This window comes from Vibrio sp. 1S139 (genome assembly GCF_041439475.1).
GTDB classification, from domain to species: domain Bacteria; phylum Pseudomonadota; class Gammaproteobacteria; order Enterobacterales; family Vibrionaceae; genus Vibrio; species Vibrio crassostreae_C.
In genome coordinates, this window is sequence record NZ_JBGOOD010000009.1 from 1 (window position 1) to 98,281 (window position 98,281).

Consider the following 98,281-nt stretch of genomic DNA (forward strand, 5'->3'; position numbering starts at 1 on the left):
ACGATTAGTCAAATATGGCGTCGTTGAACCTCAAGCTGATTTGATCAACAACGCCACTATTCTCTGTGATGACTATTGTGCAGACTTTTGTGCCGTCATTTTGCGCAGCTCTTTGACTTCTGGATCTTCGTTGGTTGCGCCTTTGAATAAACGCTCATAATTATTCCAGATAATTCGAATCATCATCAGTGAAAACGCGATAGGTAAAATCATGTAGAAGTACTTCATCGGGATACCTGTAGTCTGAGACTTCCAAAACAGATTCATTTTGTTGAACACGAAGTCGTAGCTGAGGTAAACGAAGTAGCCGTTGAAACAGAGCCATAAGAAGTCAGCGATGGTTTCACTCACGGTCTGCACGATTGGCGGAAAGAATTTAAAGTGAAAGCTCACTCGGTTGTGCGCCGACATCTTGGCCGCCACAACAGCCCCTAGATAGGCAAACCAAACGAACATGTAAGTAGCGACCTCATCCCCCCAAGGGATAGAGTAATCAAAGAACTGGCGAGTAAGAATTTGTGTGAACAGCAATAGGACAAAGCTTGCGAGCAGCAGACAACACGTATATTCCTCAATGTTGTTTAAGTGCTTTTTTATTGTTTTAGCGACTGACATATAACCTCCAATGTTGATTTCCACATGACAACCAGTCGCTCACGGTCCTAAAAAGATCAGGTACAGAACAGATCAACGAGTAAAGCCATGTAAATGCCCTATCTCACTGTTCTATTGCTAGGTGATTAAGTAGCAGAGAGCAGCTGATAGGGCGAATCTAATCGTTACTTTCTACCTAGTAACTCTAGAACGTCGTCTAGCTTGTCTTTGCCCCCAATGCTTGAGTAGAACTTAGGCCAAACTGACTTAGTCACCTTGTTGATCCACTCTTGCTCGTTGTCTGCTGGGTCTGTGAATACCATACCTTTCGCTTGTAGCTCTTCGCGGATCTTGTTTTCCGTATTTTCTAGATAAGCAAAGCTGTGCTCTGTCGCTTCCTGACCTGCTTCAAGAATGATTTTTTGCATTTCAGGTGTCTGTTGTTGGAAAACCGTTTCACTCACAATCAGAGGTTCTAGAGAGAAAATGTAGCGAATGTTGGTCACGTACTTTTGTACTTCGTTGAACTTCATCGCGTGGACTGTGATGTAAGGGTTATCTTGACCATCTACCACGCCTTGTTGCAGGCCAGTGAAAGTCTCAGACCACGCCATTGGCGTTGGGTTAACGCCCCATGCTTGATAAGACGCAATCATGATTTCGTTACGAGGAACACGAATCACTAGCCCTTTGAGATCTTCTGGTGAAGCAACGGGCTTTTTCGAGTTAGTCAAAACCCTAAAGCCAGAATACGCCCAACCGACAATACGAACACCAGCATCACGAATCGTGTTATCGACTAAGTCTTGGCCTACTTGACCTTGAGTCAGTAGCACTGCTTCTTCTGCGCTTTGAATCACGTAAGGCATGGTCAATAGACCAACGGTTGGAGAGAAAGGCGTCACGTTGTTGATCGCCAGTACAGAGAAGTCGAGAAGACCGATTGCCGCATCGTTTACGGTGTCTTGCTCATTGCCTAATTGGCCATTCGGGAACAGATCGATTTTCACTTTACCGTCTGTTTTTTGTTCCATCAGCTCAGAGAATGAGGTCGCTAATTCCCATTGCGTACCACCAGCAGCATCGCCGATAGCCATTTTAAAATTCGCTGCTGCCGCGGTATGAGATAGCACCGCTGTTGCTACAATAGTGACACCAGCAATAATTTTATTTTTAATCAATTTCATAGTCTTAACCTTTCCTATCATACAGACTTCCTGCCTGTACTTTGCTCACAAGGTGACCTGGTACAACTTTCCTGGTCGTAGTTCTATTTCCCTATTTTGGAAACAATGTTCGGGTAGTTACAGCCTTTCATCCTTTAACGAATACCACTGATAAAGGAACCGCTGCCCCATTCTTCGAAACGGTGCAAACATCTCTGATTCCACCACTTCCCTCACGTTGGGGAACGGAAGTTTTGATTCAAATATTGGTAGGTCGAGCTTGTGACCTTCACCTGCTATCCATTGAGCAAGGCGTTTACCTGCTTGAGCGGAATACATCACGCCATTGCCGCCATAACCCAGTGCGTAGAAAATCGATTGCTTTGGATTCGGCTGATAGATTCTCGGCATCATGTCGTGGCTAACATCCACCCAACCCCACCATGAATAATCGATTTTTATCTGATCGAGAGACGGGAATTTTCGAGTAAGATCCGCTCTCAGCATGTCTTCATATTTCTTTTCAGGCGCGTTCTTGCCACTGATGGCACTACGTGTACCAATCTGTACTCGGTTATCCGGTAACAAACGGTAGTAGTGGCGCAGAATTCGAGTATCAGTAATCACTTGATTGGTTTTGAAGTTACACGCGGCGATTTCGTCTTGAGTCAAGGGACGTGTCACCATCGAGTTAGAAAGCACTGGCAACAGGCGATTCTTAAGCTCGGAATGCAGACCTTGACTGGTATACCCACCCGTACAAACACCGACAGAGCGCGCCTTCACAACACCACCAGGCGTTTTCAGGTAATGCACACCGCCACGAGTTTCCCAACCCATAACTGGGCTCGAAGGGTGAACTTTCACGCCGAGAGCTCGCGCCTTTCTTAGGTAACCAAACGCCAGTTTCCCTGCATGAATACCAATCCCTTCGGGTTCATGCATCGCGCCAGCCGCTTCTTGGTCGCCAACGTAATCACGCTTTACGGTTTCCGCATCTAAGATCTGCGCATCGTAATCGAACGTGTCACGCAGCAACTTGGCTTCTTTCTCGAGTGTTGACATCACTTTTGGACGATGAGCCACATATAAGTGGCCGCCCGGTTGTGGGTCACAATCGATGTCTTTGATCAGTGACTTGAACGTTTCCATGCCATCCACACACTCGCGGTGCATTTTTAGCGCGGTTTCTAGGCCCCAGCGTTCAATCCACTGAGAACGCTTCAAACGCCCAGAAGCACACTGTGCTTGGCCACCATTTCGGGTACTGCAGCCCCAACTCATACGGTTAGCTTCAATCACAGTCGCTTTAATGCCGTACATTTCAGCAAGGTGTATCGCGGTACTCAGGCCTGTGTAGCCTGAACCGATAATCGCCACATCGATATCCATGTCTGACGTGATGGGCCATCATCTTCAGGTGGTGCGCCTGCGGTATCTACCCAATAAGTCGGGGCGTATTCCTTACCGTGACCTGGGCTCTTGTCTTTAAGTGGATCGTATTTTGGATCGTATTTGTCTTTTGCTTGGGTGCTTTTCACCTTTGGCGGCACATCGGCTGCCGGTTGTTCCATTACTAAACTCATAATTCGACTCTCCTAGTCATAACACGTGAACGGGTTGCGATTTCGTGTCTAGCTCTTGGGAGTATTGCTGGGAGTCAAATGAGGTCGTGTTTTACGGAAGGCATTTTTTACGCTGATTTTTCCATCTTTCAGGGTAAACACATCAACCATACGAGCTTCGATGACGCTGCCATCCGGGTTCGTAGCAGAAAACGTTGATTCACTCACAGCGCGATCACCGCACACAAAGTGGACAGGGTCGCTCCAAGCCGCATCTGGAAAGTTCTGCCAAACCAATTCAAAGCTATTTCGAACCGCTTCGTACCCTTCGATAGTGTTTCCAAGCAAGCCTTCTCCTGCCACCGTGTGGAATACACAATCTTCTGTCATGAAAGACATGAGTGCTTCAATATCATGGTTATTCCACGCATCACTGAAAGACTGTAAAAAAGCGGTATCGACTTGGTTTTCCAGCACGAATGTCGCTGCATTGGTTTGCATATTCATATTCCAGAATCCTTTATGTTTTCGTTATTGGTTTAAATTTCAGTAGCTTTGCGCCACTTTTTTATTAGAGTGTTTAAACTAGATCTGTGAAAATTTAACAACTTGATAACAAGGTTCATCACTCTAACTTCGAGTTACTTTATAAACAATCTTTAAGCTCACAGATTTCATCTTTTTATAAATTAATTAGTGTTCTAATTTTATTTACACAGTCACTCACTAGATTTATACGAGGTCTAAATAAAATAATTAGAAATATTAGACTTTAGTCGAAGTCAAAATCTTGATGGTACTTTCGGCCATACTGCTCAAGTTTACGGTTATGGGTATTCACTTGTAATTCAATATTCCCCTCACCTTTATTAATAACTTGATTGTTATCTATATGGGCTTCATTTTTTATATCGGTTAGCTTCTCTTCGATATAATCAGTCGGTTCATTTAAAACATTCATGGATATTAACTCCTTTATCAGGTTTACTTTCACTGATGGAAGAATATGAACGGACACTAGACCGTTTGAATACTCTTTCTCATCATACAAAGGCTGAATGGCATCATTGCCACCTTCCTTAAATGGGTGAATGGAATACCACTTCTCCTTGCGTGGCTCTTGCTGATCGCAGTCCGCCACATTAAATATCTGAGTTTTGTTGAGATCACACGGCGAGCTAAAAACACTAACATTTTGATAATCAATAGCTTTTATAATATTGATACAGTCTTTACTTTGGCTATGACACACAGACCACAACGCATTGACCAGGTTATCTGTCCACTCAAGTAAACGGGTAGGAAACCCCTGTTTCTTGGCTAAACACATCAATAACCAATCGTTTATCTCGTGTGCACTCAACGAATGCCCGCCATAAACTCTCACGGTCGAGAGAATCTCTTGTTCGACACGGCGAATATTCTTTCGATTTGAGCGACCTAAGCTTGGCATCAGATTACTGTTTTCATAATCACACACGTTATAAATTAAACCACGATACCCACTACATTCAGCAATTAGCGAATCGATTATTTCATACAGTTCTTCTATTGAACTTATATAACGTTTATTTTTCACAACATGCATGTAATAGGTCACTTAATTTAAATTCGGTACAATCCAAGCATCAACATTTACGATTATAAAATTAACATCGTCAGCTATAACTTCCCAAAATAATAATAGGTATACATCTTCGTCAAAGAACTATTTTTGGATCCATTAGTTAAGGATCGATTAATAATAACGAGTGACAAAGTGTATATATCTAAAACCACTTATATACTTATGAGCCATTTAATTAGTGTTCTAATGTTTAACTAGAGATTATTGAACTAAGCGTTTATGTTCTTCACCTAAGCACTTGCCAATACCCGTTAATATTACCCGACCATGCGCTCGATAACCTTCTCGATGATGCGCTGGCCGGGCAAACTTCCTATGACTTATACGTAATCTTTGTATTTATCTAGGAAACGAACCGGTGTTGATAGTGCATCTCGGCGGAACGGGTCGCCCAACTCCTGAGTACACATGATTTCAATGATGGTTGTTTTGCCTTCGTTCATCTGCATGTCGATGGCTTTTTGCAAGGTTGGACCTACATCTTCAAGCTTATCAACCGTGATACCTTCAGCACCCATTGCTCGTGCAATCTCTGCAAAGCTTTGGTTATCCAGTTCACCAGCAACAAAGCGTCGGTTGTAGAAGTCGACTTGGTTCTTCTTCTCTGCACCCCATTGACGGTTGTGGAATACCACGGCTGTCACTGGAATGTTATGACGAACACATGTCATGGTCTCCATCAAGCTCATACCCCACGCACCGTCACCTGCATAAGAGATAGCAGGACGATGAGGTGCTGCCGCTTTCGCACCAATAATGGTCGGGAACGCGTAGCCACAGTTACCGAAACTCATTGCTGCAAAGAAGCTGCGTGGTTTTTCAAAGCGTAAGTAACTGTTTGCCACTGAGTTGATGTTACCGATATCCGTCGAGACCATTACGTCTTCTGGCATCGCTTTTTCTAGTTCACGCAATACTTGGCGTGGGTGTAGATATTCACCACCAGAGAACGGAGTCTCGTGTGAGTTTTCCTCAATCATATCTAAGCTGAACGAGTCACGTTCGTGTGTCCACTCATCAAGCTCTTTTTCCCAAAGTGCTTTCTCTGTTGCGACTGTGTCTTGGCGAGCGCCTTTGTTGTCATCACATAAGAGTGCACGACCTTCCAATCTCTCGGTTAGTGCCACAGCTGCCGCTTTCGCATCACCACAAATACCCACAGAGATCTTCTTAACCAAGCCAAGCATCTTGTTGTCTGCATCAATCTGAATGATTTTCGCGTTCTTCGGCCAGTAATCCATACCGTGTTGAGGCAATGTGCCAAATGGACCAAGACGTGTTCCGAGAGCAATAACCACATCCGCTTGAGCCATCAACTTCATTGCTGCTTTCGAACCTTGATAGCCTAGAGGACCACACCATAATGGGTGGCTAGCAGGGAACGAGTCATTGTGTAGGTAACTGTTTACTACGGGTGCTCCTAGTCGTTCTGCCAGTGCCGCACACTCTTGAACGGCATCTGCCATTACCACGCCACCACCAGAGATGATGACTGGGAATTTCGCTTCAGCAATCAGGTCTGCCGCTTCATTCAGAGATTTTTCACCACCTGGACCACGATCTAAACGCGCTGGTTTAGGGATCTCGGTTTGAGTTTCACCATAGAAGTAGTCACGAGGAATATTCAGTTGAGTTGGCCCCATTTCGCTCATTGCGCGGTCGAAGCATCGGCCTGTGTATTCCGCCATACGATCTGGGTGCGTTACGTGTCCTTGATACTTAGTAAACTCTTGGAACATTGGAAGCTGGTTACATTCTTGGAAACCACCTAAGCCCATTGTTTTAGTGCCTGTCTCTGGCGTCACAATTACGACCGGGCTATGTGCCCAGAACGCAGCTGCAATTGCTGTTACACAGTTACTGATACCTGGGCCATTTTGCCCGATGACTATACCGTGGCGACCAGATACACGAGAGTAACCATCTGCCATGTGGGCAGCGCCTTGCTCGTGCACTACTGGGACCAATCGAATGCCAGCAGGAGCAAAGATATCCATTGCGTCCATAAATGCTGACCCCATGATGCCGAACATGTCGGTAACATCATTAGCAACCATAGTTTCAACGAACGCTTCTGATGGTGTCATTGTTACTGTGCCGGAAACAACCGTACGTTTTTCTTGCTCGCTCATTCTTCCATTCTCCTTGAGTTAACCAAAATTTCATTTTTCGGAATGAATCGTCTCTTTTTCGAATTCATTTTCACCTTAGTAGTAGAATTTTTACGCGTCAACTTTTTATATTAAATTGGAACAATTCATTCTAATTAATAAAACTGGATCACATTATTGGTAGTTTTTCGTACAAAAGGTGCCGTTAACTTAGGTTGAGCTGTTAATAATCGACGACATAGCGCAATAGCTGCGACAAGTAATGGGTTATATAGAGGGAAGAATGATGAAAGAGTCGGAATTGATACCAACGCGACAAGTAAGTGTAAGAGAGTGCTTTGGCATCGACAGCAACCTAACGGTGATGGCGTTTGAACATGCGGGAGAGTATGTGCCAAAAATCGATCCTAACTACTGTTTTGATCCTGAAGTGACGCTGGCCATATTGGCGGGGTTCACTTCCAATCGCCGCACGCTAATACAAGGTACGCACGGGACGGGCAAGTCTTCTCACATTGAACAAATTGCCGCGAGATTGAATTGGCCGTGTTTGAGGATCAACCTAGACGGACACCTGAGTCGATTGGATTTCATAGGTAAAGACAGCATCGTCATTAAAGACGGAATGCAGGTGACTGAGTTTAAAGAAGGCATTCTTCCTCAGAGCATTCAACAACCCATCGCACTGGTATTGGATGAGTACGACGCTGGTCGCCCTGACGTGATGTTTGTGATTCAGCAATTATTAGAGCAAGACGGCAAATACACCTCCTTAGAACAAAACCGAGTGATCACACCTCACCCTTCTTTCCGCCTGTTTGCTACCTGCAACACGCTTGGCTTGGGTAACTTTTCAGGTTTGTATTCGGGTACTCAAGTGCTTAACCACAGTCAGTTAGATAGATGGAACATCATCGCTACGCTCAACTATTTAGACCCACTACATGAAACCAAAATCGTGTTATCTAAGCTTCCGCAACTGAATAATGAAAGTGGCCGACAACAGGCCGAGAAAATGATCGCAACCGCAAGATTAACGCGTAACGGGTTTCGGGCTGGCGACCTTTCGACTGTGATGTCTCCGCGAACAGTGCTCACTTGGGCTGAAAACATCCAAATATTCGACGATGTAGCGACGGCATTTAGGCTTTCATTCTTAAATCGCTGTGAAGACGAAGAGAAAGAGCTGGTTAGCGAATACTATTTCCGTTGCTTTGGTGAAGCCTTGGAAGTGCATACTCAAAACTATTCGCACTCGGAGTCGTAAACCATGGCCAATGTTTCTTCTCAGCAGAAAAAGATCCTCGATATTGGTGTGTCTGTCGCCAGAGCAATCAGTGGCGAACTCAATCTGAACTATCGGGGAGAACGTCTCTATAAAGGCAATAGCCCCTGTTATTACCAGTCTGCACACACCAACGATCTCACCTTTGTTTCTCGCCATGAGCTTAGAAACAGCAAGCTTTCGATGCAAGGCAAGATCGATTCATCGGCATTACGACTCTTGCTTTCAGATGCTGATCTTCATTACTCATTGCGACCGAAAAACGAAGTCGAACGTCTGCTTTACGACTTCTGCGAACAGGTTCGAGTTGAATCTCAAGTCCCACCTTATCTAAAAGGCGTGACCACTAGCATCCAATTCAACTTTGCGTATTGGAGCGGCCAATATCATCAGAATGGCTTCACCGAATCACGAATCGGCATGTTGCTGTTTACTCTGATGCAAGTCATCCACACCCGTTTAACTGGTGTTCCCGTTTCTGAACCTATCGCTGAAACCATTGAATCGACTCGCGCCGGCATCGTGCCTACTTTTGGGCATAGCCTGAAGCACTTAAAGCAACATAGAACCGACCAAGAGTCATTTGTACACAGCGCCAACGAGTTGGCAGCCCTTGCACAAGAGCTCATCAACCAAGAGCAAGAGAGCGATAACTCGCCCACGCCAACCGTTGAAGAAGACATCAAGATCCTTGCGCAACTTGCGCTTATCGTTGATGGCGACATTCAAGATCAAGACGTCGATACTGACATCACAGGCAGTAGTAAGGTGTTCGAGCTTTCGGGCGCGAATTATCAGGTCTTTAATTCAGAATTTGATCAAGTCATCGCCGCAGACAAACTCGTCAGGCGCGCCCTATTACTCGAACTGAGACAGAAACTCACCGATGACATCATGGTGAGACAAGTAAACACTCGCCGTTTGGCCGCTATGCTCACTAGTTTTGTTGCCACGCCACAGAGGAACCGACGTCAGGACCATTTAGAAGAAGGCATTGTTAACGCCACTACCATCACCAAGCTCATCACTTCGCCATTAGATCGCACTGTCTTTTATCAACCTGACATCGGTACATCTCATCAATGTGCCATCACATTTTTGATGGACTGCTCTGGCTCAATGCAAAAGCACAGTCACAAGCTAAGCCTACTGATTGATACAATTCTCAAATCCGTTGGACTGGCCAACATCCCTTTCGAGATTATTGGCTTTACGACCAATAACTGGAACGGTGGCAAGGTCTATCGGCAGTGGCTTAAACAAGGCCAACCAAAGCACCCGGGCCGCTTAAACGAAGTTCGGCACATCGTATTTAAGGATTTTGATACCCATTGGAGACGTTCTCGACTTGGCATTGCGAGTCTTCGTAAAGCCGACATCTTTAAAGAAGGGATTGATGGCGAAGCGGTTCAGTTCGCGAGTCATCGATTGCAGCAGCACACCGCCCAGCGAAAGGTTTTGATTGTGTTCTCAGACGGCTGCCCGATGGATACCGCTACCAGTACCGCCAACGATCAGTTCTATTTAGATAACCATCTCAAACAGGTGATTGAACGTGAGTCGACCAAAAACGGTATTGAGATTCATGGTGTGGGAATGGGAGTGGATTTGAGCCCGTACTATCGCAGCAACATCACGTTAGATGTACAAGAGAGCTGCTTGTTTGGGCTATCTAGGAGCATATTTGAGATGCTAAAGCGTGTTTAAACAGGGAAGCTTAGGCTAGCGAATCACTAGCCTCCTTTGTCGAGAATGGTTTTACGAGGAGCCAAACAACGACCATGCAGAGACAGCCATCAAATATCCGCCTATCAGCATTAACACCGTAAACACCAGCTTTCTGAGTTGATCATTAGACAACGGCGGTGGGAAACGCCGAGCAAACATTGTGACAAGCGCCACCAGAGGAACAGCAATAGCGGATAACCACAATATGCTCTGTTCCATGTCGCCCGCCGCATAGACATTGACCGTACGGGACATCGACGTACAAGCGAAAACCATCAGCAGTGTGCTTCGCACCAGATCGAGCGAAAAAGGTTGCCGATAGAGATGATAAACAATCGGTGGACCTGCCATCCCAAATAATCCCCCCGCTAACCCAGAGCTAAATCCTGAGACAAGGAAAGATACGGTTGTCGAACGGACCGTTCTAGTTTTAGGTTTAAACATAAAGCTCAAACCAGCGAACAACACCATGGCACCCAATAGCCCTCGTAGGATTTGGGTTGCCGACTCGCTCAACGCGTCCAGCAAGTACACGCCCATCGATACGCCGGGAATAATACCGATGACTAACACCACCAGAATCTTGAGTTCCCCAAGCAGTGGCTTACCCATCAACGCCACCAAGCAATTGAACAAGGTCACAATACTCACCACCGCGGCAATAACATTTAAGGAAACAAGATTAAGGCTGACCGTTAGCCCAATCACAATGATACCGAGACCAAATCCAGTGACAGTTTGGAAATAAGTACCTACCGCAATGATGGCAAGAATGGCGAGTAAAACAGGTAACTCCATTAGCTATCCTAATTAGGTTATTTGGGGGTAAATATGAGTGCAAGATTCCGCATTAGTTTAAGCAACGAGTGTTAATACCGGAATTCAAACTCCGACTCTTCTCTTTCTTCAACATCAGCTTCAGAGTCAGCCTTAGAGTCAGATACTTTCCCTTGCTGCGCTTGTACCGCGGTAACGGCAATGACATTAAAGATATCTTCGGCACTACAGCCTCTGGACAAGTCATTCGCTGGTTGATTCAGCCCTTGCAGCAACGGGCCAATCGCAACAGCCCCACCTAGCCTTTCCGCAAGCTTATAACCGATATTACCGGCTTCTAAGTTAGGAAATATCAACACGTTAGATTGACCTTTGACCTCTGAATCAGGCAACTTTTTCGCCGCTATTTCAGTGACAATCGCCGCATCGAGTTGAACGTCCTGATCGACGGCGATTCCGGGACAACGTTGTTTCACGAGTTGAGCAGCATTACGAACCTTATCGACCGATTCGTGTTTGGCACTCCCGTTGGTCGAAAACGACAGCATCGCGACTTTAGGCTCTTCCATCAGTAGCGTTTGAGCACTGTTTGATGCGGCCACGGCAATCGATGCCAGCTCGGTTTCAGTGGGGTTAATCACCAAACCACAATCGCTGAAAATCATACCGCCTTTAAGATTATGGAAAGGCTCACACAGCATCATCAAGAAGAAACTTGACACCAATTCGCTGTCCGGTGCAGGGCCGATAATCTGCAGCGCAGCTCGCACCACATCAGACGTGGTATAAACCGCGCCATTAACTGTGCCGTCTACCAGTCCTTCCCTTACCATCAAATTGGCAAAAACAAGTGGATCTTGAACCAGCTCTAGGGCGTCATCATAAGTCATGCCTTTAGCTTTTCTTAATGTATACAGCCGCTCAGCGAGCACTTCTTTGAGTGACGACGCCTGTGGAGAAACAATATGAATGCCAGCGAGGTTAATGTGGTGAAGTTCTGCAGCAGCGATGATCGCCGATTCATCGCCCACAAGTGTGATGTGAGCGAGCTGTTTGTCGATTGCTATTCTTGCAGCAGCTAGCACTCGCGGGTCCTCCGCTTCACTCAAAACAACGCGCTTACGATCTAAATGAGCTTTATCAATAATCCGTTCAATCGCCTTCATCTTTAAGTTCCATTTATTGAGATTAATTGTTCCATAATTTATATTTATATTATTGGAATAACAAAAAAGGTCAAATTTTATTCAGATAATTGAAGAATAATGATTTAGTATGTACACTCTTAGGCATAGACATATCGCAAGGATGAATCACTGTATGCAAACAGAAACACCGCAAGTTCAAGGGGATACACCGACCCTCCGACTTTTTGCACTATTAGAGGTGATAGCGCAAAAAGACGAGTTTATTTCTCTGCAAGGTTTAGTCGAAGAGACCGGATTGCCAAAACCCACGCTGCACCGAATGCTTCAACAGTTAGAAGCGGCGGGCATCATTCAAAGAGATGGCGACGAAAAGCACTACAGCTCAGGTATTCGACTCAGAAAACTTGCCGAAAACCTACTTTTGAATAGCACCATGCACAGCGCGCGACGCACTATCCTTGAGAACCTGAGAGCAGAAGTCGGTGAGAGTTGTAACCTGACCGCTCTTTCAAGTGGCGAAATCATCTATCTCGATCGTGCCGAAACTGAAGCCCCCCTTCGCTTTCACCTGCACCCCGGCTCTCGCGTTCCCGTGCACTGCTCGGCTACCGGCAAACTGTTTTTAGCACACATGTCTAAGTCGCAGCGCAGACGATTAATTGAAAACGTGCCGCTGACTCAATACACCGTGAACACGATTACCGACTATTCGACTCTAGAGAAAGACATTGAAGAAGCGAAAATCCAAGGTTTTGCTATTGATGATGAAGAGTTTTTACCAGGCTTAGTCTGTATCGCTGTGCTGATACCCTCACCAACTGGTCAATCAAACCTAGGCCTAGCGATCCAAGCACCTGTGATTCGAGTGAAACCGGATGAAGCAATAAAATTCTTGCCCGCACTTCAAAAAGCAGCAAAAGCGCTGGCGAAAATCGAAGCTGATAATTGGAGTCAGCAGTAAGCACTTTCTTAAAGAATTTCGAAGTCCATGACTTAACTGATCATGGATTTCGAAAGCCCTACTTTGGTAAACAATGCTTGCGCAAACAAGGGCTTCAAAACTATCGAATTAACGACCACAATCTGCGACTAATCAACATTTGGTCGAAGTGATCTGAACACTCGCCAACCCGCACATCAGCAACACGTCTAAAGTAATCACGACAAAGGAATCACGATGCTAAACATTGATAACCAGCACTTACTCTCTTTTATGGTGACAGAAGCGAACAACGCAGTTGCAGTCACAAACCCAGCAACGGGTGAACTCATCGGGCACGCACCGATATCATCAGAAACAGAGTTATCGAGCGCGATTGAACGAGCTCATGTAGCGCAAAAAGAGTGGGCAAAAATCCCTGCTAAATCTCGTGCTGCACTACTTCATCGCTGGCACCAGTTGATCCTCGAAAACAAGAATGACCTTGCTCGAATCATGACGATTGAACAAGGTAAACCGTTAGCCGAAGCGGCAGGCGAAGTGGTGTATGGCGCGAGCTTCATTGAGTGGTTTGCAGAAGAAGCAAAGCGCACTTATGGTGATTCCATTCCTAGCACAGTCGCAGGCAAACGTTTGGTGACCATCAAGCAGCCTATTGGTGTCGCATGTGCGATTACGCCATGGAACTTCCCGATTGCAATGATCACTCGTAAAGCGGCTCCTGCCTTAGCTGCGGGTTGTAGCTTTGTCGTGAAACCTTCGGATGAGACACCGCTTTCTGCGTTTGCTGTGGTTGAACTGGCTTATCAAGCGGGTATCCCTAAGGATCTACTTCAAGTCGTTCTTGGTGAAAGCCCTGAACAAGTGGGCAACCTATTCACTTCGCATCCGTTGATCAAAAAAATCTCTTTCACTGGGTCGACCCGTGTGGGCAGCATTTTGATGGCTCAAGCTGCAAAAGGCATCAAACGCACCTCTATGGAGCTTGGTGGCAATGCACCTTTTATTGTGTTTGACGATGCTGACATCGACGCGGCCGTTCAAGGCGCAATGGCGTCGAAGTTCCGTAATGCAGGTCAAACATGTGTCTGTGCGAACCGATTCTACGTTCACAGTAAAGTGTACGATGAGTTTGTGGCTAAATTCGATCAAGCGGTTCAGCAGCTTAAGATTGGTAACGGTTTAGATGAGGGTGTCACGATTGGACCTGTTGTCAGCCTGAATGCGAAGAACAACATCCAAGCTTTGATAAACCGAGCGATTGAACAAGGTGCTGCGCCTGTCACGCCAACTCAGGAGCTTAATGGGCTTTTCATTCAGCCTGTTGTTCTTAAAGATGTAAAACACAGCATGGACATCGTTCAACAAGAGATATTTGGCCCAGTCGCGCCTGTGATGAAATTCGACACGGACGAAGAGCTTATCGAGATGGCCAACGATACGATTTATGGTTTGGCGTCTTACTTCTACAGTCAGAACATCCACCGAGTGTGGAACATTGCAGAAGCGCTTGAGTACGGTATGGTCGGCATTAATGATGGTCTAATCTCAACCGAAGTCGCGCCTTTCGGTGGTGTGAAACAATCAGGTATTGGCCGTGAAGGTGCGAAAGAAGGCATCGATGAGTACATGGACATTAAGTATCTTTGCTTTGGCGGAAAATAAGGTTGGTAGTAACTAAGTTCTGGCAGTGATTAGGGCTCGGAAATAATTAAGTCTTAGTGATCACTAACCTGACCCACTTTCCACCTTTCCCTTCACAAAAATGAATCAAAAAAAAGCCGCGCTATAAAAGCGCGGCACCTTGGGCTCGGTTAAAGGGGGGTTTCTTTTTTTAGTATTTTACATTCTCTATTTTTGTTATTCGGTTGCTTCGCTATTCCTGTGCTTTCAGTTTTAGACGCATCGCGTGCAGTACTGGCTCGGTGTAACCGCTCGGCTGAGCACAGCCTTCGAATACCAACTGACACGCCGCTGAAAATGCAATGCTGTTTTCAAAGTCAGGCGCCATGTTACGGTAGCTCTGGTCGCCAGCGTTTTGCTCATCCACCACTGCGGCCATGCGCTTCATGGTTTTCATTACCTGAGCTTCCTCGCAAATGCCGTGGCGTAACCAGTTCGCAATATGTTGGCTTGAAATACGCAGCGTCGCTCGGTCTTCCATCAAGCCGACATCGTTAATATCAGGTACCTTCGAACAACCAACGCCTTGATCAATCCAACGAACCACGTACCCCAGAATACCTTGTGTGTTGTTATCCAGCTCACTTTGAATATCTTGCGCAGTCAGCTTTTGGTTGCCCAGTAGCGGGATAGTAAGAATATCATCAACATTGGCTCTCACTCGCTCACGAAGCTCTTTCTGACGGCTTGGTACACTCACCTTGTGATAGTGCAGCGCGTGCAAAGTCGCGGCGGTTGGAGAAGGAACCCAAGCAGTATTAGCACCCGCTTGTGGATGTCCGATTTTCGCATCCATCATCTTCGCCATGTTGTCTGGCTCTGGCCACATACCTTTACCAATCTGGGCTTTACCTTGCAGGCCACAAGCTAAGCCAAGATCAACGTTTTGATCTTCGTATGCGCCAATCCAAGTCATGGTTTTCAGCTGTGTTTTAGGAGCGAATGGTCCCGCTTCCATACTGGTGTGAATCTCATCACCCGTTCGGTCTAAGAAACCTGTGTTGATGAACACAACACGATCTTTAGCCGCTCGAATACATTCTTTAAGGTTAACCGAAGTACGACGCTCTTCGTCCATGATGCCAACTTTGATCGTGAATCGATCTAGCCCTAATGCATCTTCAATGCGACCAAACAGCTCATTGGTGAACGCGACTTCTTCAGGACCATGCATCTTAGGTTTTACAATATTGATGCTGTTCGCGGTCGAGTTTTGGTAAGCACTGTTGCCTTTTAAATCATGCATCGCGATTAGCGAAGTGATCATGCCATCCATAATGCCTTCAGGCACTTCATTGCCTTGAGCATCAATAATGGCAGGGTTGGTCATCAGGTGGCCGACATTACGGATGAACAACATGCTGCGGCCTTTTAGTGAAATCTCACCACCCGTCACGCTGGTGTATTGGCGATCTGGGTTAAGGTTACGAACAATGGTTTTGCCGTTTTTCTCTAGTGATTCTTGTAGATCACCTTTCATCAAACCTAACCAGTTACGGTAAGCCAATGCTTTGTCTTCACCATCAACTGCAGCAACCGAGTCTTCGCAATCCATAATGGTTGTTAGAGCGGCTTCGACTAATACATCTTTAATTCCCGCCACATCGACGCTACCAATCGGTGCGCTCGGGTCAATTTGAATTTCGATGTGCAGATTATTGTGTTTAAGAAGAATGCACGAAGGGGAACTTGCGTCACCTTGATAGCCAATGAACTGGTCGCTATCAATGAGAGTGACTTCTTCGCCGTTATCGAGTGTCGCTATTAATTTATTGCCGATGCTAGCGTTACTGATGCTGTATTTGGTGACGTCTTTATGGGAGACGCCGTTTAATGGCGCTGCGTCATCAAGGAACTCGCGAGCATAAGTCACTACTTTAGCGCCACGGGCTGGGTTAAAGCTTCCGCCCTTTTCCGCGCCATCACTTTTACTGATCACGTCCGTTCCGTAGAGCGCATCATATAGGCTGCCCCAACGCGCATTGGCTGCGTTAAGTGCAAAACGTGCGTTCATGATTGGCACCACAAGCTGCGGCCCTGCTTGTGTTGCGATCTCAGGCTCTACGCTCGCTGTCGTCACTTGAAAGTCATCGCCTTCAGGAACCAAATAACCGATCTGCTGTAAGAACTGTTTGTACTCCACAGGATCGAGCGTTTGCCCAGCACGCTCTTGGTGCCAAACGTCAATTTGATGTTGAAGATCTTCACGCTTGATAAGCAATGCGCGATTTTTTGGAGCCAAATCTTCAAGGATGGTTGCAAATGATTGCCAAAAGTCTTCAGCGACAATGCCTGTTCCAGGAATCACCTGCTCATTAATTAATTGGTAGAGGGTGCTATCAATGTTCAAGCTTCCCTGTTGAATACGACTGCTCATAAAATCTCTCTCAAACTAATTTATGGCTACTCAATAAATTTTCGTGACTAGCTCAAATTTACTTTACTGACTTAAACTTACTTAACGGACATGAATTTAGCTAATTTATGCCGGTTATATTGGATATTCATATAAAAAATACCCTAAAAACTGTGTTATTCCGTTACTCCACTCTCGATTTCGTTAGCGACACTTTTAATCAAACGACGCATCCACTGGTGGTCTGGATTGGTTTGTAACAATGGACTCCACGCCATCTTCACCTCAAAGGGTTCAATCGCAAATGGCGCAGGCTTGATCAACAATCTAGGGTTATTGCGCTGCAGTTGAGCGGCTTTGGTAGGAATAGTCAGGATCAGGTTCTTCTGTTGTGCGAAGAGAATCGCCGACAAGTAGTGTCGCGTAAACACCGTGATGTTACGGGTTTTACCAATGCGCATTAGTGCTTCATCTATCCAACCAAGCTTTTGTGCTTCGCTTGGGTTTATCCCGACTCCCGTTCCCATACCAGTCTTACTTACCCAAATATGTTGCGCCTTTAAATAAGACAAAATATCGAAATTGTCGGCTATCGGGTTGTCACAACTAAAGAGGCAAGAAAACCCGTCGTGCCAAAGGCTCATCTGGTGAAACGACTGAGGAATATCGTCAAATCGGTTGATAATTATATCAACGGTACCTTGCTCTACATCCTGATAGCTCACATCACTTGGCGTCATTATATCCAGTCGTATTTTCGGTGCTATCTCGCTCAGTTTTTTCAATAGCGGCTGAATAATGGTCGACTCTGCATAGTCACTCGCCATGATACGAAACACGCGTTCACTGTCTTCTGCATTAAATTCCGTCGTCGGCTGCAAGGTCTTTTCTACATTCGCCAAGATGTTTCGAATCAGTGGCTGCAACTTGTGCGCGCGTTCGGTCGGTATCATCCCTTCACTTGTTCTCACTAATAGCGGGTCTTCAAACAGATCACGCAATCGGCGAAGGCCATTACTCATGGCTGGTTGAGTAATACCCAATTGATTTGCTGCTCGTGTAACGTTTCTTTCACGTAGCAACATGTCTAAATACACAAGCAAATTAAGGTCTATACGAGCAATATTCATAAGAAAAATACCGAATATAATAACTATAAATTAACAAAATTATCACATGAGTGGTTATTCTTTGTCCATAGCAAAGTTTTAATCCAAGCCAATTTGGCAACCATACCCCACGTGAAACTAAGGAATAGTTATGTCGCAAATTACACAAGATATCGAAATGATTGAAGTTGCAAAAAGCGCTGCTGGTGCTCCATGGGATGCAATTAACCCTGAATCTGCTGCTCGTATGCGAGCTCAAAACAAATTCAAAACAGGTCTGGATATTGCACAATACACGGCAGATATCATGCGTGCAGACATGGCGGCTTACGACGAAGACAGCTCTCAATACACTCAGTCTCTGGGTTGTTGGCATGGTTTCATCGGCCAACAAAAACTGATTTCTATTAAGAAGCACTTTGATGGCAAGACTGACCGTCGTTACCTATACCTTTCTGGTTGGATGGTTGCTGCACTTCGCTCTGATTTTGGTCCACTTCCAGACCAATCTATGCATGAGAAAACATCCGTTGCAGGCTTAGTTGAAGAGCTATACACCTTCCTACGCCAAGCCGATGCTCGTGAGCTGGGTGGTTTATTCCGTGAACTAGATGCAGCTCGTGAAGCCGGCGACGTTAACCAACAAGACCTTATCCAAGACAAAATCGACAATCACGTAACACACGTGGTGCCAATCATCGCCGATATCGATGCAGGTTTTGGTAACGCAGAAGCGACCTACCTAATGGCTAAGCAAATGATTGAAGCAGGCGCATGTTGTCTACAAATCGAAAACCAAGTTGCCGATGAGAAGCAATGTGGTCACCAAGACGGCAAAGTAACGGTTCCACACGCTGACTTCCACGCAAAACTTCGCGCACTTCGTTACGCTTTCCTTGAACTAGGCATCGACAACGGCGTTATTGTTGCTCGTACCGATTCTCAAGGTGCTGGCCTAACAAAAGAAATCGCAGTAGTGAAAGAGCCGGGCGACCAAGGTGATATCTACAACTCATACCTAGATGTTGAAGAGATCGATGTTGCAGATATGGCAGAAGGCGACGTTTGCTTTAACCGTGACGGCAAGCTAGTTCGACCTAAGCGTCTACCTTCAGGCTTATACCAATTCCGCCAAGGTACTGGTGAAGACCGTTGTGTATTCGACTGTATTGAAGCAATCAACGCGGGTGCTGACCTACTATGGATTGAGACTGAGAAGCCACACATCGGTCAAATCAAAGAGATGATGGACGGCGTACGTGAAGTTCACCCTAATGCGAAGCTGGTTTACAACAACTCTCCATCATTCAACTGGACGCTAAACTTCCGCCAACAAGCATACGATGCGATGGTAGCAGAAGGTAAAGATGTTTCAGCTTACGACCGTGCTAGCCTAATGAGTGCTGAATATGACGAAACTGAATTGTCTAAACGAGCTGATGACAAGATTCGCACATTCCAAGCGGATGCATCTCGTGAAGCGGGTATCTTCCATCACTTGATTACTCTACCGACTTACCACACTGCAGCGCTGTCAACCGACAACCTTGCAAAAGAATACTTCGGTGACCAAGGCATGCTGGGCTATGTTGCAAATGTTCAGCGCAAAGAGATACGCCAAGGCATCGCTTGTGTTAAACACCAAAACATGTCTGGTTCAGACATCGGTGATGATCACAAAGAATACTTCGCGGGTGAGAATGCACTAAAAGCCGCGGGTGAAGCGAATACGTCTAATCAATTTGATTAACCGCTAACGCTAAAGCCTCCCCCGTCCTTCTCTCTTACTTAGGTAAGATCCGGGGGAAGGCTTTGAGATAAAGCTTGTACTGCCAGCTTTATCTCAAAGCCTCAGATTTGTGTTCCACACCACGGTTAACCGAACAACTTCTGTTTAAGCTAACTGTATACGTATTTGTTCAGATTCCTATTTGTTAAGATTCTTATTTTTTGAGAGTGCCTATGACTTCAATACCTACACACCTACAAGATGCAAAAACACTGTTATCAGAGAATGGTTTCGCGACGGGTGATACTTGGTATCACGGCACATCTTCCGCTTTATTGGCTTCTATTCAAGGCCAAGGTTTAAAACGTTCTGGAGACAAAGCGCTCAACGAAGCAGCTTCAAAAACTATGGCGACCATCGGCAACAACTACACCGAATCGGTTGAGCCAGTGTTTCTCACCCAGAGCAAAGAACTGGCATATTACTGGGCTCAACAAACCGTTCGTGAGCGAGGCGTTCGCTTCGAAGGTGAAGAACAGCCTATCGTATTAGCGGTAAACTTATCTGAAAAGCAACGTGCCAAAGTAAGACCGGACGTAGGAGCAATGAGTCTATTGATGATGAGTGTGGGCGAGCAATTCATGTCTCACCTCACTGAAATTTATCAAGCCAACAACATTGCAGGCCCCGACATCGAGCTTCGCACTGCCGATCGCATGGACTACCTCAATAAACTTGGTATGGCCTACATTGATGAAGATATCAGCCGTGCTTGTGTTCAGGAGTTAGCTGAGCCCGAGTTGGCCGACTGAAAACGTTCAACAAATCAGTCTTCTTAAAAACAAAAATGGCTCCCAATACGGAGCCATTTTTATTTGCTATAAGCCTATCTCACAAGATACAGACGCATCTAGATTATGAGCACAGAAGACCTTTCTGTGCAGGTTGCGTCATTTCGATGTCACCTTGTAGAGAACGGTAAACGATGGTGTTCCACACTTCACCATTATCCATTTCAAACTCAATAGCGTAATTCAAACCCGCGACAACCTGAGTTCGAACACTCAAGATCTGCTTGAGCTCAGCTGAAGTGTTCATTTGGCTAAGAACTGCGTTTAAAGCTTGCTTGGCTTCTGGTGTTATCTCACTTTTCGACCAACCACCCGTCAGGTTTTTAGTGCTGCAGATGGGGTTCGCATTCTCTTGCGGTTGAGTTGGTACCTCTGATTTCTGACTACACCCAGCTAACGCCACGACACTAAACAAGGTTGCTGTTCCAAGTAATGATGTTAATCGTACGTTCTTCATAAATTCTCTCTACCTCAATCATTTACGAGGGATTACTCGCAATAATGTTTCATATGCAGGCAAGCTTAAACCTCGAATGTCATCAATTCATCAGAGATTATGGTGTAACTACTCTATAAACACAGAAGATGGTCAGGAAAACAAAGTCGAGCACTGGAGCACTACTTTTATCCACCTGATATTTAAATCAATAGAATGGGTAGCGAAGGAATAAGCGAGTATAAGACAGATATAATGCATCAGTTAATTACATATCTCACACCAAATACATTCACGCTGTAATTAATAAGATGAGCTCATGTTGATTTGGATTATGATATTGGTTCAAAAAATAGATATTTGAGATTATTTTATAAATTCAAAAGTTTATGCTCGGCTTAATCATGTCTGATTTTAAAACTGTGATCCAGCCCTACAAGTTGTTGATAATAATGTACTTTGTTCATCTGTGAATTCATTCAAATATGGAAAATCTTTATTGTTAAGGGTGGGTGCAAGTAGTAAAATCTCACCCGATTATGCAACTTACTTCTCACAACATGGACACAAGTAAAGTTACGATTAGCTCTCTCAAAGTAACGTAACTTCAAACACATACCTAAAATCAGTGTCCTATAGATAGTGCAGATCAAATAAAAATAATTATATAAACCTAGGCTAGGTTAAACATGAAATTAACGTCGTCTTTAGGCTCACTGTTGGCTAGCAGTCTGTCTATCGAAATAAAACAGCGAGCGCTGATAGAGCTCGTCATCAGCACTTATCAGCCACATGAGCGCACTGCTCTTTTCCAAAGCGTGACTGAATATCGTAGAAGCCAATTAGAATTGCTTTTCCCTGAGCATCAAAACAAAAGCTATTCGGTATTGTTTGAGGTGATGGACTACCGCGATCTGATTCTGCGCTATCCAAACACACTATCTGCAGAGGTTGATCTTCTAGAGCAGGCCGTAGGCCAGTGCTACATGCATTGGTTAGATTTTTGGTGTGAATGTGAAATTGCCGCAATCAAAGCAAAATCACCATTGAACACCAAGTCCCCTTCTTCTGTTGATCTGCCCATTAAAGATAGTGCCTACTACGGTGCAATCGTTGAACACATCGAAGATGCTCAACTTGTAGTGCAAACGCCCTGTCACCCACAAGGAATGTCAATCAGCGATGCCATTGCTTTAAGCAATCTTGAGGTGTTCATCAAGGGTGAAAAATGGTTTGAGATGCTGCCTTTATTACACCTTTCTCAGGCAGGTAAGCATTTTATTCTGCTCAAACACCCAGTCGATGAAGCCTTTCCAACACTGGTTTCCTCTGCGCTGATTCAAGACTGGTCTAAGAATGACACTTGGCTAAGTTACGCACCGCCATTTAGCAATGAGCAATGGCAATACTGTTTGCCCAATTACGGCTACGATGAACTCGCAGGGTTACAACTTTTCACACCGCCTACACTGTCAAAATGTTACTCTCTCCCAGAATTTGACCAACAATTCCAGTTACAATTGTCCGACAAAGATGCCCTGTGTGAGGTGTTGCGTCTGACAGTCAGTGGCAATACCCAACAAAAGCTCTATTTCCTCTACCTTGCTCAAAAAGAGTTGATGAGTGTCTTACACCAAATAGGCTATAAGATTGGCTTCACTATTATCGAGCAACCTTTCATGCTTCAGTTTTATCAAACCATTGATTCCAATGCATACTTCCATTCTGGGTATTGCGAATTAAATGATGATGGCACAACCATTTATCGTGGGTTCTGGAATTTCGAGATAATGGTAAAAGCGTTCAATAATGTCGATTTCCGCGGCTACAAACGCGCAGTGCGAGAGAGTAGAAAGTCATTAGAAAAGTTGCGCTCGGCAAAAAAGGATGAACATGTTTGATTTCGGCCTTGAGGCGATCATCTATGCAAAAGCAATCACCCTGCTTGCAACCGTGGCAGTGGTTGTCATGTGGTTGTTCTATTACTGCTACCGCCTGAAACAAAAGAACGAAGTGATCGCGGGGACACACCACGCTCCTTACATCGCGTATTCGATCTGTATTGTTGCATGGATCAGCAGTAACGCTTATTTCCATACCGACTTATTACCGGAACTTGGGACCTCGGCCGCTGTGTTCGCCGCAAAGTTTGCCAACCTCGCCTCGTTCTTTGCGTTTGCCTTTGCCTATTACTTCTCGTGTAAGCTCGCCGCCGAACAACGCAGTGGTAAGGTTCATGTGTGGCAACAAGCCATTTTCGTCACCCTAACCGTCTACTCCTTCTTTATCAATTTAAGTCCAGGGTTAACCGTTGAACACGTCACCATTGCTGGCCCAAGCCAGTTCGTGATTGAGTTTGGACCGCATACGCCGTACTTCTTCATTGGGATGATTAGCTTTGTAGTGCTAACACTACTCAACCTGGTGGCCATGCGCGCCAACAGCAGCAAGCTAACCTTAGCCAAAACCAACTACATGATCGCAGGCATTTTAGTCTTCATGCTGTCTACTGCTACGATCCACCTAGGCATGACCTACTTCTTGCGTGATTTCTCGCTCACTTGGCTGCCACCAGCTTTGTCGATAAGTGAAATGTTGTTCGTTGGCTATGCCCTGCTGACCTCTCGCTTCTACAGCGTGAAATACCTTGCGTACATGAGCCTAAATACGTTGTTGGTCTGTGCAATTTTGGTGATACCTTTTGGCGCGATATTTATCCCACTGACAGACGATAACCAATGGCTCATTGCTATCCCTATCTGCGCGGTTATCGGCATCACTTGGCATTTACTCTACAAACGTGTGAGCGACTACGCCTCCTTCTTTATCTACGGAAACAAGAAAACGCCAGTACAACAGATCCTCGCGCTAGAAGAGGATTTCAAGCTTTCAATTGATGACGCAATGCGTCGTTTGGGTAGCCTACTGCAAATTCCAGAAGATAAGCTACGTCTAGTTAACAGCAACTACAACGAAACCTTCTACGAAGATTATCTGTCTACTAACAAGTCCGTTTTAGTGTTCGATGAGTTGTCTCAGGAGCTTGATTACACCGCACCAGTCAAGCGCTCAATCAAAGCCCTGTATGACAAAATGAGCTCCAACGATACCGCTTTGGTGATGCCTCTATTCGGCCAGGGGAAATCGGTCACGCACTTGTTAGTATCGTCACACAAGAGCAACGATCAGATGTTCTCTAACGAAGAGATCTCTGCCCTGCAAACCTTGTTAACTCGAGTACAAAGCACTATCGAAGCCGATAGACGCATCCGCCAAAGTCGTGCCCTTGCTAACTCAATCGCTCATGAAATGCGTAATCCACTGGCTCAAGTGCAATTACAATTTGAACTACTAAAACAGCACATTGATAATCAAGCACCAGCGAAACAGATCTTACTTGATATTGAGAACGGCCAAGCTGCGATTCAACGTGGTCGACAGCTGATTGATATCATCTTGCGAGAAGTCAGTGACAGCTCACCCGAGCATGGACCAATCACCATGACCTCTATCCACAAGGCCGTGGATCAAGCCGTCAGCCATTATGGCTTTGAGAACGAGAAGATCATTGAGCGAATTCGTTTACCACAACATGCTGATTTTGTGGCAAAGCTCAATGAAACCTTATTCAATTTCGTTATTTTCAACCTGATACGTAATGCAATCTATTACTTTGATTCTTATCCAGAAAGCCAAATTGAGATCAGCACCAACACAGGGCCTTACGAGAACGTTCTGATATTCCGAGATACCGGCCCTGGCATTGACGAAGCCATTGCACATAAGATCTTTGATGACTTCTTCTCTTACCAAAAAAGCGGTGGTAGCGGCCTAGGGCTTGGCTATTGCCAACGTGTGATGCGTTCATTTGGCGGCCGAGTTGAGTGCCACTCTAAACTTGGGGAGTTTACTGAGTTCCACCTGTACTTCCCGGTAGTACCCAATGCACCCAAAGCAGACGCACTTCGTACGCCTTACTTCAATGATTGGAAAAGTAATCAAACCACAACTGAAAACAAAACCAACGCTGAAGCTAAGCCAGACAACCAAGCGGCAACGCAAAATTCAGAACCAACAAGCACGCTAACCCCAGGGAATCATTTGGCTCCAACCGTACTGATCGTCGATGATAAAGAAGTACAACGCACGCTTGTTCAAATGTACTTGAGTCGACTTGGCGTCAATAGCTTACAAGCCAAAAACGGTGAGAATGCCGTCGAACTGTTCAAAACACACAAGGTCGATTTGATCTTAATGGACGTACAAATGCCGATAATGAATGGTTTTGACGCAAGCCAAATTATCAAGGCACGCTCTCCTCAAACGCCAATCATTGCTTTGTCTGGCGAATCAGGACAACACGAGTTAGATATGATCAGCAAACTGATGGATGGTCGCCTAGAGAAGCCAACCTCTTTGAAGGCACTGCAACACGTACTGGACAACTGGCTAGAGAAAGGCTGTGCCTCGAATGCTTCCAAAGAAACCGAAGATGAAGAGTAGATGCAGGAAAACACGAATCGCAATTTAGCCAGTTGATTACTGTTTGTCTCATTACATTGCTTTAATTATTCATCAAAAAGCCAGCCGAACAAGGTTGGCTCTATCAGAACTAAACGCTCTAATTAATCTAAAAGTGAACGAACATAATCAGCGATTTCTTGGTTTTGGCAATGCTCAAAGAAGCATTGTTGGAAACGCTCGCTGCCAACCGCTGTTTTCACTAGATCTTGGTCGATAGCTCTCAGAGAATCAATAAAGTTATCTTTTACCACCGCCGCTTTCACTTCATTCAAAATTGCTGCATTACGTTGCTGTGGTTCTGCACGTTCTAGTGGATACCCATTACCACGCTCGCCTGTGAACGCTTTTTCAAAGATATAACGAATGTTGAGTTCACCTGCCCAGCCAAAGCCTTTAGCAAAAGCGAGAGCGAGAGCATTGCCGTTGTTGATTTGGTTAAACAAGAAAGCATCTGATGGCTCTAGGCAGTAACCACAAACCACACCCGGGTGCAGGTTCAGTGACATCAAAGCACCTTGCCCTGTTCCACATCCCGTCACAACAAAGTCCACAGCCTTTGAGTTGATCAGAATACTGGCCATGATACCTAAGTGGATATACGTTAAGTGGTGATCATTCTCGTCGGTCATACCTAAGTTGAAAACATCGTGACCAATGCCACCCGCCACTGACTCTAGCTCAGCTGCAACCATGGCATTTTTACCTGCCTGACTGTTTTCCATCATTAAAGCGATTTTCATTTATCTTCTCCTGCAAGATTGCTGCAAACTCAAAATTTAGAATAAAAAACCAACTAGCGTGCTAACCAACCACCGTCAACAGCAATGGTATAGCCATTAATGTAATCCGATGCTGATGATGCTAAGAACACACAAGGACCTGCGATATCTTGCGGTTTACCCCAACGCTCAGCCGGAATACGCTCAAGAATCGCTTGATTGCGCTCAGCATCTTCACGCAGAGCTTGAGTATTGTTCGTTTCCATATAACCGGGTGCTATCGCATTCACATTGATATTGTCGCGCGCCCATTCGTTCGCCATAGCACGTGTCACGCCCATCACAGCGCTTTTTGAAGCCGTATAGGAAGGAACTCGAATGCCACCTTGGAATGAGAGCATCGATGCAATGTTAATGATCTTTCCGCCAGTACCTTGAGCCTTAAACTGCTTTGCAACAGCCTGAGACATAAAGAACACTGTCTTGGTGTTCACGTTCATTACGTCATCCCAATCTTGCTCTGAGAACTCAATAGCATCTTGGCGGCGAATAATTCCTGCATTGTTCACGAGAATGTCGACTTGGCCAAACTCAGCCAAAGTGCGCTCTATAACCCCTGGAATGCACGCTTGATCGAGAAGATCAGCACTCACGTTTAAGAACGAATGGCCTGCTGCACTCATTTTTTCAATAGTCTCTTCAGGTTCTGTTCGGTTAACACCGACAACCATACAACCAGCTTCCGCTAGGCCTAATGCTATGCCTTGCCCAAGACCCGTATTGCAGCCAGTCACTATCGCTACTTTACCTTCCAGACTGAATGACTCTAAGATCATGCTCGCTTCCTCAATTACATTGGATTCATTGCGTATCATTACTACCAACAATTAAATCATACAATAAGATGTAAATGCGAGAGCGACGTTGTAGAGTTTCGATCTTGCACCAAAATCAGTCGAACAAGTGAAACGAGCACCACAAACTAAATGAATGGGGGGAAGTGATTTGGAGAACAGAAGCCTATAACCCACCATGAACCATGCTCTCGAAGATCACCCAAACCAGATATTGTAGGGATTTGACAACAATTCATGATTTAAAAGAGTAAAAGGGTTATACATAATAATGTGTTATCTAAATTACTGAAATTATCATGACGCTCAAAGAGATCCTTAAAATTCCCAATGTCCGCTACTTCTTAATGTTTAGAAGCAGCTACTTTGCGCGTTTTTACTACCCTATATTCACCCTACTTTATTTAGATTACGGGTTAACCCTGTCTCAATTCGCGATGCTCAATGTAGTTTGGGCGGTCACCATTGTACTTGCTGAAGTACCGTCGGGTGCATTCGCCGATACCTTAGGCCGCAAGAAACTGGTGGTGCTGTCTTCGATTGTGATGTTTGTTGAGATCGCAATGATCGCCTTAGTGCCAACCGGAAACCCCGACTTGGTGTTCATAGTCTTTCTGATTAACCGGATTCTCAGTGGCTTAGCGATGGCACTGGCCAGCGGCGCCGACGAGGCATTGGCTTACGACACCTTAAAAGAACAAGGTAATGAAGAGTTGTGGCCGCGAGTGCTGCAAATCCAGCTTCGTGTCGCCTCAACGGTCGGTATCTTTGTCACGCTGATTGGTGCGGCGATGTACGACGTGAACTTTATGACGAACATCTTTCATTTCCTTGGACTAGCCGAACCAGAAAGCACTAAAGACCTGATGCGTATTCCTGTGTTCGCCACCCTATTTGTAGCGATGATCGCCATCTATGCCGCGATTAATATGCGCGAAGAGAAAAAGCTGATGCCAAGCGACCAAACCAAATTGGCAACCACCATCTCAAGTCTTAAATTGACGATCGATGCGGGTAAATGGGTATTCGCTACACCTTACGTGCTGTTCATCTTGCTCTACTACAGCCTATTCGAACACACCTCACGCATGTTCCTGACCATGAACAGCCAATACTATCTGGCGATTGATATTCCAATTATCTACTTTGGTTTTATTGGTGCGGGTATAAGTTTGCTTAAGATTATATTGGCAGGACAAAGCCGAAGATTAGCAGAGAGTATTGAGCCTAAAACCTTCATTGTGGTCATGGGTTTAGCAAGCATGGCGACTTATTACTGGATCAGTTTAGGTTGGTCGATTTACGGGGTCATTCCGGCGTTGGTGTTAATCTTTATCATCATGACGATGAACATTTTCATCAGCTACCACCTGAATAAAAAGACCGAATCGCACAACCGAGCCACCGTTCTTAGTTTCAAAGGTTTAATGTTTAACCTCGGATACGGGCTGATCGGGATCTTGTACGCTTACTACTATAAGTTGGTGTCTCAGGGCTTCACCGAACAAGAAATAGAACAGAACCTTGCCTTCTTGGCCTCACTGTCTTCGTTTTTCTATTACTTCACCTTACTGTTCATTTCGATCAGCGCGCTGTTCTATTTCAAAAACAAGAAACAGCCGATCTTCTGAAGAAAGCATCGAACTGTTGAAGATATCTCTACTGCCGAATAGAGAATAAAGGTGAGCCTGTGGCTATAAACAGATAATGACACTTCTTATCAAGTGATTTTTTGTTAGTATCACCACCAAATTACATAACACATGGACGCGTCATGTCTTTTAGTTGGATAGCCTTTACTCTCCTTGCCGCCTTTAGCCAATCTTGGCGCAATGCCTTTCAAAGTAAATTAAGTGGCACCATGAGCGTGGCTGGCGTAACGTTAGCGCGATTTATTTGGGCTAGCCCTATCGCCCTTATTTACCTCTGCGCCCTCTATCAATGGCAGCCCGTATCCGCACCGGATTTTTCGGGTGAGTTTGTTTTCTATATTGTTGCTGCCGCCATCATGCAGATCCTCGCGACCGGCTTAATGGTGATGCTGTTCAAGCTCGAAAACTATGCGATAGGCGCAGGCTTAGCCAAGTGTGAAGCCCCCGTATCTGCTGTGCTATCCGTATTGTTTTTTGGTACTGCTTTGACACTAACAGGTTGGGTCGGCGTACTTATTGGTACTTTAGGCGTGCTAATCATGAGTAGCGCTTCTGGCTGGCGAAGCTTGTCCCCGAAAGTGTTCTTATTAGGTATGACGTGTAGCACCGCCTTTGCTTTAACGTCTCTTTGGGTACGGGAAGCAAGTTTGAGCATAGGGTTGCCCTTCCCTCATAGCGCTGCTTGGGTGCTGTTCCTCGTCATTTCCCTTCAGACAGTGATTATCTGTACGTATCTCTTTTTCAGAGAACGCGACACGCTGCGCCTGATATTCAAGAAGTCGAAACTAGTCATCATGACAAGCTTAGCGAGTGTTATCGGTTCTCTGGGTTGGTTTAGCGCGATGTCGCTTCAAGCCGTGCCGTACGTAAAGACACTCGGGCAAGTCGAAGTGATCTTCATGGTGTTGATATCCTATTTCTGGTTAGGGCAAAGCATCGCGCGCAAAGACATTCTTGCGCTCATCTTGCTTTCTATCGCAGCAGTATTGGTTATGTGGCAGTGACGAGCTCGTTAATATGACTAGGACAAATTGAAGTCATATTGCGACCGTTTGTTTTCGCTTGATATAACGCTTTGTCGGCTCGGCTAATAAACCCATTCCAACTCTCATGCGGGTGAAGCTGAGCAACACCAAAACTCGATGTCAGAAACATCTCATGTTCTAGTACTGCTGATACCTCTGAAATAGACAATCGTAACTTGCAGGCAATAACCTGAGCTTGTTGGAAATCGACATTAGGCAATAAAATCATTATCTCGTCTCCGCCAAAACGAAACGCACTGGCTTTAGGCGATGTTTTTATCGCACTTTGAACCATTTCAGCAAAAGACTTGATCACGAGGTCACCTACAATGTGTCCGTGTTGGTCATTGATCGACTTAAAATTATCAATATCCATCATAATGGCACTAACAGGTGCAGTTTCCGCCTGCTTCATGATAACTGGAACCATCTCATCTAATGCTCTGCGGTTTCCCAGTACCGTTAGAGGGTCGCTGTAGGACAGCTCGTGAATAGAACTAAGCAACCTTGCGTTAATCAGCCAAAGCATTGTAAAGCTCATCGACACAATAAGAACGATGCTCACTAAAAAGGCAAGTTGATGAATGAGAGTGGCCGCCATGAAATCCTGGAGCTCAGTTGAAAATAGCGTCACCACAACTCGAAAAACCATAAACCCGCCATATATCGTAAATGACAAGGCCATCATCCGAATACCTAGAGTCAAGTCATCACGCCGGCCCTTTAATACCGCAAAGGCAGTGCAAAGAGTCACAAAAGCCAGATATAAACTAATGAGGATAATTCGAGCCTTTATGGAAGGCTCATAGAACGTGAAGTAAATAAAACATGGCAAAAGAGCCAACATCATTAGACTACTGAGGTAGGTGCATTTGAGAGAGTATTCTCGAAACAGACATAAGCTATACAAGGCGAGATGAAAACCAAGCGCAATGACCATATTGGCACCAATAACGGTGACCCAATCAGGGAACTCCCCTCTTAGGCTCAACATCAACGGCCCAGTTCCGATAACAAATATTGAAATGGAAAAGATTGAAAGCCCTTTAATGGACTGTTGAGTGAATTGAAATAACAACAAGCCAATACAGTAAATGAAAGAGAACAAAATAATAATAAAATTAAGTGTTCTCATATCCAGCGAAAAACCATCCATGATTTTCTATCTTCCATACGCAACCAAATTTCAACATGGTCAATAATCATGCAAACCACAAAAACATTCACCATGTGAATCTTTTTATTTTATAAAAAAAGGGGGTAGATCACATATGCGGAGATTTTTATCGCATGAGTCCATGATATGGATAGGCATGTAACACTCGCCCCCATAGAGTTTTATCGCATCACTGAATCTACAGGCTTCTGCACTCGTTACTTGGTTGAATGACGACTGTCTGGCATTATGCGCCCAAGAAATCTCTAGGGCTGTTGACCTTAGTTATTATACAGCAAAGAATGAACGAAGGTAGTCAGTGGTAGAAAACAGCCAACAATTAAGTGACCGTTACGACGAACATGGTTACTTTGTTATCAGAAATTATTTCAATGAAGCTCAAATTGCATCGCTTAGAAAAGTCGTGCTGAAATTTCATGAATCATGGAAAGCAGACAACGAAGAATTCTATAAAGAAGAAGCATTTAACTCGTCTTTAATTACGGGAAGCGAGTATTTGCTCGCCGACGATAGAAGCGTGCTTTTCGACTTCATCAGCTCGAAACAAGTGATGAACGTGGTTGATGCGGTGATTCCGAACAAACCAGCATTCATGAATACACAGCTGTTCTTCAACCCAGTAAATCCGCAACAAAAAGACTTCTGGCATCGTGACTGTCAATACGATTACGACGTTGATGACCAAATGAAAGTCATCATGGAAACCCAGGTATTGCATCTGCGAGTGCCCATTTTTGATGAGCCAGGTATGGAACTTATCCCTGGCACACACAAGCGTTGGGACAACGAAGAAGAGTACAATGTTCGCCAAGAAGAAAACGGCAAAGTGAGCAGCGATGACATCTCTGGTGGTAAGCAGATACCATTAGCCGCCGGTGACTTATTGGTGTTTTCAGCGGACATGATCCACCGAGGCCGATATGGCTTGGATCGTTTGGCTTTGGATATTTTGATCTTTGATTCGGCGGCAGACTATGTCGACTACGTTGATGACGATTGTCTGCCAACACCAGCCATGTTGAGCAACATTTCCGACCCAAGATTATTTATGAACACGCTACACTTAAAATCGATGCAGTACTCATAATCCATAAAGGTGCCCAAACTATGACTGACACTAAGCAAAATACCCGAATTAGCCAGTTCCGTTTCGGTCAGCCAAAAGAATCTCTCAAGTTAGAACATGTCGCTTTAGGGGTACTAGACAAAGATAAAGTTCGCGTACAAATTGAAGCGACTAACATCAACCCTAGTGATCTGTTGTCGATTTATGGTGTGGGCCAATACAAACATAGCCATCAGCCGCCGAGAGTACCGGGATTTGAAGCGGTAGGAAGGATTGTAGAATCCAGCAGTGCTGAGTTTATAGTGAATCAACGAGTGCTTGTGGCAACCAGTGGAACATGGCAGAACTATGTCGATGTATCACCAGATGATCTGTTCCAAATTCCTCAACATTTAGACAATGGCTACGCCTGTCAGTTGTACATTAATGCGCTAACCGCATGGGTGCTAACGACAGAAATAGCCAAGCTGACCCAAGAGGATGTGTTGATCATCAACGCGGGCAGTTCAGCCATCGGTAAGATCTTCTCCCAGTTATCAGCATCACTCGGCTTCAACATCATTGTCGTTACATCACAGCAGACACAATACCCTGCCACTTCCTGTTGGGTGATAGATGCGAACGCTGATCTAGTTTCTCAAATTAAGGCATTAGGCTTGCCTATGCCAACCGTTGCCTTTGATGCGATTGGCGGCTCACCCGGAACCGATCTTGTTCACACCCTTGGCAACAACGGGCGCTTTATCAACTATGGGACGCTGTCGTTGGATTTTTACGAGCCACGCTTCTTTGAGTACGCGAAAAACCAACACATCGATTTCAGCACCTTCTTCTTGCGTTATTGGGAGGAAGCAGAAGGTAAAGATGTTCGCCGTGATAAGTTCACGACCATGCTAGATCACTTCATCACAAACGACATTCAGCTCGACGTTGACCGCTATCTACCATTCGATGAAGTGCAAACCGCGATTGATCTCATTGAATCGAAAACCACACGCCTAGAGGGCAAGATCATCTTACTGCCACAGTAAGTGAGAGTTGGACGATATATACCTTGTTTATTTCAACAGGCAAGACGTTCAACAGCTTACAAGCGTGCTTGTTAATACACCATCGCTTAGGAAGTTTGATTAAAGAAATCGAAGATTGAAAAGATAGCGAAGAGTTGTGGTGCATTTCTCCATAACTTAAGTGGTTACGAGATGGTCATGAATCACATTTATTTGAAACATCAATTAGTTATATCATTAGAAATATGATACTGATCACCCATAAGATAACCTCGATTCTATATGGTAGCGTCATACTTAAAACCACGATGTGAACATACTTATGAAAAGACACATACTATCAAGCGCCATCCTACTCTCTCTAGCCTTTCCCACCTTTGCAGCTGATGGCGATATACACGATGTCACGATACTGGGTACTTCAGATATCCACGGTCATTTTATGGCGTGGGATTACGCGGCAGATAAACTCACCACTCGTGGTAGCTTGAGCCAAATCGCGACCAAAGTTGGTGAGATCCGCAAAGAGCAATCTAACATTATCCTTGTCGACGCTGGCGATACCATCCAAGGCAACTTCGTAGAAACCTTCAAAGACGAGCCCGTTGATCCAATGATGCTTGGCTTTAATCACATGAAATACGATGTGTGGGTTTTAGGTAACCACGAATTCGACTTTGGCCTCAAAACCCTCAACAGGGCCGTTACCCAATTTAAAGGGCAGTCTCTCGGTGGCAACATCAAGAACAAAAACGGAAACCCATTCCTGCCTGGTTACACCATCCTAGAACGCGGTAGCATTAAGATCGGCGTGATCGGAATGGATACCCCAATGACGGAGGTCTTTGCGCAAGGTACCAACCGTTTAGAAGGCGTCACTTTCACTAATCCAACCTTGGAAGTGAAGAAAATCGTCAAAGAGATTGATGATAAAGTGGATGCCATCATATTGGTTGCCCATATGGGAATTGAGAACGAGAATGACATTGCCGACACCGGTGTCACCGACATTGCCAATGCAAACCCAGAGCTTGATGCCATCGTCGCTGGCCACATGCACACTCGCATCGAGAAAGCCGTTGTAAATGGCGTTATTATTACTGAACCCGACAGATATGGCCGCGCCCTATCTCGTATCGATCTTCAATTTGAAGAGCGCGATGGCACATTCACTCTCGTCAACAAAGACAGCTTCACCTATAAAATTAAAGGTATCGACTCTGATGAGAATATGGACGAGTTATACCAGCCTTACCACAAACAACTCCGAGAAATGGCGAACAGACCTGTCGCTCAACTTACCGGCGTTGATTTAGTCCCAGAAAACGAAATCCGCGGTATCCCTCAAGTCCATGTTCAAGACACAGGCATCAGTGCGCTATTCCAAGAAGCGAGCTTCTTCTATGCACCCAAAGCCAATGTCATTGCACTTCAAATAGACAACGACAATGCAGAGCTTGATGTTGGCCCAATCAAAGCCAAAGACATCGCGTACAACTACCAATACGCAGGTGGCGAAATCACTGTCTACCAGATGACAGGCAAAGAGTTAAGAACCTACATGGAATGGTCTGCGGGCTACTTCAACTCAGTACAACCTGGCGATGTAACCTACAGCTTTAACCCTGAACGCAGAGCATCAAAATACTCGACCAATGACTTCTTCGCGGGCGTGGCTTATACCATCGACCTTACTCAGCCTGCAGGTACACGCATTACCAACCTCGCGTTTGCAGATGGCACTCCGGTTACAGATCAAACAGAAATCCGTATTGGTATGAATAGCTATCGAATGGGTCATCTAACCAAGAAAGGCGGCGTGCTAGAAGGCGAATCGTTCCCTGTACTTTTTGATACGGAAGCAGAGTATGGAGAAGAAGCAGGCACAATCCGTAATATGACCATCAAATATCTTAAAGAAGAAAGGAACGGTCAGTATGAAGGTAAACCTCAACAACGATGGGCACTTTCTGGTTTAGAAAGCCATTATAATGAACAACGAGAGATAGTGAAGTCATTGATTAATGATGAAACCATATCAATCCCGACCAGTGACGATGGCCGCTACACAAACATCGCTTCTATCAACGTAAAAGAACTGATGTTCAAATCTGACGAAGCGAAACAAGCTGCCATAACCACACGCGAAAAGAAACTGGCGCAAGCAACTGAGCAAGAGAGTAAGCAGATCAAACGCGAAATCGCTCTGATCAAAGCGCTCAATTAATCCCTGACCTCAAACCAATAACGACTTAACGACGCTTAGAGCGTGGTTAGGTCGTTGATTACGGAAAGTTGAGTACGATCCATATTAAGTGACGTTGAAAAATAGAAGTAAAAGCAGACTCTTTGACACACTCATAACTATTGTAAGCAAGTACTTTGCAACTTGAAGGCTACACCGCCTCCCCCCCTTTTAGTAAAACCTAATAAATCAGATAGTTATCCACAGGTAGCCCCATTTCTTTATCTTGCCTTCCATCACATGCATGTTGATAATACGAAGAATCTCTCACATAAGGCGAGAGCTTCTTTATAGGTAATAATATGAATAACCCTGAATTGGTTTTCGCTATCGCTGCTTTGTTAGGTGCCTTAGCAAAATTAATCCTCGCAATAAAGTCCAAGTAACTAGATTTTCTTGGGCCTTACTAACCCTGATTGGCTTCAACCAATCGGGGGCGTTTTCTTTTAAAACGAATTGGAATTGGGACAATTTTTAACATAGATATTTATTATCTATAAACAGCCCCAAAAGCCTCCTAGGTGACTCTAAGCTCCCACTTACACCTGTATTCCATCTCACACTGATCTATTCCCCTCTTTTTGCAGTACAAGTTATTAATAATTCGATATAAATCGCTCTATTGTTTGAAATTGTTGTCTACAGTTTTATAGAGCTTGTCGCTTCAGTAATTGCCACAAGTAACGACACCTTTTGATGGTAGGTTTTGGTTATAAGGAAAGGAAATGGAAAGCCCAATTGTCACACTCACACATGCCAGCAAAAGCTTTGTTGATGGTAAAGACACTCATAGCGTGTTGGAAAATGTCGACTTCGCTTTGGCAACAGGGGCAAGCGTGGCTTTGACAGGGGCGAGTGGCAGTGGAAAGAGTACTCTGCTTAACATCATTGCGGGGTTTGAACCTCTATCCGGTGGAGAATTGTGGCTTGATGGCGAGAACACATCAAATTGGAAAGATCCACAATGGAGCCGATTTCGTCATCAAAAATTGGGCGTTATCTTTCAACAGTTCAACTTATTGACCCCACTCAACGTAAAACAAAACATCGCCTTCCCGCTCCATTTGAATCAACAAAAATGGAGCGACTGGTGCGATTATTTAGTTGATGCATTGGGTATCAACGAGTTACTCGAAAGACATGTATCCGCACTCTCTGGCGGTCAGCAACAACGAGTCGCAATAGCGCGCGCGCTAGCCCATAAACCCAAACTATTGCTTGCCGACGAACCCACAGGCAACCTCGACCACAAAGCAGGGTTAGAGGTTATGAAGCTGCTGAGTGAAATCACCACTCAAGGCAACACTGCGGTGCTTTTGGTTACGCACAGCCCAGAATGCGCCAGCTTTATGCAGACAAAATTGGTGTTAGATGATGGTTGTTTAAGGAACGCCGATCTAACCCCAAGAGTAGCAGCGTTGTGAGTAATCCAATGAAGCAAACTGGCTTCGCTCAGAACCAGCTCACCCATACCAAACTGACTCTGAATCTATTCGCGGCGCACTATCGTCAATCACCATTGCAAGCCGCAGCGATTCTGATCGGCATTGTGTTAGCGGTCACCTTGTTTGTCGCAGTGCAAGCCATCAACCTCAATGCCAAGCGCAGTTATGCAGAATCGACCGAGCAACTTAGCGCTCAAGCGCAGAACCTTATCATTCCACCAGCAGGGCAAAACTATTTGCCGGAATCGCTCTACTTCAGCTTAAGACAAAGTGGATTAAGCGCAGCGCTACCTGTTATAGAAGGGCGAGTAAGAGACGAGCAAGGTCGACGTTGGTCAGTTCAAGGCAGTGAGTTGATCGCCGCCCTCACTTCAAGATCTCGTCACGCTCGCGTCGACGAACAAAGCAACACTCAAACCAAAGAACCAAACATTTCCCTGTTCGACAATGCCTTACCTTTGCCGCAACTCTTAGCGGGTGAACCCATTGTGATGATGAGCCAGTCGCAACACCAGAACTTGGGAGGAGTAGACACACTCACTTTGGATGAAGTGCTCACTCAAGTGGTAGTGCTACCAGATGAATGGCAGCTAGGTAGCCGAATGTTGATGGATATTGGGTTCGCTCAGCAACTGCTTAACAAGCAAGGGCAACTGAGCTACATCGCTATTTTTGACACTAAGAGCGACACTAACAGCAATCCTCAGGATAAATGGCAAAGCCTTATTGGCGAGCAAGGACGATGGATTTCCAACAACCAAAGTACGGATCTGGGTTCAATTACCGATAGCTTTCACCTCAATCTCACCGCCATGAGTCTGTTGGCGTTTTTGGTTGGCCTATTCATCGCTTACAATGGTGTGAAGTACAGTTTACTGAAGCGTAATCGGCTATTGGTGCAAATTAAACAAGCCGGCATTACGCCAAGCATCGTGTTTTCAGCTCTGTTAGTCGAGCTGACTCTTTTAGTCACACTAGGCGCGTCGCTTGGTTTCATTCTCGGCATCCAACTCAGCCATTGGCTGCATCCAACCGTCGCGATAACACTTGAGCAACTTTATGGTGCAACACTGCTTCCCGGTACATGGCAGTGGCAATGGTTAGTGCAGGCACTGCTACTCACGCTGGCCGCAACGCTTGTCGCTTGTTGGCAACACTTTAAACAGCGGGTGCGACAACCCCTCTCTTCCCATGGCGGTTTCTATCAAGCGCCGGAAACGTCTAACGAAAATCAGCTGTTTGTTATCGGGTCAGTATTAACTATTCTCGCGTTAGCAGGTTTATGGATGAGCGAACATCATCGCTTCACCATGGCATGGCTCGGTGTGTTAGTGGTATCGATTCCTTTGTACCTGCCCAAAACGCTAAGCGTGCTAGCGAACTGGAGCGAAAAACGCACCCAATCGGGGTTAATACAATATCTGTTTGCTGAGCTACGTGAACTTATTTCCCCTCTCTCCCTTGCCATGATGGCGTTGCTTCTCGCTGTCACCGCCAATATCGGAATGAATACCTTAGTCGGCAGCTTTGAATCCACGTTAAAGCAATGGCTTGAACAGCGCTTACATGCCGATATTTACGTTAGCCCTGCCCAAGGTGAAATCGCGAATGTGGAACGTGCGTTAGAGCAGTTTGAAAATGTTGAAACCGTTTATAAGCAATATTATGTCGATGATAACTTGCAGGGCTTACCTACTTTGCTCGGCACCAAAGACAAAGACACACTTGAGCAAACCATGGTATTTCAATCCCACCTTGATGATTTCTGGACGCGCTTTTACCAAGGTGAATTCGTGGCGATCAGCGAACCTACGGCAGTGAAGCTCGGCTTGCCGCTTGGAAGCCGACTCAAGCTCGACGCGATCCAAGACAAAGCGCTCATCGTCGGGGCGATTTTCCACGATTACGGCTCACCGAATGGCGAAGTGTTACTTGCACCTAATTTGTGGATCGAAAGCGGATTTACTGACTTACCCACCAGCTTGGGAATCAAAGTCTCTGGCGACCCACAAGTGGTGTACGAACAGTTACGCCAACAACTCAATCTGCACCCAGGTCAGCTTTACAATCAAGCACAGATCAAATCGATCGCGTTGGATATATTCTCACAAACTTTTGCCATCACGCGGGCGCTTAATGGCGTCACATTAATGGTGGCGGTGATTGGGTTGTTCTGCGCCTGTTTCATGTTGCTCGATGCACGTAAAGCCGCCATTGCAAGGCTGTATGCACTCGGTGTTAGTCAGAAAAAATTGATGGCAATGGTGGTCGGGCAAATCGTTGTTCTGGTCGCCTTCACTCTGGTTATCGCTTTACCACTCGGCGCTATGGTCGGTTATGTGTTGACGGACATCGTTACCCTACGCGCCTTTGGTTGGAGCTTAAATTACGTATGGAATTGGAGTGATGCACTCAGCATCGCAACCATCACCATTTTAGTGGCAGTGATTGCGACCTTGATTCCACTGTGGCGTTTGGTCAGCAAACCCGTGGTATCCAGTTTACAGAGTGAGGTGTTGTGATGAATCGAACAATGAGAGTTTTCGTTCTCACACTTGGCATCTTGCTCCTTTTAGGGTGCGATGAATCCACTCAACCATCAGCTCAAAATATGGGCTCAATACTTGGCACTGGAAAACAAACCGACGATGAAACACAAAAAGAGACTGATCAATTCACACCGGTAGTTAAAGGTATCGACATCGCCTTCCCTGCCGACCATCAAGCACATCCAGATTTTCGTCATGAATGGTGGTATTTAACCGCAAACTTAATTGATGAAGAAGACAATGTGTTAGGTGTGCAATGGACACAGTTCCGCTTTGCGGCTGCACCACATGAAAGTGGCAATAGCACCAAGGAAACTACGTGGCAAAGTCAGCAGATTTACATGGCGCACAGCGCTGTCACCACTAAAAATAAACACTATGCCGATGAAAAATGGTCACGTGACCAAGCTGAACTGGCGGGTGTAAGCGATTCGCCGTTTCGTGTTTACCTCGATGATTGGCAATGGACGTCGACGACCGATGACCTGTTCCCAGCTACATTGGTCGCTAACTCGGGTCAATTTGGATATTCGCTTAAGTTAACCAACAACGCGCCATATCAAAAGCAAGGCGAACAAGGCTACAGCACTAAAAGTAGCGATGGCAAAGTGGCTTCCTATTACTACAGCCAACCATTCATCAATGTATCGGGCGAGGTAACTATTGATGGCGTCACCCATCAAGTTTCCGGCAAAGGTTGGATAGACAGAGAGTGGAGCTCGCAGTTTTTACTCGACTCGCAACAAGGTTGGGATTGGTTTGCGCTAAGGCTGAGTGATGAAACCAGCTTGGTGGTATTTCAACTTCGAAACTCAACTACAGGCAAAGCCAGCTATTCTCATGCGAGGTTGATGAATCAAGATGGCTCCGGCATCGCGATTAAGCAGCAAGACATCAGCTTAACCGCCATCAAGCAAACTAAAATCGACGGGCGTGACTACCCAACAGAGTGGCAAGTTTCGATTCCAAGCCAGCAAATAGAACTGACCGTCTCGGCACTCAATCCAAATGCCAAAATGCCGCTGTCGGTTCCTTATTGGGAAGGGCCAATTGAAATCAAAGGTTCTCATTCTGGGTCTGGCTATATGGAGTTGACTGGGTATTAGATTGTGTATTAATACAGGTGGAATCTAACAACAAATACATCGCGATAACCATCAACTAAAACACTTTCAACCAAAACCTCCACCACGGAGGTTTTTTGTTATTCCATATGTTCTATTTACCTTAACGCCTGTTGAAAAATATCTAATTTAACCAAACACTGGGCTCCCCTAAAATACCAATCAAATGGTTAGAGGAGATAGAACATGCTTAGCTCAGTGCACAATGACGAACTTAACAGATACATCGAGAAACTAGACTTAAACCTTACCAAGGATCAGGTTCGTGAACTTGGTTGGCAGCAAAGTAATGAAGAGGTAGGAAAAGAAAAAACAGTATTAGGCTCGTGGTTTTTCTTTTCTTTCTTTGGCTTATGTACGTCTGCATGTCTTGCGCTGCTAATGTATATCTCATGAAGATAAACAAAACAATGACCACGTATAACCAGCATGGAACCTTCAATTGGTTCGAGGTCGACGGAGAAACGTACATACTGTTCAAAGTGAGCAGCAACAGTGCTCTATTGAACCAACACTATGAGGATGTCACCGAACAACAGAGCGAAATATATGGGCTGTTAGGGGCGATTCCATAAGCTCATACTGCACGTATTCACTTATGGTCTATCTATTCACTTGTGGTCTATCTACGCACTAACTAGCGCAAACATCCGTTCTTTTGGCAACAAGACCGAGCTACAACAAACGGTTCTTATACTGCTCTGGCGTTTGGTTCGCGTAACGTTTGAACATGGTGATAAATGGGCTTGCTTGGTTATAACCCAATGTAAGAGCGACCTCTTTAACCGATTGGCCGTTTCTCAACAAGTCCATTGAGTATAGGTAGCGCACTCGCAGTCGCCACTCGGTAAAGCTCATTCCAAGCTCGGTCTGGCAGTGGCGAGAAAGGGTTCTTTCCGTGGTGTGGACACGTTCAGCCCAATCTTTCAGCGTCACTTCATCGGTTGGGTTCTCTTCAACAGAAGCCAATATAGGCGCTAGATACTTATTATCGGTTGAAGGCAAGAAGTGGTGTTCAACCTCACGCTGCGCAAGTTGGTCAAGCAGTACCTGAACGAGCCTTTGGTCTTGCTCGGTTTCCGCAACATTGATCACACGATCGCGAAAATCATCGATAATAGAAGACACAATCGGCGTGATCTTTATAAGGCTGGTTTTATCTGGCAGGTGTTGCGTGAGTTCTGGGGCGATATTTAGTGAACAGTAGTCCAAAGGCTTACGGTTATAACTGCAATGCATCACCCCGGCCGGTACCCAAATCGCTAGATGTGGTGGCGCTAGAAATCGAGTGCTTTCCGCTTCCATCTCTAATATACCACCACTGATCAATTGAACCTGTCCCCATGAGTGGCTATGAACTCGGGTTTCAGTGTTCGAAAGAAACGCTTCAAAATTCATAAATACGTTGGATGGTGCCTTATCAATTAATAAGGATGGATGAAGGTTTCTGGAGTGTTTTTTCAAACTTGTCTTCCTATCGCGCTTAATGTCTTTCTAAAGATACTTGTAAGTATAACGACCTGTCAAACTAGCCGCACCAACTCATTCGCCACGGAATTCACATGCATTACCTATTACCATTTTTTACAGTCTGTATCTGGGCCGCCAATGCAATCGTCAACAAGCTTGCTGCAAGCACCATAGAACCTAGCGCAATGAGTTTTTACCGCTGGTTTTTTGCGATGTTAATTCTCACGCCTTTCTGTATTCGCCCAGTGATGAAACAGTGGGCTGTCATTAAGCCAAACTTATCGAAATTAGCGTTCCTCGGCTTTTTAGGCATGGTGTTGAATCAATCTCTAGGTTACTACGCCGGCTTAACCACAACCGCTTCCAACATGGCATTGATCACGTCTTTAGTCCCGTTGATCAGTGTATTTTTAAGCGTCCCTTTGCTGCACAAGTCGATTTCTAGTTTGAGTATTGTGGGTGGTGTATTGTCGCTGTCAGGCTTAGCCCTGATGTTAGGTAAAGGCGATCCGTTATTCTTCATGCATCAAGAATTGACTCAAGGCGATGGCTATATGCTAATTGCAGCCTTTGTTTATGCTTCGTACTGTGTACTACTGAAACGCTGGAAAATGCCAATCAGTAGCTGGGTGGTGATTTACATTCAGGGTCTGTTTGCTGTCGCGATGCTTACGCCACTTTGGCTTACCAGCGAACAGCTTTTACCACCGCAACAAGCGATCCCATTGATAGCTTACGCCGCGGTTGCCGCTTCGATTTTAGCGCCTTGGATGTGGGTGAAAGCAATTGACACCATTGGTGCTGACTCAAGTGCGATGTTCATGAATTTGCTTCCGGTTGTTGCGATCGTATTAGCCGCGACATGGCTTGGTGAAGAGATTAACCAGTTCCACATCATTGGTGGTGTGATGGTGATTTCAGGTGTCATCCTTGCTCAAATCAGAAGAAAACCAAGGCTTGAGGCTCCTCTCCCTCAACAAAGCTAAACGCATTACCCAACGCTCACATTAGGGTAAAAATTCAAACTCACGTTTCACACAGCAAATGAGAGTGGCTACTGTAATCCATACTATGATGAGCCCTTACAGCAAGCGAGTAAAACGGAAGATTAGTCTAAACGCTTTACTTTATATCAGCACGATGAGTCGTTACTCAACTATTCTTCAGCAGTTATACCTTTATATCATTACAATCACACTCGATTAGTGCGAAATACACTCAAAGGCTTCCCTAACAACAATCCGAAAGGAAATATCTACGCGAAGGATCTATACTTCATGAAAGAGTAAAAGTGAGCTGAAGAATAAATAGTTTTAACTACCACTTTAGTGGTAATTGCGATAAAGTCACTTTAACTAAACCAAACAAGCAACGGTTAGTTGGCAAACAATAAAAGGTACCGACATGAGTACCTAAAGGCTTAGAAACACCTAGCATTACGCTAGGTGTTTTTTTTGCAATCTACCCTTTCTTTTAGCTTACTCTCGATTGTCTTTCCGTGTTTATCTCTCACCTTGAAACTCAATAACCATCAATATTCATCGGTTCGTCATCCGTTTGAAAAAAATAGTCTTAACCGTGAGATTATCCGCTTTAATTTCTATCATCTTATGTATATTGTTATTAGCAAGTAACAAGCATGTTATGCAGCATAATAATGAAGGAAGATAGATGAGCAGTAACAATAGCCGACAAGATGGTAAACGAGACGTTACTCTGCGTTTTTTAGCTGAACCCGGGGATGTGAACTTTGGTGGTAAAGTTCATGGTGGCGCAGCAATGAAATGGATCGATTTAGCAGCCTACGCTTGTTCCGCAGGTTGGAGCGGTAAATACTGTATAACAGCCTATGCAGGCGGAATTCGATTCGTTGCCCCAATTCATGTAGGCAACCTTGTGGAAGTAAGTGCAAAGGTCATTTACACAGGTTCATCTTCAATGCATATCGCTATCGACGTGCAAGCAAGCGACCCTAAAGAGCTCAATAACCGCCTAACAACTCACTGTATCGTTATTATGGTCGCTGTCGATGAGAATGGTAATCCGACTAAAGTGCCAGAGTGGATACCAGAGACGCCAGAAGACATCGAATTACGAGATTCGGCTATTCGCCTAATGAACATGCGAAAACAGATTGGTGAAGAGATGGAAGCTCACGTGAAGTACCTGAAATAAGGTCCACCAGCAGCCCTCCCCCTATAAAACTTTATTACAATGCCAAGCGCCTGCTTGGCATTGATCTATTTGATACCTTCGTGCTCTACACCGCCAAATCCGCTGCACACCCAATACAGACGATAAGAGCGTGATACCCAGCCAAAGGTTGAAATGAATCGGCACTTGTTCACTGATTTATTTTGACTGTAATAAAGTCGTCATTTTGCTCTGATTAAATACCGCCAATCATAATAGATGCATTTGAATTTCTTGGAGCCACTCTTGAGCGTCATACGCCCCACTCTTAGCGAGTCTACACTGAACAATTTAAAGGCTGTTGAGTACCAATGGGTTAGAACTTTGTACGTCGAAGGCTACGACAGCAATGAAATCAACCACTATATCCAAACGTGTTTCGGTGGAGATCCGACATTTGCCGATCTATTTCGTCGCGTGGCACTCGATCAAGAAAGTATCTATGTGTTGTTGCAACACTTAGGTTGTGCTCCTTCTAGTAAAGAGTTCTAACTTCTAAGTCCAACCAAAAACCAGAAGTATAAATAAACCTACCTCCATAACCCTCATGAATGTCACTTGAATATTTTGTAACTACCTCTCGCTTACCCATACATTTTCAGTGCAATTTCAGGTTTTGTTGCATACAAATCATTGAAGTATCACGCATTGGAATATTCACAACATATCAATAGTACAACAGCCACTTATACTGAGTGTCTGATTTGTGAGACTAGTTCATTTCTACAAGTAACCAAAATGAAGTGGTCGGTATTTAGGAGAGAAGTAACTCGAAACTTTGGGTTTTAAAGTAGATATGAGCGCGATAGTTAACGAGTAACGCTGACACAAAAAACAAAAAGTAGCAGGCATAAAAAAACCCAAGTAAATACCTGGGTTAGAGTTACAAAAACCACTAATCATTAATAGCGTAAGGAACCTGATTAGTAGCCAGCTATGCGTAACCTGAGGGTTATTTTTATTACTGATCGGCGGCCAAACCAAATGATGTAATAAAAATGCCAATATAGAGCGACCTAACGGTCGCTCTTTTTCTTTCTTATAGAGTACAGCTTATCCTTTTACACCACCTGCCGTCAAACCGCCAACTAACCAACGTTGAGCAAGTAAGAACACGATAGTAATCGGAAGTGCTGATAGTACAGCCGCTGCCGCAAAGTCACCCCATAGGTAGTTCTGAGGGTATAGGTACTGCTGCATACCTACTGCTAGCGTGTAAGAGTTCACATCTGTAAGTAGGATAGACGCTACTGGCACCTCACCCACTGTCGCGATGAAAGATAGGATAAACACAACCGCTAGGATTGGTACAGACAGCGGTAGTAGAACCAGTCTGAATGCTTGCCAAGGCGTTGCACCATCAAGGGCTGCTGCCTCTTCCAGAGAGTTATCAATCGTCTCAAAGTAACCCTTAATCGTCCATACGTGCAGTGCAATACCACCTAGGTAAGAGAAGATTAGACCACCGTGTGTGTTCAAGCCTAAGAACGGAATGTATTGACCAAGTTTGTCAAACAGCGCGTAGATTGCTACTAGAGCCAATACTGCTGGGAACATTTGGAAAATCATCATCGCTTTCAGGATTGTGTTCTTACCTTTAAAGCGCATACGAGCGAACGCGTAAGCCGATGTCGTAGACAGTGTCACAATCAGAATCGATGTGATACCTGCAACCTTCACTGAGTTCCATAACCAAGTTAGCACAGGGAACGGAGGTGACGTTACCGAGCCATCTGCGTTCGTTACTGACATACCCAATGCTAACTTCCAGTGTTCCAATGATGGGTTATCTGGAATCAAACTACCGGTTGCGAAGTTACCTTCACGGAACGAGATCGCGATGATCATCAGTAGTGGGAAGATAATCATTGCCAAGAAGCACCACAACACTGCATGCGTTGCCCACACTCGGTATTTAAGGCCTTTACCTTGTACCATAGCCATTGTCGTGCTCCTTAATCTTGAGACAGTTTAGTGAAACGAAGGTTTAGTAACGCTAGTGCACCAACCAATAGGAAGATAAGCGTTGCGATAGCACTTGCTAGACCGAAGTCTTGACCGCCGCCGCCTTCGAATGCAATTCGGTACGTGTAGCTTACAAGCAAGTCTGTGTAACCCGCTGGCTCAGAAGTACCAATCATGTTCGGGCCACCGTTCGTCAATAGTTGAATCATTACAAAGTTGTTGAAGTTAAAGGCAAACGCTGCAATCAATAGCGGTGTAAGCGGTTTAATCATCAATGGGAACGTAATGCGCTTGAAGTTATCAAGGAAGTTCGCACCATCGATTGCTGACGCTTCGTATAAATCATCAGGAATCGCTTTAAGCAGACCCATACATAGAATCATCATGTAAGGGAAACCTAGCCATGTGTTAACCATCAACACCATGGTTTTCGCTAAGATAGGGTCTGAGAACCAGTTCGGGCTTAAGCCGAAGATATTCTCGAGCACCATGTTGATCTCACCAAAGCTTTGGTTGAATAGACCCTTAAAGATAAGAATCGAGATAAACGCGGGTACGGCGTAAGGCAGAATCAGTAGAACACGATAAATAGAACGACCTTTCAACTCTTCCCATTGCACGATGTTAGCCAATACAAGGCCGATAACTAGCGTGAACGCTACGGTACATACCGAGAAGATAACCGTCCAAATAAAGATGCTGATAAACGGTTCTTTAATGCCGTCATCTTTCCATACACGCTCAAAGTTATGCGTACCAATGCTAACCACGAAACCTGGAGAGATGGTATTACCCGTAAACTCACCATTTGCATCAACAGGCTGGTAGAAACCCACATCCATATTTGGCTTGAGAACTTCACCCGTTTCATTGTTGATTAACGTTTCTTCATCGTCTTGTAGCGTGTAAAGCGGAGCAACAGAAGCAAACTTACGTAAGCCACTCATGCGGATGTCACCACCGTCAGGTAGATTGAAATCAACACCACTGATTGCTGCTCGGTTTTGAATGATCGCTTTGATCTTCTCTTTTTCACCTTGCGCAGACTCAATAACAGATAGGTCCATCTCTGTTTCTGTCATATTGTCTAGAGAAAATACGTCAGTCGCTAACAGTTGATCGCCATCTTTTACAACGATCTGGTGACCGTCATCTGTCTTGTACAAAGTAAATGGGTAGCTCTCACCGCTTTGGAAAGAACGGTCTAAAAGAACGGTTTGAGTGCGCTCTAGAGAAAGTTGGTTTTTCGCGCTGTAGTTAGTAAACGCAAGCCCTACGGTGTATGCCAATGGGAAAAGAATGAACAAGATCATTCCGGCAATACCTGGGTAAATATAACGGTGGGCGTAAGTTTTTTTACTACCAAAAATGTAAAGTGCCAAAGCCGTTAAGATCACTGTAAGCAGCGCAAAAGCGAGCTCACCGCGAGAATACATTAGAATTGTAGCGTAGCCGTTTATTAAGCCAACGCTACCAAGCAACCCCCATTTAATGAAGACGCTTTTACTGCCTGGAAGGCTTGATGGTGCTGGGATAGCATCTGTACCTTGAACTGACTGCATAGAGGAACCTGCTAGCGATATAGATAAAAAATAGAAAAGTAAGGAGAGGTTACCCTCTCCTTAAAAGGTAGTGCCTGGGTGTTACTTAACCATACGACCTTCAGCAGCTTTTAGTGCTTGGTCTACTGATTGACGGCCGTCAACTACGTTGCCGATCGCTTCTTCCATGCTGTACCAGAATGTTGTGAACTGAGGGATGTTAGGCATGATTTCACCGTTCATCGCGTTGTCCATTGTTGCTGCAATACGAGTATCGCTGTCTAGTTGACGTTGGAAAGAGTTAAGAGCAACAGCGCCTAGTGGCTTGTCGTCGTTCAGGCTCTTCATACCTTCATCTGTTAGTAGGTAGTTTTCCATGAACTCAACAGCTAGGTCGCGGTTTGGAGACGCAGTGCTGATACCACCTGCCCATACACCAACGAAAGGTTTAGACGCTTTACCGTTGAACTTAGGTAGTGTTGTTACGCCGTAATCTACGCCAGCTTTCTTGATGTTTTCCCAACCCCAAGGGCCGTTGATTGTCATTGCAACGTTACCTGCAACGAATTCAGACTCAGCTACTGAGTAATCCATGTCTGCAGAGATAACCTTGTCTTGTACCATCTTCTCGATGAAACCTAGAGACTTCTGAACACCGTCAGTCGCTACGCCCGCATCTTTAATGTCGTAACCTTCTGCAGTCTGTTTGAATGCGTAACCGCCGTCAGCTGCAAGTAGAGGCCATGTGAAGTAAGCGCCGCCACGTAGAGGCCACATGATCGCTTTCTTGCCGTCTTTTTTAAGTTCAGCATCAAGTGCTGGGATTTCTTCCCAAGACTTAGGTGGGTTAGGAACAAGCGCTTTGTTATAAATTAGCGAAACTGACTCAACAGCAACAGGGTATGCGATTGTTTTACCTTCGTATGAAACAGCGTCCCATGCGAAGTCTACGATACCTTCTTTAGTTTCTTTAGAAGGTTTGATATCAACAAGAAGTCCCGCTTCTGCATAGCCGCCAAAACGGTCATGTGCGTAGAAGATCATGTCTGGGCCATCGCCAGCTGCTGCTACTTGAGGGAATTTCTCTTCTAGCTTGTCAGGGAAAGCGACGGTTACTTTAACACCAGTATCTTCTTCGAAGCGTTTACCTACTTCAGCCATGCCTTCATAAGCTTTGTCACCACCTACCCAGATTGTTAGTTGTCCTTCTTCGATAGCAGCATTTGCACCAAAAGAACCCAGAGCAACTATTGTACCTAGAGCTACAGCGCTTAGAGCGTTTTTCATGTGAATATCCTTTTTATATTTATACGTAGGGCACATCTACCAAGACGAGCCAGTTTTCGGAGGTTATGATCTGAGAAAACAGACCCTAGCTCATCATCCTAGCCACTACGCCCTAGCTATTATGGCTTAAATTCGTGATCGCCATCCTGTCAGATTAGAGACTGCAATCACAAAACGTATACTCATCGTGATCAACATCACCGTTACGCGGTGGATTTATTTGAACTGGATCGCCAATTATTAATAACCCCATTTATCTACTCCTCCCCTCCTACTCCCCCTAGTTAATTTTCCATTAGGAGGATGTACCCTTACGCCAATTCACCGAAACTGCATTCATCCAAGAGTGGATAGTAAGAACCCTTTACCGGCAAGTGTTATGCGTTGACGCATTATTCATTTAGTTGGCTTCACTGCCCGCTGGTGTCTTATATTAGCATCGAGCTAAATCTGTGATTGAATCACGGGGGAGGTTTAGCTGGATGTGGGGGAAAATGGGCATCAGTTTGGCTATGACGGGTGGGCTTGGTTAAAGAAGCCAAGTCTCACCCACTTTTTTCTTACTCACTCAATACTTACCAATTCCTACAGTTACTGCTGACCCAAAAATTTCTTATAATGATAAGCAGTAAAACTTAAAATTTGATCGATCGAGGACAAGCTAGATGGCGAGTGTCACGTTAAAAAACGTTTATAAATCATATGGTGATGTACAGATTTCTAAGGACGTAACCTTAGACATCAACGAAGGTGAATTCGTAGTATTCGTTGGACCATCAGGTTGTGGTAAATCGACGCTATTACGTTGTATCGCAGGTCTAGAAGACATTACGTCTGGTGATTTGTACATTGGCGACCAACGCATGAATGACGTTGAACCGTCAAAGCGTGGCGTAGGTATGGTATTCCAGTCTTATGCGCTTTACCCTCACCTTAACCTATACGACAACATGTCTTTCGGTCTTAAGCTAGCAAACGCAAATAAAGCTGAGATCGACAAACGCGTTGAACATGCTGCAGAAATCCTTCAGCTTGGTCACCTTCTTGAGCGCCAACCTAAAGCGCTTTCTGGTGGTCAACGTCAACGTGTTGCGATTGGTCGTACTCTGGTTTCTCAACCAAACGTATTCCTACTTGATGAGCCTTTATCAAACCTAGATGCCGCGCTACGTGTTCAAATGCGTTCGCAAATCACCAAGCTACAGCGTCAACTGGGTTGTACCATGATCTACGTTACCCACGACCAAGTGGAAGCGATGACAATGGCGGATAAGATCGTTGTTCTGGATGGTGGTTATGTATCTCAAGTCGGTAAGCCGCTTGACCTTTACCACTACCCTCAAAACCGTTTCGTTGCTGGCTTTATTGGCTCACCGAAGATGAACTTCATGTCGGTACACATTGAACAAGCTGAAGCAGAACGCGTATTGGTACAACTTTCTAATGGCATGACTTTCTGGATTCCTGTTGACGGGACGACGGTTAATGCTGGTGATCGTATGTCTCTGGGTATCCGCCCTGAACACTTGATGTCTGCTGAATCAGGTGACGCGACGATTGAAGCTGACGTGATGATGGTAGAGAAACTAGGTAACGAAACTCAGGTTTACCTAAACCTTGAAAGTGCCGATGCTGATGTTATCTATCGTCAGCCAGACACGTTGAAAATCGAATCAGGTGACAAGTTGGCGATTGGTATTCCAGCGCACCGTTGTCACCTGTTCCACAGCGATGGCCGCGCATGTCGTCGTTTGTACAAAGAATACGGCACAGACTAATCGCTTAGCCTTTTAGGATATAACTTGCCCATATCGAATCCCTCTTACTCAGTAAGGGGGATTTTTTTATGTGCTGGATATTTTTATGTGTTGGATACGAGTTTCACTTACATTGAATAGTTCATGAGTCAGCCACTCGGTCTTTCGCTAGCGGCAATAAAAAAGGTCTAGCAAGCGCTAGACCTTTATCTGTTAGTTAGGCTATGAACCCAACCGCTAATATCACTTCTTTCAGACATGAAACCTGTCTAAATCAACTTAGTGAATTGGCGTATCATTCTGTTTGTTGAACTGGCCAAAATGCTTCTCTAACACTTCAGGAGTCAGTTTGCCTTCCGCCTCTAGTCGCTTGAACTCAGCAACAATTGCTTTTTGCTCTTCAAGTGATGGCAGTTTCACCTCAGGCTCATCGCCCATCTCTTGAGTCATCTGCTCTAGTTCTTTTTCAAAATCGCTCATGATACTTACCTAAATATTAAACCTAACGAGATTTTACTCATTTACGCCCTATGATGCTAGGGTGATTAAAAGCAAAGCCCGAAACCAGATCAAGCTAAAGGCAGTTAGAGGCAAATTAGCGCACTAATAAAAAGAGCCGGATTCACGATGAAATGACCCCAGCTCTTCGTCTATATCCCTTTCTAAGTCATGTTACAGCTTGAAAGAATTAAAGCTTAAATGAACCAACCATCTTATCTAGACGAGACGATAGATCACGAAGCTCTTGGCTCGCTTCAGCAAGTTGCTCAGCCGTGCCCGTTGTCACTTCGTTGATTGCGTTAATCTCTTCAATGTTCTGGTTGATGGTGTGAACTACGGTTGATTGCTCTTCCGTTGCCGTTGCCACTTGAGTGTTACGGTCTGTGATATCAACGATACGGTCTGAAATGCCACTCAGCACGTCTACCGCTTCATCCGAAGCCGATACACCTTCAAGGGTAATCACCTTACCCGCACTCATTGCCGTTACCGCATCTTTAGCATCGCTTTGCAGTTGGTTGATCATCTTTTGAATCTCTTCCGTTGAATCTGCGGTACGGCTTGCTAGGTTACGTACTTCATCCGCTACAACCGCAAAACCACGACCTTGCTCACCAGCACGGGCGGCTTCAATTGCAGCGTTCAATGCGAGTAAGTTAGTTTGCTCTGAAATATCACGAATAACACCCAGAATAGAACCGATGTCTTGAGTTGTAGAAGCCAGTTGCTCTACTACCTGACCTGTGCTTTCAATATCTTGCGCCAAACGGCTGATCGCGTCTTTTGCTTTGTTCACCACAGAGCGACCTACTTCCGTATTGCCTGAAGCTTGAGTTGCCGTTTCTGCTGCGGTTGCCGCGTTCGATGCAATCTCACTGATGGTCATACCCATTTGGTTAATGGCAGCTACGACTTGAAGGGTTTGGTCGCGCTGTTCTTGGCTGTTGTCGTGGGTGATGTGAGCTTTATTCGAAACACTCTCTGCAGCCACTTGAAGCGCTTGGCTTGTCGAACACACCTCTTTCATCGACTCGTGAATCTTTTCAATGAATCCGTTGAAGCCTTTTGAAAGCTGTGCAATTTCATCGTTGCCTTTCACTTCGATACGCTGTGCAAGGTCACCGTCGCCTTCACCTAAGTCGCCGAAACGCTTAGCCAAAAGCTTGATCGGTTGAGTAATGCTGTTCGCCAGAACTACGCCCATTAGGATAAACACTAATGCCACAACCGCAGTCATGATCAGCATCTTCTGCGCTGTCGCATCTAACTCTGCAAACACTTCACCAGTCGGAACGACACCAATAACAAACCAGTCCATTGAAGACACATACAAGCTCGCCACGAACAGCTCTTGGCCTTGGCTTTCAGTGGTAATCAGGTTAAAACCCGACTTGTTCAGTAGTTGGCTTGCTTGAGGACCGTAAAGTTGTTGAAGTGAAGAGTCACTGCGAGAACGCTCACGGTGAATTTGAACATCACCTTGGCTATCGGTTAAGAATACGAAGCCGGTATTTTCAATCTTAAAGCCGTTCAGCAGGTTAACCATGTCATCCATCGACTTTGATAGACCAGACATCGCCAAACCAGAAGGTTGTTGATAGTTAGCAAACATCTTCACTTCGCCATTGGCTTCTTGGAACATGCTCACCATGGTCGGCTGTCCAGATTGCGTAAAGCCAAAGAACCAACCATCTTGCTGTTGGTTTAACTGACGCAGGAAACCATTTTGGTTCCAGTAGTAAGCCGTTTGACGGTTCGCCACTGAGGCATCGTTCAACTGATACTGGTTACGAACATTGTTCAGCTGTTTAACCAGTTTATTTTCTAGTGCCGGATCGCGATCGGTCGATTCGATAGCATCAGAAATAAATTCATTTGAAGCAATTTGCTCCGCCGCTAGTAATAGCTGAGAGACTTCTCGGTCAATTTCACCATTGATTCGCTCTAGCATTCCTGGAAGTTCAATATCGATCAATCGATGACTTAATACATCTCTTGCTTGTTATTGTGCCATTGCGCCGACAATCACTGTCGATGCAAGAACCGCAAAGGTAATTCCAAGTACAACTTTTTGCTTGATACTCAGAGAGTTAGTTTTAAACATATTTGGACCTTTAAAAAGAATCGCTCGTTATTGGTATACCCTGAACAGGACTTTTTTAGTGCACTCCAACAAGCAATGCACAATCTGAGTGATGTATCGGCCACAACCAATAAAACTAGAGACTTTCTTCTCAAAAAACTGCAAATATGATGTAACAATTAGAAATATTCACCTTGAGCATGAATTAACTAAGCAAATACCGCATTGTCGAGAGTCAATTTTAGTTCTCACCCCCTGAGACCCAACCGAACTCAAACCACTCCCCACCGCCGAGCTTTTGTATATAAAAACCAATTGATATAGTAATAATCACAACCTAACGATTTTTTTAGCTAACCACTTGTAAATATTTCCAATTTTGAAAAAATAAATTACGCAAATGTACTGGAACTTTTTCCTCGAAATCAGTGACCAATACTCAAAATAAAAATCAAATGGATACCCAGAGAGTCCAAAATGCACAAAACAAATTTCGAAGTCCTTCAAAACTATCTAGAGTCTCAAATCATTGGTCAAAAAGAGCTCGTTAAGCAACTGATGATCGCCCTTTTAGCGGATGGTCATATCCTCGTTGAAGGACCTCCCGGCTTAGCAAAAACTCGCGCAGTAAAATCATTGGCTGATTGTGTTGAGGGTCACTTCCACCGCATTCAATTCACTCCCGATCTGTTACCTGCTGATTTGACGGGTACCGACATCTTCCGTCCTGAGACTGGGGAGTTCACTTTCCAATCAGGCCCGATTTTCAACTCGCTGATTCTAGCGGATGAGATCAACCGAGCTCCGGCGAAAGTTCAAGCGGCAATGCTGGAAGCAATGGCAGAGAAACAAGTAACTGCCGGTCGAAAAACCTATGCGCTGCCTGAGTTGTTCTTGGTAATGGCAACACAGAACCCAATTGAACAAGAAGGGACTTACCCGCTACCGGAAGCTCAGTTAGACCGATTCTTGCTTCACCTAGAGGTTGAATACCCAGATATGGAAAGCGAGCTTGAGATCTTACGACTCAACCGTGGTGAGGCTCAAGGTAACGAATCAGCTCAGCCACAACAGATATCTCAGCAAACGATCTTTGAAGCGCGCCAAGAAGTGCTCAACATTCACATGGCAGACACCATTGAGCAGTACATCATCAGACTGGTTATGGCGACTCGCCAACCTAAGCAATACAGTGACCAACTTGATCAATGGTTAGACATGGGTGTCAGCCCGCGTGCAACCATTGCGTTAGACCGTTGTGCCCGCGCTCACGCTTGGCTTGCAGGACGAGATTACGTCACGCCACAAGACGTTCAAGCGATGGCATTCCCTGTGTTACGCCACCGTCTACTGCGCAGCTACCACGCACAAGCTGAAGGTGTCACCGCAAACCAAGTGATCGCACACCTTATTTCATTGGTTGGCAGCGCATAGGGATACGCGCATGAATAATCAACTACCCAACCATAGTGACGGTGTCACGTTAAACCTGGACGAACTTCTGCAATACAAAGCGCAGTCTGTTCGCTGGTTGCCTCCCGCCAAGAGCCTTTGGTCACAGCTTAACGGCCAACACGAGAGCAACCGTAAAGGTCGCGGGATGAATTTCTCTGAAGTTCGTCAATATCAAGCGGGAGATGACATTCGCAGCATTGATTGGCGTGTAACAGCCAGAACGGGCAAAGCGCATACCAAACTTTTCTCTGAAGAACGAGAACAGCCTGTCATTTTATTCTTGGATCTATCAAGCAGTATGATTTTCGGCTCAACCTTGTTGCTGAAATCGGTTCAACTTGCACACTTTGCTAGCCAACTGTGCTGGCTTACTGTGGCTCAAAAAGATCGAATTGGCGCGGTGATCGATACTGGCAAAGAGGTCATTGAGATTAAGCCAAGTGCAAGCAACCATGCTCCACTGCGTATTTTGCAAAAAGTCATAGAAATCAATAATACGGCACTGACTAATCACGACAATCATAATGACACGACCTTAGAGCATGGACTGAAATCTCTTCACCAGCTTTGCCCTAAAGGAAGCGATATTATTATGCTCAGTGACTTTGTGCGTTACCAAGAAAGTGACTACTCACTTATCAGTCAAATTCGCCGACACAACAGAGTACGTCTTGTGCATTTCTACGACCCGCTAGAGCAAGGTGAAACCACCTATAAAGGCTCTAAACAGGTCACCGATGGCAGCAAAACTCAATGGTTTAATTTCTCTTCTAATAAAGAAAAGCAAAAGCTTAACCATGCTTTTTCGCTTAAGAAACAGCAGCTGCAACAGATGGGGTTATCTCTCGCGATACCTTATAGCTCGCTGTCGAGTGCGCAGTCACTCATGAGCCAGATATCAGGAGCTCAGTCATGAAACAGCCCTTAGATTTAAGTCCGGTGATTGCGCCAGACGCCCCGACTTGGTGGCCTTTGGCGTGGGGTTGGTGGGCAGTCATTATCACAGCCATTTTCCTGATTGCCTTGGTGTTTTTCATTCTAAAACGTAGAAAAAACAATCAACAGGCGAAACAAGAAGCGCTGTCTTACTTTAGTAATAGTCAGTCCCAAGATGGCTTGTCTCCGAGCAAAGCTCAAGACATCGTTCGTCAAGCAGCACTGAGCTATTTCCCTCGTGAAAAAATTGCAGGTTTGTCTGGTGATGATTGGTTGAAGTTCTTAGATGCGCAATTGGCGAAGCCGTTATTTGTAGCAAAACAATCCCAGTGGCAACAAGCGCTCTATCAAGATGTAGCCCTAATGAACGACGAACAGAAAAAGGCTCAACAGCAATTGGTTAATGATTGCGAAACTTGGCTTCGCAAAGCACTTCCTCCAAAGCGAGGTCGTTATGAGTGATTTTCTAAGCACTATGTTTCTAAGCAGGGACTTGCTAAACATCGAGTTCGTTTGGTGGTGGATGTTCTTCATCGCGCCACTGCCGTTGCTCGTTTACTTGTTCTCACCAAAGTCAGAATCGAGCAATGCCCTAAGGCTTCCATTTCTGCCAGAAGACAGCAATACCAAAACACCGAGCAGTCGCTTACCAAAGGCGTTGTCCGTGATTATCTGGCTTCTGCTGGTTACGGCGAGCGCACGCCCTGTATGGTATGGCGAACCGGTGGAGTTTCAGCCGAAACATCGTGATTTAATGTTAGTTGTCGACCTCTCCTATTCGATGAGCCAAGAAGACATGCAGTTCAATGGCGAATACATCGACCGCTTGTCGGCGGTGAAACGCGTATTGAGTGACTTTATTGAGCGACGAAAAGGCGACCGAGTTGGACTGGTGTTATTTGCTGATCACGCCTACTTGCAGACCCCGCTTACGCTAGATAGAGATACGCTTTCACAACAGCTCAATCAAGCGGTGTTAAAGCTGATTGGTACTCAAACAGCGATTGGTGATGGTATTGGTCTTGCCACCAAAACCTTTGTCGATAGCGATGCGCCCCAACGTGTAATGATTCTACTCAGCGACGGCAGTAATACCGCCGGGGTATTAGACCCATTAGAAGCGGCGGATATTGCAAAGAAATACGACGCAACGATTTACACCGTGGGTGTCGGTGCAGGCGAGATGATGGTCAAAGAGTTCTTCATGACGCGCAAAGTCAATACTGCTCAAGACTTGGATGAACGTACACTAATAGAAATTGCCAAACGCACCGGCGGTCAGTACTTCCGAGCGCGTGACAGCAAAGAGTTAGCGACGATTTACGACACCATTAACCAGTTAGAGCCCGTGACGAACGCCACTAAGATCTGGCGACCGCAACAAGAGTGGTTTGTATGGCCACTGTCGGCGGCAATGTTCTTCGCATTTATGCTGTTAGCCATTAGGAGAAACAATGTCTAACTTTACTTTTATCTACCCATATTGGTTCTTGGCGCTTGCCGTGCTGCCCGCTATTTGGTGGCTGAGCAAGACACAGTCCAAACAAGGATTACTCGCGTCACACATCGCCCGTTACTTGGCGCCAGAATCGAGTAAGCCATCGAAAAATCGCAGTACTTACTTCGGTATTTGGTGGCTGGTCGGCGTTATTGCGTTAGCTGGGCCAAGCTTCGAGAAAAACGAACAACCAAGCTTTGAAAAAACGCAGGCACGAGTTGTGATCATGGACATGTCGATGTCAATGTATGCCACCGATATTAAGCCGAATCGCTTAACTCAAGCGCGATACAAGGCTCTTGATCTGCTTTCATTATGGAAGGAAGGGCTAACAGGCATGGTGGCGTATGCTGGGGATGCTTACACCATTAGCCCGCTAACGTCAGACATCAACACCATCAAAAACCTAGTGCCTAACCTATCGCCAGATATCATGCCTTATCAAGGTGGTGATGCCGCATCAGCTGTTAAGCTTGCGATTGATATGATGACTCGCGCGAAGATCTACCAAGGTGATTTGGTATTGATTGCTGATGACATCGATGACCAAGAGAAGAAGCAGATCGACTCCCTACTCTCTGGCAACGATTGGACATTGTCGATTCTAGCTGTAGGGAGTGAAAACGGTGCGCCAATCTCGTTACCTACGGGGTCGATGCTGCAAAGCGACTCAGGACAAACCGTGGTGGCAAGAACCAACTTGAAGAACATGCGCGAGCTTACACGCAGCTATGGTGGCACGTTCACTGAAGTTCAATTTGATAACTCAGATGTTGAACACATCGCGAGCTACCTTGACCGCGTTGCAACAACATCGGAAGTAACCAAGACCAAGAACTCACTCAACACCAGAGTGAACAACGGTTTCTGGTTACTGCCTTTGCTATTACTTCCGGCACTTGGATTATTCAGGAAAGGGGTTATTTGGTGTGCCTTAGCTGGAGTTATCTCTTTTAGCCAACCAAATACTGCGTTTGCGAACCCGTGGAAAACCAATGATCAAGTAGGCTATCAGCTGTATCAGGACGAGGACTTCCAACAAGCTGCTGAACAGTTCACCCAACAAGAGTGGAAAGGCATTGCTCAATACAAAGCCGGTGATTTCGAAGCCGCAGAGCAGACGCTGCAAGACCTTTCTGGTGAAGATGCTCGCTACAACCTTGCTAACGCCCAAGCCCAACAAGGTAAGTACGATCAAGCAATAGAAGAGTATCAACGTATTCTCGAAATCAACCCTGAGCATGCTTATGCCAAGAAGAACTTAGAGGTCGTCGAACAAGCCCAGAAGCAACAGCAACAGCAACAGCAACAGCAAGGCGATTCTGACTCCAAAGACCAGAAAGACCAAAATCAGCAAGGTCAGCAAGGTCAGCAAGGTCAGCAAGGTCAGCAAGGTCAGCAAGGTCAGCAAAATGATTCTTCGCAAAGCTCTCAGGATCAACAACAAAGCTCCGCTGACAATGGCAAGTCGCAAGATCAAAGCAGTAACCAAGATCAACGTGGTCGCCAAGATCAAAACTCAGCTCAAGGCCAACCTGAAAATCACTCTGACTCTGAAAAGTCTAAACAAGACGACAAGCAAGCCACGCAACAAAGTAACAGTGATCAGCCGAAACAGAGTGACCAAGAAGGCGCTACACCTCAAAGTGCTAGCGCACAACAAGCTTCAAAAGAAGATGGTGAGCAAAGTAGTCAGCAAGCTGTAGCACAAACCTCAGATCAACCTCTGTCGAGCGACCCTGACATGCGAAAACTTGAGCAAGTAGAAAGCGCCCGTGACCCGAGCCAACTGCTTAAAGCGCAAATGATTTTACAAGCACGACAAAAAAGTGCTCCTAACAACCAGAACAAAAAGTGGTAACCATGCGATTTTTAAACAAGCCATTTTTATCCGTACTCCTAACATTGTTGTTGGGAGCTTTCTCGTCCTTCTCAGTATTGGCTGCAAACGCCGTGGCGAGCGTTTCACATAACAGTGTCACCAAAGATGAAGTGTTCCTTCTTAGAGTTGCAACCGATGAAAAGGTCTCCTCTGATGCTCTAGATCTAACAGCGCTCCAGCAGGATTTCTATGTTGGCACACCAAACTTTGGGTCTTCGATGCGAATCGTCAATGGCAGCCGTTCGGTATCAAGTGAATGGAACATTAGCCTTGCTCCACTGCGTTTGGGTAAGTTGCAAATCCCGAGTTTTGATATTGAAGGGGCAAAAACCAAGCCTATCACCATCAATGTTGCAATTAACAAAGCCGCTCCAACTCAACATGATATGGCAGAGTTCCAGCTTAATCTCAGCAAGAACTCGCTGTACCCAGAAGAAGTGGCTGAGCTTGATGTAAAACTCATCATCAAAGCTGACCCAAGAAGGCTGCAAGATCCTAAAATAGCGCCACCGAGCTCGCCGGGCTTAGATGTGGAACCTATTGGTGAATCGAAGCAATTTCAAGATGTTCTCAATGGACAAGAGGTGACGGTAGTTCAACAGTCTTTCCGTATCTCTTCACAAAAGGCCGGACAGTTTAAGCTGAATGGACCGAAGCTGAATGGAGCCGTTGTTTACTCAACCAACAACTCCAGTACAACGCGTCTGTTCCAGCTCGACACGCCCGTTGAAATCTTAGATGTAACTGTGAAGGACGTACCAAAAGGCTACCAAGGTGAGTGGTTACCAACATCAAACTTCAAACTGATTCAACAATGGTCAGATAGCCAAGGCAATCAACTGGGAAATAGTAATGGTTTAGAAGGCGACAACCAAACCATTGAAATGGAAGCGGGTGATTCGTTAACTCGTACCATCACGATGACGGCTAGCAACTTAACGCAACACCAGCTGCCAAAACTGAATATCACCTACCCTAATTCGGTACGTGTTTATGAAGAGAAGCCGCAATTTGGCACAACTCAGTCAGGTGATTCTGTCGTTGTTTACAAGCAAGTCTTGATTCCGAAAGAGGCAGGAAACATCTCGCTTCCTGATGTGTCTCAAGCTTGGTTTAACACCGATTTGCAATCAGAACAAACAAGCAAAGCGCAGGGGCTAGAGTTAGCGGTAAAAGCAAGTGATCGCGCAACGTCAAGCACTCCACCAGTAACTGCTACGCCCGCCCAACAAGTAAGCCCGACGGTTGTTACTGTGGATAGCCCTGGGATCTGGCCTTATCTCACCGCCCTATTTGCAGCTTTGTGGCTAATCAGCTCAGCATTGGCATTCTACTTCTGGTCACGCCGCGGTGTAACGACAAAACCAACACACACTGTTGAACGTCAATCAGATACCGCAGAAGCGCTTATTGAAGCTCTAAGAACGAAAGATGGCGTGATGACCAGAACCTTATTTGAGCAATGGAAATCTGAAAATACAGATCTAAGTGATGAGACGTTACAAACCGTTGAAGCCGAACTCACCAAGCTAAACCAAAGCCTTTATGGTGAAGCCGGTTCACCAGCCCAAACATGGAGCCCTGAGCTGGCAATCAAAACGGTGAAGAAGCCCAAGAGAGTTGCGAGTAAAAAGCATAATAGTTCGCTAGAAAATCTTTAGTCGACGCTGTTCATCAAGAACAGTAAAACACAAAGACCGTTGATCATCTTGAGATCAACGGCCTTTATTTTAAGAAAGAGAGGCTGTGACTTTTTTACGTTTTAAGGCAGAAACGATTCGATTTCTCCCAGAGTCTTTGGCTTGATACAAGGCTTTATCTGCCTTGCCATACAGTAGGTCGAAGTCAAACTGGTGCTGATCAGAAGTTATCGAGGCATAGCCAACGGATGCCGTTAAATATGGGCTGGTACTACTTTCACAATGCAGGATTTTTGCCTCTTCAATGCATTTTCTAATCGACTCTGCACGTTGCTTTGTCTCTGAGTGATTCGTGCCAATCATCAACAACATAAACTCCTCTCCGCCAATCCGGCAGAAGGTTTCTTTATCATTGTGAACATGGGCATTCAGTATCTCACCTACCGTCCTCAGAGCCGCATCCCCTTCAGTATGACCATAGACACTGTTGTACAAACCAAAGTGGTCGAGGTCGACAAGAATCAAGCCAAATGTAATTTCGTTCTGTAAGGCAAAGGCACCTTGATCGTCACCGTTCAAGTCTTCTAGAACCTGCGACAACATACGGCGGTTTCCAAGGCGCGTAAGAGGATCTAGCTTAGAAATGATATCCAATTGCTCATTCGCCAACTCTAGCTCTTGGGTACGCTTACTGACTTCTTGCTCCAATGTTTCATTGAGCTTTTTCAGTTCTTCTTGAGCCATGGTTCTTTGCAGCACCTCAGCAAGGCTCGAAGCAAAGATACGTATTACCTCACGAAGCTGTGAGGTTAAAGGACTGCGAGTTAATAGGTTATCAGCAGCGATAAACGCAATCGGCTCACCCGTATTGGTGGTGAGCATGGTCATTGCCGTCCAACCGACTCCCACAATATTGAAATCGTGGTAGATAGGAACTGATTCTTCAAAGGCAACTTGATTAGGGCAAGCACGAGCTGCGGCTACAATGTCACGTTCCACCAGCTCAGAGCGATAATAGGACTCATCGACAATATCGCCTTTGATGTCAGTGCCCCAAGTACCTTGCATGTAACTGCACTTTTTGTCTGTTAGGAAAACAGCCAGTCGATCGATACCTAGATGTTGAATCGCAAAACTAACCGCGGACTTACAGACTTCACTGACGCTATCGCATCGAGACAGCTCAACCATACTCGAGTGCAACATACGTATGTTCTGCTCTTGGCGCTTGCGAATATAGATTTGAGAAAGCAAAGAGCCAAAAGACTCAAGCATCTGCTTTTGATAGTTAGTAATCGGTGAGCGATGAATGTAGTTATCCATGGCGATCCAGCCGACAGGTTTGTCGCCTTCACGCAAGATAAGCATGCCATTCCACCCCTGCCCGACCACCTTACCTTCTGTATACAGGGGCGCATTATCGATGATGACTAGATTAGTATGGTTATCAGACAGCGCTTCAATGTATTCCGCTTCAAGTTGGTGCAAATCGTATTGAGTGTGGTGTTCACTGTTGGTTTTACCCGCTTCGTCAGTGCCATAAGTGCCGCTGAAACAACGCTTTTTCATATCAAGCAACATGAAGATCGCACGATCAAACCCTAACCTGTCTCGCACAGCCTCAACCGATGCTTTATACAAAGCATCGAGTGACTCAGGGTTAGAAAGCTCAAGCGCGACCTGATGAACCAGCTTCATGTTCTCTACAAACAGCTCACGTAACTTTATCTCATCTAAGTATTGAGCTTCACGTGTGTCTCTGTGTTTGATTTCTAGCGCCGCGTTCTTTTCGGCACGAATACATTGCCAACGGGCAGCCGCGAGCTGTAACACATCAAGATCTTGGTCAAAGGTTTGATTAACCTTCTCAGCATTGCAATTTTGAACAATTAAATAAGTTCTGGAGGCAGGTGCGTTGTCGAGCATCATGATAAACGACTCCCCACCAAGCACTTTCATGTGTTCCCACTTGCAGGTGTTGATAGCCATTGGCAAAACCCCGTCTGCGGTATCAAACTGTGAGACCCACGGCCAAAATGTAGAGGGGTAGCTCGCCAATGAGGTTAGGTCGCCATAAGAAAAAAGCGGTAATGCGTCGCTCTCCGGCGTCGGTTCAGCAAATATTCCTATCCCTTTTGGAGTAAGTACCTTAACCAGATAGTCAAAAAGAGACTCAGCCAACAGACGATGGTCGCGTGTCGCAGATATTTGTTTTGCAAAGGCTTTAACAGGCACAGCTTCCTTCCATTGGCGATTAAGAATAAAGCAAAAATACAGAAGGCTTGATATGCAATCAATGTAAGTAAAAATGAGATGTTAAGCGGGTCGCAGTTTCACCTTTAACATTATCACAAGCATGAGAAGGACGACAAAAATGGGATTCTCTGCCCAAAATCACATCGACATTGGGGATTTTTTAGACACATAAAAAAGCCCCACCTATAGTGGGGCAAAACTTCCATCGCTTATAGTTATAGTGATAATTCTGTTGTTCTATTCGATTTTCTAACCTGCGTTTCAGTTAGTGTGTAAAGGTATCTAATCGCTTAAATACCACACGTAAATCGTCGATTAACCGAAGTCACCGTTTACGTAACCTTTAGTACGATCATCTTTTGGTTCACTGAAGATAACGCTGGTTTCGTTATGCTCTACAAGCTCTCCCATTAGGAAGAAAGCCGTGCGGTCTGAGATACGACGCGCTTGCTGCATTGAGTGCGTTACGATAACGATAGTGAAGTCTTTCTTCAGATCTTCCATCAATTCTTCAATCTTGTGTGTCGCGATTGGGTCTAGAGCAGATGTTGGTTCATCCATCAGGATTACATCTGGTTCCATTGCAATGGTACGTGCGATACATAGACGCTGTTGTTGACCACCAGACAGACCAAATGCATGCGCTTTAAGACGGTCTTTTACTTCATCCCACAGTGCAGCACTGCGTAGCGAGCGCTCAACCACTTCATCGATGTGTTTTTTGTCTTTGATACCTTGAGCACGTAGGCCGTATGCCACGTTCTCGTAGATGCTCATTGGGAACGGGTTTGGCTTTTGGAATACCATGCCTACGCGGATACGTAGGTCAGCGACATCGATATTACCGTAGATGTCAGTGCCATCCATATCCAGCTTACCCTTAATCGTAACGCCTTCAATTAGGTCATTCATGCGGTTCAAACAACGCAATAGTGTTGATTTACCACAGCCAGACGGGCCAATCAGAGCAGTAACCTGGCGAGTTGGAATTGGCAGGTTGATAGATTTAAGCGCTTGGTTGTCGCCGTAAAACAGATCTAGGTTCTCAATATCAAATTTATTCATGTTCGTAATCTCTAAATTCTTAAATTCGTGTCTAACTTGATGCTTTCTTTATCACGGGGGCTCGCTTTATTTATGAGCCAGCTAATGAGCTTAGTAAGTTGCCGTGTTGAAGCGTCTCGCAATCAGTTTTGTAACCATGTTGATCAAGAGAACCAGTACGATTAGGACTGTCGCCGTGCCGTAGGCTTGGTTCCACTCATCGATAGTAAATAGCTCTGTTGTCAGCTTATATAGGTGAACCGTTAGTGTACGGCCAGAATCGAATACCGACTCAGGAACACGTGCCACCATACCTGCTGTTAAAAATACAGGTGCTGATTCGCCAATTACACGACCAATACTAAGAATGACCGAAGTTAAGATACCTGGCATTGCGCTTGGTAAGATCAAACGCCAGATAGTGTAGATTTTTGAAGCGCCAAGGCCGTATGAGCCTTCGCGGTAAGTTTGTGGCACTGCCATCAATGCTTCTTCTGTAGTACGAATGATTACAGGAAGAATCAGGATACTTAGCGTTAGTGCACCCGACAGAATCGAGAAGCCAAGACCAAGAATCGAAACAAAGAAGGTCATACCGAACAGACCAAAGATGATCGATGGGATACCAGCTAACGACTCAGTACAGAATCGAATCACTTTCACCAATCGGCTACCTACTTTCGCATATTCAGTTAAGTATATCGCCGTCATGATGCCCAGTGGCGCGGCTACCGCAATCGATGCGATTACCATGTAGATCGTGGCAATGATCATTGGGAAAATACCACGTTCTTCACCAGTACGAGTGTAATCGTCAGTGATGAAGTTCCAATCTACGTATTGCAGACCGTTCGATAGGATGTACCAAATAATCCAGAATAAGAAACCAACGGTTACAGCTGCAGCTGCCCAGATAAAACCTTTTAGGATGTTATCTTTGGTTTGACGTGCTTGTTTTAGTTTTACGCGATCCATATTACTTATCCTCGCCTACTTCGCTTTTTCACGGTTAAGATAAAGTAGAGCACCATTTAACATCATGATGAACACTAGAAGTACAACACCTGTTGCGTACAGTGCGTTAGCGTGAACGCCACTTGCGTAAGACATTTCAATTGCAATGTTTGCTGTTAGCGTACGAGCAGAGTCCAAAATGCCTTCTGGCATTGCTGGCGCGTTACCCATAACCATGATGATTGCCATCGTTTCGCCAAGTGCGCGGCCGATACCCAAAATCACACCAGTCATAATGCCTGAACGTGCAGCAGGAACGAGTAGCTTAAAAATCGTGTAGATTTTCGAAGCACCCAGTGCAAGTGAACCTTCTTTGTATGTACGAGGTACCGCACGAATCGAAGTTTCAGAAACCGTGATAACGGTAGGAAGAATCATGATACCCAGAACAATGATACCCGCCAGGATAGTGTTACCCGCTGGTACTTGGAAAACGTTTTGAATCATTGGAACGATAATTACTAGACCGAAGAAGCCGTAAACTACCGACGGGATACCCGCTAGAAGCTCAACTGCTGGTCGAATAATATCTGCAAGACGCTTTGGAGCAATCTCAGCAATAAAAATAGCGGTTAATACACCAACTGGCACACCAACAACTACAGCTCCAAGTGTCGAAACAATCGATGCAACAATCATGGTTGCAACACCGAATAGAGCTGGAGGTAACCAGTCAACACCCAGAACGATGCCAGAAACACCGGCCTCTTGGAATGCAGGGATACTCTCTGCAACGATAAAGTAAGCGATAACGGCTAGTGATACGATGCCGATTACAGCACTCGATAAGAACAAGCCGTGGAAGATTCTTTCTCTCCAGTCGATGCGCTTCTTAGCACGTAGACTTGGCTTGTTGATTTGAGTCGCTTCAGTATTCATAAGCTTTTCACTATTTGCGATGGTCATATATAAAATCTCAAACTTTGTGGCTCAATAAGAGCTCGAAATAAACAAAGTTGAAAGAAAAGGCTCAGCCTAAAGCAGGCTGAGCAATAATTAAGATTGAGTCAGTTAAGATTAGTTAACTGTGATGTAGCCTTTCTTACCAGCGATAGCTTGAGCTTCATCTGCAACCATCCAATCTAGGAATTGTTGAGTTTCAGCTGTTGGAGCGCCTGCTTTGTAAAGAACTAGGAATGGACGAGCAACTTTGTAAGAACCGTTCTTAACGTTGTCTACAGTCGCAGCAGCGCCGTCGATAGTTAGAGCTTGAACAGATTCGTCAACTGTACCTAGAGAGATAAAGCCGATAGCGTATGGGTTGCTTGCTACAGAAACTTTAAGTGCGCCGTTACCGTTTGCAACTTGTGCACGTTGAGAGATAGCCGATACTTTCTTATCGCCAATCTTCTTCTTAAGCTTCATGATGTCTTCGAATGCACCACGTGTACCTGATGCAGTATCACGAGTGATTGCTACGATTGGTTTATCAGCGCCGCCAACATCTTTCCAGTTAGTGATGTCGCCTTTGTAGATTGAAGTGATTTGCTCAGCAGTAAGAGCAGATACTTCGTTGTTCGGGTTAACAACAACTGCGATACCGTCACGAGCGATAACTAGCTCTTTCAGGTCAGCTGTTTTCTCTTCTTCTTTTAGGTCACGAGAAGAGATACCAAGGTCAGCACTTCCATTTTTTGCTGCTTTGATGCCTGCAGAAGAACCTGGTGCTTGAATTTCGATGAACACTGGTTCGCCTTTATTCATGTAGGTTTCTGCAAAAACTTCAACCAGTGGAGAAGCACTGTTAGAGCCAACTACAGAGATAGTTTCTTTAGCTGAAGCTGTATTCACTGTTAGAGCGCCTAGTAGTGCGATTGCACCGATAACTGTCTTTTTCATCACAAATTTCCTTTAGTGGCGTTATTGCCGTAATGTTTTGCTTGAACGAGGCCTACTTTAGAATCCGAATGTGACAGTTGTGTTTCACTTAATTGAAGCCTATATGACAACTACAAATTAATGGCTAATTTCTCTCCTACTCGATGAATTGATAGTCGCGCCCCCATCAGATGCAGTTAGTGAATGCAGGTCTCACCATCGTTTGAGCACCAAAAAGCTAGATTTCCTTCCCTATTTATATCGAATACTAACCAATATATTTCTCTATTTATCAATCAATTAGCCCTAACACGATGGATAAAAAGATCCACCTTTATCGCCATTTAGAACAATAAACAACCATCTATTCAAATACCTATCGCATATAACGAAATCAAAGCCTTTACTGATTGAATTGTCAGTCTCATTAGTTAGAATCGCCAACTAATTCTAATAATAATAATTCTCATCTTTTTATTTTATTCAAAGAAGGACATTACATGCGCCAACTTCTCAGTGGCTTATCAATCAAAATACAAATTCTTATACCCGTACTATTTTCCGTTGTCTTACTTTTAGCCGGTGTCATTATCGGTGGTGAAAAACTAGAAAGTGCATTCAAAGATGTGTCAGTAGCAACCGACCAGTTAATCTTACATAAAGAAGAACTTAGCGAAATCGTCGACAACAGCTATGGCATGCGCATCAAAGCGATTTACAGTCTATTCAATGCTGATGACGTAAAAACATTGGTTGAAACACTAAACCAAAAACGCGATCAGAATACTCGCCTACTGAATTCATTAGACACAGTGCCAGGCATGCAAGATGAAGTGGCCGCGATGAACAAAGCGATGAATCACTATGTCGATTTTTCTCGTACCACCATGCTTCCGCTATTAAGAGCGAAACACGGCGATGCATCACTATCTTCAGATTTTGAAAACCGCTACCAGATCGCAATCGACCAATACCGACATGCGGGTAATGAAATGGTGCAAGCGATCAATACTCTGTCTAAAAAGCTGAACTTGCTTGCCACTCAAGAGGTCGACATCAACGGCCAGCAACACGCTAGCACGCTGACTACTGCGACCATTGCACTGTTGGTGATCCTGTCTGTAGCTCTAATTATCAGTTGGACGCTGGCTGGTATCATTGTTAAGCCGATCAGCAACATTCAAGAAACGATGCGGGAAGTAGCAAAAGGTAACTTGTTAGTTAAAGCAGAAGAGTATGGCGACAACGAAATCTCACGCCTAGCGCAAGACGTAAACCAGTCTGTTGAACAGCTGCGTGACACGGTAAGCTCGCTGTCTCGAATCAGTATCGAAGTGGCTTCTGCGTCGACAGAGCTAGCGGCTGTAATGACACAGTCCAGCGTTAACTCAGACCAAGAGAAGCAAGAGGTGGAGCAAGTTGCTTCTGCTGTGAACCAATTGGAAAGCACAGCAGCACACGTTAATGAGAACGCAGTACAAGCCGACTCAGCGTCTAAGCAAGCTGACGAAATGGCGACACACAGCATGAGCTTGTTTAATGAAAGCAACAAAGCTAACGAACAGATGGCGATTCAGCTAAGCGAAGCCGCAAATGTTGTGGGCACGCTAAAAGAGCACTCTGAACAGATTGGTAAAGTGATTGAGGTAATTCAAAGTATCTCTGAACAAACTAACCTGCTGGCGCTTAACGCAGCAATCGAAGCCGCTCGTGCAGGTGAAAGCGGTCGTGGTTTCGCAGTGGTTGCTGATGAAGTTCGAATGCTAGCGGCACGTACACAAGATTCAACCAAAGAGATCCAAACCATCATAGAAGGTTTGCAGGTTCAATCCGGTAACGCGAATGAAAGCATGAGCAGCTCATTATCTATGCTGGAACACAACCAAACTCTTGCAGGTGAAGTAAGCGCGGCGCTTTCAGGCATTGCTAACTCGGTAACTGACATGACTGAGATTAACACTCAGGTTGCCTCTGCCGCAGAAGAGCAAAGCCAAGTAACCTCAGACATCAACCGTAACATCTCAAACATCTACAGCCTAGTAAGCCAAAACGTTACCGGCATTACTCAAGCCGCTGCAGCAAGCCACGAGCTTTCTAACCTAGCAGAACAACAGAAGCAGCAGTTGGATTACTTTAAGGTATAGGCTTCAAGGTACGAAGTTCAAGGCAAACAGATTCAGGCTGTATGCTCTTTAGAACTCGCCGATAAACAAAAAGCCAGCCATCATGGCTCGCTTTTAGACACTACTGACGAGATTCAGCCGCTCGAATTCTTTCAATCGCTTCTACCCTTCTAAGCTGTTCTGGTAGGAAATGTTCAGTCCTAAGTTGCGCAATCTTCTCTTGTTGTTCGGTTTTTGATAGGAATGAATCTTTCAAGACATCATTTCGTTCTGCGAAGTAGACCTCTAACGAGTCTTCAAAGGCCGCTCTTTGTTTATCAAGTGCTTCAAGTCTCTGGGTTGCTTCTTCACCGACAAGTTCGCTTCTCTTTAAGTATTTACCCTGTTCATCGAGACCTTCAGAGCTAGAGAGCTGTTGGAGTAACACCTGATTCTGGTGACTCGACTGAACATAATCAGGTTGCTCAGATAGATAGGATTCGAGTCTTTGTTGGTATTCTTCATCCTCTAATCCCTCCTGTTTCAGAAGTAACTTTTCTAAGGCGATTTCTCTCATTCTGTTGTCGTGCGTAAACAGAATACTTATCTCGCTCTCACTGAAAAACTGAGCTTGGAGGTCAAGGAGCGCTTGATTGAGTGCACGTAGATCATCAGCGGAAATGGATGTGGTACCGAACTGCACGTCCAACGATGTCAGTGCCGACTTATACTCAAGATATTTGGCAAACAGTGCTTCATCAACCACGGTTGTTGATGATTGTTCGTGGTGTTTCGCCACGTTGTCTCGAATATCTTCAAGGGTTAATTCTGTATTACCTGACACGAAATATTCCATCATGTCTTTTGCTGATGCGTTATCGATGTCGGTATCTTGCTGAGAGGTGACTTTCAATGAGGAGACGCGTTGTTCGTCGTCAGTATGTGTATCTTGATTATTTAGATATAAAAAGACCGCCGCTGTGCTCATCAGGGCTATCGTGGTTATCGACAAAATGGCGGTCTTTTTCATCATACTTCCCTTGTTTTCTTATTAAACGGCTTTGCAGACTACAAGCCAGCCAACTTCAATCGATTGGCATGCTGACGATATAGAGTTACAGGATCTGTCTCAAACAAGTGGTGAATTCCCAATAACCCATTAATCTCATCTAGGTGGTTCATTTTGTAATCATCACCAATCACTTTGCCCAAATGCGCGCTGCATGCTCCTACTAAGCCATCATTAGGTTCGTTGAAGGCTAAGCCTAGGATTGTCATCGCTCCGTCGGTAGGATCAAGAAGGTTGGTAAAAGTGGAAGACCCTGTCCATGAATAGTAATAAACGCCGTTACTTGCTTGCCACTCACCATCGCCACACTCAGACGTCGGAACGCCCTCAGGGTAAAACTGGTTGAAGGCTAGCGAGCCTTCTGTGGTCAATGCTTCAACAGAAGCGAGGCCGTCTTGGTCGAGATCCGTTCCACCAGATAAAAGGTTAATCAGTGTCGTTAATCCACCTGCTAATTTAACCGCGATACCTTCTGTGACAGAGCCTTCAGATACGTTCCCTCGAACGAGATCAGCGACCTTAGAACCTTTATGCACACCGCCAATACTGGTCACTGAAGCAACAAGATCAGGTCGAACTGACGCAACATAACGAGCCGTAGGCCCACCGTGGCTATGACCAACCAGATTCACCTTACTTGCTCCTGTTGCAGCTAACAGCGTTTCAACTTGGCTGAGTAACTGTTCACCACGGACCTCTGAACTGTTGGTTGCAGAGACCTGAGCGACATATACGTTCGCGCCATCTTTGGTTAGGGATTCAGGTACGCCATAGAAATAGTCAACGCCCGCTAATGTATCAAAACCAAACAGACCATGTACCAACATAATGGGGTATTTCGTTTCAGTGTATCCGCTGGCTTCTAATGCTGATGCGCTCGTTCCGGCATATACGCCAAAACTGGATAGGCAGGCTATCGTCCAAATTAATATCTTTTTCAATGCTCTTTCCTTAAACAGATTAGACCTCTGATGAGTAAAAGAACCGTAGATGATGATTTTATAAAACAGAAAGTAACGACTTCATATTTGTGATGGCGAACTTGAATTAAACAGGTGCGATGAACATCAGGCAAACAGAATCAGGAGAACAAAACATAAGCAATTGATTAAATTAACATTTAACTAAGGTTGATGAGATTGTTCTTTCAATATCCCGACTCAAATATCAATTCAACATTCTCAATAAACCAAAATTATTCGACAAATAACCGTTTGGAAACAGGTATTTTTCAACCAAAAACTCGTTGATAACTTGAGGCTTATTCCATTAACGACACACCATAACCCTGAATATATTGACGCTAATTATTGATTTTAGATATAGGTCGTACCAGTTATTTACTTATCCACTTATCAAGAAACAAGAAACAAGCAACAAGCAACAGCGTTTCTGTTTGGCTCATCTAAATATAAAAGAGAATACAGTGATGAAAAATACGGCTTTAATACTCACGTTAGCCCTGCCTTTTGCCGCTTATGCCGCTGAAGACTCAATACCAACACCTGAATCGATTACATCTGCACAAGTACTCAGTGCACAAGGCTCAGAGACCTATTCATATGTTAGATGTTGGTATCGAACCGATGCCTCTCATGATTCCCCAGCCACCGACTGGAAGTGGGCAAAGAAAGAGAGTGGTGATTACTACACGATCAACGGATATTGGTGGTCTTCTGTTTCTTTCAAAAACATGTTCTACAGTGATGCGCCTCAATCTGAAATCAAACAGCGTTGCGAACAGACGCTCGACATCCAACATGACGCCGCTGACATCACCTACTTTGCCGCAGATAATCGCTTCTCTTACAACCACTCCATCTGGACCAACGACAACGCTTTTCAAGCCAGTAGCATCAATCGTATTGTCACCTTTGGTGATAGCCTGTCCGACACTGGTAATCTATTTAATGGCTCACAATGGGTTTTTCCGAACGCAGATTCGTGGTTCTTAGGGCACTTTTCGAATGGTTTAGTCTGGACGGAGTATTTAGCAAAAGCGAAAGATGTCCCTCTGTATAACTGGGCTGTGGGTGGCGCCGCAGGTACCAACCAATACGTGGCATTGACTGGTGTTTATGATCAAGTCACCTCTTATCTGACCTACATGAAAGTCGCCAAAAACTATCGTCCGGAAAACTCACTGTTTACTTTAGAGTTTGGCCTCAATGACTTCATGAATTACAACCGAGAAGTCGCCGATGTAAAGGCTGACTTTAGCAGCGCGCTGATCCGCTTAACAGAATCTGGTGCGAACAATATCCTGCTGTTCACCTTACCCGATGCAACCAAAGCCCCTCAATTCAAATACTCTACCGAACAAGAGATAATAAAAGTTCGTGGCAAGATCTTAGAATTCAACCAGTTCATCAAAGCTCAAGCCGAGTATTACCAAGGTATGGGGAAAAACGTGGTGTTGTTCGATGCAAGTGCGTTGTTCGCCAGCATTACCGATAACCCAGAACAACATGGCTTTCGAAACGCGAGTGATGCTTGTCTTAATATCAATCGAAGCTCAGCCGCGGACTACTTGCGAAGCCACAGCTTAACCAATGACTGTGCCACCTATGGTTCAGACAGTTATGTATTTTGGGGCGTGACACACCCAACTACAGCTACTCATAAATACATTGCCGACCACATCTTGGCGTATTCGTTCTCGACGTTCAATTTCTAACTAAATATCGAAAAGTAATGGCTGAGCCAAGGTCGAGATACAAAAAAACCGCCTAATATTGGCGTTTTTTATTTATGTCAGTTTTACTAGCAAACGCTTTAAAACTGGCTGGTGATTACTCGTCGTCCACTTTTGGTGCGACTTTCTTCTTAGGGATAAACACGGTATCACCCACTGCCACATTTTGGTGGAAGCTCTTATCGCGCTTAACTGGTTTCTTCGGCGTTTTCTTCGCTTGAGTGTTGGTCTTCTTCTTAGCAGGACCGCCTTTAGCAAACGCAGGTTTACGTGGCTTAATGCCTTTGAATTTACCTTTTAGGCCTTCAAGTACAGAGAAGGTCAAATCTTGTTGAAGGTAAAGTTCAACACGCTTGAAGCTGTCCCAGTCTTTTGGACCAACCAAAGAAATCGCATCGCCTTTGTTACCCGCACGGCCAGTACGACCTACACGGTGCACGTACTCTTCCGTATGCTTAGGCATATCAAAGTTGATAACGTGGCTCACGTTTGGAATATCAATACCACGTGAAGCAACATCGGTAGTTACCAAGATCTTGTAAACCGCACGCTCGAACTGGCTCATAATAGCATTACGTTGCGTTTGGTTTAGGTTACCACTCAGTGCTACCGCTTTAAGCTTCTTCTCGTTCAACTTATCTGTTAAACGGTCAGTATCAGCGCGTGTTGCTGTGAAGATCATTACCTGACGGTATTCAGCTTCTTCCAGTACACGGTCTAAAATCGCTTCTTTGTGATCTAGGTGATCACATAAGTAGAATTTCTGTGTGATATCTAAGTGTTGCTCGTTAGAAACACCAACAGAGATACGCTTAGGTGCGTCTAGCATTTCATTTGCAATGCCATTTACTTCAGCGTGATCTAACGTTGCAGAGAACATCAACGTTTGACGACGACGGTGTTTAGCTGCATTGGCAATGCGACGAAGTTCTGGAGCGAAACCCAGATCAAGCATACGGTCCGCTTCATCAAGGATTAGCGTTTCAACACCATCTAGGAACAATGAACGATGTTCTAGGTGGTCAGCAAGACGGCCTGGAGTCGCAACGATAAAACGAGGGTACTTACGCAGTGCTTTAACTTGGTCGTTAAAGTTCTCACCACCTAAGATAAGCGCCGCTTCATAAGACAGACCACCAAGCATGCTACGCAGTTCGCCGTAAACTTGCTTCGCTAGCTCACGAGTAGGAGCCAAAATTACACCACGAGGATCTTTAGCAGAAAACGCTTTTGTTTTTAATGCTTTATGTATCATTGGCAACACAAACGCCAATGTTTTTCCTGATCCCGTTTTTGATGAAGCCAATAGATCCTTACCAGCAATAGCAACAGGGATCGCTTTTGATTGGATCTCTGTCGCCTTCTTGAAGTCGTAATGTTTTAAGTTCTTCAGTAAGCGGTTATCTAAGCCTAAATCTTTAAAGTGCAAAGGACTCTCCAGTCATGATGGTATTGAATAAAATTAATTTAACGTGACATGATACCGCGAAAGTACTTTATAAGGATAGAGATCACAGTAAATTTATCCCTTTATCTATCTTTAGCTAGAACAACGTATGCATTGCTAGCAAAGGGATAGCTCTCCAAAAACACCTTCAAGTCGTCTCTAAATCCTTCATCTCATAAATGAGACACAACGTGATACTTAGCTAATTACCTCAAAAATTTAGCAATTTCTTTAGTTATTGTTTTTGCAGTTAAAAAATTAGTCGCTACAATCATTAATGAAGCGACTATATGATAAAGAATGTATAGCGCATCTTTTGATGATAAATAAGCAAGGAGTTCTTATGAATAAGACGTTAATCGCAGTTGCAGCCTCAGTTTTCATTTTAGCCGGTTGTTCTTCAGAGCCAGAAGAAGCTGCAGTGTCAGAAATGGATCAACTAACTAACCAAGTCGCTCAACTAACAAGCGAAGTTGAAGCACTTAAGAGTGACAAAGCAGCCGCTGAAATGAAGGCTCAAGAAGCAGAAGCAGCCGCAATGGCAGCGAAAGAAGAAGCGGACCGTGCTAACGACCGTATCGACAACATCGCTGAGTCTTACACTAAGTAGTTTGAGATCTAATCGCGATTAAGCTGTAGATTAAATAAGTCGCAAAAAGCAGTATATAGACAGCACCACTTCTTATCGGATGTGGTGCTTTTTTTGGGTGACACTAATGCGAGTAAACAAGATAAAACCGCCCCTTGTTGCAGAAGAGGCAATCGAATTAAAACTCAATCACAGGTGGTGCTATCTCTACAGGTACGCCGTTTTGAGCAAAGATAACCGCTTTCGCCTTTGAATTTGGCAGTTCTGCGTCTTCAAGCCACCATTTTAGTTCCACAGGGATCTGTAATGATTTCTTTGAACCATCACTTCGAGTTAATGGCTCGTGCGCTTCTACAAACACACTTCTATCAGGCTCTAATGACACCTTAATCGGCTCATTGATAATGGTGACCTGTTCACCACGGTTCACTTGCTCAAACAGCCACTCAATGTCTTTAGGTTCCATTCGGATACAACCAGAGCTAACTCGTAAACCTATCCCGAAATCTTTGTTTGTACCATGGATCAAATAGTCGCCAGCGCCATAAGCAAGCCTCAAAGCGTACTCTCCCAATGGATTTTCCGGCCCGGCAGGAACCACTCTCGGTAATTCAATGCCCTTTTCAAGATACTCGTTGCGGATTGAATTTGGTGGCGTCCATGTTGGATTCGGTCTTTTTTGGCTTATCTTGGTGATCATCTCGGGAGTATCACGCCCCACTCGACCGATGCCGACAGGGAAAACATGCACCTGATTTTTCTCAGGCTCAAAGTAATACAACCTTAACTCAGCAAGATTGATGACAATCCCCTTTCTTGGGGTGTCAGGCAAAATCAAGCGGCTTGGAATGCTTAACACATAGCCTTCCGCGGGAAGAAAAGGATCCACCCCTTTGTTGGCTGCCATTAAAGAGAGAAAACCAATATCGTATTGCTTGGCAATGATGGCCAAGGTTTCGCCCGCCGCCACTTCATGCTGCTGGATTCTGCCCACAATGCGGCTTTCCGTTGGTGGCAATTCAAAGGTTGCAGCAGACACCCACGATGAAGCTATCCCGCTGGCAAGCAAAGTAGTTCTTACAACAAGCGACGCCGCCCTGTGGAGTCGTGTTTTCATTGACTGCAAAGGCGTCGAGTTAACGCAATACGACATACAAATCCTTGGTTTGTCTTTTATCAAAGTTTAGATTATCTCTGATCAAACGTCTCTACAACGTATTGTTGTCTCGAAACTAATAGGCAACAAGTTTATATGTAAGCCTTTTCTTCTCATTCACTTGCAATTTACCCATACAAAATCGATTGCCTTTACGCTTTCAACATATTTGGTTATCAATATTAATAAAACTATAATGGCAGACCTATTTTGTGACTAAAGTCTCATGGAGCCACGTTCTAACTCGCTAATATTGCCTCAACAAAACGAATTCAATTCAACAGAATCGGTAATTGATTAAATCCTGTTCCTATAATTACCGTTTAAACTTTGGAGAACGACCATGGCTACACCTCATATTAATGCTCAAGCTGGTGATTTCGCAGAAACAGTACTTATGCCGGGCGACCCGCTTCGCGCAAAATACATTGCAGAAACATTCCTTGATGACGTGAAGCAAGTTTGTGACGTTCGCAACATGTTTGGCTACACAGGCACTTACAAAGGTAAGAAAGTTTCTGTAATGGGCCACGGTATGGGTATCCCATCATGCTGCATCTACGTACACGAGCTAATCGCTGAGTTCGGCGTGAAAAACGTTATTCGTGTAGGTAGCTGTGGCGCGGTACGTGACGACGTTAAACTAATGGACGTTGTTATCGGCATGGGTGCATCTACTGACTCAAAAGTAAACCGCATTCGTTTCAACAACCACGACTTCGCTGCTATCGCTGATTTCGGTCTTCTAGAAGAAGCAGTAAACCAAGCTCGTGCACAAGAAGTTCCAGTTAAAGTTGGTAACGTATTCTCTGCAGACCTTTTCTACACTCCAGAAGCTGACCTTTTCGAAAAAATGGAAAAGCTAGGCATCCTAGGTGTTGATATGGAAGCGGCTGGTATCTACGGCGTTGCTGCAGACCTTGGTGCTAAAGCACTAACTATCCTAACAGTATCTGACCACATCATCCGTGGTGAAAAACTAAGTTCTGAAGAGCGTCAAAAGTCTTTCAACGACATGATGAAAGTTGCTCTAGAGACAGCAATCAACATCTAACGATTTGATAAAAGATACATTGAAAAGCGTTACCCCGCAGCCAGGCTCGCTTGGCTGCTCAAATAATCCCGAGGGGGAGATCGTGTCTAACGACAAGCTGCCAAAAGATGCGGATGGTTTGCAACTCAACTTTTGTAAAACATTGGCGTGTGACAACTTTGGCTTGAGCGATGCAAAACGGTATGTTTTGCAACACGCGAACCCTAAGCGTCCAGCGATGGTTTGTCGTGAATGTGGAGCTTTCCCCCCCTTACTTAACAATCGTGAAGTGTTAAGCGAACTTCATCGCCTAAGACAACTTCACAGCGACGGGCTCCCTGCTTGTCGTAATGATGATTGCGATAACTTCGGCTTATCGGTTCATACCCATAAACATCTTTATCATGCCTTCGGCTACAGTGGCGACAGGCAGCGTTATCGATGCAAAGACTGCCAAACAACCTTCGTTGATAAATGGTCTGGATCCAATAAAAAACTCCAATTTCAAGAGAACCTCATGGGCTTACTGTTCATGGGCTATTCCGTACGTGAAATCTGCCGAAAATTAGAGATCAACCCAAAGACTTTCTATGATCATGTTGACCATATCGCGAGCCGTTGTCGTCGTAAATTAGCGATGATCGATGCACGATGGGTTAACCATGCGAAAGATTACGAGTTCGCATCTCACTACCAGCGTCTGCAACCACAAAGTAACAACGGTGTGGTGTGGATAGCGACGGGCGAGGCGCATTCTGGCTATATACTTTGCCAACACGTTAACTACTCTCAAAATGAAGAACCATCAGGAAACGTCGACCATAACCCTTATGATGATGTGGCACGATTTGTATCCAAAGAGCACTCTTCAGAAGCAAATCTCGAACTGCCTCAGCCCTCTGACAAACTAAAAGAGCGCATTGAACAGCAGTACCAAGTGATTCTTGCGAGAGGTAACGTTGAGGACCCTATGGGTAACCTCACCACATTTAGTTACCCTTCAAAAGGCGCTCTCATTCGACCGCCTTATACCTCTTATGCTCACTTCTTACATGTGTTGGATATGTGTAACGAAGACAAGCATGTCGCCATCTATATGCCACAAGATCCATTACTAAGATCTGCCGCTTTAAGTGTATGTTTGCCGCGCATTCAGAGTCAAAATATTGACCTCATGTATGTCGAAGAAGATTCAGGCTGGCAAGACGACCAAAGTTTTGAAAAGATCGACATCGTTCACATGAGTTGGTGGCGAGATCGCTGGGCTATTGCCAATCAGGGTGATAACCAGAAAGGTATCTGCTACCTAACCGGTAACAATCCAGAACCAAAACAGTGGTTTAACACAGCCTCAATTCAACAAACTAAGTTCTATCAACAGCGCTTTCAGTTGTTATTTGATAGCTTTATTAATGAGCCCAGACGTAAGCTTCGTCCTGGGGGCATTCTTCCATTGCTCGACATATTTAGAGCTTGGCACAATCTGTGCTACCAAGATAAGCAAGGGCTCACGGCAGCACAACGCTTAGGCGTAGGGGAGCTGCCATTAACTCTAAAGCAACTACTTTCATAGCAACAAAGCCTCTAGGTAATTATTCGGGAACTCATTGATTTTAAAGCGACAACATGAGGTAACACCCATAATTAGAAAAGATCGATGTTCCTTTGACGCTCTACGAAAGATAATTGGTGCTTATCTCAAATTACACTCTTATAATGATTGTGTTATCAATATGTTCGATAATCATGGATGTAAGTCTTGGACAAAAATCAGTACCTTCTTGAAACAGAATTAGAAAAACTCAAAACTCGTGTCGACTCTGAGCCATCGGTGATCCTAGAGATTGCCCAACAGTGCCTAGTCCGATCAGAGCAAGTTCTGTTTGAAGAGGGTGCCATCCAGTCATTAATGTTAATGGCAAGATGTAGCTGGAACCTGATGGATTACCAAAAAGGTTTAAAATACATCAAGGAAGCCTACAAGCGCCAAAGCCGATTAGATACCGACCTTTTTCTCCCTGAAATCCTCCATTTACACGCGCTCCAGTTCTGGGGACAAGCCAAGTACTATTCCGCCCAACAGTTCTGGATCAATGCTTTAGAGCAGTCCGCGTTGGTTGATGAAGTCGAAATTCAAATTGAATGCCTCATTGGCCTTGGCAATATTTGGCGGATGACCCACGAATATAAACTTGCACGTTCTACCCACCAGCTTGCCGTTAAAGTTGCTAACAACAGCCGCATTGGTTGGTTAGAGGGTAAAGCCAGAATACTGCTTGCGTGGGATTACTACCTGCTCAACAACTATGTTGAAATGCTGTCGGTATTGGACGGTGCAGAAGAAGCATTAAAAGACCATAAAGATAACACTTGGCATGCAGAGGTATGGGACTTTCGAGGCCTTGCCCTACTTGGTCTTGAACGCTTAGATGACGCGGAGCGCGCCACGGCCAAAGCGCACAATCTGGCAGTTGAACACAACCTAGTTTGGATGAAGGCGCACTCATACATCAGCCGAGCTAGATTGGAGCTCCTGAGAAAAAGACCAGAACAAGCGGCGGAATTACTGAGGCTCGCAGAACAATCCGCAAACGAGTTCGATAATGGCGAGTTGCTGAGCCAAATCTGTTACCAACAATCCTTGGTGGCGGAAGAAAACCAAGACTTCCAAGCCGCGCTCGTCGCCTTTAAAAAGTACCGTCAATATTCTATCGGCATGCTCAAAGAGCAAACGACACGTGTCGGTTTGGACAAAGCACGCAGTTCAAAACGCCAACTTGAACAGAGAGCACGAAAACTGATTAATCGTATTCGCGGTCAGCACGAGTACGATCCTGAAAAGCACCTCTCTTACGTTGTCTCTGAAACCTTTTGGTGGGAAAAGTTGGTGCTGTTCAAGACAGAGCTTAAACGTTCAAACCACAGCATCATTATGTTCCATCATGTCGATACTGATTACTTAGATGTCTGTACCGAGATTGCTCATGCTTTATGTAACCAGAATGACTTCATCGCAAGGCTAAGTTCTGAACGTGTGGCCCTTATGCTTTCCGAAAAAGGCGAAGCCGCAGAGCAAACCTTCCAAACTCTCAGCACCATGCTTGATATCTATCCATGGCATAGAAAAGGACTAAAGGGTTCGAAACCGACCGTCAGCCTCAATGATATTTTGACGTTCCCGTTCACGCTTGAACAATTAGAAGAAGACGATGCTGAGGTAATAGAATAATGGAAACTCTATTAAGCAAGATCACAGACGCCGGTTTAGACCCTTCATCAGTATCAGGTGAAGAAGCGATCATCTTCTGGAACCACATTCGTCAGCACGTTTCGACAACGCAAACAGAGCAAGCGCACTGCTATATCATTAGCTCTGAATACCGTGCCGAGTTACAACAAAATCAAACCAGTATCGAAGAGTTGAGACGAGCACTCGATCTGCTCCACCTTCCTGCCGATATCGAAGATATTCTAACAGTCAAAACCAGTTTAAGTGACCGCTTAGTTGAAACTGGTGATTACACCTCAGCACTCAATGAATTCGTCAGTTCATCGACTATCGCGGTTGAACACGGTCATATCGATGAGTATGTATTAGCTATTTTAGGCATGGGCAACCTGTGTGATTCCTATGGCGATCACAACAGAGCACTTCGTTACTACCAAAAAATCAGCAGCATAGACCATGCGATAAGCAGTCGCTCACTTCGCCTCAAATTCAAGCTGCATATGGTAGCAAGCCTACTTCTACTCAATCGCATTACAGCAGCCAGCGATTTACTGAATGAGTGCGAAGAACTGAGTATTTTGGTCAGTGACAAGTTGCTCACAGCTCAAATACTGCTTTACCAAGCAAAGGTGCTGCGCGCTAAGAAAAAACACCATGAAGCGCTACGCTGTCTGTCTAAGGTTCAATACCCAGCCAACAGCACTCAAGCAAGCTGGCTTGCAACCATGACTCGTCTAGAGCTCTCACATTGCCTAAGTGCAACCGGCAAGCAAGACTACGCGAGCATGATTTTGTCAAGCACAGACAAACGCGTGAAAGCCTACTCGTCGCCAGTACTTGCAAAACGATTCTACGATTCGCTGAGTGATGTGTGTATGAATCAAGGGCGTTTTCAAGAAGCGCTAAGCTATGAGAAAAAAGGCTACCGAATTGAAACCGATCTGATGAAGCAGATCCCGATCAGTGAACTCGGTGCAAGCCAGCTACGCCGACTGTCTCGTTTTGAGTTACAACTCAAACTCATTCTCTCTGAACAAGAGAACAAAGAGCTCAAAGAGACAACCGAACAACACAAGAATGCGGTGGCTCAGCTTCAACAAGACGTATTCACAGATCCATTAACAGGGTTGCACAACCGCCGCTGGTTAGATGTGAAACTGAAAGACATGCTTCTGCACGGTACCTCTTTCGCGCTGATGGTTATTGATATTGACCACTTCAAGTCTATCAATGATGAACTGAGTCACTTAGTGGGCGATAAAGCGATTGTTAGTGTGTCTCAAGAGCTACGTTCATACTTTAAGTTTAGAGGCGCGTCATGTGTCAGATTTGGTGGAGAAGAGTTCCTCGTCATTCTAGAGAACACTGATCTTCCGAAGGCAGAAATGCACTCTGAAAATTATCGAGAGCGCATCTTCCAATTTGGATGGCATGAAATACTTGGGGAGCGTGGTTTGACCGTGAGTATTGGTATCACTTTGCATCGTGACGGAGAGAATACTCAACGCACCTTCTACCGTGCGGATAAAGCGCTATACCGAGCTAAAGCCAACGGCCGTAATCAAGTGTGTACAGAGTAGTGGCATATAGCTCTGTAGCTTAGGCCAACTGCTTATTGATAAAAGAACAGAGAAATACCAGCAAGGGCGGCAAGTGTGCCTATGATACTTTGCTTTGACACCTTCTCCCCTTTCAGCGCATAAATCACCAAAATAAAGACCGGGCTGGTTGCTATCAACGTTTGTGCAATCGCAGGGTTAGCATTCTTCAACGCCACTTGTTGAAGCCATAGAGCGAGAAACGTCCCGACAAAGATTGCTCCTAATAACCACAGTTTATCGAGCTTGGTCATTTCCCATAAATCTCTTTTTATCGATGAATACGGCTTCTTTTCAACAAAAAGGATAATCAGCATTACTGCAAACACACCTATCGTGAGACGAATCAGTGCACCTAATAATGGTGGGATATCACCCGCCACTAACGCGTAATGAGAAATCACTACACCGGATGCCTGACAAACACTCGCCACAAGCCCATAACCAATGCCACCCCACTGTGCTTTGTCATTCGATTCACCGCTCGCCGATTTTGATGGCTGGAAGACAACGAAGGTCACCGCTAGTGTTGTAATCACGACACCGAGCCAACTTTGCACTGTCAATACAGCGCCCAGGAACATTAATGCCAGCACACCAGAAAGAGGCGGGGCTAAAGATTCCAGTAACAGCGTCTTATTGGCACCGATTCTTTTCAACGCCGCAAAATAGGCGCTATCTCCAATCGCAATGCCAATCACACCTGAAATTGCCAATATCAGAAAATGGTTGGTACTCAATTCAAATTCAGGCATCGGTATTAACGGCATGACCAACAGCATCATGCCAGAGGCTACTACACCCTTAACAATGTTCAATTGCATCGCAGAGAAGCGATGTCCAAATTGCCCATAGATCCATGTCGCACATGCCCACACAATTGCAGCGCCAATGGCCGCCAATTCACCTATATACATCCGTATTTATCCCTTGTGGTTATGCACGTCATTTAGAATCGTAGCTGTCATCATTTCAGCTGAAATACCAACCAGAAAGCCGAAATAGCCTCTTCAAACGCGATGAGATTTTATAAGATTCATCAATGCTTTTATTCGCATTAGAAGCGACAACACATTATTTTCAACTCGGTAAATCATTTTTATAACAATTACTTGGATGATAGCGTAGTATATTTATAACTAATATCTAACATTACAAGGATCTGTTATGTTTTTAGACTACTTTGCGCTCGGCTTACTTATTTTCGTAGCATTAGTAATCTTTTACGGCATCATCGTTATTCACGATATCCCTTATGAAATAGCCAAAGAACGTAATCATCCTCACCAAGACGCAATTCACGTCTCAGGCTGGGTTAGCCTATTCACTTTGCACACAATTTGGCCCTTTCTATGGATTTGGGCAACATTATGGCGGAAAGACCGAGGCTGGGGCTTCGAAAAACTCGAAGAAGAGCAGCACGATATTCATCACCGAGTGGATGTTTTAATCGATCAAGTTAGCACCCTTCAAGAAGAGATCGCACAGCTCAAACAAGCAAATACTAAACAAAGCAGCACAAAAAAAGAGTCAAACAACGTTCAAGATCAGGAGGCTAAGTAATGGATTTACTACTGATAATGACCTACGCGGCACTTTGTATCACTATTTTCAAAGTATTTAATATCCCACTAAACAAATGGACAGTGCCTACCGCAGTGCTCGGTGGTGTGGTCATCGTAGGAACATTGATCCTATTAATGAACTACAACCATCCTTTCACACAACTTGGCAACCAAGTTTACTCAACGACTCCAATTGTTTCAGGCGTTAGAGGTAAAGTCATTGAGGTTCCTGTTGAGGCGAATTCTCCTTTAAAGAAAGGAGACATCCTCTTTAAAATTGACCCTATCCCTTTTGAAGCAGAAGTCGCTAAGCTCGAAGCGAAAGTAAAAGAAGCAAGCCAAGGAGCACTTGGGCTTGAATCTCAAGTTGCTGAAGCTGAAGCTGCTAAAATCAAAGCGATTGCAGAAAGAGACAAAGCGCAACGCGAATTTTCTCGTTATAAGCGTGGCTTTGAAAGTGGTGCGTTTACCGAACAACAATTGGATACTCGTAGACAAGCTTATAAGGCATCGGAAGCAGCAGTAAAAGTAGCAGAAGCAAGTCAACAACAAGCTCAGATCGCTCTAAATTCTGAAATTGGTGGCGAGAACACCGCAGTGGCAGGATTACTTGCAGACTTACGTAAGGCTCAATTCAACCTTGACCAAACGGTCGTGAGAGCACCAACGGATGGATATGTTACACAACTAGCACTGCGTCCAGGCGTAATGGCTGTACCGCTACCTCTTGCTCCTGTCATGACATTTGTCCATACGGAAGAAAAATACTACATCGCAGCATTCAGACAAAACTCATTGCAACGACTGCATCCTGGTTTCGAAGCTGAATTTTTATTCAGAGCACTACCAGGCAAGATTTTCAAAGGACGCATTGATGAAATAATCCCAGCTATTGGTGAGAGTCAAATTCAAGCGCGCGGGACACTTATTGGTACCAATGCACTTCGTACTAATGGACGCGTATTTGCTAAAATGACCATCACTGATGACCTGTCTGACTACCATTTACCTATGGGTACCGCGGTTGAAGTTGCCGTTTATTCTGACAGCTTCACCCACGTTTCAATCATGCGCAAGGTCCTTATTCGCATGAAGAGTTGGCAAAACTATCTATACCTAGACCACTAAACGGTCAAAGGTACGTGACGAACCCGCTTAACACATTGTTAAGACGAATGAAAAAGTCAGACTCGCTCTGGCTTTTTTGTTGCTGGATTAACCGTAAAATTACGCTTTTTACACGATATTTAGGTGTTCAGATGGAATTTTAGACATCTAGACACTTACCTTCCCTTATGGAAGGGTTCTACTGTATAATGCGCGCCTTATTTTTTATATTTGCCCAAAAAACGTTCTCATTGAGACGCATATTAATAATGGCGAATATTTATTCTTTATTTTGCTTTATTTTTCAGAATTCGAGGTTATCTATGAACTTTTCAGCTAAAACAGTGGTCGTTATCGCCATTGGCGCTGCACTGTACGGCATTGGTGGTTTACCTATGTTTGGTGTCCCAGTGTTTGCTAACACGACATTGAAACCAGCAATGGCAGTTCTAGCACTGTTTTCTGTTTTGTTCGGCCCTATTGTTGGCTTCTTAGTTGGCTTTATCGGTCACTGGGTAACGGATCTGTTCGCAGGCTGGGGGGTGTGGTTAACTTGGGTTTTAGGCTCAGGTATCGTAGGCATGGTTATCGGCTTATTCCCGATGTTGACCAAGAACCGCCTTCAGCAAGGTGAGTTGCCTATGAAGGACTTCGCGCTGTTTGTGGTACTTGCCCTTGCCGGTAATGTGGTTGGTTACGGCTGCTCTGCATTCCTAGATACCATCCTTTATGCAGAACCGTTTACTAAAGTCTTCACTCAACTCTCTATCATTGCTGCGGGTAACACCGTTCTGATCGCTGTTGTTGGCTTACTGATCCTAAAATCAGTCGCTAAACGCAACAAACAAAGCCGTAACCTGACTGAGGCATAAGCGATAATGACTATAGCATTTTCGAACTTCTCTTTTAGATATGAGTCGCTGGATAAACCGACGCTAAAAAATATCAATCTAAGGATAGAGAAAGGAGAGAAAATCGTCATTATTGGACCAAGCGGTAGTGGTAAATCTACCCTAGGTCAATGCCTTAACGGTCTGATTCCTCATGCTATCAAAGGTGAGGTGACTGGCTCTCTAGAGATCAACGGTAAGAACATTTCTGATTTTTCTATGCACGACTATACCGAGCAGGTTGGCACAGTATTACAAGATACTGATAGCCAATTTGTCGGTTTGAGTATTGGCGAAGACATCGCATTCGCACTGGAAAATCAGTTAGTGTCGAACATTGATATGTACCCTCTGGTTAAGTCGACAGCAAAAATGGTCGACTTAGCAGATATGCTTGATCGCTCACCACATGATTTATCCGGCGGCCAGAAACAACGCGTGTCATTAGCGGGCATCTTAGTTGATGACGTTGACATCCTGTTGTTTGATGAACCTTTGGCTAGCCTTGACCCGAAAACGGGTAAAGCGACTATCGAAATCATCGACCAACTTCATAAAGAAACCAACAAGACTATAGTCATCATCGAGCATCGCCTTGAAGATGTACTACATCGCGATATCGATCGAGTGATCTTGATGGAGCGCGGTGAAATTGTCGCGGACATGACACCCGATGAAATCTTAGCTTCTGAACTGCTTGAAACACACGGTATTCGTGAACCACTTTATTTATCTGCTCTGAAGGCAGCGAAAGCACTTTTGACCAGTGAAGATAAGCTATCAAACCTCAAAGCTCTCGATTACAAAAGATTCCGCCCTGCGGTTCAGGCTTGGTTTGCAGAGCGCCCGACTCCAGTTGCCGAGAAGCAGTACCAACCTTTGCTTGAGGTCCACGGCCTGACTTACTCTTACGATGGTGAAAAGAACGCTCTCGAAGATGTCAGCTTTAAGATTGGTAAGGGTGAGTTCGTTTCAATCTTAGGCAAAAACGGTTCAGGCAAATCTACCATCACTAAACTCATCATGGGTGTGATCGATGCCGATTCAGGCTCTTCCTATCTAAATGGTGAAGACCTATCTGAGCTTTCTATCTTTGAAAGAAGCCAGAAAGTCGGTGTCGTGATGCAGAACCCAAATCATATGATCTCTCATCATATGATTTTTGATGAGATTGCTTTTGGTCTTCGTAACCGCAACATTGCAGAAGAGCTGATCACAGAAAAAGTAGAGCATGCTCTTGAGTTGTGTGGGCTGAGTAAGTTCCGCCACTGGCCGATCGAAGCGCTAAGCTACGGTCAGAAAAAACGCGTAACGATCGCTTCTATCTTAGTATTGGAGCCAGAGCTTCTGATCTTGGATGAACCAACAGCGGGTCAAGATTACCGCAACTACACCTCAATGCTGGCGTTTATCCAAAAGCTTAACCGCGAGTTAGGTATCACCGTCGTGATCATTTCACACGACATGCACCTTGTTCTAGAGTACACCACACGCTCAATTGTCATTGCTGACAGCAAGCTGATTGCCAATGCCGCGATGACGGAAGTATTCAGTCAGCCATCGCTGTTAGAACGCGCAAATCTTTGTACCACCAGCATTTATGAACTCGCGACTATGATGAAAATCGACGACACCAACGCATTCATGCAGTACTTCATCGACTACGAGAGAAGCGCTCAATGAACGTATCAAAAGTAAAATTCGGCATCAATTACATTGATACAAAATCACCGCTTCATGCACTTAACGGCATCACCAAATTTGCGCTCTTCTTAGCTTGGGTAACCGTGGTCTTAACTACGTTCGACCTAAGATTGATTGCACTGCTTATTGTGACTGGTTTATACCTGCTAAAGCTGACCAATGTGCCTGTACGCGTGTACAAGCCTTTGTTATTAGGAACGGCGAGTGTATTAAGCCTAAATGCTCTGTTCATGTACCTACTGGCTCCACAGCAAGGTACTGAGCTCATCGGCAGCGAGACCTTATTGCTGACATTGCCGGGTAACTACTCGTTGAGCCAAGAGACTCTGTTTTACTTAGTCACTGTTACGCTCAAATACATGAGCATGTTCCCGATAGCGTTGATTTTTGTCTTCACAACGCATCCAACGGAGTTTGCTGCGAGCCTCAACCGTATCGGTGTTCCCTACAAGATCGCCTATGCGGTCAGCTTAACACTGCGTTACTTGCCAGAAGTTAAGAAAGACTTCATCAATATCATGCATGCTCAACAGGCTCGTGGTGTAGAGCTCTCAAAGAAAGCGCCTCTAATTACTCGAATCAAAAATGTGGCTAAGGTTCTAGGCCCGCTCATTTTCTCTAGCTTGGACCGAGCAGACGAGATCTCTAACGCAATGACGTTACGAGGTTTTGGCCGACACAAAGCTCGCACTTGGTATAGCTATGCACCTTTGAAACGTATCGACTTTGTTTGTTTAGGTGTCATCGCTTTTATCGTGGTGTTAGCCATTGCGAAACGCATTCTAGAGCCGCAGTTATTTTGGTATCCGTTCTAGTCATCTGAATTAGCATAGATAAACAAAGACTTTAAATAACACACCGCTCAATAGGGCGGTGTTTTTGTTTATGCCAAAATCTGATTGATAATTGAACCAATGACACAATACTGACTATATTTAACGATAAATTGACCAGTTATTTACCCTTGGAGTTTGAGATTTAATTCAGAAGCTCTTAATATACTCGTTTACAGAATGCTACACTCAATAGAGATTTGTAATGGCTCGAATTACTCAAGTACAGAAACTAGAAAATCAAAAAAACTACGATGAGATCGTACTAAACCTTTTTCTGGCTGAAGGACATGAAGCACTAACTTATGCAAGGATTGCTCAAGAGATTGGCATTAGTTTAACGACGCTTCAGGGCTATTATCCGTCGACCCGCGCTATTCGCTCAGTACTTCACGAACACATGCTATCGATCGTTATAGACAGTCTAGACTTTTCATCGGAAGCGCTTTTTATCCAATCTTGGCAAGCCGCTCTAGATAATGAGCAGTTTCGATACGTGATTAAATTGATGTTTTTCCATGCTTCGCAAATCAAGAATCCTGAGCAATTTAACCTCAGCTCGAACGGCGAATTTCGTGAAAAGATGTTGGACAGTTTCGGCAACAACTCAGTTCGAATCCTTGAAATGGTAGTCGGACGCTCAATGTTCTATCTCACCAACTTCAAGTAACGCTAACCAGCTTACTGAAATAGAAAAAGGGAACCCTAGGGTTCCCTTTTTTAGACTTTCAGAAAAGTGAGCAGCGATGACCTGCTCAACTTATAGACCTAATTTAGCTTGTAAAAAACGGTCGATAACGGCGGCAAACGCAGCTCAATCGATGTGTCTAGCCCTTCGCTTTCTACAGATTCAATCTCAGCAGTCTGCTTCACTTCAAAACCGCTGCCTGCATAGTCGACAGAGTCTGTATTCAACAACAATGCGTATTCACCTTTTGCAGGAACACCTAAGCGGAAATGCTCGTGAGGCACTGGCGTAAAGTTAGACACTATCAATACTCGCTCACCAGATTCACTGATGCGCTCGTGCGCAAGAATGCTCGCTTCAGCAGAGTCCTGTAGACGCCATTCAAAGCCTTTCGGATCAAAATCAAGATCGTGCATTGCAGCTTCAGAGCGGTACAGATTGTTCAGGTCTTTCGTTAAACGCTGAACACCTTGATGACGCTCGTAATCCAGCAAAAACCATTGCAGCTGGTCGTCATGGTTCCATTCAGCCGTCTGACCAAATTCTGCACCCATGAAGTTCAGCTTCTTACCTGGTTGCGCATACATGTAACCCATATAAGCACGTAGGTTTGCCGTTTGCTGCCATTCATCACCAGGCATCTTGTTGTGGATAGAACCTTTACCGTAAACCACCTCATCGTGAGACAGAGACAATACATAATTCTCACTGTGTGCGTAAACCAGTGGGAAGGTAATCGTATCGTGGTGATATTTACGGTTGATTGGGTCTTCTTGAATGTAAGACAAGCTGTCGTGCATCCAACCCATGTTCCACTTAAAGCCAAAACCTAAGCCGCCCATAAAAGTCGGTGCTGAAACACCAGGGAAAGCCGTTGATTCTTCAGCAATCGTCATCGCATTCGGAAAGTGTTTATACACTTCTTCGTTCATCCACTTAAGGGTTGCGATAGCGTCGTAGTTTTCGTTGCCGCCATCCGCATTCGGGATCCATTGGTCATGGCTACGCGAATAGTCGAGGTACAACATCGAAGCAACCGCATCAACACGGATGCCATCAATGTGGAATTGCTCGAACCAGTACAGTGCATTAGAAACTAAGAAACGACGAACATGCTCTTTGCCTAAATCGTAAATGTACGAGTTCCAATCTTGATGCCAACCACGACGTGGATCTGGATCATGGAATAATGGCGTACCATCGAAGTTTGCTAGGCCGTGATCATCACTTGGGAAGTGAGCAGGAACCCAGTCCAGAACAACGCCAAGACCCGCTTGGTGACATTGATCGACGAAGTATTTGAAATCATCTGGAGAGCCAAAACGGCTAGTCGGTGCAAATAGACCTACAGGCTGATAGCCCCAAGAACCGTAGAATGGATGTTCTGAAACTGGCATTAGTTCAACGTGCGTGTAGCCAAGATCCGTTAGGTATGGGATCAGCTCTGCCGCAAGCTCGCGATAATTTAAGAATTCACCTTCAGCGTTACGCTTCCAAGAACCTGCATGCAATTCATAGAACGAAAGCGCTTCTTTGCGCTTTTGCGTTACCGGGCGATTTTGCCATTGAGTATCTTGCCACTGGTAACGAGCGTGATCGTAAGTTACAGATGAGAACGATGGGTATTGCTCAGAGTAGAAACCCCATGGGTCAGCTTTGTGTGGTAAGCCTTCGCCATTTGGTCCTTTTAATTCAAACTTGTATTGAGCGCCTTCTTCCAGTTCAGGAATGAATAAGCCCCACATACCGTAATCTAGGCGTTGCATTGGGTGGCGGCGACCATCCCAAGCGTTGAAGTTACCCACCAAGCTTACCGCAGTTGCATGCGGTGCGTACACCAAGAAACGCGTACCTGAAATCGTCTGTCCATCACGCTCTAGCGTAATAAACTGAGCCCCCATGTGATGATACATATCTTTCGGTGTATGAAGATCTTCATAACTCGCGTACAGATCGTGGTACTGGTAAGGATCATCGATGATCTGTTCTACGCCAGCCCAATCAACCGCAAGCTTATAGTGAGTAAAACGTAAGTCTCTCTCTTGCTTAAGAATGAAACCACTTTCACCCTCTCGCGCTAACTCAATACGAGGTTCCTTTCCAACAATCAACTCGACTTTATCTGCCCCAGGAATCCACACACGTAATGCACCTTGCTCAGAAGGTAGGTATGGCCCTAAAAACGCGAATGGGTCTGTGAAACAAGCCTGTGATAGTTGGGTATATATTTGTTTTTGCTTTGAAATCGAACTTAGTTCCAAAACGTTTCTCCCTAACCAAACATCCAAAAAACATAATACAAAAATGCCCGCTATTAGTGCGGGCAATATAACGACGGTTTATTCTACCAGATGAGCATTCATTATTGAGTGACCGAGGTTGTAGTTTCGTACGGCGTAAGCAAAAAACCACCTAATTTCAAGTCACTCACGTCATTACTTACCGGCTTTTTCTCGAACGTCAGTCAGCTTAGAAGCGATACGATTAACGCCTTCGTGAGCAAATATTTCGTCCAAGTTCATTGATAGTTTACGACGCCAGTTAGGGTATTCATCAACCGTGCCAGGAATGTTTACTGGCTTGTCCATCTCTAGCCAATCTTCTAGCTGAACGCTCAGTAGTGTTGAACCACCAGCCGCTACGTGCAGTTGAAGTGCCTCAGCAAGGTAAGAGTCCATCGGTACTTGGCTCGCATCGCGGCCCACACCTTCTGGTAGGAAACCATGCCATGCTACTGAATCTAAGATACCTTGCTTGCACTCCAGACGGTCGTCGAACAAGGTTTCTAGCTGTTCTGCATCTGGGTATAAACCAATCTCTTGACCCATTTTCAAGTCATCACAATGCCAGAAGCCGCGAAGCGTTGGCATATCATGAGTACAAAGTGCCGCCATCGATTGTGATGCGTAGTGTTTTGGTGAGATGAAACCACCGTCATCTTCTGATGTTTCGAAGAAGAACACTTTGTAAGAGTGCACGCCAGCATCTGCAAGGATGTCGACAATCTCATCCGGTACCGTTCCTAAATCTTCACCGATAACGCTACATTGGTAACGGTGAGATTCAAGCGCCAGAATAGACAGCATATCTTGTACTGGGTAGTAGATGTACGCGCCCTTAGTTGCGTTCTCACCCTTTGGAATCCACCACAAGCGCAGTAGACCTAAAACGTGGTCGATACGCAGTGCACCACAGTGCTTCATGTTCGCACGAAGTAGCTTGATGTAAGCGTCGTAGCTTGTTTCTTGAAGCACTTCTGGGTTTAACGGAGGTAGACCCCAGTTCTGACCCAAAGGACCAAGAATATCAGGTGGAGCACCAATGCTCGCATCCATCACTAGGTTGCCTTCGTCAGCCCAAGTCTCGCTGCCTGAATCTGCAACACCTACCGCTAAGTCACGGTACAGGCCAACAGCCATGCCCTTCTCTTCTGCAAGAGACTGTGCATCGTTGATCTGGCAATCTGCTAGCCATTGCAGGTACATGTAAAGATGAACATTCTCTAGGTTCTCTTTAATGTATTTCTGTGTCGCTGGGCTTTCGAATGTGCGGTATTTCTCAGGGAATACAGGCCAGCCCCACATACCTGAATCTTCAGCATGTAACTCACCGTGCAGAGCATCAAACGCCGCTTGATGCATCAGGCTTTCACCGCCCTCTTCAACAAACGCTAAGAACGCTTGTGCACGATCGCTGTTCTTGTCTAGATGACGAGTCTTAAATTCTGCGAATAACAGAGGCAGGATTCTCATCTTAAGCTCAGACACTTCGGTGTAGTTTACCCAGTGCGCTTCACGAGCTTTTTGTAAACGCTGTTGGAATTCAGCGCTGCCTACCGTTTGTTGTGCTTCAGCACTTAATGCGAATTCAGGTACTGAGCTCACATCAATGTATAAGATGTTCAACCAACGACGTGACGACGGGCTGTATGGGCTCGCGCCTTCTGGGTTCGCTGGGAACAATGAGTGAATTGGGTTTAGGCCAACAAAATCACCACCACGAGAAGCGATATCAGCAACAAGCTGTTTAAGGTCGCCAAAATCACCAATACCCCAGTTGTGCTGAGTTCTTAGTGTGTAAAGTTGAACACTTGGTCCCCAAAGCTTTTTGCCTTGCTCGATTGGTGATTGCTTGAAACACGCTTTTGGCGTAATTATCAATGTCATCTCGTAAGGCTTCTTACGGCGCTTACGACTCACAATCAGCTTGTGATAACCCCATGCCAAATCACTTGGCAATGCAAACACTAAAGGGCCACCCTCGGCACGCTCGTCACGAATGACTTGAGATTGAAGATAGCCTTCAAGTAACTCTCCTTGCTCGGTTTCTAAGCGCCAGCTGAACTCACTTTCACGAGCACTTACACCTAGATTAAGCGCCACTTCTACTGGCTCACCGTCACGCAAGACAAGAACTGGGTCTAGTACATCTTTTTTGTGTTTTCTTTCTGCTGACTTAAGCAGTGCATCATCGCTGCTTGTATCGTAGCCCAACGAAGCCAATAGAGACGTGATCGTCTCGTCTGATACTTGTGCTTCATCGCCCCACGCACTAACGTAACTGTCGGCAATGTTTGCCATTTCTGCGACTTGTTTTAATACGGTCTGTTCTTTCATCGCTCTCTCCGAAAACGTTCTGACGCTTTCTATTTTGTAGGGTTGTTAATTTAATTTTTACTATTCAATTAGCTTGTGACAATCGGTTTGTAAGCAGCTTGTTTATAAACGAAACCTTTAAGCCTTTCGTTTGCTCACAAGCTAATTGAGCCAAGGCAGAAACTGCCTTGGCTACTTTGGAAGTATTAACGGTTAACCGCTTCAAGTTTCCAGATGTTGTTCACGTAGTCGCGGATAGAGCGGTCTGATGTGAACTTACCAACCAATGCTGTGTTAAGAATTGCTTTCTTAGCCCAACCTGCTTGGTCTTTGTATTGCGTGCCCATGTCTTCGTGCGCTTTCACGTAAGACGCGAAGTCAGCAAGACATAGGTAAGGGTCACCACCGTCTAGCAAGCTATCAAACGTTGCACGTAGAAGGCCTGGTTGACCTGGAGTGAACTCATCGCCAGTCAATAGGTCTAGAGATGCTTTCAGTAGTGGGTCTGCATTGTAGTAGTCGTATGGGTTGTAGCCCTGAGCTTTCAGTGCTTGAACACCATCAACGTCTAGGCCGAAGATGTAGATGTTTTCATCACCCACTTCTTCACGAATCTCAACGTTTGCACCATCCATCGTACCGATAGTTAGCGCGCCGTTTAGAGCCATCTTCATGTTGCCCGTACCAGATGCTTCTTTACCCGCTAGTGAGATTTGCTGAGAAACGTCTGCTGCAGGGATGATGATTTCAGCCATGCTTACACGGTAGTCAGGAATGAATACCACTTTCAGTTTGTTACCGATGCGAGGGTCGTTGTTGATCTTCTCTGCAATCTTGTTAACCGCGAAGATGATCTCTTTCGCTAGGTGGTAACCCGGTGCTGCTTTCGCTGCGAAGAAACATACGCGTGGCTCACACTCGAAACCAGGTTCGTTAAGAATACGGTGGTACAGAGATAGAATGTGTAGCAAATCTAGGTGCTGACGCTTGTATTCGTGAAGACGTTTGATTTGAACGTCAAAGATAGCGTTAGTATCTAGCTCGATACCCATGTTCTCTTGAACCCAATCAGCAAGGCGCTGTTTGTTTTCTTTCTTAACAGCCATGAATTCTTTTTGGAATTTCGCGTCTGTTGCAAACTTAGCGATGCCTTCTAGCTGCTCAAGTTTTGCTGGCCACTCAGTGCCGATCTTGCCAGTAATTAGCGTAGATAGGCCTGGGTTACAGAACTTCAACCAACGACGTGGCGTGATGCCGTTCGTTACGTTAGTCAGTTTGCCTGGGAAGATTTCGTTGAACTCTGGGAACAAGTCTTTCTTAACCAGTTGAGAGTGAAGCGCAGCTACACCGTTTACTTTGTAAGAGCCAATCACACATAGGTTTGCCATACGAACCATGCGGTGGAAACCTTCTTGGATGATAGAAAGCTTCGCTTGCTTCTCACCGTCACCAGGCCACATCTTGCGAACTTCTTGCATGAAGCGGTGGTTGATTTCAAAAATGATTTCCATGTGACGTGGAAGAAGACGTTTGATCAAAGATTCAGACCAAGTCTCTAATGCTTCTGGAAGTAGTGTGTGGTTCGTGTATGCGAACGTATGAGCACTGATTTCCCAAGCTTGGTCCCAAGTTAAACCTTTTTCATCGATCAGGATGCGCATCAATTCAGGGATAGCGATCGTTGGGTGCGTATCGTTCAGTTGAATCGTTTCTTGCTTAGGCAGATCTTCTAGAGAGAAACCTGCTGCTTCGTGACGACGTAGAATATCGCGAACAGACGCTGCTGAGTGGAAGTACTGCTGCATTAGACGCAGTGTCTTACCTTTCTCGTGGTTGTCGTTCGGGTAAAGTACTTTAGTGATGTTACCTGCATCGATTAGCGAGTGTTGCGCTTCAAAGTAGTCACCGTTGTTAAAGCTTGCTAGTGAGAATGGTGCGATTGCCTGACATTCCCAAAGGCGCAATGGGTAAACCGTGTTTGACTCGTAACCTACGATAGGTAGATCCCAAGGCATTGCTTTCACTTCCATACCCGGAACCCAAGTACGAACTTCTTTGCCGTCGATGTATTCAACTTCTACATGACCGTAAAAACCAATGTGTTGTGCTAGTTCTGGACGAGCCACTTCCCATGGGTAACCTTCAACACCACGCCATGCGTCAGGAGCTTCTTGTTGACGACCGTCTTGGAAAGACTGTTTGAATAGACCGTATTCGTAGTGAAGACCGTAGCCCACTGTTGGATATTCTTGAGCGGCACAAGAATCCATGAAACAAGCGGCTAGACGACCAAGACCACCATTACCTAGTGATGGGTCGCGTTCTTCTTCTAGAAGATCAGTTAGGTTTTGACCTAGCTCTTCCATTGCATGAGTGATCTGTTCATACAGACCCATGCTGATCAGGTTATTACCTGTTAAACGACCAATCAAAAACTCTAATGAAAGGTAGTTAACGCTTTTCGCGTTCTTAATTTTTTCATCGTTTTCAGTTTCTAACAGATCAAATGTTGTGAGTTCTGCTAGCGCACGCCCCATTGCTAGGTACCATGCGCGGCTATCTGCGTTTTCAATCGTTGTTGCGTAGGTTGCAGATAAATGCTTCTTAACGCTTTCTTGGAACGACACTTTATCGAAAGTTTTTTGCTGAGTTGGTTTCATTTCAGAAATCTCGCTTTTAATAGTTCTAATTCATCTGTGACATATCGTGCATGGTCACCATTAACTAAACATCCTCCCGCTAACGCAACAAACTAGGAGTAGATGGTAGGGCGTAGGGGGCGTACCGACATAGGGTTAGTGATCTGACTCTCATGTTCTGACTTCGAACAAAAACTTGAAGTGACTAAGATCACAAGCTCCCGTTCGATAACTTACCTTCAATTGATGTGACTTTTATTTAACCGGATTAAAGTCATTATCAAATTTGATATTCAGATCACGAAAATAATTTCGTCCTCTCATCTTTTGCATAGATTCACGTGTTGGAATGAAGGAAGTCACATTCACAAACCAACCCGCAACGTGAGCAAAGTCTCAAATAAAGGGCGTAGAAGCCTAAAAACATGCAGGAGTGCAAGGTTTCTGAGGAGGATCATAGTCGGTGCCGTTTTGCTTCACGTAATATGATTGAAGACTTAAGTAATTAGGCTGATGTCATTCGATTACACTCAACGATAGATTGAGGTAATCCAGAACATAAGCCACGGAATAGGTGAAAAACTTCGACATGTGGATCCCTTCGAAACTGACTCGTCCCGGCCGCTTACATAATGCAATCCTACGACCTAGGGTTCTCGATCTGCTTCACAATGCAGGTTGCTATAAGCTTGTGTTGTTCCGCTCTCCAGCGGGCTACGGCAAAACCACCATGGCTGCACAATGGTTGGTAGATAAACCTAATGTGGGTTGGTACAGCATTGATGATAGCGACAACGATGCCTTTCGCTTTATCAACTACCTAATGCAATCACTCAACAAAGCGACTCAAAATGCCTGCCCTAATGCCCAAAAGCTGGCAGAAAAACGACAGTTTTCATCGTTGCATTCTTTGTTAAGTGAAGTGTTTGCTGAGATGTCTGAATTCCACCAAGAATGTTTTCTTGTGTTGGATGACTATCACTTAGTTAATAACGATGACATTCACGAGGCGATGCGCTTTTTCCTCAAGCATATGCCTGACAACCTGACGCTTATTGTGACTAGCCGTGGCACTCCACCACTTGGCACGGCAAACCTTCGCGTTCGTGATTTGATGATTGAGATTGGCAACGATTCGCTGGCTTTCGATACTGAAGAGACAACGCGCTTCTTCAACCAACGTGTCGCCGATGGCGTAGATGACACCACCGCTGGCAGTATCTGTACTTATGTTGAGGGGTGGCCTTCGGCGTTACAGCTTATTGCCCTTCAAGCTCAACATCAAAAACGCACGCTGGCTCAATCGGCAGAGTCTTTCTCTCACTTTAACCATGCCCACCTTTGGGATTACTTGGTTGAAGAAGTATTCGATCTACTGGATAAAGAAACCCGACAGTTCTTGATGCAGTGTTCAGTACTTGATCATTTCAATGACGAATTAGTCTGCGCGCTTACACAGCGTGAAGACGCACTGGGTATGATCGAATCACTCAATCGATTTGGCTTGTTCATCTACCCGCTTGAAGGCGAGAAGAACTGGTACCGATTCCACAATCTATTCGGCGAATTTCTTGCCCACGAGCGCCAAGCTCGAATTCCACAGCAAGAAGCTGAGTTGCACCGAAGTGCCGCGAAAGCGTGGATCAAACAGAAAACGCCTCATCAAGCACTGCGACATGCACAACGAGCTGAAGATCCAGAGCTGATCATTCAAATTTTGACGGAACACGGTTGGCCGATGTTCAACCAGGGCGAACTTTCATCTCTAGAGATGGCGATCAAGCAACTGACTACGGATCAACTATACAGTGAGCCGAAGCTATCAATGCTGCGCGCTTGGCTGGCACAAAGTCAGCACCGGTATGATCAAGTGGGGACTTTGTTGGAAGAGGCTGAGACTCAATATCAAGCTCGAAACATTGAACTTGATACTCAGCAGCAAGGCCAATACAACGCCTTGCGCGCCCAAGTTGCCATCAACAGCAATGAGCCTGAGAAAGCATTGGAATTGGCTGAGCTTTCGTTAAGCCAGCTTAACACAACCGTTTATCGTAGCCGCATTGTTGCGACCTCTGTTGTCGGTGAAGTAAACCACGTAATGGGCAACCTGAGCCGTGCTTTGCCTATGATGCAGCAAACTGAAAAGCTTGCACGTCAGTATCAAGTTTACCATCAAGCTCTGTGGGCGATTCTGCAACAGAGCGAAATCCTGATTGCTCAAGGTTATGTTCAAGCTGCGTTTGAGCTACAAGACAGCGCATTCAAATTGATCGAAGAGCATCAGCTTCAATACGTGCCTCTGCATGAATTTTTGCTCCGTGTTAGAGCTCAGATCTTCTGGTGCTGGAACCGACTAGATGAAGCGGAAGAGTGTTGCTACAAGGGCTTAGATATCCTTGGTCACCACTCACCAAGTAAACACCTGCACAGTTACTCAATGCTGGCTCGTATTTCATTGAGCCGTGGTGAGATTGATAAAGCGTCGAAATTTATCGACCAGATTCAGC

Annotated in this window: 73 protein-coding genes and 3 pseudogenes; 43 read left to right on the plus strand and 33 right to left on the minus strand. The window is 45.0% G+C overall.

Features of this window, described 5'->3' with window-relative positions; translation table 11 throughout:
- Positions 1–72: 72 nt before the first annotated feature.
- From ACED46_RS05030 to xsc, 6 genes and pseudogenes are all read right to left on the minus strand, one after another.
- Positions 73–615 (minus strand): TRAP transporter small permease, encoded by a 543-nt coding sequence (locus ACED46_RS05030; RefSeq protein ID WP_017064289.1) that lies wholly within the window; start codon positions 613–615, stop codon positions 73–75.
- 164 nt (positions 616–779) lie between these two features.
- On the minus strand, positions 780–1,781 hold the full coding sequence (locus ACED46_RS05035; protein WP_048609745.1) for a TRAP transporter substrate-binding protein: 1,002 nt from the start codon (positions 1,779–1,781) through the stop codon (positions 780–782).
- Between the two features lie 117 nt (positions 1,782–1,898).
- Positions 1,899–3,346, minus strand: a pseudogene (locus ACED46_RS05040) (NAD(P)/FAD-dependent oxidoreductase).
- Between the two features lie 48 nt (positions 3,347–3,394).
- The gene (locus ACED46_RS05045; RefSeq protein ID WP_108167542.1) at positions 3,395–3,832 is read right to left on the minus strand and encodes a nuclear transport factor 2 family protein; all 438 of its coding nucleotides are present in this window, start codon (positions 3,830–3,832) and stop codon (positions 3,395–3,397) included.
- Between the two features lie 265 nt (positions 3,833–4,097).
- Entirely contained in the window at positions 4,098–4,913 is an 816-nt protein-coding gene (locus tag ACED46_RS05050) for an FRG domain-containing protein (protein ID WP_371721006.1), read from the minus strand.
- 359 nt (positions 4,914–5,272) lie between these two features.
- Positions 5,273–7,084: a sulfoacetaldehyde acetyltransferase gene (gene xsc / locus ACED46_RS05055; protein ID WP_371721007.1), complete on the minus strand. Its 1,812-nt coding sequence runs from the start codon at positions 7,082–7,084 to the stop codon at positions 5,273–5,275.
- 262 nt (positions 7,085–7,346) lie between these two features.
- On the opposite strand from xsc, the gene ACED46_RS05060 reads away from it, so the two are divergent.
- Both ACED46_RS05060 and ACED46_RS05065 read left to right on the plus strand, forming a co-directional pair.
- Positions 7,347–8,330: an AAA family ATPase gene (locus ACED46_RS05060; protein ID WP_371721008.1), complete on the plus strand. Its 984-nt coding sequence runs from the start codon at positions 7,347–7,349 to the stop codon at positions 8,328–8,330.
- Between the two features lie 3 nt (positions 8,331–8,333).
- Positions 8,334–10,055, plus strand: coding sequence for a cobalamin biosynthesis protein CobT (locus ACED46_RS05065; RefSeq protein ID WP_371721009.1), 1,722 nt, complete (start codon positions 8,334–8,336; stop codon positions 10,053–10,055).
- 51 nt (positions 10,056–10,106) lie between these two features.
- Here the strand turns inward: ACED46_RS05065 and ACED46_RS05070 are convergent, their stop codons facing one another.
- Together ACED46_RS05070 and pta are read right to left on the minus strand one after the other, a co-directional pair.
- Entirely contained in the window at positions 10,107–10,874 is a 768-nt protein-coding gene (locus ACED46_RS05070; RefSeq protein ID WP_371721010.1) for a TSUP family transporter, read from the minus strand.
- A 71-nt stretch (positions 10,875–10,945) separates the two neighbouring features.
- The gene (gene pta / locus ACED46_RS05075; protein ID WP_371721011.1) at positions 10,946–12,019 is read right to left on the minus strand and encodes a phosphate acetyltransferase; all 1,074 of its coding nucleotides are present in this window, start codon (positions 12,017–12,019) and stop codon (positions 10,946–10,948) included.
- A 154-nt stretch (positions 12,020–12,173) separates the two neighbouring features.
- Here pta and ACED46_RS05080 point away from each other — a divergent pair, with 154 nt between their 5' ends.
- Both ACED46_RS05080 and ACED46_RS05085 read left to right on the plus strand, forming a co-directional pair.
- Positions 12,174–12,962 (plus strand): IclR family transcriptional regulator, encoded by a 789-nt coding sequence (locus ACED46_RS05080; protein WP_017065657.1) that lies wholly within the window; start codon positions 12,174–12,176, stop codon positions 12,960–12,962.
- 216 nt (positions 12,963–13,178) lie between these two features.
- Complete coding sequence (locus ACED46_RS05085) at positions 13,179–14,606, plus strand: NAD-dependent succinate-semialdehyde dehydrogenase (RefSeq protein ID WP_065585104.1); 1,428 nt, start codon at positions 13,179–13,181, stop codon at positions 14,604–14,606.
- 211 nt (positions 14,607–14,817) lie between these two features.
- Here ACED46_RS05085 and ACED46_RS05090 read toward each other — a convergent pair whose 3' ends face one another.
- Positions 14,818–17,001: a malate synthase G gene (locus ACED46_RS05090; RefSeq protein ID WP_371721012.1), complete on the minus strand. Its 2,184-nt coding sequence runs from the start codon at positions 16,999–17,001 to the stop codon at positions 14,818–14,820.
- 155 nt (positions 17,002–17,156) lie between these two features.
- Positions 17,157–18,110: a LysR family transcriptional regulator gene (locus ACED46_RS05095; protein WP_009845781.1), complete on the minus strand. Its 954-nt coding sequence runs from the start codon at positions 18,108–18,110 to the stop codon at positions 17,157–17,159.
- Positions 18,111–18,240: 130 nt separating this feature from the next.
- On the opposite strand from ACED46_RS05095, the gene ACED46_RS05100 reads away from it, so the two are divergent.
- Entirely contained in the window at positions 18,241–19,839 is a 1,599-nt protein-coding gene (locus tag ACED46_RS05100; protein WP_017071002.1) for an isocitrate lyase, read from the plus strand.
- 212 nt (positions 19,840–20,051) lie between these two features.
- Positions 20,052–20,630 carry a hypothetical protein gene (locus ACED46_RS05105; protein ID WP_017067975.1) on the plus strand — a complete coding sequence of 193 codons (579 nt, stop codon included), beginning with the start codon at positions 20,052–20,054 and terminating at the stop codon, positions 20,628–20,630.
- A 103-nt stretch (positions 20,631–20,733) separates the two neighbouring features.
- Here ACED46_RS05105 and ACED46_RS05110 read toward each other — a convergent pair whose 3' ends face one another.
- Positions 20,734–21,126 (minus strand): cystatin domain-containing protein, encoded by a 393-nt coding sequence (locus ACED46_RS05110; protein ID WP_017064277.1) that lies wholly within the window; start codon positions 21,124–21,126, stop codon positions 20,734–20,736.
- Positions 21,127–21,794: 668 nt separating this feature from the next.
- Here ACED46_RS05110 and ACED46_RS05115 point away from each other — a divergent pair.
- Both ACED46_RS05115 and ACED46_RS05120 read left to right on the plus strand, forming a co-directional pair.
- Positions 21,795–23,006 carry an acyl-homoserine-lactone synthase gene (locus tag ACED46_RS05115; RefSeq protein WP_371721013.1) on the plus strand — a complete coding sequence of 404 codons (1,212 nt, stop codon included), beginning with the start codon at positions 21,795–21,797 and terminating at the stop codon, positions 23,004–23,006.
- Complete coding sequence (locus tag ACED46_RS05120; protein ID WP_371721014.1) at positions 22,999–25,608, plus strand: response regulator; 2,610 nt, start codon at positions 22,999–23,001, stop codon at positions 25,606–25,608. The genes ACED46_RS05115 and ACED46_RS05120 overlap by 8 nt, the downstream gene beginning before the upstream one ends.
- A 122-nt stretch (positions 25,609–25,730) precedes the next feature.
- Here ACED46_RS05120 and ACED46_RS05125 read toward each other — a convergent pair whose 3' ends face one another.
- Both ACED46_RS05125 and kduD read right to left on the minus strand, forming a co-directional pair.
- Positions 25,731–26,369: an RpiB/LacA/LacB family sugar-phosphate isomerase gene (locus ACED46_RS05125; protein WP_017059986.1), complete on the minus strand. Its 639-nt coding sequence runs from the start codon at positions 26,367–26,369 to the stop codon at positions 25,731–25,733.
- 53 nt (positions 26,370–26,422) lie between these two features.
- Positions 26,423–27,184, minus strand: a complete 762-nt coding sequence (gene kduD, locus ACED46_RS05130) for a 2-dehydro-3-deoxy-D-gluconate 5-dehydrogenase KduD (protein WP_017059987.1) — start codon at positions 27,182–27,184, stop codon at positions 26,423–26,425.
- A 317-nt stretch (positions 27,185–27,501) separates the two neighbouring features.
- Here kduD and ACED46_RS05135 point away from each other — a divergent pair, with 317 nt between their 5' ends.
- Together ACED46_RS05135 and ACED46_RS05140 are read left to right on the plus strand one after the other, a co-directional pair.
- Complete coding sequence (locus ACED46_RS05135; RefSeq protein WP_371721015.1) at positions 27,502–28,833, plus strand: MFS transporter; 1,332 nt, start codon at positions 27,502–27,504, stop codon at positions 28,831–28,833.
- A gap of 143 nt (positions 28,834–28,976) precedes the next feature.
- Positions 28,977–29,858 (plus strand): multidrug transporter, encoded by an 882-nt coding sequence (locus ACED46_RS05140; RefSeq protein ID WP_371721016.1) that lies wholly within the window; start codon positions 28,977–28,979, stop codon positions 29,856–29,858.
- On the opposite strand, the gene ACED46_RS05145 is transcribed toward ACED46_RS05140, so the two are convergent.
- Complete coding sequence (locus ACED46_RS05145) at positions 29,845–31,035, minus strand: GGDEF domain-containing protein (RefSeq protein WP_371721017.1); 1,191 nt, start codon at positions 31,033–31,035, stop codon at positions 29,845–29,847. The two genes, ACED46_RS05140 and ACED46_RS05145, sit on opposite strands and share 14 nt — an antisense overlap.
- A gap of 319 nt (positions 31,036–31,354) precedes the next feature.
- Here ACED46_RS05145 and ACED46_RS05150 point away from each other — a divergent pair, with 319 nt between their 5' ends.
- The 8 genes from ACED46_RS05150 to ACED46_RS05185 all read left to right on the plus strand — a co-directional run bounded on the left by ACED46_RS05150 (position 31,355) and on the right by ACED46_RS05185 (position 41,070).
- Positions 31,355–32,143: a phytanoyl-CoA dioxygenase family protein gene (locus tag ACED46_RS05150; RefSeq protein WP_102332708.1), complete on the plus strand. Its 789-nt coding sequence runs from the start codon at positions 31,355–31,357 to the stop codon at positions 32,141–32,143.
- A gap of 20 nt (positions 32,144–32,163) precedes the next feature.
- On the plus strand, positions 32,164–33,153 hold the full coding sequence (locus ACED46_RS05155; protein WP_017059992.1) for a zinc-dependent alcohol dehydrogenase family protein: 990 nt from the start codon (positions 32,164–32,166) through the stop codon (positions 33,151–33,153).
- A gap of 301 nt (positions 33,154–33,454) precedes the next feature.
- Positions 33,455–35,359 (plus strand): bifunctional UDP-sugar hydrolase/5'-nucleotidase, encoded by a 1,905-nt coding sequence (locus ACED46_RS05160; protein ID WP_371721018.1) that lies wholly within the window; start codon positions 33,455–33,457, stop codon positions 35,357–35,359.
- Positions 35,360–36,102: 743 nt separating this feature from the next.
- Positions 36,103–36,801, plus strand: a complete 699-nt coding sequence (locus ACED46_RS05165; protein ID WP_371721019.1) for an ABC transporter ATP-binding protein — start codon at positions 36,103–36,105, stop codon at positions 36,799–36,801.
- A gap of 8 nt (positions 36,802–36,809) precedes the next feature.
- Entirely contained in the window at positions 36,810–39,344 is a 2,535-nt protein-coding gene (locus tag ACED46_RS05170; protein WP_371721031.1) for an ABC transporter permease, read from the plus strand.
- 11 nt (positions 39,345–39,355) lie between these two features.
- Positions 39,356–40,477 carry a lipocalin-like domain-containing protein gene (locus tag ACED46_RS05175; protein ID WP_371721032.1) on the plus strand — a complete coding sequence of 374 codons (1,122 nt, stop codon included), beginning with the start codon at positions 39,356–39,358 and terminating at the stop codon, positions 40,475–40,477.
- A gap of 204 nt (positions 40,478–40,681) precedes the next feature.
- Positions 40,682–40,891: a hypothetical protein gene (locus ACED46_RS05180; RefSeq protein ID WP_048609786.1), complete on the plus strand. Its 210-nt coding sequence runs from the start codon at positions 40,682–40,684 to the stop codon at positions 40,889–40,891.
- The gene (locus ACED46_RS05185; RefSeq protein WP_065583542.1) at positions 40,888–41,070 is read left to right on the plus strand and encodes a hypothetical protein; all 183 of its coding nucleotides are present in this window, start codon (positions 40,888–40,890) and stop codon (positions 41,068–41,070) included. The genes ACED46_RS05180 and ACED46_RS05185 overlap by 4 nt, the downstream gene beginning before the upstream one ends.
- Positions 41,071–41,170: 100 nt before the next feature.
- On the opposite strand, the gene ACED46_RS05190 is transcribed toward ACED46_RS05185, so the two are convergent.
- Complete coding sequence (locus tag ACED46_RS05190) at positions 41,171–41,959, minus strand: helix-turn-helix transcriptional regulator (RefSeq protein ID WP_371721020.1); 789 nt, start codon at positions 41,957–41,959, stop codon at positions 41,171–41,173.
- A 98-nt stretch (positions 41,960–42,057) separates the two neighbouring features.
- On the opposite strand from ACED46_RS05190, the gene ACED46_RS05195 reads away from it, so the two are divergent.
- The 4 genes and pseudogenes from ACED46_RS05195 (at position 42,058) to ACED46_RS05210 (ending at position 44,650) form a co-directional block, all read left to right on the plus strand.
- Complete coding sequence (locus ACED46_RS05195; RefSeq protein ID WP_371721021.1) at positions 42,058–42,951, plus strand: DMT family transporter; 894 nt, start codon at positions 42,058–42,060, stop codon at positions 42,949–42,951.
- 48 nt (positions 42,952–42,999) lie between these two features.
- Positions 43,000–43,254, plus strand: a pseudogene (locus ACED46_RS05200) (peptide ABC transporter substrate-binding protein); the annotation flags it as partial.
- Positions 43,255–43,636: 382 nt separating this feature from the next.
- Positions 43,637–44,140: an acyl-CoA thioesterase gene (locus tag ACED46_RS05205; protein ID WP_004737700.1), complete on the plus strand. Its 504-nt coding sequence runs from the start codon at positions 43,637–43,639 to the stop codon at positions 44,138–44,140.
- A 237-nt stretch (positions 44,141–44,377) separates the two neighbouring features.
- Positions 44,378–44,650 carry a hypothetical protein gene (locus ACED46_RS05210; protein WP_019822928.1) on the plus strand — a complete coding sequence of 91 codons (273 nt, stop codon included), beginning with the start codon at positions 44,378–44,380 and terminating at the stop codon, positions 44,648–44,650.
- A 561-nt stretch (positions 44,651–45,211) separates the two neighbouring features.
- Here the strand turns inward: ACED46_RS05210 and malG are convergent.
- The 3 genes from malG to malE all read right to left on the minus strand — a co-directional run bounded on the left by malG (position 45,212) and on the right by malE (position 48,951).
- Complete coding sequence (gene malG / locus ACED46_RS05215) at positions 45,212–46,102, minus strand: maltose ABC transporter permease MalG (RefSeq protein WP_017060050.1); 891 nt, start codon at positions 46,100–46,102, stop codon at positions 45,212–45,214.
- Positions 46,103–46,113: 11 nt separating this feature from the next.
- Entirely contained in the window at positions 46,114–47,685 is a 1,572-nt protein-coding gene (malF, locus tag ACED46_RS05220) for a maltose ABC transporter permease MalF (RefSeq protein WP_017060049.1), read from the minus strand.
- Positions 47,686–47,766: 81 nt separating this feature from the next.
- Positions 47,767–48,951, minus strand: coding sequence for a maltose/maltodextrin ABC transporter substrate-binding protein MalE (malE, locus tag ACED46_RS05225; RefSeq protein WP_017060048.1), 1,185 nt, complete (start codon positions 48,949–48,951; stop codon positions 47,767–47,769).
- Positions 48,952–49,616: 665 nt separating this feature from the next.
- Here malE and malK point away from each other — a divergent pair.
- A complete protein-coding gene (gene malK, locus ACED46_RS05230) occupies positions 49,617–50,729 on the plus strand; it encodes a maltose/maltodextrin ABC transporter ATP-binding protein MalK (protein WP_017060047.1) in 1,113 nt (370 codons plus the stop codon).
- Positions 50,730–50,987: 258 nt separating this feature from the next.
- Here malK and ACED46_RS05235 read toward each other — a convergent pair whose 3' ends face one another.
- On the minus strand, positions 50,988–51,188 hold the full coding sequence (locus tag ACED46_RS05235; protein WP_010431457.1) for a hypothetical protein: 201 nt from the start codon (positions 51,186–51,188) through the stop codon (positions 50,988–50,990).
- 208 nt (positions 51,189–51,396) lie between these two features.
- Positions 51,397–53,313, minus strand: a pseudogene (locus ACED46_RS05240) (methyl-accepting chemotaxis protein).
- A 456-nt stretch (positions 53,314–53,769) separates the two neighbouring features.
- On the opposite strand from ACED46_RS05240, the gene ACED46_RS05245 reads away from it, so the two are divergent.
- Genes ACED46_RS05245 through ACED46_RS05270 form a run of 6 tightly spaced genes read left to right on the plus strand, consistent with a single transcriptional unit; the run spans position 53,770 to position 60,724 of the window.
- The gene (locus tag ACED46_RS05245; RefSeq protein ID WP_017064262.1) at positions 53,770–54,726 is read left to right on the plus strand and encodes a MoxR family ATPase; all 957 of its coding nucleotides are present in this window, start codon (positions 53,770–53,772) and stop codon (positions 54,724–54,726) included.
- A gap of 10 nt (positions 54,727–54,736) precedes the next feature.
- Positions 54,737–55,663: a DUF58 domain-containing protein gene (locus ACED46_RS05250; RefSeq protein WP_017060044.1), complete on the plus strand. Its 927-nt coding sequence runs from the start codon at positions 54,737–54,739 to the stop codon at positions 55,661–55,663.
- Entirely contained in the window at positions 55,660–56,145 is a 486-nt protein-coding gene (locus ACED46_RS05255) for a DUF4381 domain-containing protein (RefSeq protein ID WP_017065687.1), read from the plus strand. The genes ACED46_RS05250 and ACED46_RS05255 overlap by 4 nt, the downstream gene beginning before the upstream one ends.
- Positions 56,138–57,145, plus strand: coding sequence for a VWA domain-containing protein (locus tag ACED46_RS05260; RefSeq protein ID WP_017065686.1), 1,008 nt, complete (start codon positions 56,138–56,140; stop codon positions 57,143–57,145). Before ACED46_RS05255 ends, ACED46_RS05260 begins: the two co-directional genes overlap by 8 nt.
- Complete coding sequence (locus ACED46_RS05265; protein WP_371721022.1) at positions 57,138–59,042, plus strand: VWA domain-containing protein; 1,905 nt, start codon at positions 57,138–57,140, stop codon at positions 59,040–59,042. Before ACED46_RS05260 ends, ACED46_RS05265 begins: the two co-directional genes overlap by 8 nt.
- A gap of 2 nt (positions 59,043–59,044) precedes the next feature.
- Positions 59,045–60,724 (plus strand): BatD family protein, encoded by a 1,680-nt coding sequence (locus tag ACED46_RS05270; RefSeq protein ID WP_371721023.1) that lies wholly within the window; start codon positions 59,045–59,047, stop codon positions 60,722–60,724.
- A 69-nt stretch (positions 60,725–60,793) separates the two neighbouring features.
- Here the strand turns inward: ACED46_RS05270 and ACED46_RS05275 are convergent, their stop codons facing one another.
- The 5 genes from ACED46_RS05275 to ACED46_RS05295 form a co-directional block, all read right to left on the minus strand.
- A complete protein-coding gene (locus tag ACED46_RS05275) occupies positions 60,794–62,938 on the minus strand; it encodes a GGDEF domain-containing protein (protein ID WP_017064257.1) in 2,145 nt (714 codons plus the stop codon).
- Between the two features lie 336 nt (positions 62,939–63,274).
- Positions 63,275–64,024, minus strand: coding sequence for a phosphate ABC transporter ATP-binding protein PstB (gene pstB / locus ACED46_RS05280; protein WP_004737715.1), 750 nt, complete (start codon positions 64,022–64,024; stop codon positions 63,275–63,277).
- 90 nt (positions 64,025–64,114) lie between these two features.
- Positions 64,115–64,978, minus strand: a complete 864-nt coding sequence (gene pstA, locus ACED46_RS05285) for a phosphate ABC transporter permease PstA (RefSeq protein WP_017064256.1) — start codon at positions 64,976–64,978, stop codon at positions 64,115–64,117.
- 15 nt (positions 64,979–64,993) lie between these two features.
- Positions 64,994–65,923: a phosphate ABC transporter permease subunit PstC gene (gene pstC / locus ACED46_RS05290; RefSeq protein WP_017064255.1), complete on the minus strand. Its 930-nt coding sequence runs from the start codon at positions 65,921–65,923 to the stop codon at positions 64,994–64,996.
- 111 nt (positions 65,924–66,034) lie between these two features.
- Positions 66,035–66,856, minus strand: coding sequence for a phosphate ABC transporter substrate-binding protein (locus tag ACED46_RS05295; RefSeq protein WP_017064254.1), 822 nt, complete (start codon positions 66,854–66,856; stop codon positions 66,035–66,037).
- 479 nt (positions 66,857–67,335) lie between these two features.
- Between ACED46_RS05295 and ACED46_RS05300 the strand changes: the two genes are divergently transcribed.
- Positions 67,336–68,979, plus strand: coding sequence for a methyl-accepting chemotaxis protein (locus tag ACED46_RS05300; RefSeq protein WP_017064253.1), 1,644 nt, complete (start codon positions 67,336–67,338; stop codon positions 68,977–68,979).
- Between the two features lie 100 nt (positions 68,980–69,079).
- On the opposite strand, the gene ACED46_RS05305 is transcribed toward ACED46_RS05300, so the two are convergent.
- Positions 69,080–69,967 carry a lipase secretion chaperone gene (locus tag ACED46_RS05305; RefSeq protein ID WP_065583797.1) on the minus strand — a complete coding sequence of 296 codons (888 nt, stop codon included), beginning with the start codon at positions 69,965–69,967 and terminating at the stop codon, positions 69,080–69,082.
- A 38-nt stretch (positions 69,968–70,005) separates the two neighbouring features.
- Positions 70,006–70,947: a triacylglycerol lipase gene (locus ACED46_RS05310; protein ID WP_050546919.1), complete on the minus strand. Its 942-nt coding sequence runs from the start codon at positions 70,945–70,947 to the stop codon at positions 70,006–70,008.
- A gap of 488 nt (positions 70,948–71,435) precedes the next feature.
- Between ACED46_RS05310 and ACED46_RS05315 the strand changes: the two genes are divergently transcribed.
- Positions 71,436–72,683 carry an SGNH/GDSL hydrolase family protein gene (locus ACED46_RS05315; protein ID WP_371721033.1) on the plus strand — a complete coding sequence of 416 codons (1,248 nt, stop codon included), beginning with the start codon at positions 71,436–71,438 and terminating at the stop codon, positions 72,681–72,683.
- A 115-nt stretch (positions 72,684–72,798) separates the two neighbouring features.
- On the opposite strand, the gene ACED46_RS05320 is transcribed toward ACED46_RS05315, so the two are convergent.
- Positions 72,799–74,130, minus strand: coding sequence for a DEAD/DEAH box helicase (locus tag ACED46_RS05320; RefSeq protein ID WP_017061883.1), 1,332 nt, complete (start codon positions 74,128–74,130; stop codon positions 72,799–72,801).
- A 361-nt stretch (positions 74,131–74,491) separates the two neighbouring features.
- On the opposite strand from ACED46_RS05320, the gene ACED46_RS05325 reads away from it, so the two are divergent.
- A complete protein-coding gene (locus ACED46_RS05325) occupies positions 74,492–74,758 on the plus strand; it encodes an Lpp/OprI family alanine-zipper lipoprotein (protein ID WP_371721024.1) in 267 nt (88 codons plus the stop codon).
- A gap of 157 nt (positions 74,759–74,915) precedes the next feature.
- On the opposite strand, the gene ACED46_RS05330 is transcribed toward ACED46_RS05325, so the two are convergent.
- Complete coding sequence (locus ACED46_RS05330; RefSeq protein WP_029235199.1) at positions 74,916–75,890, minus strand: L,D-transpeptidase family protein; 975 nt, start codon at positions 75,888–75,890, stop codon at positions 74,916–74,918.
- 346 nt (positions 75,891–76,236) lie between these two features.
- On the opposite strand from ACED46_RS05330, the gene deoD reads away from it, so the two are divergent.
- From deoD to ACED46_RS05350, 4 genes are all read left to right on the plus strand, one after another.
- On the plus strand, positions 76,237–76,947 hold the full coding sequence (deoD, locus tag ACED46_RS05335) for a purine-nucleoside phosphorylase (RefSeq protein ID WP_017061880.1): 711 nt from the start codon (positions 76,237–76,239) through the stop codon (positions 76,945–76,947).
- 82 nt (positions 76,948–77,029) lie between these two features.
- Complete coding sequence (locus ACED46_RS05340; protein ID WP_017061879.1) at positions 77,030–78,499, plus strand: lactate dehydrogenase; 1,470 nt, start codon at positions 77,030–77,032, stop codon at positions 78,497–78,499.
- A gap of 186 nt (positions 78,500–78,685) precedes the next feature.
- Positions 78,686–80,155: a hypothetical protein gene (locus tag ACED46_RS05345; protein ID WP_017061878.1), complete on the plus strand. Its 1,470-nt coding sequence runs from the start codon at positions 78,686–78,688 to the stop codon at positions 80,153–80,155.
- Complete coding sequence (locus tag ACED46_RS05350) at positions 80,155–81,735, plus strand: diguanylate cyclase domain-containing protein (protein WP_371721025.1); 1,581 nt, start codon at positions 80,155–80,157, stop codon at positions 81,733–81,735. The genes ACED46_RS05345 and ACED46_RS05350 overlap by 1 nt, the downstream gene beginning before the upstream one ends.
- A 32-nt stretch (positions 81,736–81,767) precedes the next feature.
- Here the strand turns inward: ACED46_RS05350 and ACED46_RS05355 are convergent, their stop codons facing one another.
- Positions 81,768–82,670 carry a DMT family transporter gene (locus ACED46_RS05355; protein ID WP_371721026.1) on the minus strand — a complete coding sequence of 301 codons (903 nt, stop codon included), beginning with the start codon at positions 82,668–82,670 and terminating at the stop codon, positions 81,768–81,770.
- Positions 82,671–82,920: 250 nt separating this feature from the next.
- Between ACED46_RS05355 and ACED46_RS05360 the strand changes: the two genes are divergently transcribed.
- From ACED46_RS05360 to ACED46_RS05385, 6 genes are all read left to right on the plus strand, one after another.
- Entirely contained in the window at positions 82,921–83,316 is a 396-nt protein-coding gene (locus ACED46_RS05360; RefSeq protein WP_017061875.1) for a DUF3302 domain-containing protein, read from the plus strand.
- Positions 83,316–84,446 carry an HlyD family secretion protein gene (locus ACED46_RS05365; RefSeq protein WP_017061874.1) on the plus strand — a complete coding sequence of 377 codons (1,131 nt, stop codon included), beginning with the start codon at positions 83,316–83,318 and terminating at the stop codon, positions 84,444–84,446. Before ACED46_RS05360 ends, ACED46_RS05365 begins: the two co-directional genes overlap by 1 nt.
- A 302-nt stretch (positions 84,447–84,748) precedes the next feature.
- Complete coding sequence (locus ACED46_RS05370; protein ID WP_017066579.1) at positions 84,749–85,297, plus strand: ECF-type riboflavin transporter substrate-binding protein; 549 nt, start codon at positions 84,749–84,751, stop codon at positions 85,295–85,297.
- A 6-nt stretch (positions 85,298–85,303) separates the two neighbouring features.
- Positions 85,304–86,998: an ABC transporter ATP-binding protein gene (locus ACED46_RS05375; RefSeq protein ID WP_371721027.1), complete on the plus strand. Its 1,695-nt coding sequence runs from the start codon at positions 85,304–85,306 to the stop codon at positions 86,996–86,998.
- Positions 86,995–87,834: an energy-coupling factor transporter transmembrane protein EcfT gene (locus tag ACED46_RS05380; RefSeq protein WP_371721028.1), complete on the plus strand. Its 840-nt coding sequence runs from the start codon at positions 86,995–86,997 to the stop codon at positions 87,832–87,834. Before ACED46_RS05375 ends, ACED46_RS05380 begins: the two co-directional genes overlap by 4 nt.
- Positions 87,835–88,057: 223 nt before the next feature.
- Positions 88,058–88,522: a TetR/AcrR family transcriptional regulator gene (locus tag ACED46_RS05385; protein ID WP_017061871.1), complete on the plus strand. Its 465-nt coding sequence runs from the start codon at positions 88,058–88,060 to the stop codon at positions 88,520–88,522.
- Between the two features lie 98 nt (positions 88,523–88,620).
- On the opposite strand, the gene glgB is transcribed toward ACED46_RS05385, so the two are convergent.
- From glgB to ACED46_RS05400, 3 genes are all read right to left on the minus strand, one after another.
- Positions 88,621–90,801, minus strand: a complete 2,181-nt coding sequence (gene glgB, locus ACED46_RS05390; RefSeq protein WP_017064240.1) for a 1,4-alpha-glucan branching protein GlgB — start codon at positions 90,799–90,801, stop codon at positions 88,621–88,623.
- 174 nt (positions 90,802–90,975) lie between these two features.
- Positions 90,976–93,156, minus strand: a complete 2,181-nt coding sequence (gene malQ, locus ACED46_RS05395; protein WP_371721029.1) for a 4-alpha-glucanotransferase — start codon at positions 93,154–93,156, stop codon at positions 90,976–90,978.
- A 185-nt stretch (positions 93,157–93,341) separates the two neighbouring features.
- Positions 93,342–95,795, minus strand: a complete 2,454-nt coding sequence (locus ACED46_RS05400) for a glycogen/starch/alpha-glucan phosphorylase (protein WP_371721030.1) — start codon at positions 95,793–95,795, stop codon at positions 93,342–93,344.
- Between the two features lie 568 nt (positions 95,796–96,363).
- On the opposite strand from ACED46_RS05400, the gene malT reads away from it, so the two are divergent.
- Positions 96,364–98,281, plus strand: a 1,918-nt coding sequence (malT, locus tag ACED46_RS05405; RefSeq protein WP_371721034.1) for an HTH-type transcriptional regulator MalT, incomplete at its 3' end; no start/stop codon positions are given.

What these genes read in the sequence shown, in the direction of transcription:
- ACED46_RS05030 (WP_017064289.1), bottom strand. Translation starts at nt 615, where the DNA reads ATGTCAGTCGCTAAAACAATAAAAAAGCACTTAAACAACATTGAGGAA.
- ACED46_RS05035 (WP_048609745.1), bottom strand. Translation starts at nt 1,781, where the DNA reads ATGAAATTGATTAAAAATAAAATTATTGCTGGTGTCACTATTGTAGCA.
- ACED46_RS05045 (WP_108167542.1), bottom strand. Translation starts at nt 3,832, where the DNA reads ATGAATATGCAAACCAATGCAGCGACATTCGTGCTGGAAAACCAAGTC.
- ACED46_RS05050 (WP_371721006.1), bottom strand. Translation starts at nt 4,913, where the DNA reads ATGCATGTTGTGAAAAATAAACGTTATATAAGTTCAATAGAAGAACTG.
- xsc (WP_371721007.1), bottom strand. Translation starts at nt 7,084, where the DNA reads ATGAGCGAGCAAGAAAAACGTACGGTTGTTTCCGGCACAGTAACAATG.
- ACED46_RS05060 (WP_371721008.1), top strand. Translation starts at nt 7,347, where the DNA reads ATGATGAAAGAGTCGGAATTGATACCAACGCGACAAGTAAGTGTAAGA.
- ACED46_RS05065 (WP_371721009.1), top strand. Translation starts at nt 8,334, where the DNA reads ATGGCCAATGTTTCTTCTCAGCAGAAAAAGATCCTCGATATTGGTGTG.
- ACED46_RS05070 (WP_371721010.1), bottom strand. Translation starts at nt 10,874, where the DNA reads ATGGAGTTACCTGTTTTACTCGCCATTCTTGCCATCATTGCGGTAGGT.
- pta (WP_371721011.1), bottom strand. Translation starts at nt 12,019, where the DNA reads ATGAAGGCGATTGAACGGATTATTGATAAAGCTCATTTAGATCGTAAG.
- ACED46_RS05080 (WP_017065657.1), top strand. Translation starts at nt 12,174, where the DNA reads ATGCAAACAGAAACACCGCAAGTTCAAGGGGATACACCGACCCTCCGA.
- ACED46_RS05085 (WP_065585104.1), top strand. Translation starts at nt 13,179, where the DNA reads ATGCTAAACATTGATAACCAGCACTTACTCTCTTTTATGGTGACAGAA.
- ACED46_RS05090 (WP_371721012.1), bottom strand. Translation starts at nt 17,001, where the DNA reads ATGAGCAGTCGTATTCAACAGGGAAGCTTGAACATTGATAGCACCCTC.
- ACED46_RS05095 (WP_009845781.1), bottom strand. Translation starts at nt 18,110, where the DNA reads ATGAATATTGCTCGTATAGACCTTAATTTGCTTGTGTATTTAGACATG.
- ACED46_RS05100 (WP_017071002.1), top strand. Translation starts at nt 18,241, where the DNA reads ATGTCGCAAATTACACAAGATATCGAAATGATTGAAGTTGCAAAAAGC.
- ACED46_RS05105 (WP_017067975.1), top strand. Translation starts at nt 20,052, where the DNA reads ATGACTTCAATACCTACACACCTACAAGATGCAAAAACACTGTTATCA.
- ACED46_RS05110 (WP_017064277.1), bottom strand. Translation starts at nt 21,126, where the DNA reads ATGAAGAACGTACGATTAACATCATTACTTGGAACAGCAACCTTGTTT.
- ACED46_RS05115 (WP_371721013.1), top strand. Translation starts at nt 21,795, where the DNA reads ATGAAATTAACGTCGTCTTTAGGCTCACTGTTGGCTAGCAGTCTGTCT.
- ACED46_RS05120 (WP_371721014.1), top strand. Translation starts at nt 22,999, where the DNA reads ATGTTTGATTTCGGCCTTGAGGCGATCATCTATGCAAAAGCAATCACC.
- ACED46_RS05125 (WP_017059986.1), bottom strand. Translation starts at nt 26,369, where the DNA reads ATGAAAATCGCTTTAATGATGGAAAACAGTCAGGCAGGTAAAAATGCC.
- kduD (WP_017059987.1), bottom strand. Translation starts at nt 27,184, where the DNA reads ATGATCTTAGAGTCATTCAGTCTGGAAGGTAAAGTAGCGATAGTGACT.
- ACED46_RS05135 (WP_371721015.1), top strand. Translation starts at nt 27,502, where the DNA reads ATGACGCTCAAAGAGATCCTTAAAATTCCCAATGTCCGCTACTTCTTA.
- ACED46_RS05140 (WP_371721016.1), top strand. Translation starts at nt 28,977, where the DNA reads ATGTCTTTTAGTTGGATAGCCTTTACTCTCCTTGCCGCCTTTAGCCAA.
- ACED46_RS05145 (WP_371721017.1), bottom strand. Translation starts at nt 31,035, where the DNA reads ATGGATGGTTTTTCGCTGGATATGAGAACACTTAATTTTATTATTATT.
- ACED46_RS05155 (WP_017059992.1), top strand. Translation starts at nt 32,164, where the DNA reads ATGACTGACACTAAGCAAAATACCCGAATTAGCCAGTTCCGTTTCGGT.
- ACED46_RS05160 (WP_371721018.1), top strand. Translation starts at nt 33,455, where the DNA reads ATGAAAAGACACATACTATCAAGCGCCATCCTACTCTCTCTAGCCTTT.
- ACED46_RS05165 (WP_371721019.1), top strand. Translation starts at nt 36,103, where the DNA reads ATGGAAAGCCCAATTGTCACACTCACACATGCCAGCAAAAGCTTTGTT.
- ACED46_RS05170 (WP_371721031.1), top strand. Translation starts at nt 36,810, where the DNA reads ATGAAGCAAACTGGCTTCGCTCAGAACCAGCTCACCCATACCAAACTG.
- ACED46_RS05175 (WP_371721032.1), top strand. Translation starts at nt 39,356, where the DNA reads ATGAGAGTTTTCGTTCTCACACTTGGCATCTTGCTCCTTTTAGGGTGC.
- ACED46_RS05180 (WP_048609786.1), top strand. Translation starts at nt 40,682, where the DNA reads ATGCTTAGCTCAGTGCACAATGACGAACTTAACAGATACATCGAGAAA.
- ACED46_RS05185 (WP_065583542.1), top strand. Translation starts at nt 40,888, where the DNA reads ATGAAGATAAACAAAACAATGACCACGTATAACCAGCATGGAACCTTC.
- ACED46_RS05195 (WP_371721021.1), top strand. Translation starts at nt 42,058, where the DNA reads ATGCATTACCTATTACCATTTTTTACAGTCTGTATCTGGGCCGCCAAT.
- ACED46_RS05205 (WP_004737700.1), top strand. Translation starts at nt 43,637, where the DNA reads ATGAGCAGTAACAATAGCCGACAAGATGGTAAACGAGACGTTACTCTG.
- ACED46_RS05210 (WP_019822928.1), top strand. Translation starts at nt 44,378, where the DNA reads ATGCATTTGAATTTCTTGGAGCCACTCTTGAGCGTCATACGCCCCACT.
- malG (WP_017060050.1), bottom strand. Translation starts at nt 46,102, where the DNA reads ATGGCTATGGTACAAGGTAAAGGCCTTAAATACCGAGTGTGGGCAACG.
- malF (WP_017060049.1), bottom strand. Translation starts at nt 47,685, where the DNA reads ATGCAGTCAGTTCAAGGTACAGATGCTATCCCAGCACCATCAAGCCTT.
- malE (WP_017060048.1), bottom strand. Translation starts at nt 48,951, where the DNA reads ATGAAAAACGCTCTAAGCGCTGTAGCTCTAGGTACAATAGTTGCTCTG.
- malK (WP_017060047.1), top strand. Translation starts at nt 49,617, where the DNA reads ATGGCGAGTGTCACGTTAAAAAACGTTTATAAATCATATGGTGATGTA.
- ACED46_RS05235 (WP_010431457.1), bottom strand. Translation starts at nt 51,188, where the DNA reads ATGAGCGATTTTGAAAAAGAACTAGAGCAGATGACTCAAGAGATGGGC.
- ACED46_RS05245 (WP_017064262.1), top strand. Translation starts at nt 53,770, where the DNA reads ATGCACAAAACAAATTTCGAAGTCCTTCAAAACTATCTAGAGTCTCAA.
- ACED46_RS05250 (WP_017060044.1), top strand. Translation starts at nt 54,737, where the DNA reads ATGAATAATCAACTACCCAACCATAGTGACGGTGTCACGTTAAACCTG.
- ACED46_RS05255 (WP_017065687.1), top strand. Translation starts at nt 55,660, where the DNA reads ATGAAACAGCCCTTAGATTTAAGTCCGGTGATTGCGCCAGACGCCCCG.
- ACED46_RS05260 (WP_017065686.1), top strand. Translation starts at nt 56,138, where the DNA reads ATGAGTGATTTTCTAAGCACTATGTTTCTAAGCAGGGACTTGCTAAAC.
- ACED46_RS05265 (WP_371721022.1), top strand. Translation starts at nt 57,138, where the DNA reads ATGTCTAACTTTACTTTTATCTACCCATATTGGTTCTTGGCGCTTGCC.
- ACED46_RS05270 (WP_371721023.1), top strand. Translation starts at nt 59,045, where the DNA reads ATGCGATTTTTAAACAAGCCATTTTTATCCGTACTCCTAACATTGTTG.
- pstB (WP_004737715.1), bottom strand. Translation starts at nt 64,024, where the DNA reads ATGAATAAATTTGATATTGAGAACCTAGATCTGTTTTACGGCGACAAC.
- pstA (WP_017064256.1), bottom strand. Translation starts at nt 64,978, where the DNA reads ATGGATCGCGTAAAACTAAAACAAGCACGTCAAACCAAAGATAACATC.
- pstC (WP_017064255.1), bottom strand. Translation starts at nt 65,923, where the DNA reads ATGACCATCGCAAATAGTGAAAAGCTTATGAATACTGAAGCGACTCAA.
- ACED46_RS05295 (WP_017064254.1), bottom strand. Translation starts at nt 66,856, where the DNA reads ATGAAAAAGACAGTTATCGGTGCAATCGCACTACTAGGCGCTCTAACA.
- ACED46_RS05300 (WP_017064253.1), top strand. Translation starts at nt 67,336, where the DNA reads ATGCGCCAACTTCTCAGTGGCTTATCAATCAAAATACAAATTCTTATA.
- ACED46_RS05305 (WP_065583797.1), bottom strand. Translation starts at nt 69,967, where the DNA reads ATGAAAAAGACCGCCATTTTGTCGATAACCACGATAGCCCTGATGAGC.
- ACED46_RS05315 (WP_371721033.1), top strand. Translation starts at nt 71,436, where the DNA reads ATGAAAAATACGGCTTTAATACTCACGTTAGCCCTGCCTTTTGCCGCT.
- ACED46_RS05325 (WP_371721024.1), top strand. Translation starts at nt 74,492, where the DNA reads ATGAATAAGACGTTAATCGCAGTTGCAGCCTCAGTTTTCATTTTAGCC.
- ACED46_RS05330 (WP_029235199.1), bottom strand. Translation starts at nt 75,890, where the DNA reads ATGTCGTATTGCGTTAACTCGACGCCTTTGCAGTCAATGAAAACACGA.
- deoD (WP_017061880.1), top strand. Translation starts at nt 76,237, where the DNA reads ATGGCTACACCTCATATTAATGCTCAAGCTGGTGATTTCGCAGAAACA.
- ACED46_RS05350 (WP_371721025.1), top strand. Translation starts at nt 80,155, where the DNA reads ATGGAAACTCTATTAAGCAAGATCACAGACGCCGGTTTAGACCCTTCA.
- ACED46_RS05355 (WP_371721026.1), bottom strand. Translation starts at nt 82,670, where the DNA reads ATGTATATAGGTGAATTGGCGGCCATTGGCGCTGCAATTGTGTGGGCA.
- ACED46_RS05360 (WP_017061875.1), top strand. Translation starts at nt 82,921, where the DNA reads ATGTTTTTAGACTACTTTGCGCTCGGCTTACTTATTTTCGTAGCATTA.
- ACED46_RS05365 (WP_017061874.1), top strand. Translation starts at nt 83,316, where the DNA reads ATGGATTTACTACTGATAATGACCTACGCGGCACTTTGTATCACTATT.
- ACED46_RS05370 (WP_017066579.1), top strand. Translation starts at nt 84,749, where the DNA reads ATGAACTTTTCAGCTAAAACAGTGGTCGTTATCGCCATTGGCGCTGCA.
- ACED46_RS05375 (WP_371721027.1), top strand. Translation starts at nt 85,304, where the DNA reads ATGACTATAGCATTTTCGAACTTCTCTTTTAGATATGAGTCGCTGGAT.
- ACED46_RS05380 (WP_371721028.1), top strand. Translation starts at nt 86,995, where the DNA reads ATGAACGTATCAAAAGTAAAATTCGGCATCAATTACATTGATACAAAA.
- ACED46_RS05385 (WP_017061871.1), top strand. Translation starts at nt 88,058, where the DNA reads ATGGCTCGAATTACTCAAGTACAGAAACTAGAAAATCAAAAAAACTAC.
- malQ (WP_371721029.1), bottom strand. Translation starts at nt 93,156, where the DNA reads ATGAAAGAACAGACCGTATTAAAACAAGTCGCAGAAATGGCAAACATT.
- ACED46_RS05400 (WP_371721030.1), bottom strand. Translation starts at nt 95,795, where the DNA reads ATGAAACCAACTCAGCAAAAAACTTTCGATAAAGTGTCGTTCCAAGAA.